The organism is Nonomuraea sp. NPDC000554, from assembly GCF_040300065.1.
Taxonomy (GTDB): domain Bacteria; phylum Actinomycetota; class Actinomycetes; order Streptosporangiales; family Streptosporangiaceae; genus Nonomuraea.
On the sequence record NZ_JBEPDC010000019.1, the window covers coordinates 1 to 114,034 of the forward strand.

Sequence of the window (114,034 nt, forward strand, 5' to 3'; positions counted from 1 at the left end):
TGACCATCGACCCCACCCGCGACTACCAGCCCCAAGACAAGAGAAAACCCCCGAACCCGTAGGTTCGAGGGTTTCCGATGTCCTGAGACATCACATCGTCCGAGTGGCAGGATTCGAACCTGCGATACTCCTGCTCCCAAGGCAGGCGGGTTGACCTGACTACCCCACACCCGGTCTGTCAACAAAGAAGCCGCCTCGGGCTGCTGCCCGGAGCGGCTTTCCCGGTGAATCCTTTCGGTGTCACCCGGAAGCCTGTCTGCGCACGCCCATGAGCTCCGTGCGGCACGGTTCTGGCAATGTGCTCACTGGTCAGCGCCTTTCTTGTCGTGCTGGACGCTGTCCACCGTAACTGCGTGATCTCCAAATCCGCCACACATTTTCGGCAACCCAGTAAAGATAAGGAAATGCCAGTAATTCCACGATCGAAGCGGCTGGGGGCGCGTCGTTCCTGTTGAGACTCGTGCCATTCTTCGGCGCGCCGGTCATCGCGCTCTGCGCGACCCTCGCCGGCTTCCTGGCGGTCGTCACGGGGCTCTGGGCGTTGGTGGCCGTGGCGGTGCGGAGCCGGGCTGCCGTCCCGGATGGCTGCTGCCTCTGGGGGCCGCCGTGCTGCCCGCCAGCGTCGCGTGCTTGAACAGCGCCGAGATCGACCGGCGTGGAAGCGGCGGCGGCTGGACACGCCGCAGCGGGCTGGCGGTTCGCCACGGCAGGGCGGACGGTCGGCGATGATGGGGCAGATGACTGACGAACACCGAGGCGGCGGGTCACGGCGCCGCGTGCTGGCCGGGGCCCTGACGGGGGCGGCGGCGCTGGTGGTGCTGGGCGTCGCCGCGCTGAACCGCGGCGACGGCGCGCCGGCCGGGCCAGCCTCGCGGGCGGGCTCCACGAGCGCCGCGACACCGGCCGCCAGCGCGGGCCGGACGGCCGCGGCGAGCGCGGAGCCGACCGGGTCGCCGGTGCCGACCTGGGAGGGTCCGACCCCGCCGCCCATCGACCCGAAGCTGTCCAAGGGGTCCGACCGGGCGCCGGTCACGATCGTCGAGTTCGGCGACTTCGACTGCCCGAACTGCCGCCACTACGCGCAGACGATCGCGCCCGCGTTGAAGCGCGAGTACCTCGACCGGGGCGTCATCCGGATCTTCTGGCGCGACTCCCCCATCAGGGGCCGCGACTCGGTGCGGGCCGCGGTCGCGGGACGGGCCGCCGCCAGGCAGGGGCGGTTCTGGGAGTTCCACGACGCGATGTTCGCGGGACGTCCGCGTCTCGACGACGAGGGCCTGCGGGCCGCCGCCACGCGGGCCGGCCTGGACGTGGCGAGGTTCGACGCCGACCGCCTCGACCCCGCGCTGAAGCGGCTGGTGGACGCCGACCTGAACTTCGCCCTCCAGCTCGGCCTGCCCGGCACCCCGGCCTTTCTCATCAACGGCCGGCTGCTGTTCGGCGCGCAGCCGCTGGCCACGTTCAAGCGGGCGATCGAGAAGGCCCGATGACGGATCTCGGGTACGCGGCGGCGTTCCTGGGCGGCCTGTTCTCTCTGTTCAGCCCGTGCGGGGCGCTACTCCTTCCGGCCTTCTTCGGCTACGCCTTCCCCGGCGGCAGGGCGCTGGCGGGCAGGACGCTGCTGTTCTACGCGGGGCTGTGCGCGGTGCTGGTGCCGCTCGGGATGGGGTCCGCCCAGGCCAGCCGCCTGTTATACGGCCACCAGGAGCTCGTCGTCACGGTGGCGGGCTGGGCGCTGATCGGGTTCGGCGTCCTGCAGATGGCCGGCCAGGGCTGGACGTTCCGGCCGCTGGAGCGGCTCAGGACGCTGGCCAGAGGTGATTCGCCCGCCGCGGTGCTGCTGCTGGGGGCGGTGTCGGGGGTGGGCGGCTTCTGCGCGGGCCCGGTGCTGGGAGCGGTCCTCACGGTCGCCGCGGCCTCCGGTGCGAGCCTGCGCGGCGCCGCGCTGCTGGCGGTGTACGCGGCGGGCATGGCGGCGCCGCTGATGCTGCTCGCCGCCCTGTGGCAGCGGTACGACCTGGGCCGCAGGCGCTGGCTCCGCGGCCACGGCCTGCGCCTGGGCCGGTTCCGCCTGCACACCACGTCGCTGCTGTCGGGCCTGGTCTTCGCCGGGCTCGGCGTCCTGTTCCTGCTCTCGGACGGCACCCGCGCCCTCGCCGTCCCGCTCCCCGACGACTGGGAGGCGGGGCTCCAGTCGGCGGCCCTCGGGAGCGACCTGCCCGACCTGCTCGTGGTCGCGGCGGCGGGGCTCACGCTGGTGGGCGTCACGGCCTGGCGCCTGGCCCGCCGTCCGGAGAGGTAACAGGCGGGCCCCCGCCATCTGACTCGCCGCCCGATGAGGCAGCCGGCGAGCCCCCGCCGCCAGGCGAGCCCTCTCCGTCTGAACTCACCGCCGGGGAGGTGGCCGGGGCGCTACCCTCGCCGGCGGGCGCGGAACCCGGCGGCCTTGGCGCGGTTGCCGCACTCCTGCATGTCGCACCAGCGCCGCGACGAGCCGCGCGACACGTCGAGGTAGAGCCGGGTGCACGCCTCGCCGCCGCACTCCTTGACCCGCGCGGCGAGCGGCCCGCCCAGCAGCTCGATCGCGGCCCTGGCCACCGTCGACAGGGCGGCGTCGAGGTCGCCCGCGCGCTCGACCTCGCCGTCGGCGCGCAGCAGGACCCCGGCAGGCGGGCCGGCCGCGGCGCGGTTGACCAGCTCGCGATCCGCAGAGGAACGGCCGGCCGAAGGGACCGCCAGGCGGTAGACGGCCTCTCTGAGAGCCTTCCCGGTCGCGAGGGCGGATTCGTCCACGTGCGGCGGGGTGTCGAGGATGCCTGCCTGGACGGTCCATCGGGCCAGGTCGTCCGGCCCGTCGAGCAGATCGGAGCGGTCGGAACGGCGGTGGCTGACCGTGCCCGCCAGGTCGAGGCCGAGATTGCCGCTGATGAACGTGAAGCTCCTCACACCCTCATGATAACCACCTTGACAGGTTATTCGCTGACGAGGAAGGCTGAGATAACCGATCTGGCAGGTTATGGAGGCGAGCGTGGCTGTCGGCGTGGCGGAGACGCGGTCCAGGGCGTCGGCGATCCTGCCGCCGCTGTTCGTGGTGATGTGGAGCAGCGCCTTCATCGCCGGGGTCATCGGTGTCGGCGCCGCTCCCCCGCTACTGCTCACGTTCGCCAGGTTCGCCTTCGCCGGGCTGCTGCTGGGCGGCTTCGCGCTGGCCGTGCGGGCGCCGTGGCCGAAGGGACGGCAGCTCGCGCACGTGGTGGTGGCCGGGCTGCTGGTCCAGGCGGTGCAGTTCGGCGCCTTCTACACGGCGATGGGGATGCGCATACCCGCCGCCGTGCTCGCCCTGGTGCAGGGGCTGAACCCGGTGGTGATCGCACTGGTGGCCGGCCGGTTCCTGGGCGAGCGGGTGACGCCCCGCCAGTGGGCGGGCTTCGGGCTCGGCGCGGCGGGCGTGGGGCTGGCCGTCGCCGACCGGCTGAGCCTGTCGCCGGCGGGCGTGGCGTTGAGCGTCGTCGGTCTGCTCGGGCTCAGCCTGGGCACGGTCTACCAGAAGCGGTTCGCGTCCGGCATGGACGTGCGGACCGGCACCGCGGTCCAGTTCCTGGCCGCCGCGCCGCTCGTGGCGGTGGCGTCGCTGCTGTTCGAGACGCCGCACGTCAGCGACTGGGCCGGCTTCTCCTGGGCCGTGGCATGGCTGGTGCTGGTGAACTCGATCGGCGCGTTCCTGCTGCTCAACACCATGTTGCGGAACGCGCCCGCGAGCCGGGTCAGCACCGTGTTCTTCCTCACCCCCGCCGTGACGGCCGTCATGGCCTGGCTGCTGGTGGGCCAGTTGCTGCCCGCGCTGGCGCTGGTGGGGCTGGCGGTCGGCGGGGCGGGGGTCCTGCTCGCCAACCGCCGCTGACCCTCAGCCGCGGTCGCCGGGCGTGGACCAGGTCGCCGCGGGCCGGCCCTCGTCGGGCATCTCGACGCGGAAGCGGGGCAGCGCGTCGGGGTAGTTCTCCCTGATGTAGGTGACCAGGTGCTCGCGCACGTCGCACTTGAGGTCCCAGGCCGAGGGCGAGTCGGCGGCGCTCATCAGCGCCCGCAGCTCGATCAGCCCGTTCTTCTGCACGTCGGTGACCTGGAGGGTCCAGTCCTTCTGGTCCCACAGCGGGTTGCCCTGGATGTACCTGTGCAGCTCGTCGCGGAGCTTGGCCACCGGCACCGACCAGTCGACGCGCAGGTGGACCACGGCGACGACCTGGCTGCCGTGCCTGGTCCAGTTCTCGAACGGGTTCTGCGTGAAGTAGGAGACGGGCAGGACGAGGCGGCGCTCGTCCCACAGCCGCAGCACGACGTAGGTGAGCGTGAGCTCCTCGATCCTGCCCCACTCGTTGTTGACGACGACCACGTCATCAAGGCGCAGCGCGTCGCTGAAGGCGAGCTGGAGCCCCGCCAGCATGTTGCCGAGGGTCGGCTGGGCGGCGATGCCGACCACCGCGCCCGCGATGCCGGCCGAGGCGAGCAGCCCGGCGCCCAGCGCCCGGACCTGCGGGAAGGAGAAGAGCATCGCGCCCAGCGCGATCACGATGATGACCGCGGCGGCGACCCGGCGGACCAGCCCGATCTGGGTCCTGATCCGCCGCGCCCGGCGGTTGCCCTCCCCCTGGACCAGCACCAGCCGGTCGAGGACGACGTCGGTCAGCGCGTAGCTGGCCTGGACGATCAGCCACGTCACGCTGGCGATGGTGAGCAGCGCGAGCACCTGGTCGACGGTGCTGCCGAGGCTGCGTTCCTGCTGCGTGTCGCCGAACATGCCGGGCCCGAACACCACGTTGAACGCCGCCACGGCGGCCACCGCGAAGGCGGGCCAGGTGCAGTGCTCCACGAGGTGCCGCGCGAGCGCCCACTTGCGCCCGGCCCTCGACAGGATCCGACGGGCCACCTCCACCACCAGGATCGAGCCGATCACAGAGACGATGAGGATGGGCCAGTCGGATGGCGACTGCACTGTCATACCCCCAATGTCTAGAAGGTTTCGTCAAATGTCACATTGCCCTCAACGGCTACTTGGTAAGCAGAAACACGACGTTCGAAGAAGTTGGCCAACTCCTGCACGTCCTGCAACTCCATGAACGCGAACGGGTTGGCCGTACCGTACCTCCTGGACAGGCCCAGCCGGGCCAGCCGCTGGTCGGCGACGTATTCGAGATATTCACGCATCTGGTCGACGCTCATGCCCGGCATGCCGTCGCCGCACAGGTCGCGGGCGAAGGCCAGTTCGGCTGCGACAGCTTCCTCGATCATGCTGGTCACCTGCTCGCCCAGCTTGTCGTCGAACAGCTCGGGCTCCTCGGCCCTGACCGTGTCGACCACGCTGAAGGCGAACTCCATGTGCATGGACTCGTCGCGGAACACCCAGTTCGTGCCGGTGGCCAGGCCGCCGAGCAGCCCGCGAGAGCGGAACCAGTATACGTAGGCGAACGCGCCGTAGAAGAAGAGTCCCTCGATGCAGGCGGCGAAGCAGATCAGGTTGAGCAGGAACTGTCTGCGCTGCTCAGCGGTCTCCAGGTGCTGGAGTCCGTTGATCGAGTCGATCCACTTGAAGCAGAACTCCGCCTTGTCGCGGATGGACGGGATGTGGTCGATCGCGGCGAACGCCATGACCCGCTCGTCCGGGTCGGGCAGGTACGTGTCGAGCAGCGTCAGGTAGAACTGCACGTGCACGGCCTCCTCGAACAGCTGCCTGCTCAGGTAGAGGCGCGCTTCGGGGGCGTTGACGTGCTGGTAGAGGTTGAGCACCAGGTTGTTGGCGACGATCGAGTCGCCGGTGGCGAAGAAGGCCACCAGGCGGTTGATCAGGTGGCGTTCCTGCGGCGTCATCTTCGCCAGGTCGGCGAGGTCGTTGTGCAGGTCCACCTCCTCCACCGTCCAGGTGTTGCGGATGGCGGCCCGGTAACGCTCGTAGAAGTCGGGGTAGCGCATGGGCCGCAGGGTCAGGTCCATCCCAGGGTCGAGCAGCATGTTTGTCGTCTCTCTCTTCGGTATGGCGGCTACTGGCAGGCTTCGCAGACCTCCGGGTTCTCCAGCGAGCAGGCGATCACGGACTCCAGCGGCTCGGCGGGGGCCGGGACGGACTGGACCGTGGTCTGGGCGATCCGGGTGGCCGGACGGGAGCGCAGGTAGTAGGTGGTCTTCAGGCCCCGCTTCCAGGCGTAGGCGTACATCGAGGAGAGCTTGCCGATGGTGGGGCTGGCCATGAACAGGTTGAGCGACTGCGACTGGTCGATGTACGGCTGCCTGGACGCCGCCAGGTCGATGAGCGCCTTCTGCGGCAGTTCCCAGGCCGTGCGGTAGAGCGCCTTGAGGTCGGCGGGGATGCCGGGGATGTCCTGGACCGAGCCGTCGGCCCGCTTGATGGCGTCGCGCATCTGCTGCGTCCACAGCCCGCGCGCCTGGAGGTCGGCGACCAGGTAGCGGTTGACCTGGAGGAACTCACCCGACAGGGTCTCGCGCTTGAACACGTTGGACACCTGCGGCTCGATGCACTCGTAGCAGCCCGCGATGGAGGCGATGGTGGCCGTCGGCGCGATGGCGACCATCAGCGAGTTGCGCAGGCCGTTGGCGGCGATCTTCTCGCGCAGGGCGTCCCACCGCTCGCCGGTTCCCGCCGCGTAGTGGTCGGGGTGCAGGACGCCGAGCGCCGCCCGGGTGTCGGCGTACGACGCGTGCCTGCCCCGCTCGACGGCCAGGTCGGCGGACGTGTCGTAGGCCGCCAGCGCGATCTCCTCGGCGATGCGGGTGGACAGCTCCAGCGCCTCGGGCGAGTCGAACGGCAGCCTGAGGGTGAACAGGACGTCGGCCAGGCCCATCACGCCGAGGCCGATCGGACGCCAGCGCAGGTTGGCGGCCTCCGCCTCGGGGGTGGGGTAGAAGCCCAGGTCGATGGTCCTGTCGAGGAAGCGCACGGCGGTCCTGACGGTCCGGCCGAGCCGCCCCCAGTCGAGGCCGTCAGGGGTGACGTGGGCGGCGAGGTTGATCGAGCCCAGGTTGCAGACGGCCGTCTCGCCGTCGCTGGTGACCTCAAGGATCTCCGTGCACAGGTTCGACAGGTGGATGACGTTCTCGGGGCGGGCGGTCTGGTTGGAGGTGCGGTTGGCCGCGTCCTTGAAGGTCATCCAGCCGTTGCCGGTCTGGGCCAGCGTGCGCATCATCCGGCCGTAGAGCGTCCGGGCGGGGATCTGGCGGGTGAACCGGCCCTGGGCCTCGTACGCCCGGTACGCCTGGGTGAAGGCGTCGCCGTACAGGTCCGTGAGGTCCGGGACGTCCTTGGGGTCGAACAGCGACCAGACCTCGTCGGCCTCCACCCGGCGCATGAACTCGTCGGGCACCCAGTTGGCCAGGTTCAGGTTGTGGGTGCGGCGGGCGTCCTCGCCGGTGTTGTCGCGCAGCTCCAGGAACTCCTCGATGTCGGCGTGCCAGGTCTCCAGGTACACGCAGGCCGCGCCCTTGCGCCGGCCGCCCTGGTTGACCGCCGCGACCGACGAGTCGAGCGTGCGCAGCCACGGCACGATGCCGTTCGAATGCCCGTTGGTGCCCCTGATCAGCGAGCCACGCGAGCGCACCCGCGTCCACGAGATGCCGATGCCGCCGGCGTACTTCGACAGCCGCGCCACCTGCCCGTACCTTTCGTAGATCGCCTCCAGCTCGTCCCTCGGGGAGTCGAGCAGGAAGCACGACGACAGCTGGGGCCTGCGCGCGCCCGAGTTGAACAGCGTCGGCGAGCTGGGCAGGTACGACAGCGTCGACATCAGCGCGTACAGCTCGGCCGCCTCCGCGACCGACTCCGACAGCCCGCACGCCACCCGCAGGAAGAAGTGCTGCGGCCGTTCCAGCACCGCCCGCGTGCGCGGGTGCCGCAGCAGGTAGCGGTCGTAGACGGTGCGCAGGCCGAAGTACTCGAACCGCGCGTCGGCCTCGTCGGAGACCAGCGCGTCCAGCTCGGGGGCGTGGGCGGCGACGAACTCCGCCAGCGCGTCCTGGACCAGCCCGGCCGCGTGCGTGGCGGCGACCGACTCGGAGAAGGTCCGCACCCCGTGGCCGGCCGCCTCGTCGGCGATCTCCTCGGCCAGCAGGCGGGCGGCGACCCGGGAGTTGGCCGGGTCGGCGATCACCCGCGCGGCGGCCTCCTCGATGGCCAGCCTGCGGTCGCCCTCAACGATCTGCGTCACGTGCTCTCTCCTCGCGAGCTCATCCTCGTGAGGGCACGCGAGAGCGCGGCACGGCATGCGGCCGCGACGCCCCCGGGCCCTCCCTCGAGGCCCTGGACCGTTCAGCCGGGACAGGCCCGGCACCGCTGGCAGGTCTTCGGGCTCGCGGGCAGGCCATGGAGGCGCCTACTGGCCGTCGCTTCCCGGATCGCTCCAGTGCTTGTGACGGCGGTCGTTCCCGCTCACCGCTGCGGGGCAGCCCCGGAATCGCACCGGGTTCCCTTTTGCTCCGCCCTTTGGGGCGAACCAGCGACGAGCAGGATCCTACATCTAGTGGCCGTTCCCGCAACTGCCCCAGCATGTTGTGCCGGGCGTGTCGAGCAGACCGAGGTCGCGGAGCACCGCCCTGGTGCGGTCGATCTCGGACGTGAGCCACTTCTCGAAGTCGTCGCCGCTGAGCGGGATCGGGTTCCAGCCGCCGGCGCGGCACGCCGCCTGCCACGCCCGGGAGCCGCAGACGTCGTCGCACATCTGGATGGCGGCGGCGCGGCTGTCGTCCGACATGCTGTCGGGGCCGACGGCGGCGCACCAGTCGGCGAAGTCCACCCGCACCCCCGACTCCAGCAGCGTCGGCGCGTCCAGGCCGACGGCCCGCTCGGCGGAGGAGACGGCGAGCACCCTGACCTGGTGCCCGTCGATACTGGGACGCCAGTCGGCCAGGGTCCCGGCGGCGGCCGTGGCCTTGCCGCCGAGCAGCGCCGTCGCGGCCGCCGCGCTGTTGCGGTAGCCGGTGTAGTCGACCTTGCGGGCGTCGGCGCCCAGCCCCTTGGCGATCAGCCCGAAGAGCAGGTGGTCGGGCCCGCCCTGGCGGCCTCCGGCGAGCTGCGTCTGGTCGGGCTGGGCGACCAGGTGGGCGCCGAACTCGTCGAAGTTCCTGAAGCGGGAGGTGGCGGGCACGACCACGACCTCGACGTCGCCGGTGAGCCTGGCCAGCGGGGTCGCGGTGTCGAGCAGGGACAGGCCGTTGTTCATGTCGGCGGCGGCCAGGGCGGGCAGGCCCGTGACGGTGACCTTGGTGACCGGCGCCTGGGACGTGACGGCGTACCCGGCCTCGCGAGCGCACCTGACGAGGGTCGCGGCGACCCTGGCCCAGCGCTCGCCGCCCGCTCCGATGGCGAACCGGGCGCGGGGGCCCACCGTGCCGGTGGCCGCGTACTCGGTGCCGCAGCCCGCAAGGAGCGCGGCGCCCCATCCGAGTGCGAAGAACCGTCGACGGCGCATGGCGTCCCACCCCCGAACCTCGCGATATCCCCCATTACTAGAAGTTATTGACAGTAAACGCGCTGCTACACATCAGGGGCGTCGTAGGATGCGTTCACGAAATCTCGCGAAATTTGGAGTTATTGGGGTTTTGCGGCTTTTTGCGCGACACCTGCGAGCAGGCACGAGGCCGGGGACGGGCGGCCGACGAGCCTGGGCCGGTCCGGACGCCAGTCCGCCGCCTGCACCAAACCTGGTGAAACCATAGTGAAATCCCCGAAGAACTCCCGGATCTCCTGCGGGGTCCTGTCGGTGCCACCCGGCCCCCGGTGGACCCCCAGCGTTCCGGGGCCCTGGGCGCGCACGAGCGAGGTGGCGTGCGTGAGCACGAGGTGGCTGCCCGGCGCGACCGCGTCACGGAGCCTCGCCACCATCGCGTGCGGCTCGTCCAGCACGAAGTGCAGGACCGACACCAGCAGCAGCCCCACCGGCTGCGACAGGTCGAGGAACCCGGCGGCCCTGCCCAGCACGTCGTCGGTGTCGAGCAGGTCGGCCTCGAGCATCACGGCGCCGTCCCCGGCCTCCAGCAGCGCGCGGCCGTGCGCGGCGACCACCGGGTCGCGCTCGACGTAGACGACCCTGGAGCCGAGCGCGACCTCGTGCGCGTTGCCCTGGGTCGGCAGCCCGCCGCCCAGGTGCAGGAACTGCCGGATTCCGGTGCCGGTGAGGTAGCGCACCGCGCGCTGGAGGAAGGCCCGGTTGGCGCGTGCCACCGGGACCGCCTCCGGAAGCAGCTCGGCCAGCGTGTCGATGGCTTCGCGGTCGATGGCGAAGTTGTCCTTGCCGCCGAGCAGGTAGTCGTACATCCGGGCGAGGTTCGGTGTGTGAGAGTCGAACTCCGGCACATCGCGATCTTAGATCGTTCAGGCCCCGTTAACACGAGCTACGTTCCGATTGTGGCCGTTTTGGTGAGTTTCCCGTTTCCGGGCCGCAGCTGATCCGCTACTCGACCGTGACGCTCTTGGCCAGGTTGCGGGGCTTGTCGACGTCCCGGCCGAGCGCGACGGCGGCGTGGTAGGCCAGGAGCTGGAGCGGGATCGTCAGCAGGATCGGGTCCAGCTCGATCTCGTTCTTCGGCACCACGATGACGTCGTCGGCCAGCTTGGCGTCAGGCTCGCGGTGGCCGACCATGAGCACCTGGCCGCCGCGGGCGCGGATCTCGCCGAGCGTGGTGAGGTTCTTGTCGAGCAGCTCGTCGTCGGGGACGATCGCGACCGTCGGCATCTCCGGGCCGATCAGCGCGAGCGGGCCGTGCTTCAGCTCGCTCGCCGGATACGCCTCGGCGTGGACGTAGGAGATCTCCTTGAGCTTCTGCGCCCCCTCGCGGGCCACCGGGTAGCCGCGGACCCGGCCGACGAACATCATGCTGGGGTTCTTGGCGTACTTCTGCGCCAGCTCGGCGATCTTGTCGCTCTGCGCGAGGATCTCCTCGATCTGGCCGGGGAGCCTGCGCAGGCCCTCGCAGATGCGGCGGCCGTCGGCGGGCGACAGGTCGTGCACCCGGCCGAAGTGCAGCGCCAGCAGCACGAAGGCCAGCGAGGTCGAGGTGAACGCCTTGGTCGAGGCGACCGACACCTCGGGGCCCGCGTGCAGGTAGACGCCGCCGTCGACCTCGCGGGCGATCGCGCTGCCGACCGCGTTGACGATGCCGATCACCCGGCCGCCCTTGCGTTTGAGCTCCTGCACGGCGGCCAGCGTGTCGTAGGTCTCGCCCGACTGGCTGATCGCGACGTAGAGCGTGTCGGGGTCCACGACCGGGTTGCGGTAGCGGAACTCGCTGGCGGGCTCGGCGTCGGCCGGGATGCGGGCCAGCTCCTCGATGAGCTGGGCGCCGATCTGGCCCGAGTAGTAGGCCGACCCGCAGCCGATGATCTTCACGCGGCGGAAGGAGCGGGTCTCGCGGGCGTCCATGTTGAGGCCGCCCAGGTGGGCGATGTGGAAGCGCTCGTCCAGGCGTCCGCGCATGGTGCGGGCCACCGTGTCGGGCTGCTCGGAGATCTCCTTGAGCAGGTAGTGCTCGTAGCCGCCGGTGTCGTAGTGGCCGGCGTCCCAGTCGACCGTGAGCGGCTCCTTGGCGGTCTCGCGGGCGTCGCTGGCGAAGGTGTGGAAGCCGTCGGCCTTGAGCACGGCCAGCTCGCCGTCCTCCAGGTGGACGACCTGCCGGGTGTAGCGGACCAGCGCGGCCACGTCCGAGGCGGCGAACATCTCCTTCTCGCCGATGCCGAGCACGATGGGGCTGCCGTTGCGCGCCACGACCACCTCGCCGGGCCGCTCGGCGTCGATCACCGCGATGCCGTACGTGCCGACGACGCTCTTGAGCGCCTTCCTGACCGCCTCCTCCAGGGAGTCGTTCTCGCGGGCGGTGCGGGCGATCAGGTGCGCGAGCACCTCGGTGTCGGTCTCGGAGGCGAACTCCACCCCGTCGGCCACCAGCTTGGCGCGCAGCTCGTCGGCGTTCTCGATGATGCCGTTGTGGACGACCGCGATGCGCTCGTCGGCCGACAGGTGAGGATGCGCGTTGGCGTCACTGGGCACGCCGTGGGTGGCCCACCGGGTGTGGCCGATGCCGAGGCCGCCCTTGAACCGGGCGGGCACGGCCTTGGCCAGATCGGCCACCCTGCCCTTGACCTTGCGGACCTTGAGCCCCTTGTTCGACACCACGACCCCGGCCGAGTCGTAGCCCCGGTACTCCAGCCGCTGCAGCCCCTCCAGCAGGATGGGCGCCGCGTCCTTGGGCCCCACGTAGGCGACGATTCCGCACATCCAAGCTCTCCTCTATCCGTAGACAATCCGGCGCAGTTGGCGCAGGGACAGCTCGGGAGCCGCCACCCTGCGCCCGCGCAGTTCGGCGGCGACCCTGGGGAAGATCTCGTCGTTGGTGAAGCCTTGCGACTTCAGCTCCGCGTGGCGCCGCCGTACGAACTCCTCGGCCGACTCCGAGAAGTACGACAGCACGTCGGCGACCACGCGCGCCGCCTCCCCCGGGCCGAGACCGCTGGTCCGGCCGAGGTGGGCGATGAGGTCCTCGTAGAGGTTCCGCGCCGTGGACACAGACGAGGACACTACGCATGTCGAAGAAGACACGCCAACATCCTGCCCGAAATCGGGCAGGAATAGCCTCTAGGCGACGCTCACACGTCCCCAACCTTTGTCCAAGCACCGGCAAGCGAATGATCGGCGGCCTGTAAACGCCGCCGCGGGGCCCGCCGTCCCCGCGGGCAGCAGCATCGTCGTGGGCGAGATCGGCGCGACGGCCGTCGCCGTGCCCCCGGATCGAGCGGCCGCTCAGCGGGTTCGTGATCGGATTCGCGACGTCCGAGGTCAACGGCCGGTTCACGGCGGGCACCCAGCGGCTACGGGTCCAGCGGACTCCCCGCGAGCCAGCGGTCGGCGACCACCCCGGCGCGCCCGGCCACTCGGACGCCGAATTCGCCGCCGCCCCACGAGACTCATCCGCATCATCAGCCCCGTCTGACACGCCGTTTAACAGGGAATGACTACGGTGTGTAGCTCGACAGTCGCGTTACGTGGGGGTTGTCATGCTGGTCTGGCTCGCCATCGCGCTCGCCGCCTCCGGCCTCGCCGTGCCGCCGCCGGGGCGGCAGGAGGACTTCGCGCGGGCGGCCAGGGAGTACGGGCTTCCCGTGAGCGTCCTGCTCGCCGTGTCCTACCTGGAGTCGCGGTGGGACGCGCACGCGGGCTCGCCCAGCACGTCCGGCGGCTACGGGCCGATGCACCTCGTGGACGTGCGGGCGGCCGGCAGGCACCTTCGAGCCGCCGCCGCGGACGGCAACGCCACCCGCGGGGACTCTCACGGCGACGCCCGCGAGGCCGCCCGTGGCGGTGCCCGTGACCATGTCCGCCGGGACGCCGACTGGAACGCCCGTGGCGACGATCGCGGAGTCACCCGTGACGACGTCGCCGGGCCGGCCGCTTCGCGCGAGGCGCTGCCGGAGTCGACGTTGCGGCAGGCGGCGGAGCTGACCGGGCTGCGGCAGGCCGTGCTGCGGCGCGACCCGGCCGCGAACATCAGGGCCGGCGCCGCGCTGCTCGCGTCCTACCAGCGGCAGCCCAGCGACGACCCGGCCGCCTGGTACGACGCGGTCGCCCGCTACTCAGGGGCCGGCGACCGGCTCACCGCACGGCGCTTCGCCGACGAGGTGTTCTCCGTGATCGCCGAGGGCGCCACCCGCCGCACCGACGACGGAACCGTGGTGCGCCTCACCGCCGTACCCGGCCTGCGCGTCCCCCGCCCGGACGCCGAGGCGACGGCAACCGGCAACGCCGCAACAGACGGCGGCACAAGGACAGGCGGCGAAGCGGCGACCGGCGGCGGCAGAGTCGCCGAGGGCGGCGCGGCGGTGGGCGGCGACACAGCGGTGAAGGGCGACCACGCAGCAGACGGCGGCGGGGTGGCGGCCGGCGGTGAGGCGGCCGGCGACGGTGAGGTGGTCAGCGGCGGCGGGGTGGTCGGCGGCGAGGTCGCTGAGGGCGGTGGGGCGGGGGATGCGCTGCCTGGGGGGCGGACGGCAGGCGAGGGAGCGGCCGAGTGCCCGGCCTCCCTGGCGTGCCAGTGGATGCCCGCCGCCTTCCGGCGCTTCGACCACCGGACGGACTACGGCAACCACGACAGGGTCCGCGAGTCCCGGCGGATCGACTACATCGTGATCCACGACACCGAAGGCACCTACCAGGGCATCCGGTCGATGGTCCACGACCCCGAGTACGTGAGCTGGCACTACACGATCCGCTCCCGCGACGGACACATCGCCCAGCACGTACGGACCAAGGACATCGCCTGGCACGCCGGCAACTGGGACTTCAACGCCCGTTCGATCGGGATCGAGCACGAGGGATACCTGGCCAGGGGCGGCACCTGGTACACCGAGGCGATGTACCAGGCGTCGGCGAGGCTGGTGAAGTACCTCGCGGCGAAGTACGACATCCCGCTCGACCGGGCGCACATCCTCGGCCACGACAACGTCCCGGGCTCGACGCCCGAGACCCTGCCGGGCATGCACGAGGACCCCGGGCCCTACTGGGACTGGGCGCACTACTTCGACCTGCTGGGCAGCCCGTTCGAAGGGACCGGCCGCGCGGCGACGGAGCTGGTCGACGACACCGGAGTGGGAGGCGACGAGGGGGCGCCGACGCAGGGAGCCGGACGCGGAACCTCCGCACTGAGCGAGGGCCCGCAGCACGGGACGTCCCTGCAGGTCGTGGGGCACGGGACGACCGCGCCGGCCGACAGGGCGCGGCGCGGGACGTCCGCGCCGGCCGTGGGGCCGCAACGCGGGACGCCCGGTCGGAACGGCGGGGCGCAGCGTCCGGCGTCCGTGCTGATCCTGCCCGGCTACGCCGAGAACCGGCCGCACTTCACGGGCTGCTCGGAGAAGCGGCCCTGCGCCGATCAGGGCGCGTCCACGGTGTGGCTGCGCACCGAGCCGCGCGAGGACGCACCGCTGGTCGACGACGTCGGCAAGCGGGTCGGCAAGCCCAGCACCCGCAGCGTCTACGACCACAGCGCCCGCGCCTCGACGGGCCAGCGGTTCGCCGTGGCGGGGACGCAGGGCGACTGGACGGCCATCTGGTACCTGGGGAGCAAGGCCTGGTTCTACAACCCGCCCGCGCAGCCGACGGCCGTACCCGCGAAGGGGCCGCTGGTCACTCCCCTGAAGTCCGGCGTCAGGGTGTACGGCCGCGCCTACCCCGAACAATCCGCCTATCGCGGCAAGGGGGTCACCTATCAGACCCTGACCCCGCTCCCCTACGTGATCCAGCCCGGCCAGCTCTACTCGCTCGGCTTCACCCTGCCGGCCTCCTACTACTCGGCCAACTCCTACAGCCCCGCCAGGCACGTCATGGTCCGAGGCGGCCTGCGCTACCACCAGATCCAGCTCGGGCACCGCGTCGCGTTCGTCAAGGCCGAGGACGTGCGGGTGATCCGCTGAATTCCGCACCCGGTTTTCCCGCCGCCGGACGTTCGCTGCGCACGGGCACTCCGCGAAGACGATATGGTTTTCTCGTGGACCGGTACATCGCCGGAAACACGCGGAAGTGGCTCAGTGGTAGAGCATCACCTTGCCAAGGTGAGGGTCGCGGGTTCGAATCCCGTCTTCCGCTCGGAGGTTCAATCTCCTGGTGGAGTGGCCGAGAGGCGAGGCAGCGGCCTGCAAAGCCGTCTACACGGGTTCAAATCCCGTCTCCACCTCGGTCCCTGGCGGGATAACCGTCAGGATCCGCTAAAGTAGGTCAAGCGTCACGCGGAAGTGGCTCAGTGGTAGAGCATCACCTTGCCAAGGTGAGGGTCGCGGGTTCGAATCCCGTCTTCCGCTCTGAGTTTCAACTCAATACGGACGATTAGCTCAGCGGGAGAGCGCTTCCCTGACACGGAAGAGGTCACTGGTTCAATCCCAGTATCGTCCACCATGCTCCACAGCAGACCTGTGATGGTCTGATCCAGCCCCATGCGTACGGCAGATGCCGGGTGTATGGGGCTTTCTTGTTCCGGGGTTGATCACGAGTGTTGTCGCGTTCGACCGGTTGCCGAATTCCACCCGGCGGGCCATTCCTCTGGGCTGAGGCGGGCATCCTGCTTTTTTCCACCGCCGCGTTGGGTGGCTTCGTCCTCCGCCACCCCCTCTGTCTCGCCGCTGAGGGGCCGCACGACCGGATCCGGTGGAGAAATCTTCTACCCTGCGCTCACCCTCGGTGGTCGCTCGATCACGCTCGCTCTAGGCTGCGCACCATACCCACGGTCAGCGTGGTTCCCGTCCCGCGACCACGACTGGAACCTGCCGGCCGTCCCTCCTCGCATCCTGGAGATCCCATGCACGCGTCCTCCCCCGCCCGTACCGACCAGGCCCCGTGGGGCATGACCCGGCTGAGTCCCTTTCCTCGCGACGCCGACACCGGCGTGCCCTACCGCGTCGAGCTGGATCCCGTCACGCAGACGGGCGTCCACCTCGACCTGGCCACCGGCCGGCCGCTCGACGCAGGCAGGCACGGCACGAACAAACAGCAGGCGTCGGCCACCGAGCCGCCTCACCACCCCGACGGGGACGCGCCGAAGCGTGGCGGCAAGCCCGACTCCGTCACGGACTGGGTATCGGACTGATGCCGACCGCCTCTCCGGTCGCCGTGGTCACCTGCTTGGACGACCCGACCGCCGACCTGGTGCTGGCCGAGCTGCACAGCCGGGGCGTCCCCTGTGTGCGGTTCGACCCGGGGGCCGACTTCCCCCATGACGTCACGCTGGAGACGTCCTTCGACGACCTGGGCATGACCGGCTCGCTCGACACCGCCACGCGCCGTCTGAATCTGGGCGACGTGCGCGCGGTCTACTGGCGGCGCCCGTCGCCCTACCAGCGCCCACCCGGCCTCGACGAGGACACCGGAACCTGGGTGAGCGACCAGTCGCGCTACGGCCTCGGCGGCATCCTGGCCGCCCTCCCCGGCGCGCGCTACCTCAACCACCCCTGGCGCAACCGCGACGCCGAACACAAGCCGGTCCAGCTGGCCACGGCCGCGGCCAGCGGGCTCACGATCCCTCGGACGCTGATCACCAACCGGCTCGACAGCGTCCGGGCCTTCGCCGCCCAGGTCGGCCGGGTCGTGTACAAGCCGCTGTGGTCCACCCCTTGCCGCGGCGCCGATGGGACGTCCCTGACCGTCTGGACCCGCGCCGTCGACGTCACCGCGCTGGACGAACGCGTCGGCGGCGCGGCGCACCTGTTCCAGCAGCAGGTCGACAAGGTCGCCGACGTGCGCGTCACGGTGGTCGGCCGGCGGATCTTCCCGGTGCGGATCGACGGCGCCCCAGGGCTGGACTGGCGGCACGACTACCGCTCGCTCTCCTACCGGCTCGTCGAGGCGCCGCCGTCCGTCGTCAGGGGGATGCGGGCCTACCTCGACGGGTTCGGCCTGCTGTTCGGAGCCTTCGACTTCGCGCTGAGCCGGAACGGCGCGTGGGTGTTCCTGGAGTGCAATCCCAACGGGCAGTGGGCCTGGTTCGACGATCCCCTTTCGCAGCGGATCGTCCGAGCCGTAGCCGATCAACTGGAAGGGGCGTCATGAGAACATTGTTCGACACCAGGCGGCGGGAGCTGGCCGCATGGTTGGCGGCGGAGGACCCCCGGTGGAAGACGGCCGTCGCGGACGTGCCACGCGAGCTGTTCCTGGGCGAGGCGGTCTACCGCGCCGGTGACGGGCCGGACGGGACCGTGTGGGAACCCGTGCGGCGCGACGGGATGACCGCCGAACAGTGGTCGCGGCTGGCCTACGAGGACGCGACCTGGGTGACCCAGATCGGCGGAGTCCTGGCCGAGGACGCCGGCGGCGGCCTGAGCGGCGACCCCACGTCCTCCTCGACGCTGCCCGGCCTGGTCGTGCGGATGCTGGAGGCGGCGGGGATCGGCGACGGCGACAGGGTGCTGGAGATCGGCACCGGCACCGGGTACTCGACCGCGCTCCTGTGCCACCGACTCGGCGACGGCAAGGTGACCAGCATCGAGTACGACCCCGCCGTCGCGCGCCGGGCCCGGTCCGCGCTCACGGCCGCCGGGTGCGCTCCGACGCTGGTCGTCGGCGACGGGCTCGCCGGGTACGAGCCGAACGCCGAGTACGACCGGCTGATCGCGACCTGTTCCGTGCGTTACGTCCCGGCCGCGTGGATGTGGGAGGTCCGCGACGGAGGGACGATCACCGCGCCGCTGGCCGGGTGGATGGGAGGCACGGCGCTGGCGCACATCACGCTGGCCGGTGACGGCACGGCCTGCGGGCGGTTCCCCGCCGACGACATCGGGTTCATGTTCGCCCGTCCGCACGGCCGCCCGCCCCTGTCGTCCTACCTGATCGGCCTCGGTGACGAGCGCGACAGCCTGATCGACCCCCGGCTCCTGGACGACTCGCTGGGCGTGTTCGTGGCCCAGCTCGGCGCTCCCTCGGCCCAGAAGCTGGGCCTTGGAGACGAGATCATCCTTCTGGACGTGGCCACCGGCTCCCAGGCCACCACGCGGCCCTGCGCGGGTGGCTGGACGGTACGCCAGCACGGGCCGCTGCGGCTGTGGGACTCCGTCGAGGACGCCGTCCTGGCCTGGCAGAAGGCCGGCTCGCCGGACTGGTCGGGATTCGGGCTCACGGTCACCCAGGAGGGGCAGCGGGTGTGGCTCGGCAGCCCCAGCGGACCTTCGTGGAACCTACCGGCCTGAGCTTGCCGGCAGCGGCGCCGCGGGAGGCGCCGAGCGCGACCGCGAGCTCCGCCTAGCCGCCGCGGGCCGTCCCGGACGAGGTGGCGGACGCCGTCCGCGCTGCTCTCGGCGTGGAGCCGAACGACGGGATCCGCGAGGCGATGGACGCCTTCCTCGCCTCCCGTTCCTGGTGAACGCTGAGGTCGGACCTCACCGTTGGTTACCCATTCGTTATGTAATGCCCCCTTGCTGGGGTTTCTTATGCATATATACGGTCCCTTCATTGCCACTTAACAACATGTTCAGTGCAGCCAACCGAGAGGTTCGATGACCGAGTCGGAGACCGCCCGTTTGGGTGCGCGCATCAGGGCCTACCGGAACATGCGTCACATGACCGTGCGCGGTCTGGCGGGCGAGTCCAAGGCGAGCGCGAGCTTCATCAGCCAGTTGGAGCGCGGGCAGACCAGCGCGAGCATCGGGATGCTCCGGCGGATCGCCGGCGCTCTCGGTATCACGGTGGCCGACCTGTTCAACGAGGACGACGAGGTGGGACACCGGGTCGTACGCCGCTCGGAACGTCCCGAGCTGCATACGGCGCCAGGTACCCGCAAGTACCTGATCTCCCAGCGCCCGCTCCAGAACCTGGAGATGTACGCGGGAGAGTTCGACCCCGGCGCTTCCACAGGGGACGAGCCGTACACCCACGGCGACTCCCAAGAGATCTTCCTCGTGCTCCGCGGCGAGGCCACGCTCTGGCTCGGCCCCGCCGAGTCGGCGACCCCGCGGGTGCTCTCGCCCGGCGACAGCGTGGAATACCGCACCTCGATCCCCCACCGTGTCGTCAACGACGGCGACGAGACCACCGAGGTGCTGTGGGTGGTCAGCCCACCCACCCCAACCTGAAAACACTCGATCCCGCTACCAGAGGGGGTAACCATGCTGAAGCACCCCAAGCGACTGGCCGGTATGGCCGGTCTCGCCGCATCCCTGCTTCTCTCCGCCGCCTGCGGCGCCGGCGCCGGCGCGCCCGCCGACATCGACCTCGGTTCCGGCCCCGCCAAGTCCGGCACCATCAAGAAGGACGCCCTGAGCGGCCTCAACATGACCTTCGTCTCCTACGGCGGCGCCTACCAGGAGGGCCAGCAGAAGGCGGCGGTCGACCCGTTCGCCCAGGAGTCGGGCGCGAAGATCCTCCAGGACGGCCCCACCGACTACGCCAAGATCAAGGCCCAGGTCGACTCGTCCAACGTCACCTGGGACGTCATCGACACCGACTCCATCTGGGCCGAGGCGCAGTGCGGCAAGCTGCTCCAGCCGCTCGACTACTCCATCATCGACAAGTCGAAGGTGCCCGAGGGGCTCGCCACCCAGTGCAGCGTCCCCGCCATGCAGTACGGGATGGTGCTCGTCTACAACAAGAACAAGTTCGGCGCGAACCCGCCCACGGGCTGGAAGGACTTCTTCGACACGGCGAAGTTCCCTGGCAAGCGCGGCATCTCCGGCACCCCGGGCGACTCGGCGCCGGGCCCGTTCGAGGCCGCGCTGATCGCCGACGGCGTCGCCCCCGACAAGCTCTACCCGCTGGACGTCGACAGGGCGACCAAGAAGCTCCAGTCCATCCGTCCGAACCTGGTCTTCTGGAAGACCGGCGCGGAGTCGCAGCAGCTCCTGGAGTCGGGTGAGGTGGACATGGCGATGATGTGGAGCGGCCGTGCGTACGCGGCCGTGAAGAACGGCGCCCCGTACGACGTGACGTTCGACCAGTGGATGCCGATCATGGACTCGCTGACCGTGCCGAAGAACGCCAAGAACCCCAAGGCGTCCATGGCGCTGATCAACTACTACCTCGGCGCGCAGCAGCAGGCCAAGCTCACCGAGCTGACCTCGTACTCGCCGATCAACACCGACGCCAAGCCCAACCTGGACGCGAAGGCGCAGACGTTTTTGACGACCAGGCCCGAGGCCGCGCAGAAAGCCCTCAAGATCGACTCGAAGTGGTGGGCGGAGCACCAGAGCGAGATGATCGAGAAGTGGTCTGCCTGGCTCGGGGGCTGATCCGCGATGGCCTCGACGCTGCAAGCGGTCTCCCTGCCCGCGACCACGGGCAGGGAGACCGGTGACCGGCGCCCGGCACTGCTCCTGCTGCCTGCGCTGGTCGTGCTCGCCGTCTTCTTCCTCTACCCGCTGATCTCCATGGTGCTCAGCGCGTTCACCGACCCCGCCCCCGGACTGGGCAACTTCACCTGGTTCTTCGGCGAGCCGCAGAACCTGAAGGTGCTCGGCCGGACGTTCACGACCGGGCTGTGGGTGACGGTGGTCGCGCTGGTCGTCTCCTACCCGTACGCGTACGCGATGACGATCGCCGGGCCGCGCGCCAGGGCCGTGCTGACGCTGCTGGTGCTCCTGCCGTTCTGGACCAGCCTGATGGTGCGCACGTTCGCCTGGGTGATCCTGCTGCAGGACACCGGCGTGGTCAACGGCGCCCTGCAGGCGATCGGGCTGGGCCCGTTCAATCTGATCCGCACCCAGACGGGCGTCGTCATCGGGATGGTGCAGCTGCTGATGCCGTTCATGGTGCTGCCGCTCTACGCGGTGATGAGCGGGATCGACCGGCGGCTGCTCACGGCGGCGGGCAGCCTGGGCGCCCATCCGGTCAAGGCGTTCGCCAAGGTGTACGTGCCGCTGTCGCTGCCCGGCGTCTCGGCGGGCTGTCTGACCGTCTTCATCAGCGCGCTCGGCTTCTACGTCACGCCCGCGCTGCTGGGCTCCCCCACCGACGCGCTCATCTCGCAGCAGATCTTCACGCAGGTGAACGGCCTGCTCAAGTGGGGACGCGGCGGCGCGATGGGCGTGGTGCTGCTCGGGCTGACGCTGGCCATGATCGCGCTGCTGGCGCTCACGTTGCGCCGCACCGGGAAGAAGGTGACGGGATGACCGCCCGTCTCGGACGCGGCCTGCTGTGGGCGTTCTGCGCGCTGGTCGGTCTGTGGCTGGTCGCCCCGGCGCTGGTCGTGGTGCCGCTCAGCCTCACCTCGAAGGCGTCGCTGAAGTTCCCGCCCGACGGCTACTCGACCCGCTGGTACGAGCACTTCTTCAGCGACCCGGCCTGGACGTCGGCGCTGTGGACGTCGATCGAGGTGGCGCTGCTCGTCACGGTCGTGGCCACGGTGCTCGGCACCGCCGCCGCGCTCGGCCTGACCAGGGCGCGGATGCGCGGGCTCGCGCTGGCACAGGGGTGGATGCTGGCACCGATGATCGTGCCCGGCGTGGTCCTGGCCGTCGGCACCTACGCGGTGTTCCTGAAGCTGCAACTCGTCGGGACGCTGGCCGGGTTCGTCATGGCGCACACCGTGCTGGCGCTGCCGTTCGTGATGATCCCGGTGACCGCGTCGCTGCGCGGGTTCGACCGGCGGCTGGAGAGCGCGGCGGCCAGCCTGGGCGCCGGGCGCTGGACCACCTTCCGCAGCGTGACGCTGCCGCTGGTCGCGCCGGGCGTCGCCTCGGGCGCCCTGTTCGCGTTCGTCACCAGCTTCGACGAGGTGGTCGTCTCGCTGTTCATCCAGAGCCCCTACCTGCAGACCCTGCCGGTCAAGATGTACGCGAGCGTCACCCGCGAGACCGACCCGACCATCGCCGCCGCGGCCACGATGATCATCGTGCTGACCACCTCCCTCGTCCTCGCCGCCACCTTCTTCGTCGCCAGGAGGTCCCGTGCCAAGTAGCATCGAGCTCACTCGGCTCACCAAGCGCTACGGCGGCTTCGTCGCCGTAGACGACGTCTCGCTCACCATCGAGCCGGGCGAGTTCATGACCCTGCTCGGCCCCAGCGGCTCGGGCAAGACGACCACGCTCAACATCATCGCCGGGTTCGTCAGGCAGACCAGCGGCGAGCTGACCCTCGACGGGAACCCGCTCGGCTCCACCCCTGCCCACAAGCGCGACATGGGCATGGTCTTCCAGCACTACGCCCTGTTCCCGCACATGACGGTCGCCGAGAACATCGCGTTCCCGCTGAAACAGCGCAAGGTGCCCAAGTCGCAGCGGGCCGAGCTGGTCGAGGCCGCGCTGGCCACCGTCCACCTGGGCGAGTACGGCCACCGCTACCCGCGCGAGCTGTCCGGTGGACAGCAGCAGCGCGTCGCGGTGGCCCGCGCGATCGTCTACAACCCGCGCGTGCTGCTGATGGACGAGCCGCTCGGCGCCCTGGACAAGAAGCTGCGCGACTGGCTCCAGCTGGAGATCAAGCGCATCCACGGCGAGCTCGGCACCACGTTCGTCTACGTCACGCACGACCAGGACGAGGCGCTGGTGCTGTCGGACCGCATCGCCGTGTTCAACAACGGCCGCATCGAGCAGGTGGGCCCCGCCGACGAGCTGTACGAGCGGCCCGCCACCCTGTTCGTCGCGCGCTTCCTCGGCGAGTCGACGATCCTGCGCGGCGACGTCTCGGCCGGTGGCCTCGGCGTCTGCGCCCGGCTGGTGAAGGCCCCCGGCTCCCTTGACGGCGGGCCGGGCGCGCTGGTCGTCCGTCCGGAGCGGCTGACCGTGCGGCAGGCCGAGCACGAGGCGCAGGACGGCTGGAACGCGCTGCCCGCCACCGTCACGGGCGAGATCTACCTGGGCTCCAGCAGGAAACTGGAGCTGAAGTTGCCGGACGGGTCGCCCGCACTGGTGCGCGAGCAGGCGGGTAGCCTCAGCGACGCCCGGCGCGGCGACGAGGTCACGCTGACCTGGCGCGTGACCGATTCCGTCCTTCTCCCTGATGAGCCCGATGTGGAGGCTGTACTCACGTGAAAGGCATCCCGCTGACCGGAGACTTCGCCAACGGCGGCGTCTCGTTCTGGTACCGGCAGATCGGCGTCCCTGACCGCCGTGCGGGGCTGCCCGGCTCCCGCGAGTACGACGTCGCCATCGTCGGCGGCGGCTACACCGGGCTGTGGACCGCGTACTACCTGAAGAAGGCCCAGCCCGATCTGCGGATCGCGATCCTGGAGAAGGAGTTCGCCGGGTTCGGCGCGTCCGGGCGCAACGGCGGGTGGCTGTCGGCCGAGTTCGCCGGCTCGCGCAAGCGGCACGCCAAGGCCCGCGGCCGGCAGGCGATGATCGACCTCCAGCACGCCATGTTCAAGTCGGTGGACGAGGTCATCGGCGTGGCCCGTGAGGAGGGCATCGACGCCGACATCCACAAGGGCGGGCTGGTCCACGTCGCCACCAACCCGGCCCAGCGCCGCCGCCTGCGCGCGGGGCTGGAGGACCTGCGCACCTGGGGCTACGGCGACGACGACGTCAGGCTGATGGACCGCGACGAGCAGCGCGAACGCGTGCAGGTCGCGGGCACCCTGGAGGCCACGTACTCGCCGCACTGCGCCCGCATCCAGCCCGCCAAGCTGGCCGTCGGGCTCGCCTCGGCCGTCGCCGCGCTCGGCGTGGACATCTTCGAGAACACCACCGTGACCGAGATCCGCCCCCGGCGGGGCGGCGGCAGCGCGTCCGCCGTCACCACGCGCGGCGTCGTGTCGGCCGAGTACGTCATCCGCGCCACCGAGGGCTTCACCGCCAGCCTCGCCGGGCAGCACCGGCAGTGGCTGCCGATGAACAGCTCGATGATCGTGACCGAGCCGCTGCCCGCCGAGGTGTGGAAGCACATCGGCTGGTCCGGCAACGAGCTGATCGGCGACGAGGCGCACGCCTACATCTACGCCCAGCGCACCGCCGACGACCGCATCGCGATCGGCGGACGCGGCGTGCCCTACAGGTACGGCTCGCGCACCGACGACCGGGGCGCCACCCAGCCGCAGACCGTGGCGCTGCTCTGGCGGATGCTGGTCAAGCTCTTCCCCGCCGCGGCCGACTCCCGCGTCCAGCACTCGTGGTGCGGCGTGCTCGGCGTGCCGCGCGACTGGTGCTCGACCGTCCACCTCGACCACGCGACCGGCCTCGGCTGGGCCGGCGGGTACGTGGGCAGCGGCGTCACCACCACCAACCTCGCCGGACGCACGCTGCGCGACCTGGTGCTGCGGCGCGACACCGAGCTGACGGCGCTGCCGTGGGTGGGCCGCCAGGTGCGCCAGTGGGAGCCCGAGCCGCTGCGATGGACCGGGGTGCAGCTCATCTACGCCCTGTTCAGGGCCGCCGACCGGCACGAGAACGACCGCGGCACCACCACCTCGCCCTACGCCCGGCTCGCCAACCTCATCTCCGGCCGCTGACCAGACAAACGTGTAGAAAGGGACGACTGTTGACCTCGCTGGCACACCTGGCCTCCGCCCCCGACGTCCGGCTCCCCGCCGCTCAGCCCAAGCCCACCAGCCTCACCGGGCAGTCGGAGGCCGCCCTTGAGGTGTGGTCGGACGGGCGGACGGAGACCGGGATCTGGGAGTGCGAGCCCGGCTCGTTCACCGCTGTCAGGGACGGCTTCCACGAGATCTGCCAGATCCTCGCCGGCCGCGCCACGCTCACGGGCGAGGACGGCCAGGTGGTGGAGCTCGCGCCGGGCTCCACGGTGGTCCTCCCGGACGGCTGGAGCGGCACCTGGGACGTCCACGAGACGATCCGCAAGACGTACGTGACGATCAGAACCGCGCACTGACACCCGCGGCCGCGCTTCCCCGGACGGGTCTCCTGACCGGCGTCCCGTCCGGGAGCGGGGCCCACCCCTCCAGGAACCGTCCTGCCTCGCGCCCGGGACCGCCAGCACCGTCCTGGGCGCGGGGCGGGACACCCGGGCCTGCGGGGGCGCGGCACCGCCGGGACCGGGCTCGTGCGGTCAGGGGCGCCAGGGGTCGTAGTCGACCTCCAGCGGCTCCTGCGCCGGGCGCCTGTCCTCCGGGACGTGCTGCAGGTTCACCCTGATCCGGTACCAGACGCTGCTCCTGCCCCGCATCCCGTCGACCAGGATGTCGGCCGCTTCGAGCAGCTCTGCGACCTCCGGGTGGCGGGACCTCCACCGGTCGAGGCCCGCCATCGCCTCGTCCTTGTGCTCGGCCCGGGCGATCTCGATCAGCGGCATGGTCTGCTGCCTGCGCCCGCTGCCCTTGGGCGGCTTGGGCGCCGGGCCCAGGGTCTCGGCCAGCGCCAGCAGGGCGTCGAGGGAGCCCGCGTGCAGATCCATGTCGGCCCAGGGGTCGCCGATCTCGGCCAGCCGCTTGGGGACGGTGTCGACGGTGTACGACTCGGGCCGGCAGCCGGGCACCTCGTCCCAGGTCAGGGGGGTGGACACGCGGGCGTCCTGGACGGCTCTGACCGAGTAGGCGGAGGCCACGGTGCGGTCGTAGGCGTTCTGGTTGAAGTCGACGAACACGCCGTGCCGTTCCTCCTTCCACCACCGGCTCGTGGCCAGGTCGGGCGCCCGGCGCTCGACCTCCCTGGCCACCGTCTCGGCGGCCTTGCGCACCTGCGCGAACGTCCATCGCGGCTCGATCCGGGCGTACACGTGGAACCCTCGCGACCCGGACGTCTTCGGCCAGGCGGCCAGCCCGTGGTCGGCGAGCACCTCGCGCGCCACCTGCGCCGTGGCCAGCACGTCGGACCACTCGACGCCGGGCACGGGGTCGAGGTCGATGCGCAGTTCGTCGGGGTGGCTGAGATCGGCGACGCGCACCGGGTGCGGGTTCAGGTCGACGCACCCCAGATTGATCACCCACGCGAGCTGGGCCAGGTCGTTGACCACGGCCTCCTCGGCGCTGAGGCCCGACCGGTAGCGCAGCTCGGCCACCTCGATCCAGTCGGGGCGCTTGGCGGGCGCCCGCTTCTGGAAGAACGCCTCCTGCTCGATGCCGTGGACGAACCGCTTGAGGATCATCGGCCGCCCGGCGACCCCCCGCAGCGCGGCGTCGCCGACGGCCTGGTAGTAGCGGATCAGGTCGAGCTTGGTGTGACCGCTCCGAGGAAAGATCACCTTGTCGGGGTTGGTGATGCGCACCTGGCGCCCCGCGACCTCGATGTCAGGCATACGGACCAACATACGTGCCGCCCCCGACAATCCCGCCGACCAGCCCGAACGGCCTCCGGCACGCTCACCGGGACCGGCAGGAGGCGCTGAACCGCCGCGCGCGGGCTCAGCAAGGGCCGCTGAACCGCCGCGCGCGAGCTGAGCAAGGGCCGCTGAACCGCCGCTGAACCGCCTCGCGCGCGGGCTCAGAACGCGCCGTGGCGGCCCTCGCCGGCGGTGAAGCGGGCGGCGCCGGCCGCCGCTTCCGGCAGCGCGAGGAGGCCGTGCCGCAGTTCGTTGCGGAGCGCGTCGGGCTCGGCCATGCCGTACTGCTCCAGCGCCGACAGCCGGTCGCCGCGCAGGCAGGTCTGCGGGAAGGCGGCGAGGTCGCGCGCCAGCGCCTGCGCCGCCGCCCGCGACTCCCCCCTCGGCACGACCCGGTTGGCCAGCCCCATCTCCAGGGCCTCGGCCGCGCCGACCGGCCTGCCGGTGAGGATCAGGTCCATCGCCCGGGAGAGCCCGATGAGCCGCGGCAGCCGTACGGTGCCGCCGTCGACGAGCGGGACGCCCCAGCGGCGGCAGAACACGCCGAACACCGCGTCCTCCTCCGCCACCCGCAGGTCGCACCAGAGGGCCAGCTCCAGGCCGCCCGCGACCGCGTGCCCGGCGACGGCGGCGATGACCGGCTTGGTCAGGCGCATCCTGGTGGGGCCCATCGGCCCGTCGCCTTCCTCGCCGACGCGGTTGTCGAGCGCCTTGAGGTCGGCTCCGGCGCAGAACGTGCCGCCCTCCCCCCACAGCACGGCCACGGCGGCGTCGGACGCCTCGAAGTCGCGGAAGGCGTCGGCCAGCGCGTCGGCGGTCTCGCGGTCGACGGCGTTGCGCGCTTCCGGCCTGCTGAGGACGACGGTGGTGACCGCCCCGTCGCTCTCGACACGAACGCTCATCGCCGCCTCCGCGATCCGCGCCGGGCACGTACGTGCATCGCCGCCTCCGTGGCCCGTGGGCGGGAGGTCACGCCAGCGCTCCTGACAGCAGCACGTCGAAGTCGTCGGCGGCGGAGACGGGCGCGTCGATGCCCCGCAGCGGCCCCCGGTCGGCCAGGTGCGCCTCGGCGTAGAGGCGGGCGACGAGCGCCTTGCGGCCGTCGTCGAGCCCCCACGTGGCCTGCTCCTCCAGCAGCGCGGCCGCGTAGACGTCCGCCATGAACTGGGCGAGCGGGTACAGCCTGGACTCCGCCGTGTCGCGGGGCAGCGCCTGCCAGGCTTCGAGCGCCTTGACCAGGTCGTCGATCCGCGCGTGGACGAGGTCCGAGGTCGCGGCGCTCCTGAGCCGGTCGAGGAACGGCAGGTGGGCCTGCTCCTTGACCATGGCGCGCCGCACGTCCAGGCAGAGGATGTTGTCGCCGCCCTCCCAGATCGGGTTGACCTGCGCGTCGCGCAGCAGCCGGGCGACGGGCCACTGCTCGATGTAGCCGTTGCCGCCGTGCACCTCGATCGCGTCGCTGGCGGCGGTGACGCCGAGCCTGGACGCGCGCAGCTTGACCAGGGCGGGCGCGAGGCGCAGCCGGGGCCCGACGAGGCCGTCGAAGACCAGCGCCTGGGCGGCCTCGACCTCGACGATCAGCTCGGCGAGCTTGCGGCGCATCAGCGGCTGCTCGATGAGCGGCCTGCCGAACGCCTCGCGGGCGCGGGCGTAGCAGAGCGACTCCACGAGCGCCCGCCGGGCCACGCCGACGCCCATCATGGCGACGCCGAGCCTGGACGCGTTGGTCAGCTTCATCATGGTGCCGAGGCCGGTGCCGGAGCCGCCGCCCGCCAGCAGGAACGCCTCCGCGTCGGTGAACTCGACCTCGGCCGAGGCCACCGAGCGGGTGCCGAGCTTGTCCTTGAGCCTCCTGATGCGCACCCCGTTGCGGGTGCCGTCGCGTCGCTCCCACAGGACGAGGAACGGGGCGACGGCGTCGTCGGGAAGCCGGGCCAGCACGACGAAGGCGGAGCCGTTGGCGTTGGAGGCGAACCACTTGAAGCCGGACAGCCGCCACGACTCCCCCTCGGGGACGGCCGTCGCCTCCAGGGCGGCCAGGTCGGAGCCGCCCGTCCTCTCGGTGAACATCTGAGCGGCTTCGCCGGAGTAGAAGCCGTTGGCGAAGATCTGCCGGACCCGTTCCTTGACGTCCTCGGGCGCGTGCTTCTCGGCCAGGGAGACCACCATGTCGCCGCCTGTGCCGAGCGCGCAGCCCATCCCGACGTCGGCCTGGTCGAGCAGGTACGTCCAGGCTGCTGCGAGAGCGGCGGGGTCGGCGCCGTTCGCGCGGGCCTCGGCGGCGAACTCGGGCGCGGTGAAGTTGTTCTCCATCAGCGCCTGCCTGGCCGCGTGGAAGGACGGCGGCATGACGACCTCGCTGACGTCCCTGCCCCACTTGTCGTACTTCTCCAGCCGCGGCGGGTTACGGTCGGTCTCCTCCGCGCTCGCGGCGACCAGCCCGCCCATCAGCGCGCCCAGCTTCTCCAGATGCGGCTCGGCCCAGGCGTAGCCGTCGCCGAGATGGCGCCGCATGAGCAGGCGCAGCGTGGGATCGCAGCTCCACCAGTTGCGCCCGGCCGCGCCCCGGTAGCGCTCGGTCGCGTAGCGGTCACTGCCGTCGAACGGTTCGATGAGATAGCGCCCCATACTCCGGAGTGTTACATATAATCAACACGCGATGGAAGAGCGTAACACCCTGAGTGCGAGATCGGCCGTGCTGAGCGCACTGCTCGGCAGCCATCCCCCGAGCCTGCCCGCCCGCCACCTGGTGCGCATCGGCGCGCTGTTCGGCATCGCCGAGGGCACCGTGCGGGTGGCGCTGTCGCGCATGGTGGCCGCGGGCGACCTGACGCAGGCCAGGGGCCGCTACACGCTCTCCGAACGGCTCGTCGAGCGCCAGGCCAGGCAGGACGAGAGCCGCGACCCGCACACCAGGGAATGGGACGGCACCTGGGAGATCGCCGTGGTCACCGCCGAGCGCCGCGCCCCCGCGGACCGGGCCGCGTTCCGGCACACGATGACCACGCTGCGCCTGGCCGAGCTGCGCGAGGGCACCTGGATGCGTCCGGCCAACCTGCTGCGCGCCTGGCCGCGGTCCGTCACCGCACAGTGCACGCTGATCGACGGCCGCCCGCACGGCGACCCCACCCCCCTGCTGTGGGATCTCGACGGCTGGGCGGCCGAGGCGCGCGGCCTGGAACGGGCCCTCGACCGGGCCGACGGGCTGGCCGAGGGGTTCCTGGTGTCGGCGGCGGTGCTGCGCCACCTGCTGGCCGACCCGCTGCTGCCCGAGGAACTGCTGCCGGAGGGCTGGCCTGGCGGCGAGCTACGCGCCCGCTACGACGCCTTCGACCGCCGCTACCGCGAACTGCTGCAGATTCATCTCAGGGACTGAGCTCACAGGGCGACGCCGAAGACCATGCGCTTGTTCCTGAACTCGGTGACGCTCCAGAGCTTGCCGCCCTGCACGGTCAGGTCCTCCGGCCCGATCGGGTAGGGGCGGGTGGTCAGCTTGCCGTCGGCGTAGACATGCAGCTTGCCGTTGGTGGTGCCGTCGGCGGCCTGGCTCAGGTACCACGCGCCGCCGTGCGAGAGCGCGCCCTGGATCTTCTTCTGGCCCATCACGAAGGCGTCCCTGGGCACGCCGTCGCTCAGCTCCAGGTCCCAGCGGGCGACGCGGCCGTTGGGGCTGTCCTCCAGGTACTCGCCGGAGATCAGGGTGTGCGGGCTGGTGCTGCGGTCGACCGACAGGAACGAGAAGTGGGCGCCACGCTGGGCGACGCGCCAGGAGTCGGTCTGCGGGATGACGTACCGGTAGCCGAACGCGTGGAACTTGCCGTCGTGGCGGCCGAGCAGGTCGGGGTCGCCCAGGTCGCTCTGGGCGGTGCGCAGGTCGAGCACGTGGTTCAGGTCGAAGACGCGCAGCCCCGCGGTGGTGTCGGCGACGAGGAGCAGGTCGCCGTGGCAGGCGATGCCGCCCGCGTGGATGTCGATCGCCGCGTACGAGCCGTCCGGCTTGGCCTCGACGAGCAGCGCGTGCTGGTACTTCAGCGTCTTCGGGCTCAGGAAGGTCACCCTGATGCCGCGCTCGGTCCTCGGCGGGCCCGGCTTGAAGTACCAGCTCACGAGGAACGCCGGCACGCCCACGGAGCCGGAGTCCTCGGCGCAGGTGAGGCCCTGCGGGTACCAGTCGGACGTGTCCTGGTCCTTGGCGTCGAAGGCGTACCAGTCCGCCGGTTTGGGGTTCATCGAGCCCATCGCCCCTGACGCCGCCTTGTGCGTCCCGAGCCTGTTGGCCTGGGCGAGCACCGCCTCGACTCCGGTGCTGCCGATCTCCCCCGCCAGCTTCGCCGCGCCCTCGGCCAGCGTGCCCGTCTCCCGTCGCAAGGTGAAGGGTGCCTTGTCAGTGGGAGCCATCCCCGTCGGAGCCATACTTTCCTCGCTTCGCCGTCGTTTGATCTAGTTTGACGAGGAAAGCGCGAACAAAGTTGGCCTACTGCCACATGTGGACGGGCTGATCGGAAAGCGCCAGCTCGCGGTACCTGCGCACGAGCCGCTGCCTGTCGCCGTCGAAGCAGACCAGCGCCTCCCGCTGCCAGACGGCGCCGGTGCGGCGCAGCCGCGCCCGCTGCCTGATGATGTCGAGCATGGGGTCCGCGTCCGACGCCGTCACCCCGTGGGCGAGCAGCGCCTCCCTGGCCTCCGGCAGCAGCTCGAGCACCAGTTCCGCGGCGTCGAAGTCGCCGTGCCTCCCCGGCCACGACAGCCTGGCGCCCGGCCCGTACCTGGCGGCCCGGTAGAAGTTCTGGTACGCCTCGCCGAACCGGTAACCGGTGAGGTCCCGCTCGGCCTGCGAGAGCGTGAGCCCGAGCAGGAACGCCGCGTTGGCCGCCATGTCCACGGCCGAGGGGCCCGCCGGGAGGGCGCGCATCTCGATCCGCAGATGGCCGCCCTCGACGGGGTCGTAGACGGCCCTGTTCCAGTGCCAGACCGTGCCCTGGTGCAGCCGCAGCTCCGGGACGTCCTGCCGGGCGGCGCCGTCCGACAGGTCGGGGAGCACCGGGTCGTAGTCGCGCACGCACTGCTCGAACAGCTCGTACGCGCCCTCGCGCACCCAGTCGGAGCCGAAGGTGACCCGGCCGTCCCTGCGGAAGCGGCGCTCCACGTCCCGGTCGTCGGCGGCCTCCTCCATCAGCGCGATCCTGGTCTCCTCCCACAGGTGCCTGCCGAGGAACATCGGCGAGTTGCCGCACACCGACAGCACCGGGCCGATGGCGAGCTGGGCCGCGTTGTAGAGGCGCGCGAAGCGATCGGGCGGGGTGCGCATGTGCACCTGCCAGGAGGTGTTGGCGCTCTCCAGGATCACGTCCTCGACCGACAGCTCCAGGTCGTCGATCGCGACGATGAACGGTTCCAGCCGCAGGCGCCTGAAGCCCCTGCTCAGGGCCCGGTACCGGTTCTCGTCGGTGATGGCCTCCTCGGTGAAGTCCTCGGTGTCGAGCGTGGGCAGGATGCCGATGGGCACCGCGCCCCCGCCCTTGAACGACTTCTCGACCCCGCCGTCCACCTCGGCGACCGCCTCCTGGACCTCCCTCTTCAGCTCCTCGAACGGCGTGCCCGCCAGCGGCAGCGGCGTCAGGTTGACTTCCAGGTTGTAGCGGCCCAGCTCGGGCACCACGCGGGGGTCGCCGAGCCTGTCGCGCACCTCGGTGTTGCGCGGCAGCGGGCGACCCCTCTCGTCGATCAGGAACAGCTCCAGCTCGGCTCCGATCGTCGTCGGCCCCTCGCCGAAACCGGGCCTGTCGAGCAGCTCGCGCAGGACCACGAGCTGCTCGTTAAGGCGTTCACCGAAGCGCGCGTACTCGGCCTCGGAGAACCGCTCCTTGTCCAGATCTCGTCCCATCACTCCCTTCTGTCCTATCGAATCGGAATAACACCTCACCAGCTCACGGGACCGTCGTCCTGGAGATAGGCCCCGGTCGGGCCGTCGGCGTCGAGGGTGGCGAGCCGCACCGCGATCTGGGCGCCCTGCTCGGCGGTGCGGAAACCGGTGTGCGCGTTGAGGTCGGTGGCGCAGTAGCCGGGGTTGGCGGCGTTCACCTTGATCGGGGTGTCCATGAGCTCCTTGGCGTAGGCCACCGTGACCATGTTGAGCGCCGACTTGGACGAGTTGTAGGCCAGGTAGTTGTGCGGCCAGAACGGGCTCTCCGGGTCGGCGGCCATGCTCAGCGAGCCCAGCTCGCTCGACATGTTCACGATCCTGCCCGCCGGTGACCTGCGCAGCAGCGGCAGCATCGCGTTGGTCACCGTGACCACGCCGAACACGTTGGTCTCGTAGACCTCCCGCACCTTGTCACCCGAGGTCGCGCTGGGCCTCGGGTCCAGCTGCCCGCCCGTGATCCCCGCGTTGTTCACCAGGATGTCGAGCGTGCCGTACTCCTCCTCCAGCCACTTGGCGGCGGCGTGGACGCTCTCCGCGTCCGTCACGTCGAGCCGCACGAACGGCTGGCCGAGCTTGGCGGCGGCGGCCCGGCCGCGTTCCTCGTCCCGCGCGCCGACGACGGCGGTGATGCCCCGCTCGCCGAGCAGCCGCGCGATCTCGAAGCCGATTCCCTTGTTGGCGCCTGTGATGAGAGCTGTCGTCATGGGTCCAACGCTGGCCGGAGCCGCACCGGAGCGGGAGAGACCTCCCGAAGCTGGGATCAGCGATACCACCCACGCCACCGCGACATGCCGGAAGATGTACCTATGAACCGCGTTGAACTGGCGGAATTCCTCCGCAGCAGGCGCTCCCGCGTCACGCCCAGGGAGGTGGGCCTGCCCGAAGGCGACCGCCGTCGCACGCCGGGGCTGCGCCGGCAGGAGGTCGCCCAGCTCGCCCGCATGTCGATCGACTACTACATCCGGCTGGAGCAGGGCAGAGGCCCGCACCCGTCGCGGCAGGTGCTCAACGCGCTGGCCAGGGCGCTCATGCTCAGCCAGGACGAACGCACCCACCTGTTCCACCTCGCCGGCCAGCCGGTGGAGACGAGCAGGCGCACCAGCGACGTGCCCGACAGCATGCTGCACCTGATCGCGTTCCTGGAGGAGGTGCCGGCCTACGTGCTCGACGCCAAGTACGACCTCCTCGCCTGGAACCCGCTGGCCAGCGCGCTCATGGGCGACCTCGACGCCCAGCCGCCCGACGACCGCAACGTCATCCGCTGGGTGTTCCGCTCCCCCGACATCGCCGAGCACCTCAGCGACGAGGAGAAGGGCCGCTTCGCCCGCGCCTCGGTCGCGGACCTGCGCGCGGCCGCCGGCCGCTACCCGGACGACCGGGAGATCCAGGCGCTGGTCGCCGAGATGCTGGCGCTCAGCCCCGAGTTCGCCGAGCTGTGGGCCAGGCACGAGGTCGAGGTCCGCAGGGAGCAGCGCAAGCGCATCTCCCACCCGTTGATCGGCACGATCGAGGCGATCTGCCAGGTGCTGCCCGTGCCCGACCGCGACGACCTGCGGCTCGTCCTCTACACGGCGGAGCCGGGCTCCCCCTCCCACCAGGCCTTGCGCGAGCTGCGGCAGTTCACCCTAAGCTCATGAGATGCGAGCCGTAGCCTTTGACATCTTCGGTGGAGAGCTCGACCTACGCGAGCTGCCCGACCCGACTCCGGCGCCGCACGGCGCGGTGATCAGGGTCGAGGCCACCGGTCTGTGCCGTAGCGACTGGCACGGCTGGCAGGGCCATGACCCCGACATCCGCGTGCTGCCCCACGTCCCCGGGCACGAGCTGGCGGGCGTGGTCGAGGCGGTCGGCTCGGAGGTGCGCGGCTGGCTGCCGGGCGCCCGGGTGACCGTCCCGTTCGTCTGCGCGTGCGGGTCCTGCCCGGCGTGCGCCGCCGGCCAGCAGCAGGTGTGCGAGCGGCAGACCCAGCCCGGCTTCACCCACTGGGGGTCGTTCGCCGAGCTCGTGGCCGTCGACCACGCCGACGTCAACCTGATCGCCATCCCCGAGGACATGGCCTACGTCACCGCCGCCGGGCTCGGCTGCCGCTTCGCCACCGCCTTCCGCGCCGTGGCGCAGGTCGGCGAGGTGCGGCCGGGCGAGTGGGTGGCCGTGCACGGCTGCGGCGGGGTCGGGCTGTCGGCTGTGATGATCGCCACGGCCGCCGGAGCGCGCGTGGTGGCCGTCGACATCAGCTCCGACGCGCTGCGCCTGGCCGAGCAGGCGGGCGCCACGCACTTCGTCAACGGCTCGGCGGGCGACGCGGCGGCCCAGGTCAGGGAGCTGACCAGGGGTGGCGCACACGTCTCCATCGACGCGCTGGGCAGCCCCCGGACGTGCGCCGCGTCCATCGAGAGCCTGCGCCGCCAGGGGCGGCACGTGCAGGTGGGGCTGCTGCCCGGCGAGTCGACGGCGGTGCCGATGAGCCGGGTGATCGGCCAGGAGCTGCGGCTGCTCGGCAGCCACGGCATGGCCGCGCACGCCTACCCGCCGATGCTGGAGATGATCAGGGCCGGCATCCTCCACCCCGACCAGCTCGTCACCAGGACGATCGGGCTGGCCGACGCGGGCAAGGCGCTGGCCTCCATCGGCTCGGTTCCGGGCGTGACGGTGATCACTCCTCGCCTGCCGCTCTGAGCACGGTCTCGCGGACGTTCGACGCTGATTCGTGACAGATCGGGCCATAGTGTGGGCCGCATGGATTACACACGTCTTGGTGACACCGGTCTGAAGGTCTCCCGCATCTGCCTCGGCATGATGAGCTTCGGCGACCCGTCCAAGATGGAATGGACCCTTCCTGAGGACCAGGCGGAGCCGGTCATCCGGCGCGCGGCCGACGCCGGCGTGACCTTCTTCGACACGGCCGACGTCTACAGCGCCGGCGCCAGCGAGGTCGTGACGGGCAACGTGCTACGCCGGATCTTCCCCCGGCGCGAGGACTACGTGCTGGCGACCAAGGTGTTCTTCCCGACGGGCAGGGGCGTCAACGACCGGGGGCTGTCGCGCAAGCACATCCACGCCTCGATCGACGCCTCCCTTGACCGGCTCGGCACCGACTACGTGGACCTCTACCAGATCCATCGCTGGGACGACGAGACGCCCATCGAGGAGACCATGGAGGCTCTGCACGAGGTGGTCAGATCGGGCAAGGCCCGCTACATCGGCGCGTCCACCATGTGGGCGTGGCAGTTCTCCAAGGCCCAGCACGTGGCCGAGGCGAACGGCTGGACCAGGTTCGTCTCGATGCAGAACCACTACAACCTCCTCTACCGCGAGGAGGAGCGTGAGATGCTGCCGCTCTGCGCCGACCAGGGCGTGGGCGTGATCCCGTGGAGCCCGCTGGCGCGCGGCATCCTGGCCCGGGCGGGCTCGTCCGTCACCACGACCACCAGGACGGGCTCCGACGGCCGCATCGGCCTCCTCTACGACCCCGACAACGACCGGATCATCGTGGACCGGCTGGCCGAGGTGGCCCGGGAGCGCGAGCTGCCCGCGGCCCAGATCGCCCTGGCCTGGCTGCTGCACCAGCCGACGGTGACCGCCCCCATCGTCGGCGCCTCCAAGGACCGCCACGTCGACGACGCGGTCGCCGCGGTGAGCGTCACCCTGTCGGACAAGGAACTGTCGTACCTGGCCGAGCCGTATCGGGCGCGCGAGGTCCGCTTCTGACGGCCGCCGGAGGGCTGGGGAATTCGCCGCAGGTTCACCCGGCGGTCAGAGGCAGACGTCCGGGGCGTTTCCCGGGCACACTTGGGTCGGCTGATGTCAGCGTTCTGAACTGGAGGCGATGCCCCATGTCAGTGTCCCGTCGTGGTTTCCTCAGCGCTGCCGGAGGTCTCGGCATCGCACTCGCAGGCAGTGTCGAAGCGATCGCCGGGCCGGGAGTCGCCCGGGCCGCCACCCGCGCGGCAGCCGGGTACGGGCCGCTCGTCGCGGACCCGGCCGGGCTGCTCGCCCTGCCCTCCGGATTCTCGTACAAGGTCGTCGCACAGGCGGGCAAGACGCTGCTGGAGAGCGGCGAGCCGACGCCCAGCGACGCCGACGGCACCGCCTGCTTCACCAGCCGTTCCGGCGCGACGCTGGTCAACAACCACGAGATCGGCGGCGGCGAGCCGTTCCGGGTGCCCGCCCTGCCCGGGCTGACCTACGACCCCGGCGCGGGCGGCGGCACGACCAACATCGAGGTCGACGCGCGCGGCAACCGGATCAAGGAGTACGTGAGCCTGGCGGGCACGCACAACAACTGCGCGGGCGGCCGGACCCCCTGGAACACCTGGCTGACCTGCGAGGAGACCGAGCAGCGGGCGGGCGGCCGCTACCAGAAGGACCACGGGTACGTCTTCGAGGTCGACGCCTTCGACCAGCAGGCCAACCAGAACCCGGTGCCGCTGAAGTTCCTGGGCCGCTACTCGCACGAGGCGGTGGCGGTCGACCCCGGCACCACAACGATCTACCTGACCGAGGACGCCGGCGGCCCCCTAGGGCTGTACTTCCGCTGGACCCCGCCGAAGGGTTTCACCGGCGGCAAGGGCGCGCTGCGCGAGCTCGCCACGTCCGTGGGCGGCGACACGGCGGGGCAGCTGCAGGCGATGAGCTGCTTCCACGGCAGCCAGCACATCGCCGACCTGTCCGAGGCGACCAAGCCCGGCACCAGGTACAAGGTGCGCTGGGTGGACGTCCCCGACCGCGACGCCCGCACCGTCTCCGTGCGCTCGCAGTTCACCGACGACCAGGTGACCCGCTCGCGCAAGCTGGAGGGCGCCTACTGGGGCGACGGCGGCGCCTACTTCGTCGCCAGCTACGCCCGCTCCAGCGACGGCAGCGTCAACGAGCACGACGGCCAGGTGTGGTTCTACGACCCGCGCACCGAGTCGATCACGCTCACGACCATCTTCGGCGTCAACCCCGACCCCTCCAAGGACACCGACTACGACGGCCCCGACAACATCACGGTCTCGCCCTACGGCGGGGTCATCCTGGCCGAGGACGGCGAAGGCCTCAGCCACCTGGTGGGCGTCACCAAGCAGGGCAGCCCGTACCCGCTGGCGCGCAACGAGCTCAACGAGAGCGAGTTCACCGGGCCCACCTTCAACGCCGACGGCTCGATCCTGTTCGCCAACATCCAGACGCCGGGTTACGTGTTCGCGATCAGCGGCCCCTGGCGCCGTCCCCGCAACAGCGCGGACTGACGCTCCGCCCTTCGGCGCCCGCGGGCACGCTGCGCGCGGGCGCGCCCGCCTTGCCCGAGTCTCACCCGCTCACGTCGTGCGCGGCACACCCACCGCAGACTGTCAGAGGAGAACTCTAAGGTGGGAGCATGCGGGCTAATGAGGAGGCGGCCACCGCTCTCCAGGAGTATGCGGAACTGTTCGCGCTGACCGGGGGCGACGCGTTCCGGGTGCGGAGCTACCAGAAGGCGGCCAAGGCGATCGCCGGGTTCCCCGAGGACATCTCGGTGGTTGACGTGCGGAGCGTCCCCGGCGTCGGCGAGGCGATCGCCAAGAAGATGGAGGAGTTCCTGCAACGCGGCAGCTTCCGCCAGCTCGACGACCTGCGCGGGCGCGTCCCCGACGGGGTCCGGCGGCTGACACGCGTGCCGACGTTGGGCCCGAAGACGGCGATCATGCTCTTCGAGGACTTCGGCGTCGACTCCCCCGCGGCCCTGGCCGAGGCGATCTCGTCGGGGCGGCTCGACGGCGTCAAGGGGCTCGGCCCGAAGACCCTCGCGAACCTGCTCAAGGGCGTCGAGCAGCTCGAGCAGTCGGGCCGCAGGGTGCACACCGGCGTCGCGATGGCGCTGGCCGAGCAGGTGATGGCGTCGTTGAGCGCCGAGCGCATGGCGTACGCGGGCTCGCTGCGGCGGATGAAGGACACGATCGGCGACATCGACATCCTGGCCGTGGCCGACGAGTCGATCATGGCCGCGTTCCGCGCCCAGCCGTACGTGTCCGAGGTGATCGCGGCGGGCGAGAAGAAGACGTCGGTGCGCACCACGTCCGGCATCCAGGTCGACCTGCGCGTGGTGCCCGCCGCGTCGTGGGGCGCGGCGATGCAGTACTTCACCGGCTCGAAGGAGCACAACGTCGCGATCCGTGAGATGGCGGTGAAGAAGGGCTGGAAGCTGTCGGAGTACGGGCTGTTCGAGGGCGAGCGGGTGATCGCCGCCGAGTCGGAGGAGGACATCTACGCCGCGCTGGGCATGCGGTTCGTCCCGCCGCCGTTGCGCGAGGACGGCGGCGAGGTGCAGGCGGCGCTCCGCGGCGAGCTGCCCGAGCTGGTACGGCTCGACGACCTCAAGGGCGACCTGCACACGCACACCAACCTGACCGACGGCATCGCCTCTCTGGAGGACATGGTGGCGGCCGGGCGCGCCCGCGGCTACGCGTACTACGCGGTCACCGACCACGCGCCTGATCTGGCGATGCAGCGGATGACCCTCGACAAGGCGCTCGACCAGCGCGGGCAGGCGCAGGCGCTCCAACGGAAATATCCGGACATGCGGATCCTGCACGGCACCGAGCTGAACATCGCCCCCGATGGGTCCGTCGACTGGCCCGGCGAGGTCCTGCGCGGATTCGACGTGTGCGTCGCGTCGGTGCACTCGCATTTCAGCATGTCCCGCGACGAGATGACCCGCCGGTTCATCACCGCCTGCGAGAACCCGTACGTGGACATCATCGGCCATCCGACCACTCGCAAGATCGGCAAGCGCTCCCCGGTCGACGCCGACTGGGACGCCGTCTTCCGCGCCGCCGCCCGCACGGGCACCGCCATGGAGATCGACTCCTTCCCCGACCGCTCCGACCTGCCGTCCGACCTGGTACGGCTGGCCAAGCACCACGGGGTGAAGTTCTCCATCGACAGCGACTCCCACGCCATCCCGCACCTGGCGAACCAGCGCTTCGGCATCGGCGTCGCGCAGCGGGCCTGGTTGACCGGCGAGGACGTCATCAACACCTGGCCCCTCGACCGGCTCCTCGCCTTCCTCGGCCGCTGACCACCACCAGCCGGGCGCGGCGCCGATGGGGTCGCCGGCCACCTTGAGGCCGGCGGGCCCGAAGCGGCCCCCGGCGCTACTTGCCGATGCCGTCGGCGAGGCCCTTGACGATGTAGCGCTGGCCGAAGATGAACAGCAGTACTACCGGAGCGGCCGCGATCACCATCCCCGCGAAGACGACGGGGTAGTCGGTGCCGTGCTTGCTCATCAGGCTCGTCAGCCCCACCGGCAGGGTCTGCACCCCGCTGCCGCTGGTGAAGACCATCGCGAACAGGTACTCGTTCCACGCGAACAGAACCTGCAGCATCACCGTCGAGGTGATGATCGGCTTGCTCATCGGAAGGATGACCCGCCAGAACGCGGTCCAGTGCCCCGCGCCGTCCATCTCCGCCGCCTCGTCGACCTCACGCGGGAGGTCGATCATGTACGCCCGGATGAGGAAGGTGGTGAACGGCACACGGAAGGCGGTGTACAGGATGAGCAGAGCCCAGAAGCTGTTGTAGAGCCCCATCGCCTGGAACATCTTCACCAGCGGCACGAGCGCCACCGTAGGGGCGAGCATCAACCCGCCGAGGATCACTCCGGTGACCGTCCTGTTGAAGGGGATGTTGACGCGGGTGAGGCCGTACGCGGCCCACGCGCTGACGAACACGGTGGCGACCGTCGAGGTGAGCGTGACCAGCACACTGGTGGTGAGGTAGTTGTCCACCCCTCGGTTCCACGCCTTCTGGTAGTTCGAGAAGCTCCAGTCGACGGGCAGGGCGAACGGGTCGCCGAACAGCTCGGCGTTGGTCTTGAACCCGTTGAGCACCATCCACAGCAGCGGGTACAGCACGACCACCGCGAGGCCGAGCAGGAAGGCCCACATGAACACGCGCGTGATCACGCCGAGAAAGCTCAGGCGTCTCACCACTCCACCCTTCTTTTCCGTGTGACCCACAGCTGCGCCATGGCGACGCCGAGTGTGATCACGAAGATCAGCGTGGCGATCGCGGCCGCGTAGCCGAAGTTGTTGCGCACGAAGCCGTTGCGGTAGAGCCACGTGCCCATGACCTGGGTCGAGTTGTTGGGGCCTCCGCTGGTCATCACCATGACCTCGTTGAACACCTGGAACGCCCCCGAGATCGTGACCATCGTCATGAGTCCCGTCATCTCGCGTACCAGGGGGACCGTCACGTGCGTGAAGCGGCGGATCGGTCCGGTGCCGTCGATGAGGGCGGCGCCGTACAGTTCGGACGGGATGCGCTGGATCGCGACGGCGAACAGCAGCGTGGAGTAGCCGAAGCCCTGCCACTGGCTCATCGCGATGATCGCCGGCATCGCGGTGCTCTCCTGGCCGAGCCACGAGTGGTCGAGCGCGCCCAGTCCCACCGCTGCGAGGGCGTGGTTGAGCGGGCCGAGGCTCGGCTCGTAGATGAAGTAGAACAGCAGTCCCGCGACGGTCAGCGACATGGCGGAGGGGAGGAAGTAGACCGCTCGCAGGCCGCGCCGCCACCGGTCGCTGCGGATGCTCTCGATGAGCGCGGCCAGCAGGAGCGCGCCGAACACCTGGAACACGATCGAGATCACCGCGTACAGCAGGTTGTTGCCGAAGGACGACCAGAAGACGGGATCGTCGAGCAGCTTGCGATAGTTGTCGAGGCCGACGTACTCCTGGCTCCCACTGTAGATGTCCCATTTGAGGGTGCTGAACCCGATGTTCTGCACGAGCGGCAGGTAGACGAACACCCCGACCAGGACGAGGGCGGGGACGACCCACGCGAGCCCGAACGCCCGTTGAGTGATGGTGCGCACGACATGCTTCCCTTCGGCCCTGCGGCCTACCTGGCTGACTCCGAGGCCTGGCGCACGCTCTGGAGCACCTGCTCGGGAGACGTGCCACCGCCGATGAGGGCCTCGCCGCCGGCCAGCCACGCGTCGGCGACCTCGGGCACCGTGACCATGTCGAGCCAGCTGGCCAGCCGCGGCGCGTCATTGACGAGCTCGATGCCCTCGAACACGGCCTTGCTCGACGTCTCGGGCGTGACGGCGCCGATGACGGTGCTGGGCTGGCCGTACGGGGAAGAGGACAGGGCCTTGGCGTTGTCGAGGCCGGTCACGAACTTCATGAAGTCGACGGCGAGCGCGGCGCGCGGCGACCTGGCGTTGACGAGGTAGCCCTCGGGCGCTCCCTCGATGACCTTGGGGTCTCCCGCGGCGCCTGAGGGGACCGGCAGGGGGAAGATGCCGAAGTCCTTGGCGGCCAACCCGCGGCCGGCGGTCGTGCTGTCGAACTCCAGGATCTCTTGGTAGTACATGGCGGCTTTGCCGTTGGCGAACGCCTCCTGCGCCGAGGTGTAGAGCACGCCGTTGGTGCCGCTGCCCGAGTCGGTGCAATCGGTGACCAGGGTCTTGAACTGCTTGAGCGCGGCGAGGTAGCCCGGGTGGTCGAGCGTGGCCGTCGCGGGACGGACGTCGGCCTTCAAGGTGGCGTCGGGCACGTCGTAGGCGAAGAGCTGCTGCAGGTAGTGCAGCGCGGGCCAGCCGTCCTTGTTGCCGAACGCGATCGGCTCGTATCCGGCCTTGCGCAGCGCCTGGCAGCTGCCGACGAGCTCCTCGAACGTCTTGGGCACCGCGACGCCCGCCTTGGCGAAGGCGGCCTTGTTGTAACCCATGAACTTGCCGTTGTTGTACAGCGGGATCCCGTAGTACTTGCCGTCGAAGGCGAAGGCGGACAGCGAGGCCTTGCTGAAGGTCCGTCCCCACGCGGTGTCGGGGCCGATCACCTTGGTGAGGTCGGCGGCCCTGCCGCCGCGCACGAAGTTCTCCTCCCAGTTGCCGGTCCACGTGAAGTAGATGTCGGGCAGCGCGTCGGAGGCGGTCAGGGTCTTGGTCTTGTCCTTGACGCTCTGGTCGGTCTCCTGGATGAGCTCGACCTTCACGCCGGGATGCTGCTTCTCGTAGGCGGTGGCGAGCTGCTCGAAGTACGGGCTCAGCGGCTCGCCCGCGAACTTGGTCAGCACGCTGAGCGTGCCGGAGAACTCAGGTTCGGCGTTGATGTCGACCGTGGGGGCTGCCGCCGTACCGCCCGCGCAGCCGGTGAGGGCGAGCGTTCCGGCCAGTGCGGCCAACGTCGTCAGGGCGCGAGGACGCATGGGCTTCCTTTCTCTCGGCTCTCTCGAATCTCGGGTCATTCGGGGAGAGGGGTGAGCGCCGACTGTACAGCGGTTCTGATACCGGTACCAGGGGGTGGGCCAAGATCTTATCTTCTTTACTCATCACTCCAGGTTGCGTGGATGAGTTGACGGTGACGGTTTCACTGTGTCAGCGTGATGCCGCGTGATACCGGTATCAGGTCGCGAGGCGCCGCCGGTCGCGCAGTTTCCCGAAAGGACGCGAACATGCTCGGATTCAACGAGCCCGAATTCCGGTCACAGCTGGCGAGCGCGGTGGCACTGCGCCCCCGGATCGAGGAGCTCGTCGACCGCCTCGTTGACGAGGGCTTCGACAACCTCCTCCTCGTCGGCGCGGGCGGCACCTACGCCCAGATGTGGCCGTACGAGCACCTGGCCAGGCGCTCGTCAGGTCTCGCCGTACGCGCGGTGATCGCCGCCGAGCTGATCGCCTCGGGCGACGCGACGCTCGGCGAGCGCACCGTGGCGATCTTCACCTCGGTGTCGGGCACGACCGACGACAGCGTCCGCGCCATCGAGTACTGCAAGGCCAACGGCGCCTACACGATCGGATTCACCGGCTACCCCGACTCGCCCGTCGCCACCAAGGTCGACGCCGCGCTCGTCTCCGAACCGAAGACCTGGCCCTTCGACCCGCAGCTCCTGCTGTTCATGGGCCGCCTGCTGGCGCGCAGGGGCGAGTTCGACGGCTACGAGAAGTTCGCCGACGAGCTCGCCGACATCCCTGGCATCCTGGTCGAGGTGGCCAGGCAGGCCGAGCCCGCGGCGTCGGACTTCGCCGAGGCCCACAAGGACACCGACTACCACTTCCTCGTCGGCGGCGGGAACCTCTGGGGTTTCACCTACCTCTACTCCATGTGCATCCTCGAGGAGATGCAGTGGCTGCGCACCACCCGGGTGCACAGCGCCGAGTTCTTCCACGGCTCGCTCGAACTGCTCGAAGAGGACACGAGCGTGATCGTCTTCCAGGGCGAGGACGAGACCCGCGCCCTCACCGACAGGGCCGAATCCTTCGCCAGGCGCGTCTCGAAGGACGTGACCGTCTTCGACACCCGCGACTACCCGCTCGACGGCATCAGCCCCGAGTTCCGCGGCCTGCTCGCGCCGCTCGTCCTCGACACCGTGATGGGCAGGGTCAGCAAGCACCTGGAGCGCGTGCGGGACCACTCACTCGACCTGCGCCGCTACTACCGCGTCATGGACTACTGAGGCTTCTTGACCTCCTCCCCCTCCTGAACGAGGGGGATTCCCACGGTCACCCGTGAGCCTTCCTGCTTCACCGCCGACCGCCCGCCAGAGAGAGGGACTCTCCTTGAGGTCTTACACCGGCTCCACAGGCGTTTCACCTCTCCGCCAGCCCAGCGGCGAGGACACCAAAAACCGTTCATCCGGCAGCTTGGTTATCGCCGCCGTCACGCACAGTACCGAATTCCGCGGCACTGCCCAGCGTTTCCTCCCCCGCCTGAAGGCGGAGGTTTCCACGCTCGAGGAGTCTCGATGAGAGTCCTCGGCTTCGGCGACAACATCGTCGACCGATTCGTCGACCGCGGCATCGACTATCCGGGCGGCAACAGCGTGAACGTCGCCGTCTACGCCGACCGCCTGGGCGTCGAGGCCGCCTACCTCGGGGTCTTCGGTGACGACGAGCTCGGAGGCTTCCTCCGTGCGTCGATCGCCGCCCAGGGCGTCTCCGTCGGCCGCTGTGCCGTACGGCGGGGCGAGACGGGCGTCTCCACCCTGCGCGTCGACCACGGCGACAGGATCTTCCTCGGCTGGAACGGCGGCGGCGTCACGGTCAGGCAGCCGCTCGTGCTCGACGGCGAGCTGCTCGACTACGCCTCCTCCTTCGACCTGGTCCATTCGAGCGTGTACTCCCGCAGCGAGAGTGAGCTGCCGAAGCTCCGCACGCTCGTGAGCTTCGACCTGTCGAGCGAGGAGGAGTACCGCCGCCCCTCCTACCTCGACAGCGTCTGCCCGCACGCCGACCTGGTGCTGCTCTCCTGCTCCCACCTCGACGAGGCCGCCACCCGCGCCCTGCTCGCCGAGGCCGTACGGCGGGGCGCAGGTCTGGCACTCGCCACCCGCGGAGTGGAAGGCGCGATCGCCCACGACGGCCGCAGCACCGTCGCGGCCCCCGCGCGCCCCGTCGAGCAGGACAAGGTCGTCGACACCATGGGCTGCGGCGACGCCTTCCTGGCCGGATTCGCCGTCTCCCTGCTGCGCGGCGGGTGGTCGGCAGGCGCGCGGCCGTCCACGAGCCTGATCGAGCGAGCGCTCCACGACGGTGCCGACAGCGCCTACGAGCAGTGCTTCGTCGAAGGAGCCTTCGGCCACGGCAGGCCCGCCGATCGGCCTGCCTTGGCTAGCATGTGGCCAGGCTCCGAACGCGAGAAATGAGGGACACCATCCATGCCAGCTGACCGGGGCCGAGCGGGGGGATCGCCGACGATCTCCGAGGTGGCCCGCGAGGCCGGCGTCGGCCGCGCCACCGCGGCGCGGACCCTCGGCGGGTACGGCTACGTCAGCCCCGAGCTGAGGGAGCGCGTGCTCGCCGCGGCGGAGAAGCTCGGCTACCGCGCGAACGCGCTGGCACGCAGCATGTCGACCGGCGTGAGCCACACCCTCGGCGTGATCGTCGCCGACATCGGCAACCCGTTCTTCGCCGGGGTGGTGCGCGGGATCTCCGACACCTCCCGCGCCAGGGGCTTCGACACGATCGTGCTGAGCACCTACGAGGACCTCGACGAGGAGGTCGCGGCGACGAACGTGCTCATCGACAAACGCGTCGACGGCTTCATCGTCGCCTCCGCCGCGGTCAACAGGGACGAGGTCGCCCACATCAGGGCGGCGACGGAGCGCGGCATCCCCGTCGTGCTCGTCGACCGCGCCGTCGCCTCCCTCGACCTCGACACCGTCGTCATCGACAACCGCGAAGCCGCCAGAGAGGCGGTCGAGACGCTCATCGAGGCAGGGCACCGGCGCATCGGGTTCGTCTGGGGACCGCCCGCGCCCGAGACGCCCGTGACCAGACGCGAGCTGCTGGCGGAGGCGTCCCGCAACCTGTGGACGGACGGGGAACGGCTGTGCGGCTACCTCGACGCGCTCGACGACGCACGCATCCCCTTCGACGCCGAGCTGGTGATGGTCGGGAGAAAGACGGAGGAGCGGGTGACGCACGAGGTCGCCCGCATGCTCGCCCTTCCCGACCGCATCACTGCGGTGTTCTGCACCGAGACGGACGCGGTGACGGGGGCGTTGCGGGCACTGCGTACGGCCGGACTGGCCTATCCGCGGGACGTGGCGTTGATCGGGTTCGACGACAGCTCGTGGGCGGCGGTGATGGAGCCGCCGCTGACAATGATCGAACAGCCGGTGCACGAGCTGGGGGCGAAGGCGGCCGAGGTGCTGCTCGACACGATCGCGGGCACGGAACCGCGCGGGGAGATGCACACGCTCCGATCGCGCCTGATCCTCCGCTCCTCAGTCTCCCCGCCGCAGATGATCTCCTGAAGCGGCGCCGAGCGCATGACCGCGTACAGGAGGACGGTTCAGGCCGGGAACGAGCCGTAGAGCCGGGTACGGACGCAGACCACCTCGACGGACCCACCACTCGCACCCCCTGACCTGCGGCCAATCACTACCCATGATCTCTACGGAGGGGGTTCCCGCGTATCTCGGTCGCCTGCCCGTGCGTTCGAGGCGGCCCGTGCGTTCGACGCGGCCCGTGCGTTCGACGCGGCCCGTGCACTCGATGGCGGTCGGGTGCTCGATGGCATTCGGGTGCTGGACCTGACGGACGTCGCGTGCGCGCGAGGCGGCCCAGGGCGCGCGGCCTTGTCTCATGCGAGCGGGTGGACGAGGCGTCCCTGTGACTCAGCCCACGGAATGACCACCCGTGGGCGGATGTGCCGGGCTCGGAATTGCGGGAGAGTGTTCGCGGCCGTTGTCACACAGACGAAGGGGGTCGGCCATGCCCGAGGGGCGCGGCAGGACAGGCGCGAAGAAGATCTGGGCGCGGATTCTCGCGGCGCTGGCCGTGCTGCTCGTCGCCGGGGTGGCCGGGGTGGCGGTGGCCTATCCGTCCGTCGCCGCGACGACGTGCCCCGGCTGCTACGGCCTCACCGAGCTGCGGCCCGGCGTCTACACGGAGGAGGGCCTGTCGGCTGGGCAACGGTCCCAGGTCGCCCAGGCGACGGAGGCGGCCACCGAGCGGGTCGCCGGCTTCTACGGCTCCAGGCGGAGCTCTCCCCGGTTGCTCGTCTGCGTGACCGACGAGTGCTACCGGCACATCGGCGGCGGCCGGGAGCGCGGCATCGCCGTACTCGACCGATCGGTGATGCTCTCTCCGAGGGGCGTCGACGCGGTGATCGCCTCGCACGAGATGTCCCATGTCGAGCTGCACGCCCGGCTCTCCTCGGGGGTCGAGGTCCCGCAGTGGTTCGACGAGGGGCTGGCGGTGGTGGTCTCCGACGACCGCCGCTACCTCGCCCCGCCGTCCGCCCCCGACCGCTGTCTCGCGGAGCCGGGCGCCTCTCTCCCCATCACCCTGGACGAGTGGCTGCACGCGGCGGGCACGGACGCGTCCACGTACGCCAAGGCGGCCTGCGGGGTCAGCCGCTGGCTGCGGAGCAACGGCGACAGAGATGGCTTGCTCAAACTGATCGATCGCCTCAACGCCGGCGAAAGTTTCGACTCGATGGTCACCAACGGACGGTCATGATGGAGGGTGAGCGGCTCCCGCCGAGGTCTGGCCCGCCGGCCTGCCTTTCCGGCGTATCACCTGGCAGGCCGGTTCTCCCCCTTTCACATGGGGGTCTTCGTCCGGGAGCGGGGTCCTTCGCCGGACGTGCGTTCGTCGCGAATAATGGGCATGAAGTAGCGGCGAGGATCTGGAGATAAGCAGAGAGTCACGATTAAATGGTTTCCCAGTAGGAAATAGTCATTAAGGAGGTGTGGTCATGGGACAAGCTCTCGCCACCATCGTCAAGCCGCTGCCCGACAGCCTGTTCACCCTGCATGACGGCAGCGCGGAGATGCGCTGGGAGGCCATGGCCGGGCAGGGGTTCCACACCCCCAACGACCGTTTCTTCGTGCGGAACCACACCTTCACCCCGCTGATCGACGCCGGCACCTGGCGGCTGCGGTTGCACGGCCCCGGCATCCGGCATCCGGGCGCGTACAGCTACGACGAGCTCCGCTCCATGCCGTCCAGAACCATGGACGTGGCGATCGAGTGCGCGGGCAACGGCCGCCGGTTCTACGCGACCCAGCAGCACACGCCCACGCCGGGCACCCAGTGGGGGCTGGGCGCGGTGGGGGTGGCGCGCTGGCGCGGGGTGCCGCTGCGGTACCTGCTCGAACAGGCCGGGCTCCGGCCCGAGGCGGTTGACGTCCTTCCGACGGGCCTCGACGCGCCGTTCGAGGACTACGGGCACGTCCGCAGGCCACTGCCCGTGGAAAAGGCCCTGGACGACGTCCTCGTCGCCCATGAGATGAACGGGCGCCCGCTTCCGCCCGACCACGGATTTCCGGTGCGACTGGTGGTGCCGGGATGGGTGGGAATAGCGTCGATCAAATGGCTTGGAGATATCGAGGTCGCCACCCGTGAACTGGCCACGCCGTGGAACACGGTCTTTTACCGCGAGGTCACGACGCAACCGGTGAAGAGCGCTTTCGAGCTCCCCTGGGACACCGCGTTAAGGGCGGGGGCGCGTCACCTTCTGCGCGGCAGGTCGTGGTCCGGACGCGGACGGGTCGTCAGGGTGGAGGTCAGCGTCGACGGCGGTCACACCTGGAAGAGGGCGGAGCTGCAGGGAAAGTCCCTGGCCAACGCCTGGATCCGGTGGCACGTCGGCTGGGCTCCGCGCCGTCCGGGGCCCGTCGTCCTGATGGCCAGGGCCACCGACGAGAGCGGCGCGACACAGCCGCTGGTGGCCCCGCGACATCCGCTCGGTTACTGCTTCGGCGCTGTCGCGCAACACCCCATTACCGTTGTCAGCGGATAGGAAATTGTCACCCTTCCAGGCTGAGCTGCACTTTCGCTGAATCAATGTCAGAGGCGGCCGAATTCATCTGAAAGACTCTCGCGGAAACGTTTCGGAAATCGCCGTATGTGATCCTGTCCGCACTCTAGGGAAAGAGGAGACGAGATGCGCCAGCTGACCGCGCTCGACGCGCAGTTCCTGAACGTCGAGTCCGCGACCACTGCCGCCCATGTGGCGGGCCTGGCGATCCTCGACTCGTCCGACGGCTCGATCACCAGGCAGGCGCTCGCCGACCTTCTGCTGGACCGTCTCCACCTGTCGCCGGCGCTCAGCCTCCGGCTGGCGGAGGTGCCGCTCGGCCTCGACCGTCCCTACTGGGCCGCCGACCCCGACTTCGACCTCGCCCACCACCTGTTCGAGAGCACGCTGCCCAGCCCGGGCGACGACTGGCAGCTCGCCGACGCGGTGGCCCGCATCCACGCGCGCAGGCTCGACCGCGCCCACCCGCTGTGGGAGATGCACCTGATCAACGGGCTGGCCGGGGGCCGGGTGGCGGTGTACACGAAGGTCCACCACGCCGCCATCGACGGCGTGTCGGGGGCCGAGACGCTCGCCGCCCTCCTCGACCTGTCGCCCGACACGTGCCGCCTCGGGCCTCCCCGCACGGTCAGCGACCAGGCGGTGCCGGGAGTGGCCGGGATGCTGGCCGGCGCGGCCGTCCGGGCGGCGGCGCAGCCCGTGAGCGCGGTGCGGTCCCTCCTCAGGGCGGCGGGCGACCTGGACGCGATCCCGCTGGCCGCAGGCCTGCCCGGCTCGCGCATGATCGCCAGGGCGGTCAGGCGCGCCAGCGGCGACCGGCACCGGCGTCCCGAACTGCCCGGCCTGAAGGTTCCGCGCACCCCGTTCAACGGGCCCATCAGCGCCGGCCGTCACGTGTCGTTCGGCTCGGTCTCGCTCAAGGACGTCAAGGCGGTCGCCAAGGCCAACGGCATGAGCGTCAACGACGTCGTGATGGCGCTGTGCACGTCGGCGCTGCGCTCGTGGCTGGAGGAGCGCGACGCGCTGCCCGACGAGCCGCTGATCATCGCCGTCCCGGTGGCGGTGCGCACGGGCAGCGCCCGGGAGGTGGTCGGCAATCAGATCTCGGCGATGGTCGCCCCGATGCCCACCAACGTCAGCGACGCCAAGGAGCGCCTCCAGGCCGTGGGCGCGACGATGAGGGCGGCCAAGCGCCGTTTCGCGCTGGCCCCCGCGAACTGGCTGTCCGAGCTGTGCTCGGTGCTGCCCGCCCCGGTCACCAGCCTGGCCACGCCAGCGCTGTTCCGGCTGGCGTCGGTGGCGTTCCCGCCGATCAACCTGATCATCAGCAACGTCCCGGGGCCGCAGTTCCCGCTGTATCTGTGCGGCGCGCGGATCCTGTCGTACTACCCGATGTCGGTGCTGACCGACCTGAGCGGCGGCGTCAACATCACCTGCTTCTCCTACGACGGCATGCTGGACTTCGGCGTCGTGGCCTGCCCCGAGCGCATGGACGACGTCTGGAGCCTGCTCAGGCACCTGCGGACGGCCCTGGACGAGCTGCTAGACGAGCGAGTGAGCGATGAGTTCCGCGACCGCGTCGGGGTCGATCTGATGACCCGTTAGCTGGCAGAGGTTCTCCTGGTAGAGCAGGACGGCGGCGAACGTGGCCGCCGCCACCTCCAGCCTGGCCGCGTCGCCCCGCGCGCCGGGCAGCGCCAGTTCCAGCGCGAACCTGGCCCGTCTGATCAGCTCGCCGTTGAGCCGGCCGAGCCGCTCCTTGACCGAGCCGTGCGTGTCGGCCTCGCGGAACAGGATGCGCCGCATCGCGGGCGAGGCCCGCAGCGGCAGGCCGCGCGCCAGCCGGGACAGCGTGCCGGCGGGGTCGCCGGGCACCGCGTCGACCTCGCGCCCCTCCTCGACCAGGGTGCGCTCGTCGACGAGCGCGACGAGCACGTCGATCTTGCGCGGGAAGTAGTGGAAGACCAGGCCCTTGGGCACACTGGCGAGCCTGGCGATGACCGCGGTCGGGGTGGCCTCGTAGCCGCCTCCGGCGAACAGCTCCTCCGCCGCGTCCAGGATGCGCGTCCGCGCGTCACCGATCACAGCCGAACCATAGCTCCCCGCAGGACGCGCCTGCCATGACGGCGAGGCGAGAGCCCGGTACACATGAGGAGTCTGTCGTGTATTGTTTGCGACAAATCTGTCGCAAATGATACGGGAGCGTGTGATGGCGGTCAGCCGGGAACAGCTCATGACCGCGGCGATCCAGCACCTCAACCGCGATCCGACGGCGTCGATGGCCGAGCTGGCCGAGGCCGTGGGAATCAGCAGGGCCACCCTGCACCGGCACTTCACCAGCCGGGAGGAGCTGATGGTCGCGCTCGGCCAGTGCGCCTACGACCAGTGGGAGCGCGTCCAGCTCGCCGCCGGCGTGACGGAGGCGGTCTCGGGGAGCCCGCCGGAGATCGAGCGGGCGCTGGCCGCGCTGCTGACCGGCCTGATCGAGATCGCGGACGAGTACGGCTTCGGCCTCACCGACCACGCGATGCTCGTCCACGACGAGCTGGACCGGCGCGCCCAGGCGCTGGAGGAGCGCGAGCTGGCGCTGTTCGCCGCCGCCCAGCGCGCGGGCCTGCTCCGCGCCGACCTGCCCGTGCGCTGGGTGAGCAGCACCGTGTACGGGCTGCTCGTGGCCGTCAGGGAGAGCCTGCGGCGCGGCGACATCGCCCGGCGCGACGTGCCCAGACTGGTCATCGAGACCTTCCTGCACGGCGCCTCCCACCGGGGCGACTCGTGAACGGCCGCCAGGTGAGCCGGCCCGGTCGGACCGAGCCGGGAGCGGACGTGACGGCCCGGCGGCGGTGGGCGGGGTTGGCCGTCCTGTCCGCGAGCGTGCTGCTGGTGGTCATGGACATGACCGTGCTCAACGTCGCGCTGCCCGCGATCTCGGCCGCCCTGCGGCCCGACGCCATCCAGCTCCTGTGGATCGTGGACGTGTACGCGCTCGTCCTGGCAGGTCTGCTGGTCGCGGTGAGCGCGCTCGGCGACCGGTGGGGGCGCAAGAAGATGCTGCTCGGCGGCTTCGCGCTGTTCGGCCTGGCCTCCGCGGCCGTGCTGTGGGCGGACAGCGCGGAGACGGTGATCGCGCTGCGGGCGCTGCTGGGCGTGGGCGGCGCCATGATCATGCCGTCCACGCTGTCCATGATCCGGAACCTGTTCACCGACGGGCGCGAGCGGGCGACCGCGCTGGGTGTGTGGTCCTCGATGGCCGCCGTCGGGGCGGCGCTCGGGCCGATCCTGGGCGGGCTCCTCCTGGAGCGCTTCAGCTGGCACGCGGCCTTCCTGGTGAACGTGCCGGTGATGGCGGTGGCGATCGTCGCGGGTGTGTTCCTGCTGCCCGAGTCGCGCAACCCGCGCCCCGGCCGGTGGGACGCCCTCGGCACCGTCCTGTCGATCACCGGCATGGCGGCGCTCGTCTACGCGATCAAGCACGTCGGCAAGAACGGCCTGGCCGACCCGTCCGCGCTGGTGGCCGCGGCGGTGGCGGCGCTGGCGCTGGGCTGGTTCGTCGCGCGCTGCCTGCGCAGGCCCGACCCGCTGCTGGAGATCAGGCTGTTCCGCAGCGGGCCGTTCAGCTCGGGCGTGGTGGCGGCGCTGGCGACGTCCATCGCGATGGCGGCGATGCTGCTGTTGCTGGCGCAGTGGATGCAGCTCGTGCAGGGCTACTCGCCGCTCGAGACGGGGGTGCGCCTGCTGCCGGCGGCGCTCGCCGCGCTGGTGGCCTCGCCGCTCGCGCCCGCGCTGGCGGCGCGGATCGGCGCCCGCGCGGTGCTCGCGGGCGGGCTGGCGGTGGCCGGGCTGGGGTTCCTGGTGCTGTTCTTCGCGCCGCTGGGGTACCCGTCGGTCGCGGTGGCGCTGCTGCTGATCGGGTTCGGCGAGGGCGCGCTGGCGATCGCCTCCGCAGTGATCATGTCGGGGACGCCGTCCGAGAAGTCGGGCAGCGCGGCGGCCATCGAGGAGACCAGCTACGAGCTGGGCGGCGTGCTCGGCGTGGCCGTGCTGGGCAGCGTGGCCGCGGCGGTCTACCGTACGGGGCTCGACTACGGCGGGCCGGCGGCGGCCGTTCGTGAGTCGCTCGGGGGCGCGCTGGACGTCGCCAAGGAGCTGGGCGCGTCGGGCGCGCAGCTGGCCGAGCAGGCCAGGGAGGCGTTCGCCGACTCGCTGACGGTGACGTGCGGGGCGGGGGCGCTGCTGATGCTGGCGGGGGCGGCGGCCATCTGGCTGCTCACCCCACGCGGACTCGACCTGTCGGCAACCCACCACTGAAGGCTCCATGAACAGCCAACCCGCCCCCAGAACTCCCTGCAGGGAAGCCAACCCACGCCCCCTGAACAGCCCCCGCAAGCCAGAGCCTGTCAAGACCCGTGGGCCAGGGAACCCGAACGGGCGGGCCCCTGAACCGCCCTGCAAGCCAGAGCCTGTCAAGCACCTCTGAACCACCGAACTGGCGGGCCCCCTGAACCGCCGACGGGGCGAGGGCCCGCGGTCCGAAGGAACCGGAGACCCTCTCGGCAGGGGGGCCATCGGGTCTCCGTGGGGGCCGAACGGATAATGGCGTGGTGAGACCGATAGACGCCACGGACCTGTCCGTTTTCCCGATATGCCTCGGCACCAACGTGTTCGGCTGGACCGCCGACAAGGAGGCCTCGTTCGCCGTCCTCGACGCCTACGTGGAGGGCGGCGGCAACTTCATCGACACCGCCGACGTCTACCCGCACTGGGCCACCGGCGAGTCCACGTCGGAGATCATCATCGGCGAGTGGCTGGCCGAGCGCGGCAACCGCGACTCGATCGTGCTCGCCACCAAGGTCGGCATGTTGCAGGGCTTCGAGGGGTTGTCGCGGCGGAACATCCGGACGGCGGTGGAGAACTCGCTCCGCAGGCTCCGTACCGACCGGATCGACCTGTACTGGGCGCACCGCGACGACCAGGACACGCCGCTCGCGGAGTCGCTGGCGGCCTTCGACGAGCTGATCCGCGAGGGCAAGATCCGTTACGTCGGGGCCTCCAACTACACCGCCGACCGGCTGGCGGCGGCGCTGCGGGTGTCCGACGACGAGGGGCTGGCCAGGTACGTCGCCCTCCAGCAGGCGTACAACCTGGTGGAGCGCGACTACGAGGGCGAGTTGCGGGACGTGGTGGCCAGGGAGGGCCTGTCCAGCACGCCGTACTTCTCGCTGGCACGCGGCTTCCTGACGGGCAAGTACCGGGCGGGCGTCACGATCGACAGCCCGCGGGCGGGAGCGGCGAGTCAGTACCTCAACACCAAGCACGGCCTGCGGACGGTGGAGGCGCTCCTCAAGCTGGCGGCGGTGCACGACGTCGAGCCGGCGGCGGTCGCGCTGGCCTGGCTGGCCGCGCAGCCGACGGTCACCGCGCCGATCGCCAGCGCCCGCTCCGTCGGCCAGCTCCGGCCGCTGCTCGCCGCGGCGGAGCTGACGCTGAGTGCCGACGAACTCCACCAGCTCGACGAGGCCTCCAGGCCGTAGCGACCCCGTGAGTCCCACGGCGGCGCAGCGAGCCGGACGGTCGCGTGCGCCTGCCCGCCCCAGGCCCGGATTTCCGGGCCCGGGGCGGGTCAGTGGGATCTGGTGGCGAGGGAGGCGGACAAGGCGCGCAGGTCGGTCGCGTCCGGCAGGTGCTCGTCGAGCAGGTCCAGGGCCGCCGTCAGGTGCTGGGCGGCGAGGGCGCGGGCCGCCTCGCGGCCTCCCGCCTTCTCGACCAGGTCGGCCGCCTGCCGGACGGTCCGCTCGTCGGTCGCGCCGGAGGCCAGGACGGCGGCCAGCTCCCGGGCGGCGGGGTCGTCCCCGGCCAGCGCCGCCAGCACCGGGACGGTCTTCTTGCCCCGCCGCAGGTCGCCGTGGACGGGCTTGCCGGTGACCAGGGGGTCGCCCCAGATGCCCAGCAGGTCGTCCACGATCTGGAAGGCGACGCCCAGCTGGCACCCCATGGTCCACATGGGCTCGGCGAGCTGCGGTGCGCCGCCCAGGGCCACTCCCGTCGCGGCGGCCGCACCGAGCAGCGCGCCCGTCTTGCCCTCCGCCATCCGCGTGTACTCGGCCACGGTGACCTCGTCCGGTCCGGTCCACGGGCGGGATTCGAAGGCCATGTCCCGGGTCTGCCCCTGCACGAGCTCCACGAGCGCCCGGGAGAGGTAGCTCATGGCGGTCGGGTCGCCCGTCCGCGACAGGCTGTCGATGGCCAGCGCCAGCAGGGCGTCGCCCGTGAGGACCGCCGGCCCGACGCCGTACGCCTTCCAGACCGCGTCCCGGTGCCTGCGCCGCTCGTCGTTGTCGATGATGTCGTCGTGCACCAGCGAGAACGCGTGCACCAGCTCGACGGCCACCGCGCCGCGGACGGCCTGCTCAGCGGCGCCTCCCACGGCTTCGGCGCAGAGCAGGGCCAGAGCGGGCCGCAACCCCTTCCCGCCGTGTTCCTCGATCGACGTGCCGTCGGCCCCTGCCCAGCCCAGGGTGAAGGCGGCCTTGTCGCCGACCCAGGGATGCAGACTCGCCACGGTGTCACGCAGGGCGGGCTCGATCAGTGTTCGATACCGGGCAAGCATGGTGGTGATGGCGGTTCCTATGACGACATGGGGATACGTGTCACCGAGATCCCCCCAGGGAGAAGCGGCACAACGGGCGGCCATCGACCCTCCGAGCGGCGAACATGAGCATCAACCTCACTGCTGTCCCTATCTTGATCCGACAAAGACGATCATGTGATAATTGACGCAAAGAGTTGCATATGCCACGGAGAGTACCCTCTTCGGGCACATGATGCTTGAGTCGCCAGCCGCATATGCCAGTTCGAAGTCGGGAATCATCACGATGCCGCTTGCCATGGACACCACCGTGACCGAGCCTCACATCATCCCCTTCTACCGTGCGATACCCCGGCTGGTGAAGGACGCCGTCCCCGAGCTGGCCAAGATGGGCACGGAGGCCGCCGGGCGGGTCGTCCGGCTCGACATCGGCCCTTTCCGGCCCTACCTGATCTCCCACCCCGACCACGTCCAGCAAGTGCTGAAGACCGACGCGTCCAACTTCGTGCGCGAGGGCATGTTCTGGAGACCGCTGTGGCGCGTGAGCGGTCAGAGCCTCCTGGGCGAGGGTGAGGCCTGGGAGTCCAGCAGGAAGATCCTCCAGCCGCTGTTCACCGCGAGGTACACCGCCTCGCTGGGCGACGACATGGCCGACATCATCGCCGACTGCCTCGTCGAGCTCGACGACCACGCGCGGGAGGGCGGGCTGGTCGACGGCGCCCACCTGATGACCACGATCGTCGACCAGACCGTCATCAAGCTCCTGTTCGGCGGTTGGATCTCCCGCGACGCCGCCGAGCGGCTCTCGTCCGGGTTCGCCACGTGCGCCACGTCGATCGGCTTCCGGCTGCTTGTTCCCTTCGCCCCCTACACCATCCGGGTGCCGGGGGACCGGGCTTTCCTGGCGGCCGCGAAGAAGATCGACGAGATCGTCTACCCGTTGATCGAACAGGCGGGCCAGGAGGGCCCGCGCGGCAACGAAGTGGTCTCGGCGCTGCTCAAGGCCAGGGTGGAGCAGGACGGCGAGGCGGACACGCGGCTGGTGCGCGACGACCTGGTCAGCATCTACGGCACGGCCTCGGAGACCACGGCGATGTCGCTGACCTGGCTGTGGTCCGTGCTGCACGACCATCCCGAGGTGAATGCCAGGCTGCGCGAGGAGATCTTCGAGGTGGTGGGCGAGGGACCGGTCCGGTCGGCGGACGTCGCCAAGCTCAGGTATCTCCGCATGGTCTTACAGGAGCTGCTGCGCGTCTACCCGGTGGCCTGGATCATCCCCCGCCAGACGGTGGCGGACACGGAGATCGGCGGCGTCCGGATCAAGGCCGGCTCGCAAGTGCTGGTCAGTCCGTACACGACCCACCGGCTGTCGGAGTTCTGGGACCGACCGCTGGAGTTCGACCCGGAGCGCTGGGCTCCCGAGAGGAACGAGCGCCGGCATCGCTACGCCTTCGTCCCCTTCGGCGCGGGCCCGCACGTCTGCCTGGGTCAGCACCTGTTCTACGTCCAGGCCCCGCTCGTGATCGCCAACATCCTGAGCAGATACCGGCCGGTCCTGACCAACCCACAGCGACTGACTCACGTGCCAGGAATGTCCATGCGGCCGAAAGAGAAGCTGATGCTGAAGCTGCTCCCAGTCCAGCGGAGCCGGTAGACCATGAGCACCGGACTGTCGATGACGCCCGTCCAGGGCCGCCACCGATGACGCAGCCGAGCGAGGCTTTCGGCCTCGGCAGAACGTGCGCCCTCGCGGTGGCCGGCGGCCGTGATCTGGCCAAATGCGCGGCACGGTACAGCGGGCTCTTCCCCGAGGACTCCTTCGACGCCGGCCTCTACGCTTCGCTGGCACTGGCCGGCGCCTTCGGATCGCCCTGGGCGACGGCCGAGACGCTGCGCGCCATCAACCGCTCCTCCCTGCTGGTGTTCGCCGCCGACCGCCTGATCGACGAGGTCGCGACCTCCCGGGACGAGGTCGCGGCCCTGGTGGGCGACTGCCTGGCCGCGGCCGGTGGGGCCGCGCCCACCTCCCCGATCACCGCCTTCCTCGCGGACCTGCGCGCGGAACTGGCGACCGCGCCCCGCTTCGCCGCGCTCGAAGCCGGCTGGCGCGACCAGCTCGAGCTCATGCTCCTGGCCATGGCCCGCGAATGGGACTGGAGGCAGGCTGGGGACAAGCCCACCGACGAGGAGTACCTGGCCAACGCCGACAGCTGCGGGGCCTCCTTCATCAGCGTCTCGCACTGGATCTACACCGGCCTGGTCGACGATCCCGGGGATCTCGGCAGGCTGCGAGCCGCCGGCGACAGGGTGCAGCGTTATCTCCGCCTGCTCAACGATCTGGCCACCCATCAGCGTGAGGCCGGCTTCGGCGACCTCAACGCCCTCGCCCTGGGCATGAGCCCCGGCGAGGTGACCCAACGCATGGCGGAGCTGTCAGCCGAGGCCGTGCAGGCGATCGAGCCGCTGAGGAGCGGCCACCCGCGGGCGACCGAGTACCTGCTGTTCCAGATCGACTACAGCACCGGCTTTTACGGGATTTCCGATTTCTGGGCACGAGGAGAATCGTGAGCGTCACTGCCAGCCCTGTCGACCTCTCCCAGTGTGCTCTTGCCCTGCTCACGGAGCTCATGGCGCAGCCGTGGGGCCAGGTGTCACCGTCGGTCTACGAGACGGGCCGGCTGGTCACCCTCGCCCCGTGGCTCGTCGGTCACAGCGAACGGGTCGCCTATCTGCTGGGGGAGCAGCACGGCGACGGCTCCTGGGGCGCGCCGGACGGGTACGGGCTGGTGCCCACCCTGAGCGCCACGGAGGCGCTGCTCTCCTCGGCGGCGCGAGGCGATGCCGACGTCGACGTCCTCCGGCAGGCTGCGGAGAGAGGGCTGCGAAAGCTTCGCGACTGGCTCCACGAGGCGTCCGAGTTACCTGACACACCGGCGATCGAGCTGATCGTGCCGTCCCTCGTCGCGCTCATCAACGCCCATGGACGCGCGGAGCCGCTGCCGCTGCCGCCCGGCATGGACGGCACGCGCCTGCGGGCGGTCAGAGGTCTGGTGGAATCCGGTGCCGAGCCGCCGCAGAAGCTGCTGCACGCCCTTGAGGTAGCGGGTCCGGCGGCGACTCGAGCCAGGACCGTGCGGCCCACCCCCGTCGGGACGGTCGGCGCCTCACCGGCGGCCACCGCCGCGTGGGTCGGCGGCGACGACGCCACCGGCGCCGCCGCCTCCGCGCGGCGTCACCTGGAGGCGGTGGCCGAGCGATTCGGCGGCCCTGTCCCCGTCGGGCTGCCCATCACGATCTTCGAGCGGGGCTGGGTGCTGAGCTCGCTGATCAGGGCCGGCGTGCCCGTGGAGGTCCCGGCGGAGCTGGCGGCCGAGCTCAGGGCCGCGATCGGTCCGGGTGGCACCCCGGCGGGCACGGGCCTTCCTGCCGACGCGGACACCACCAGCGTCGCGCTCTACACGCTGGCACTGCTGGGCATGGCGCACGAGCCGGAGCCTCTGTTGGTGTTCGACACCGGAGCGCACTTCTCCACCTGGGGGGAGGAGGACGGCTTCTCCATCAGCGTCAACGCGCACGTGCTCGATGCGCTCAGGGAGTACGTGCGCGCCAGACCGGCGGCCAGGGCCAGGTACGAGCCGGTGATGACGCGCCTGGCGCAGTGGCTGGTCACGGTCCAGCAGCCCGACGGGAGCTGGCACGACAGATGGCATGCCTCGCCGTACTACGCCACGCTCAGCTGCGTGCTGGCACTCGGCGAGCTGGACGGGGCGGAGCACAGTACCGCCATCGGCAAGGCCAGGGAATGGGTGCTCTCCACCCAGCGGGACGACGGGTCGTGGGGCCGCTGGGCAGGGGGATCGGAGGAGACCGCCTATGCCGTCCAGGCTCTCCTGCTCTCCGGGCCGGAACCGGACGAGCGGTGCCGGCGTGCCGCCGCTCGCGGATACCACTTCCTCCTCCAATCGGCTGACGAAACGGAATATCCACCGTTATGGCATGACAAGGACCTTTACACGCCGACCGCAATAGTAAGAGCCGCCATCCTAGCGGCCCTCCACGTGACCCAAACCCATAATAAGGGAATTCGAGGGATAGAGTAGGACATAGCGGTTCATTGGTGCCGTTTTATGTTGATCGGCTATTGTGGCGTTGCTAGGGTGTCCCGGTGCCAGATACCTGGGATGCCCATTTCTTTGTCTTGACACGGTCGGCTGACCGCGAAGCTTTCTCGTTGGGCGGGCTCCATGCGTTTTCGTAACTCCAGTGTCCGGGCGAAGGTAACGGCACTGCTGGTGTCGCTCGCGCTGCTGTGGGCGTTCGCCGCCTGGGTGACGCTACGGGATGGCGTCAACCTCCTCTGGGCCGCGACCATCAACAGCAACGTGGTCGAGCCGAGCACGCCGCTGCTGCTCGAACTGCAGCGCGAACGTCGCCTGACCATGGCGGCCCTGACCGCGGGATCGCCGGCAACGGACAAGGGGCTGCGCGACCAGCGCGCCAAGACCGACGCGCTGCGTACCGAGTTCACGACCTCGGCCAGCGGCGACATCGTCGCGTTCGCCGCGGACGACGGGCTGAACCAACGGTTGGCCGAGGTGATCGCCCACCTGAACGAGCTGCCGGCCGCCAGAAAGGCGATCGACTCAGGAAAGACGGACCTCTCAGAGGCGACAGCGCGCTACGACGGCGTCATCGACTACCTGTACCGGATGTACGACTCGGTGGCCTCGTTCGACGACAAGCAGATCGCCCGGGACGGCAGGACGCTGTCCGAGCTGAGCCGATCGGCCGAGATCCTTTCTCGCGAGGACGCGCTGATGGCCGCCGTCTTCACCAGAGGCGGTTTCACCGGCACCGAACACGACGAATTCGTGCAGACCGTCGGCATCTTCCGCTACACACTCGCCGAAGTGGTGGGGAAGCTCCCGCCCCAGGACAGGGCGGCCTACGAAGCCTGGACCAAGAGCCGGTCGGCGATGCGGTTGCAGGCCATGGAGACGCAGCTCATCCGTCATCCGGTGAGCGTGGATTCCCTGCCCGTAAGTGACACGGAGTGGAAGGCGGCCAGCGCGGCCGCCCTCAGCGGGTTGCAGCAGGTGGCGTTCACCGGTGGTGCCCGGCTTCTCGATCGCACGGCGCCCGTCGCCGTGGGCACCATCGTGCGCCTCGTCCTGGCCGGCGGTCTCGGCCTGCTCGCGGTCGTCGCCTCGGTCGTCCTGTCCGTCACCACCACCCGCCAGCTGCTCGCCCAGCTCAAGAAGCTGCGTGACGCCGCCCACGAGCTGTCCGACGATCGCCTGCCCGGCGTGGTGGAGCGCATCGGCCGCGGCGAGGAGGTGGACCTGGCCCGCGAGGCGCCGGCCCTGGAGTTCGGCGACGACGAGATCGGCCAGGTCGGCCAGGCGTTCAACACCGTGCAGCACACCGCGGTCAGCGTGGCCGCCGAGCAGGCGGAGCTGCGGCGCAGCATCCGCGACATCCTGCTCAGCCTGGCCCGCCGCACGCAGGGCCTGGTGCACAGGCAGCTCACCGTCCTGGACGTGATGGAGCGGCGCGAGACCGACCCCGAGGAGCTGAAGGAGCTCTTCCGCCTGGACCACCTGGCCATCCGGATGCGCCGCAACGCGGAGAACCTCATCGTCCTGTCGGGCTCCTCGCCCGCCCGTACGTGGCGGCGCTCGGTCCCGATGGTGGACGTCGTGCGCGGCGCGCTGGCCGAGGTGGAGGACTACACCCGGGTGACGCTGATGCCGATGCGCGACATCGTGCTCGTCGGCCGAGCCGTCGGTGACGTCATCCACCTGCTCGCCGAGCTGATCGAGAACGCGGTGTCGTTCTCCCCGCCGTACACCGACGTCCAGGTGAGCGGGCAGCTGGTGGCCAACGGCTACGTCATCGAGATCGAGGACCGCGGCCTGGGCATGAAGCCCGAGGACCTGGACGCCGCCAACGAGCGCATCGCCGACCCGCCCGAGTTCCGCATCTCCGGCACCGCCCGGCTGGGCCTGTACGTGGTCAGCCGGCTGGCCGAGCGGCACGGGATCCAGGTGGTGCTGAAGGCCTCGCCGTACGGCGGAACGACGGTGGTCGTGCTGCTGCCGCAGGAGCTGGTCGAGGTCGACGAGACCCCGGACCCTGTGGAGCACGAGCCGCAGGTGACGAGCCTGCCGCGCAGGACCACCACGGCGACGGCGGTCCGGCCGGCGGCGGTCCGGCCTGCGACGAGGGAGAACGTCCGGACGCTCAAGTCGGCCCGGCCGATGCGTCTTCCGGAACCCGAGGAGCCAGAACAGGAGACCCCTGTGACGCCCGCCGCCCCTGAGTTCACACCCGGAGGCCTGCCACTGCGGGTCCCGCAAGCCAACCTGGCCCCCGCCCTGCGCGAGGAGGCCCCCGCCGTAACACCGGAGGAGGACGATGACGAGCGCTCGCCGGAGGAGATCCGCGCGATGATGGGCTCCCTGCAGTCGGGTACCCGGCTGGGCAGGACGGAAGCTGCCAAGTTGATCGGCGATGACCAGTCTGGAGGCGACACGTGACACCGGGTTCCGGCACGGATCTGAACTGGCTCCTCGACGACCTGGTAAACCGCGTCAAGGACGCCGATCACGCCATCGTGCTGTCGTCCGACGGGCTGCTGATGGCCTCGTCGGCCGGGTTGGAGCGAACCGACGGCGAGCACCTGTCGGCCGTGGCGTCCGGGCTGCAGAGCCTGGCCAAGGGCGTCTCCGAGCACGTCGGCGGCGGCTCCGTCAGGCAGACGGTGGTGGAGTGGAAGTCGCAGTTCCTCATCGTCACGGTGGCCGGCGAGCGAGCCTGCCTGGCCGTCCTCGCCCAGCAGAACGCCGACATCGGGCTGATCGCGTACGAGATGGCCATGCTGGTGGCCCGCGTCGGCCAGTACCTCACCTCGGGCGCCCGCACCGCCGTGGCGGGGAGCGAACGGTGAGCAGGACGGACGGTCCTACGGACGAGCATTGGGTCGATCCCGAGATCATCCGCCCCTACGTCGTGACGCGGGGGCGGACTCAGCCCGTGCACGGCAAGTTCGATCTGATCTCCATGGCCCTGGCCGTGGGGCCTCCGCCCGGTCCGGACGCCGGGCTGGATCCCGAGCATCTCCGGATCCTCCAGCTCTGCCGTGAGCCGAAGTCCGTCGCCGAGATCGCCGCGCACCTGAACCTGCCCGCGGGCACGATCCGGGTGCTGCTCGGCGACCTGTTCGACAGGGAACTCGTCCAGGCGCAGGAACCCCAAACCGAGGTGGACATGCGTGACATGAAGTTGTACAGGGCGGTGCTCGATGGCCTTCGATCGCTCTGACCGCCAGCGCCTGCCGACGGCGATCAAGATCCTGATCGCGGGCGGCTTCGGCGCTGGGAAGACCACGATGGTGGGCGCGGTGTCCGAGACCCGGCCGCTGCGCACCGAGGAGGTCCTGACCGATCGGGGCGTCGGCGTCGACGACCTCACCTCGGTGGAGGCCAAACGCACGACCACGGTGGCGATGGACTTCGGCCGCATCACCCTGAACAACGACTATGTGCTGTACCTGTTCGGCACGCCCGGCCAGGAGCGGTTCTGGTTCGTCTGGGACGAGCTGGCCGAGGGCTCGCTGGGCGCGGTCATCCTCGCCGACACCCGCCGGCTGGCCGACTGCTTCCCGTCGGTCGACTACTTCGAGCGGCGCGGCACGCCGTTCGTGGTGGCGGTCAACTGCTTCGAGGGCGCGCCGACGTTCGAGCTGGACGAGGTGCGGATGGCGCTCCAGCTCAACCCGTCGATCCCGATCGTCCTGTGCGACGCCAGGAAGCGGGACTCCAGCCGCGAGGTGCTCATCGCGCTGGTGAAGCACTCGGCGCGGCTCCGCGCGGAGCCCGTCGCCACCTAAGGCGCCGCCATCCCGGAGACAGCGAAAGGCCCGGCATCAGCCGGGCCTTTCCTGTGAGGGACGTCAGTGCTCGGCGGCCTTCTCGGCGCCGACGCCCGTGAGGGAGCGGACCTCGATCTCGGCGTACTTGGCCGCGTTGTACTCCTTGCTCAGCACGGTGCCGAGCCAGCCGCACAGGAAGCCGAGCGGGATCGAGACGATGCCCGGGTTGCTCAGCGGGAACCAGTGGAAGTCGACGCCGTGGATCAGCGCCGTCACCGCGGTGCCCGCAGGGGGCGCCGGAGCCGAGACCACCGGGGAGAAGATGACCAGGATCAGCGCGGAGCCGAGTCCGCCGTAGATCGCGCTCACAGCGCCCACGGTGTTGAACCGCTTCCAGAAGAGGCTGTACAGGATCGCGGGCAGGTTGCCGGAGGCCGCCACCGCGAACGCCAGCGCCACCAGGAACGCCACGTTCTGGCCCTGCGCCAGGATGCCGAGCCCGATCGCGACCGCGCCGATGACCAGGGCGGAGACCCGGGCCACCACGACCTCCTGGCGCTCGCTGGCCTGGCCGCGCTTGAACACGTGCGCGTACAGGTCGTGCGCGAAGCTGGAGGAGGACGCCAGCGTGAGCCCGGCGACGACCGCCAGGATGGTGGCGAAGGCGACGGCGCCGATCAGCGCCAGCAGGAGCGTGCCGCCCACCGTGCCGAAGATCTCCTCACCGATCTTCTGCGCGAGCATCGGCGCGGCCGTGTTGCCCGCCTTGTCACCCTTGACGATCGCCTCCTTGCCGACCAGGGCCGCCGCGCCGAAGCCGAGGACCAGGGTGAGCAGGTAGAAGACGCCGATGATGCCGATGCCCCACAGCACCGACTTGCGCGCGTCCTTGGCGGTCGGGACGGTGTAGAAGCGGATCAGGATGTGCGGCAGGCCGGCCGTGCCGAGCACCAGCGCCAGGCCCAGGCTGATCAGGTCGATCTTGCCCGCCAGCCCCTGCGCCTCCGTGCCGTACTTCTGGCCGGGGATGAGGAAGTTCTCGGGGTTGGCCTTGGGGCCGCTGGTCGTGGCCGCCTGGCCGAGCAGCGACGACAGGTTGAAGCCGAACTTGCCGAGCACCAGCAGGGTGATGAGGGCGGCGCCGCCCATCAGCAGCACGGCCTTGACGATCTGCACCCAGGTGGTGCCCTTCATGCCGCCGAACACCACGTAGACGATCATCAGCGCGCCTACGCCGATGATCGTCCACATCTTGCCCGCCTCGCTGGTGATGCCGAGCAGCAGGCCGACCAGCGCGCCCGCGCCGACCATCTGGGCCAGGAGGTAGAAGATGCTGACGACGATCGTCGACACGCCCGCCGCGGTGCGCACCGGGCGGGGGCTCATCCGGAAGGCCAGCACGTCGGCCATGGTGAACTTGCCGGAGTTGCGCATCAGCTCGGCCACCAGCAGCAGCGCGACCAGCCACGCCACCAGGAAGCCGATGGAGTACAGGAACCCGTCGTAGCCCGACAGCGCGATGATGCCGGCGATGCCGAGGAAGGAGGCGGCCGACATGTAGTCGCCGCCGATCGCCAGGCCGTTCTGGACGCCCGTGAAGGACCGGCCGCCCGCGTAGTAGTCGGCCGCCGTCTTGGTCTGGCGGCTGGCCCAGAAGGTGATGCCGAGCGTGAGGGCCACGAACGCGAAGAAGAGGATCGTGGCGAGGGTGGTGGAGCTCACTGGGTCTTCTCCTCGACCTCGTGGCGGAGCTTGTCGGCGATGGGGTCGAGCTTCTTCTCGGCGTGCCGGGCGTACGCCCAGGCGATCAGGAACGTCGAGACGAACTGGAGCAAGCCGAAGACCAGCCCGACGTTGATGTCGCCGAGCAGCTTGATGCCCATGAAGTCACGCGCCCAGCCGGACAGCACCACGTAGAGCAGGTACCACACCAGGAACGCCACGGTCATCGGGAACGTCCACGCGCGGAAGCGCCGCTTCAGCTCCTGGAACTCCGCGCTCTGTTGAACGTCCTCGTAGACGGACGCGTCATGTTCTTTAGTTGTCACCAGACCTCCACTGTGATGCCCATCACGTTCAAGGTAGGAGCGCAACCTACCCGCCGTGGAGGGGCCTGGTGGGGTTGTTCGGCGAGCCGCCGCCGCGCGGCGTTTAGTTGGAGAGGGCTTGCGGTGAATGGTCCCATCCGCGCGACGAGCGGTCGGCACAGCCCGCCGCGCGCCGGCCAGCACAGTCGGCCCCGCGAGCCGACTGGACAGCACAACCGACCCCGCGTGCCGACCGGTCGGCGCGGCGGCACCGCGCCGGCCGGTCGGCGCCGCTGCCGCCGGGTTAGTCCGCTCGCGTTACGGCAGCCCCCATGCGGGAGCCGTGCCGTCCTGGGGGACGTCGCGGGGCCCGGAAGGGTGGGCGCCCTGGCGGGTGACCACCGCGGCCGAGCCCCTGCGCAGGGGGATCTCGATCGTGTCCGTGCCCTGGTAGGGCAGGCGTCTGCCGTGCTGGTCGCGTACCTCGAACGGGCCGTCGATGCCGTGGCGCAGCCGCAGCGGCTCCCCCGCCTCGCTGCGGACCCTGATCCAGTCCGTGCGCCCCTGGCTGCGGGAGGCGTCCACGAGGAAGGCGCCCTGGGCGCGCAGGCCCTCGACCGACGCGTCCGCCCAGGTGGAGGAGAGGGCGGGGAACACCTTGAGCACACCGCCGTGGCTCTGCAGCAGCATGTCGAGCACCGACTGGGCGGCGGCCAGCGGGCTCTCGATCGCCAGGTTGGAGCCCTCGCGGTACATGGTGTTGGGGGTGATCGCGCAGTTGTCGACCACGTTGCCGTCGATGAAGAAGCGCAGGTAGGCCAGGGCCTCCTCGGGGTTGCCGAACAGCGTCTCCATGGACGAGGCGGCGGCGAAGCTGTAGCCGTGCCAGCGCTCGCGCATGCTCGCCCAGTGCTCGAAGCTGCGCCGGTCGAGCGACTCCTGCAGCGGATAGAGCCACAGCAGGTGGGAGTAGTGCCGGTGCGAGTCGGCGAGCGGCACGTCCGCGCCGATCATGACGCCCTGCTCGTTCCTGTGGTACGGGACGAGCCGCGCGAGAATCTCCTGCCACCTGGGCCTGAGCGGATCGTCGACCCTCAGCCGGTCCGCCGTTTCGAGCAGGGTGCGGCAGCCCCAGCGGATCAGCGACAGGTCGTAGGTGGCGTCGGAGGCGTTGGCGTACTCGGGCGAGCGGGTCTCGGGCAGGTGCAGCCTGCCGTCGGAGCCCTCGGTGAGGAAACGGGCGTAGTAGCTGATCGCGCCGGTGAGGATCGGGTAGAGGACGTCGCGCAGCACGCCGGTGTCCATGCTGTGCCGGTAGGCGAGCCAGACGTTGTGCATGCCCCAGGTCAGGTTGCCGGTGTGGTCGTTGGGGCTGACGCCGGGGACTCCGACGTAGCGCGGGCCAGGCCGCAGCATCCGGTCCCCGGGATGGCAGAGGGCGTAGGACTTGCCGTCGCGGTAGTCGGGATGGACGTTCGACTCGAGATTCTCGTGATACTTCCGGAACGTCGCCGTCACCGCGTCCAGCTCGGGATGGTTGGAACCGTTGATCATCGGGTACGCGACCTGGACGTTCAGGTTCCACCAGATGTTCGTCCAGCTGTTGCCCACCTCGGGGAACCACGGCCCCCACTCGGTCAGCACGGGCGCGGTGTCCCTGGTCGCGGAGGCCATCTTGTAGAGCTGGATCCAGTAGAAGCGTTGCAGCTTCTTGTCCGGGATCGAGACCAGGCTACGCCGGTAGAAGCGCTTCCACCCATTCCTGTGCACCCGGACCTGCGCCTCCGGGTTCCCGTCGAGCACCTTGGACACCGCGCCGACGGCCTCCCGCACGCCCGTCGAGTCGGGGTGACCGTAGGCGACGGTGGCCGCGAGCAGCCTGGTCGTGCCCTGCCTGACCTCCCGCCAGGCGGTGGTGTAGCCGCCTCCGGCGTGCATGGTCTGCTCGACGTACCCGTCGGAGACCACCGGGTCGGGGTTGGGGGTGTAGTCCGGGGGGCGGCGGATCGTCCTGGTCGTGGCCGACTGCAGCGGCGTGAACCCCCAGGCCACCGCCTCCTCCCCCTCGGTCGGCGTCATCGAGACCAGCAGCACGCCGCGGTGCTCCAGCACCAGCGCGGTGAAGCGGACGCCGCCCCGCGTGGTCGTCACCGTGCCCGACAGCTCGGCGTGCTCCAGGTCGAGCCGCCAGTCGACGCCGGTGATCGCGCCGGCGAACGTCAGCGTCAGGTAGCCGATGGGCAGCCGGGAGTACCCGATCGCCGCCTCCCACTGGCCGCGCTGGTCCTGCACCAGGGAGTGGTTGAGCATGAACCGCAGGACGTCGCCCTCGCCGCCCTTGTTGTAGACGTGCACGCCGAGCAGCCCGTTCCCCAGGAAGGGCGCGTTCTGCCACCCGCTCGGCAGCCGCTTCCACACCATGGCCGCGTCCCGCAGCACCTGCGCGTGCGCGTCATCCGCTCCTGCGCCGGTTGTCTCCGTGCCTGGCTCCGTGCCCGGCTCCGCCCAGGCGACGGGCGATCCGGCCAGGACCGCCGCGCCCCCCGCTCCCGCCACGAACGCCCGCCTCGACAGACCGTTTCCCGTGTTCATCCGCTCTCTCCCTGCGCTCCTGTACGGAACATCTCTTCTGGTGCGGCCGCAGGCGGTCAGCCCTGCTTCTCCGCGGACACGGCGAACAGGTGGAGCTGCGGCCGGCTGAGCGCGGGAAGGGTCAGCGACCGCAGCTCCTTCGTCCGGTCCACGGCCACCGGGACCGCGAACAGCGCCACCTTCGACGTGCTCGGTCCCGCCTGCCCGTGGCGGTGGGTGCAGCGAAGGGCCTCGACTCCGCCGGCCGGGGCCTGGCCCGTCCAGTTGGGGATCGTGACCTGGACGCCGGCCGTCGAACCGTCCGTGTAGGTCGCGGTCAGGGTGGTCGTGACGTCGCCGAAGGTCGCCGCGCCCAGGAGCCAGAGCCTGGCGTGGTTGCCCGGCGGGACGGCGATCACCTGTCCCTGGGCCGTGACGTTGTTCTTGGCGCCGTCCGCCGGGCTCGGGAAGGTGAAGGTCAGGCCCTGCACGGTGTAGACGCCGGCCGGCGGGAGTTCCTCCGCCGGGTAGGTGTAGCCGGAGCCGTCGAGGTCGCCGTCCGTCATGGCCTCGTGAGTGGAGACGCCGTCGTTGTCGAAGTGGGACGACAGGTCGACCGGAGTGGTCGGGCCCGGAGGCGGGATCGGCGGCAGGCCCCACGGGTCGCCCGGCTCGCCGACCTTCACCGGCGCGATCCTGAAGTCCTTGACCCCCTGACCGAAGAGCAGGGCCTCCTGGTGCTTGGCCAGGGTGAGTTCGACGACGCCGTCGCCGAGGTCCTTCCAGCGCGCGCCGAGGACCGTGATCGTGCCCTGGACGCCGTGGCGGACCCTGCACGGCTGGCCGGCCAGACTGCGCACCCGCACCCAGCGCGTCGCCCCCGCCTGCCTGACCGCCGAGACGAGGAAGGCGCCCTCGGTGCGGAAGTTGTGCACCGTCGCGTCCTGCCAGCTCTGCGGCATCGCGGGGAAGACGCGGATCGTGCCGCCCCAGCTCTGCACCAGCATGTCGTGCAGCGACTGGGCGGCCGACAGCGGCGTCTCGATGACGGGCCCGCCGCTCTCGCGGTACATCGTGTTGGGTTTGATGAACCCCTGCCTCATGAGTTCGCGCAGGTAGTGGAGGCTGTCGTCGCCCCTGCCGAGCTGGGCGGCGATCGACGCGGCGCCGGTGAAGCTGTAGCCCTGGAGCGCGCCGGTGAAGCCGATCCAGTGGTTGAGGGACTTCTCGATCAGCTCGCGCTTGTCCGGCTGCTCCCAGGTGACCTCGTACAGCGGGTAGATCTGGAGCAGGTGCGAGTAGTGGCGGTGCGACTTGGCGAACGGCACGCCGGCGCCGATCATGTAGCCGTTCTGGTCCACCTGGTAGTCGACGAGCGTGTCGAGGACCTGCTGCCAGCGCTGCTTCAGCGGGTCGTCGACCTTAAGCGTGGCCGCCGACTCCAGGAGCGTCCGGCAGCCCCACCTGATCAGCGCCAGGTCGAAGGTGCAGTCGGGTGCGCCGCCGTACTCGGGCGAGAAGGTCGTCGGCAGGTGCAGCCTGCCGTCCGCGCCGGGCGTCAGGAAGTGCAGGTAGTAGTTGATCGAGCGGCGCAGCAGCGGGAAGAGCACGTCGCGGAGTGTGTCGGTGTCCATCGTGTGCCGGTAGGACAGCCAGACGTTGTGCAGGGCCCAGGTGAGGTTGCCCAGTTCGGGCTGTCCCTGGCCGGGGATGCCGAGCTGGGCGCCCCTGGCGTACCTGTCGGAGCTGCGCGACACGCCCGCCGAGTCCGACCTGTACGCCTCGGGCACGTGGTCGATGAGGACCTGCCTGTTCTCGTCCAGCGTCCTGGTGAGCGCGTCGAGTTCGAGGTGGTTGGAACCGTTGATCACCCAGTATTCGAGCTGGACGTTGAGGTTCCACCAGATGTTCGGCCAGCCGGTGGGCTGGAGCCACGGGCCGGTGGTGGCCATGACGGGAGCGTGCTCGCGGGTGGCCGAGGCGATCTTGTAGAGCTGGATCCAGTAGAAGCTCTGCAGCCGGTAGTCGGGCAGCGAGACGAAGCTCTTCGGGTAGAAGGCGTGCCACCACGCGCGGTGCGACCGGGTCAGCAGGCTCGGCGGGCGGCTCCTGGCGCTCCTGATGGCCTCGACGGCGGGGGCCTGCGCGGTCTCGGCCGGGTGCGAGTGGGCCACGGTGACGTACAGGTAGCGCTGGTCGTCGCGGGCGACCTCCTGGTAGGCCGTGACGTAGTGGCCGCCCGCCAGCAGCGGCTGGACGCACAGGTTGACGTCGCCGTCGGTCTTGAGCGTGTGGGGCGGGTTCGGCTGGTAGTTCGGGTCGGGGTTGGTGATCTGCCGGGGGCTGATCGACGGCAGCGGCGTGAACGTCCAGGCGGTCTCACGCTCGGGCTCGTCCGTCCTGATCCGGATGAGCATGAGCTGCCGCTCGCTGTGGACGTACGCGGTGAGGTCGATCGTGCCGAGGGTGGTGGTGACGGTGCCTCTGAGCTCGGCGTTCCACAGGTCCAGGCGCCAGTCGACGGCCGTGATCGTGCCCTTGGGCTCCAGCGTGAGGTAGCCGATGGGCAGGCGGCACAGGCCGTACTTGGCGTCGATGTCGAGGCGGTGGTCCTGTACCTCGCTGTGCTGGACGTCGAAGCGGACCGCGTTCTGGCCCTCGGGGAGGTAGACGGTGGAGGCGAGCAGCCCGTTGCCGATGAACGGCCCCTCGTACCACTGGCGGGGGAAGCGCGACCACAGCAGGTCCTGATCCTTCAGGAAGTCCGCCCACTGGTGGTCGTCGCGCATCTCGTCGCGGATGGGGAGGGAGCCGCTCAGCTCCAGCGCGGCGGCCGGAGCGGAGACGGTCGAGGCGGCGGCAGGGATGGCGGGGGCAAGCGCCGCAGCGGCCCCGCCTAAGGCCAGACCTCCGAGGAATGTACGCCGAGAAGACGGATTTTCCGGCATGGTGACTCCGAAAGTGGGGGTGCTGTCGGGCGAGTCATCTGATGAATAGGAAGATCTAATCCATGACCGCCCTCTGTCAACCCCCCTCTCACCCCTTGACTGCCCCCGCGGTGAGCCCCTCGACGATGTAGCGGCGGATCGCGGCGAACAGCACCAGCGTGGGAATCACCGAGACCACCGTGGCCGCGGCCATCGAGCCCCAGTCGATGTCGTACTGGGTGATGAAGGAGTTCATGGCGACCGGGATGGTCTTGGCGTCCTCGCTGTCGATGAACGTGATCGCCAGGAACAGCTCGTTCCAGCACTGCACGAACGCGAAGATGAAGGTCGCCGCGATCCCCGGCAGCATGACCGGGATCACCACCCGCACCATCGCGGCCAGCCGCGACGCGCCGTCCACCTGCGCCGCCTCCTCCAGCGCGACCGGCACCCGCTCGTAGAAGCCGCGCATGATGATCGTGGCGAACGGCACCAGCATGGCGACGTACACCAGCATCAGCCCGGCCAGCCGGTTGAGCAGGTCCAGGTCGGACATCAGCAGGTAGAGCGGTCCGAGCGCGATGAACAGCGGGATCATCTGGGTGACCAGGAACGCCAGCATCAGCGCGCCCCTGCCGGGGAAGGAGAAGCGGGCCAGCGTGTAGCCGCCGAGCACGCCGATCGCCGTCACCACGCCCGCCGACACCAGCGAGACCGTGAGGCTGTTCAGCAGATACGCGCCGAAGTCGGCGAACGAGAACAGCTCCGTGTAGTGCTCGAACGTCACGCTGCCCGGCCAGTACCTGAGCGGCGTGGAGAAGATCTCCGCCTTCGGCTTGAGCGAGGTGACGACGACCCAGTAGAGCGGGAAGAGCGTGATCAGCAACCAGACCGTGAGCACGGTCACCTTGGCGAGACGTCTCATCGGGCCTTCTCGAATCTGGTGGCGTTGAGGTAGAAGACGCTGAAGGCGAGCAGCAACCCGAGGATGAGCAGCCCGACCGCGCCCGCCCGGCCGTAGTCGCCGCCGATGACCTGCTGGATGAGGAAGGTGGTGATGATGTCGGTGCTGCCCGCCGGGCCGCCGCCGGTCATCGAGTAGATCAGGTCGGGGAAGTTCAGGATCCAGATCACCCGCAGCAGCACGATCAGCGCCAGCGTGGGGCGGATGTGCGGCAGCGTGACGTGCCAGAACTGCCTGAGCCGCGAGGCGCCGTCGACCGACGCCGCCTCGTACAGCTCACGCGGGACGGACTGCAGCGCCGCCATGATCATGATGGCGAAGAACGTCACGCCGTACCAGATGTTGGCCACGATCACCGAGGTCATCGCCCATCCGGGCGTGGCGAGGAAGCCGATGCGGTGCTCGATGATCCCCGTCTTCAGCAGCAGGTCGTTGATCACGCCGAACTGGCCGTTGAACATCCACCGCCACAGCAGCCCGATGAGGAAGCCGGACATGGCCCAGGGGAAGAACACCCACGCCTGGTAGAGGCCGCGCCCACGGAAGTGGCGCCGCAGCAGCAGCGCCAGCCCGAAGCCGAGGAAGAACTGGAAGAACAGCGAGACGACGACCCAGGTGCCGGTGTTGCGCAGCGCCGTCCAGAACCGGTCCTCGGCGAGCACGGCCCGGAAGTTGTCCAGCCCGACGAAGGGCGTCGAGGTCAGGTCGAACAGGTTGTACTGCTGGAAGGCGATGACACCGCCGCGGATCATCGGGTAGTACGTGAAGACCACCACGAAGACCACGCCGGGCAGCAGGCAGAGGGCGACGAAGGCGGCCTTGCGCGCGGTGAAGGCTGAACGGGTCACGAAACCTTCTTCGCCTGGTCCTGCCAGAAGGCGTCCCACGACTTGAGCACGTCGGCCACCGTCTTCTTGCCGGTGATGAGCGCCTGGACGTCACGGTCGGAGTCGACGATGAACTGGCTCCAGCCCGGGTAGTCGACCGGCCTGATCGTGATCACCTGCTTCGGGTCCTGCTGCGCCTCCAGGTACGCCTTCCAGGCGCCCTGGGAGAACTGCGGGTCGCTCTGGGCCTGCTTGGAGATCGGGATCAGCGAGTTGCCCTTGGCGAAGGCGATGCTCTGCTTGGCCTCCGACAGGAACTGCACCAGCTTGACCGCCTCCTTCGGGTGCTTGCTGAAGGAGGTCGCGCCCCAGCCGGCGTAGCCGACCGGCTGGAAGGCGTAGCCGGTGGGGCCCTTGGGGATGGGGGCGGTGGCCCAGGTCTTGACCGAGCTCTCCTGGACCGTCTTGATCACCTCGGGGTCCTGGATGAGCATGCCGGTGACGCCGCTGGTGAAGCCCTGCACCATCTCGGGGTAGGCCCATGAGACGGAGTCGGGTGGCGACGCCTCCTTGAAGATCTTCACGTACAGGTCCATGGCCTGGGTGGCCTCGGGGGTCGAGAAGATCGTCCGCTTGTCCTTGAGGAAGAAGGACTTCTCGGGATCCAGGGCCTCGCCGTTGTAGGCGCTGACCATCATGACCGCGTAGTCGGCGCCGCCCTTGCCGCCCCTGAAGGAGTAGCCGAACCTGTCGCCCGAGGTCATCTTCTTGCCGGCCTCGTAGAGCTCCTGCCAGGTCTTCGGCGGCTGGGCCAGGCCCCAGTCGGTCCGGTAGAACAGGGTGCGCTGGTAGAAGCCGTACGGGATCAGGTACGCCTTGCCGCCGACCTCCACCGCCTTCTTCTGGGCCAGCTCGGTCAGGTCCGTCCAGCCCGGCCAGCCGGTGGTGGGCAGTTCGGCGAGCCAGCCGTTGTTGGAGAAGGACTTGGCCGTGTGGTCGCGGACCTCCAGCACGTCCAGGTCCTTCTTCGTCTGCAGGATCTGGTTGATCTTCTGGTCGGCGCTGTCGAGCGGCGGCGAGATCAGCTCGACCTTGACTCCCGGGTTCGCCTTCTCGAAGTCGGCGAGGAGCGTCTTGATCAGCTTGGTGCGTTCCGGGCTCGTCAGGCTTTCGATCATGCGCAGCCGCACCTGCCCCGGGGACGACGAGCCGGAACCGCAACCGGCCAGCACGAGAGTGGCGGCGGCCGCGGCCGCCAGGAATGGTGATCTCATGTGCGCCTCCTGAGGGAGCGAGGGGGGTGACAGCGCTGTCAGTCACGCTAGGCGACGCACCCCCTCCAGCGCTAGACCAAGGTCCTTGATCAATGTCTCGGCGGGCTCCAGCCCGACGGACAGCCGCACCAGGCCGACCGGGATGCCCATCGTGGCCCGCACGCTCTCCTCGATGGTGAGCGCCGGCGCGTTGACCAGGCTCTCGAACCCGCCCCAGGACACACCGATCCTGAAATGTTGCAGCTTGTCGAGGAACGCGCTCACCTCGTCCCGCGACTCCGTGTCCAGTTCGACGCTGAACAGGCTGGAGAAGCCGGACATCTGCCGCCTGGCCTGCGCGTGCCCCGGATGCGAGGCCAGCCCCGGATGGTTGACCACCCGCACCGCCGGATGGTCCTCCAGGAACCCGGCCACGGCCAGCCCGCGCTCCTGGTGAGCCGCCATCCGCACGGGCAGCGTGCGCAGCCCCTTGATCACCTTGGCCGCGTCGTGCGGCGACATGGCCGCGCCGTAGAGCTGGTACTCGGTCAGCGCCAGCGGGCGCACCAGCCGCGACGGGCCCACCACGACGCCGCCGACCAGGTCGCTGTGCCCGCCGACGTACTTCGACAGCGAGTGCACGACCAGGTCCACGCCGAGCGTCAGCGGCTTCTGGAAGATCGGCGTGGACCAGGTGTTGTCCGTCACCGTCACCAGCCCGCGCTCGCGCGCCCACGCGGTGACCGCGGCGATGTCGAAGACCTCATAGCGCATGTACGACGGCGACTCGAAGTAGAGTAGGCGCGTGCTCGCCTTGATAGCGCTGTCACATGCCCCGAGGTCGCCGACGTGTGTATGCGTGACTCCGAACTTCTCCAGGTAACGCAGGAACTGGGTGGTCGGCCCGTAGACCGCGCCCAGCACCAGCACATGGTCGCCCGCCGACACCAGCGAGGAGATCGTCGCCGAGATCGCGCCCATCCCGGAGCCGAAGCACTTGGCCCGCTCTCCTCGTTCCAGCGCCGCCAGTTTGCGCTGGGCGAGGTCGACCGTCGGGTTGGTGCCCCGCCAGTAGACGTACCGCTCGTCCTCGTCCCTGATCGCCGCACCGAGCTCGCCGACCGATTCGAAGGTGAACAGCGAGTTCTCGAAGACGGGCGGGTTGACCGCGCCGAGTATCCAGGGCTCGTCCTCACCCAGGCGGCCACAGATCCAGTCATCATCCATGGGGGCACAATATGACATTGCGCGGCAAGCCGACCATGGCCGATGTGGCCAGGCACGCGGGAGTGAGCCTGAAAACCGTCTCACGGGTGGTCAACCAGGAGCCCCACGTGAGCGCGGCGCTTCAGCGCAGGGTGCAGGAGTCCATCGGCGCACTCGGCTTCCGGCGCAACGAGGCCGCGAGCCGGCTCGCGCGCGGCGCCAGCATGCTGACACTGGGGCTGGTCATGGAGAACATCTCCAACGAGTTCTACTCCCGGCTGGCCAAGTCCGTGGAGGCGGCGGCGGCCGAGCACGAGGCGCTGGTGGTCTTCGGCTCGTACGAGGAGCGCGCGGAGCGGGAGCGGATGCTGATCGAGTCGATGTACGCCCGGGGAGTCGACTCGCTGATCATCGTCCCGTCGGGGTCCGACCACAGCTGGCTGGCCCAGCACGGCGGGCTGACCTCGGTCTTCGTCGACCGCGTCCCGCCGGGGCTCGACGGCGCGGACGTGGTGATGCTCGACGACGCCCACGGCGGCCGGGTCGCGACCGAGCACCTGCTGGCGCGGGGCCACCGCCGCGTCGCGCTCATCTCCGACGACGAGCGGCTGAGCTCCGTGCACGACCGCGCCCTCGGCTACCGCGCGGCCCTGCGCGACGCGGGCCTCCCCCTGGACGAGTCGCTGGTGGTGCGGGAGGTGTTCGACCCGTGGCGGGCCTCGCAGGAGGTCGGCAAGCTGCTGGACCTGCCCGACCCGCCCACGGCCTTCTTCGCCACCAACAACCGCGCCGCCATCGGCATCCTCCAGGCGCTCAGGGATCGCCCTGAACGTCCCGCCTATGTGGGGTTCGATGACTTCGCGCTGGCCGACGTGTTCAATCCGGGGGTGACGGTGGTCCGCTACGACACGTCCCGGCTGGCCACGAGCGCGGTCGACCTCCTGCTCCACCCGGCTTCGCGCGAGGCGGGCGCGCCGCGCCGGGTCAGGGTGCCGGTCGAGCTGGTCGCCCGCGGCTCCGGGGAGGTCCCCCCTGCCTGAAGCGCGTCAGGACGAGCGGGGCCGCCAGTCGCCGCGGTCGAGGTCGAGGTCCTCCGGCGTGTGCAGGCGCACCATCGTCCTGGCCACGCCGGGCGGCACCCGGTGCGGCGTGAGGAACGACACCGACACCATCACCGTGAACGCGATCGGCACCGTCCACGCGGCGGGCTGGGCGAGCAGCGCGCCCGCCACGCCCTCGCGCGGGCCGCCGACGATCGTCACCAGCACCGCGCCGCACGCCAGCCCTCCCCCGACGAACAGCCCCGCGAGCGCGCCCGTGGTGCTCAGCCTGCGCCACCAGATGCCGAGGACGAGCAGCGGGCAGAACGACGACGCGGCCACCGCGAACGCCAGCCCCACCACGTCGGCCACCGGCAGCGCCCGCGCCCACAGCGCCAGCGCGAGCGCCAGCGGCACCGCGACGGCCATCAGCGTGGCGATCCTGAACGAGCGGACCCCGCCCTTGAGCAGGTCCTGGGCGATCACTCCCGCCACCGACACGGTCAGCCCCGAGGACGTGGACAGGAAGGCCGCGAACGCCCCCGCCGTCACCAGCGCCGTCAACAGTTCGCCGAGGGTGCCGCCGATCATCCGTTCCGGCAGCGTGAGCACGACGGTGTCGGCGCGTGCCAGGTCGGGGGCGTAGAGCCGGCCCAGCCAGCCGTACAGCGCGGGCAGCAGGTAGAACGCGCCCAGCAGTGTCAGGACGACGAGGGTGGTGCGGCGGGCGGCCCGCCCGTCGGGGTTGGTGTAGAAGCGGACCAGCACGTGCGGCAGCCCCATCGTGCCCAGGAACGTGGCCAGGATCAGCGAGTACGTCGAGTACAGCCCGTACTCCTTGCCGCCCGACAGCGGCGTCTCCCAGGTGGTGGCGTCCACCGCGCTCAGGCCGGGGGCGCCGTCGGCCTTCCACGCCATCAGCAGGAACACCAGGGGCACGGCCAGCGCGGTCAGCTTCAGCCAGTACTGGAACGCCTGCACGAACGTGATCGACCGCATCCCGCCCGACAGCACGTTCACCGCGACCACGACCGCCACCAGCAGGCCGCCCACCCAGACCGGCGCGCCGGTGATCGTCCGCAGGACCAGGCCCGCGCTCTGGAACTGCGGCATCAGGTACAACCAGCCGATGAGCACGACGAACCCGCTCGCCGTGCGGCGCACGGCCATCGACTCCAGCCTTGCCTCGGCGAAGTCGGGCAGCGTGTACGCGCCGGAGCGCCGCAGCGGCGCCGAGACGAGCACGAGCAGCACCAGGTAGCCGCCGGTCCAGCCGACGGGCAGCCAGAGCATGTCGGCGCCGAACGACAGGATCAGCCCGGCCACGCCGAGGAAGGAGGCGGCCGACAGGTACTCGCCGCCGATCGCGGAGGCGTTCCACAAGGGGCTGACCGTGCGCGAGGCCACGTAGAAGTCGGAGGTGGTGCGGGAGAACCTGATCCCGAACGCGCCGATGAGCACCGCCGCCATGACGACGACGAGGACGGCCGTCAGGCTCATCGGCGCTCGACCAGGTCCGCGAAGTGCCGCTCGTTGCGTTCGGCGTGCCGGACGTAGAGCCACGCCCCGGCCACGAAGCCGGGGTAGATCAGCCCGCCGAGCACGGCCCAGGCCAGCGGGACGCCGAGCACGTCCACCTCGCGCAGCTCGGGGACGATCAGGAAGAGCAGCGGCAGGCCGCCCACCACGCACGCCAGCACCGTGCAGACGAAGATCGCGAGCCGGAACTGGGTGCGCAGCAGCGAGCGCATGTAGACCTCGCCGAGGTGCGTCTGCTCGTCGATCTCCCGGGTGGCCGGGTAGCGGGGGCGGCGCGCGGCGGCCGTCCGCGGGCTGGTCACGGTCACCCTGCGCGGCGCGTCGGGGCGGACGAGCGGCAACCGGCGGCCAGGACGCGGTTCGGCCCGTCTGTCCGGCAGGTTGTCGGGCTCGTTGATGGGGTTCACTCGGGCCTTCCCTTCCTGGCCCTGCGCACCAGCAGGTCGCGCAGCTCGCGCGTGTGGCGGCGGCTGACCGGGATCTCGGTGTCGCCGACCCGCACCGTGCACCTGCCGGAGTCGATGTGCAGCTCCTCGATGTGCTTGACGGCCACCAGATGGCTGCGGTGGACCCGGACGAACCCGGCGGAGGACCAGCGCTCCTCCAGCGTCGCCAGCGGGATGCGCACCAGGTGGCTGCCCGCCCGGGTGTGCAGGCGGGCGTAGTCGCCGTGCGCCTCGACGGAGAAGACGTCGGCGGTGGAGATGAACCGGGTCACACCGCCCAGCTCGACCGGGATCGTGTCGGTCTCTCCGCTCTCGACAGCGAGGTCCGCCGAGACGGCCACCCGGCGGATCGCCTCGGCCAGCCGTTCCGGGCGCACCGGCTTGAGCAGGTAGTCCTCCGCCTTGATCTCGAACGCGTCCACCGCGTGCTCCTCGTAGGCGGTGACGAAGACGACCCGCGGCGGGTTGGCGAAGCGCGACAGCAGCCGCCCCAGCACCACGCCGTCGAGGCCGCGCATCCTGATGTCGAGGAAGACCGCGTCGATGGGCCTGCCGTCGGCGATGGCACGGTCGAGCAGCCGCAGCGCCGCGGAGCCGTCCCTGGCCGTGGCCACCTCGCCGATGCGGGAGTCGGCGCGCAGCAGGTAGGCCAGGTCTTCCAGGGCGGGCAGCTCGTCGTCGACGGCAAGGACCCGAAGTAGTGCCATAGACAGTGATGAAACCGACAACAAAGATCGGGGTCAACGGGCCGAGACGCCCGGGTGATATTTCGGCAACCTGATGTTGACTTTCGTGCCGACGCCCGTGCCCGTCTCGACGACCAGCCCGTACTCGTCGCCGTAGACCTGGCGCAGCCGCTCGTCCACGTTGGCCAGCCCCACCCCGCCCGCGGGAGTGATGTCACCTGCGAGGATGCGGCGCAGCCTGTCGGGGTCCATGCCGAGGCCGTCGTCCTCGACGCTGATCCGGCACTCCGCCCCGGCGTCCTCGGCGATGATCGTGATGCGTCCGACGCCGTTCCTGCTCTCCAGCCCGTGCCGTACGGCGTTCTCCACGAGCGGCTGCAAGCACAGGAACGGCACCGCCACCGGCAGCACCTCCGGCGCGATCCGCAACGTCACCTGCAACTGGTCGCCGAAGCGGGCCCGCTCCAGGGTCAGGTAGCGGTCGATCGAGCGCAGCTCCTCGGCGAGCGTGGTGAACTCGCCGTGCCTGCGGAAGCTGTAGCGGGTGAAGTCGGCGAACTCCAGCAGCAGCTCCCTGGCGCGTTCCGGGTCGGTACGGACGAACGAGGCGATCGTGGTGAGCGAGTTGTAGATGAAGTGCGGCGAGATCTGCGCCCGCAGCGCCCGCACCTCGGCCTCCATCAGCAGCGTCCGCGAGCGGTGCAGCTCGGCCAGCTCCAGCTGGGAGTCCACCCAACCGGCCACCTGCTGCGCAGCCCTGACGAGCCCGGCCGAGGAGTACGAGCCGTACGCCGTCAGCGAGCCCACCACCCGGTCGTCGGTGGTGAGCGGCACCACCACGGCGTGCCTGATCGGGCACTCCAGCAGCTCGCAGTCGATGCTCAGCACCTGGGTGCGGCCGTCCTTGAGCGTGGCGGCCGCGTGCTCGAACGCCTGGTCCACGTGGTGATCGCCGTCGCCGTCGTAGACGAGCAGCCGCTCGCCGTCGGTGATCGCCAGCGCGGACGAGCCGAGCAGCGCGCGCAGGTGCCGCGACGCCTTCTCCGCGCCGTCGACGGTGAGCCCGGCGCGCAGCGGCGGCCCGGCGAGCGAGGCGGTGTGCAGGGTCTCGAACGTGGCGCGCTCGGCCGGGCTGGTGCCCAGCTCGCGCCGACCGCGCAGCACCCGCCACAGCACGATCGCGGGCACGCCCACGAGGGCTGCCACGACGACGGTTCCGACCAGGTACTCCATCGCCGGAGCCTACTGCCGTTCCGCCCGCCGGTGACAGGCGGCGGAACCGGCGCCGGGCTGCCTGGCGCCGCCGCGCCTTCCCCCGGTCTTGCGCCGTCTCCCGGCGCCGGTCAGCGTCCGGGGAGCGCCTTGGCGATCCTCTCGGCGTAGCTCTCGGCCTCCTCGGCCGACGCGTACGTGGTGCGCGGCCAGAAGAAGCCGCGCAGTCCGTCCTTGCGGGTGCGCGGCACCACGTGCACGTGCAGGTGCGGGACGCTCTGGCTGACGCGGTTGTTCATCGCCACGAACGTGCCGCCCGCCTCCAGCCCCTCCTCCACCGCCCTCGCGATCGCCTGGACCCGTTCGAAGAAGGGGCCGACCTCGACGAGGTCGGCGAGCGTCTCGACGTGCGCCCTCGGCACGACCAGAACGTGCCCCTTGAAGACCGGCCGGGCGTCGAGGAAGGAGACGGCCACCTCGTCGGAGTGCACGATGGTGGCGGGCCGCTCCCCCGTGATGATCTCGCAGAACAGGTCGGTGCTCACCGGCCGACTTTATCCGCGAACGCGGTCCAGCTCGTCATGTTGGGCGCCGTCCACCCGGTCGGCGCGTGCAGGAACCGCTCGCCGGCGTGCGCGCGCAGCCGCTCGGGCACCTCGGACGTCTTGTGCCCCCGGCAGTGGTAGACCAGCCCGCCCTCGCGCTGCCCCATCGCCATCCAGGGCAGCCACGGCGAGACCCGGCACCAGGAGAACACGGCCGGGACGTCGGGCATCCCCGAGTCGAGCTCCTTGGCCTGGACGAAGAACTGGAACAGTTCCAGGGCCCGGTAGGTGTCGCCCGCCGAGTTCCGGGGGTAGTCGGCGACCTTGAGGGGCGAGGGGTAGGACAGGCGGATGTCGGCGTTGAAGACCACCTGGTCGCCCAGGCGGGTGGTCGGCACGGGGTAGGCGCCGAACCGCTGGTTGACGGGGTCGTTGAAGACGTGCTGCACCTCGACGGACTCGCCGGTGATCGGGTTGTCCCAGGTGTCGATGATCTCGCGGGTGCGCGGGTCGAGGTAGGCGGCCGCCTCCCTGGTCAGCAGCTGCCAGCCGCCCTCGACCTCGACCGCCCTGGCCACGTTGACGCCTTCGAAGCCGAACAGGTGGTGCGGGCCGTCGTCGTGCTGCCACCCGTAGACGTCGCCGGTCCACCACGAGATCGTCTCGGCGCCGTCGGAGGACGCGCGCACGCGAATGAAGTCCATGGGAGGCAGCCTCTCGGACTCGCGGGCTTGTTTCAAGACACTCTGTTGCTATCGTTAGCGACATGGTGTCGCTAAATGACCGGACGCGGCAGGGCTGGCTGCCCCTGTTCGTCCTCGGCGTGGGCATGTCGATGATCGTCATCGACGCCACGATCGTGAACGTGGCGGTGCCGGCGATCATCGCCGACCTGGGCCTGGCCGCCACGGACGTCGAGTGGGTGAACTCGATCTACTCGCTGACGTTCGCCGCCCTGCTCATCCCGCTCGGCCGCACCGGCGACGCGCGGGGCAGGCGGCGGACGTTCGTCACCGGGGTCGTGGTCTTCCTCGGCGCCAGCGTGCTGGCCGCCGCCGCGGGCAGCGGCGCGATGCTGGTCGGCGCCCGGGTGGTGCAGGGCGTGGGCGCGTCCATGGTGGTGCCGATGACCCTGGCGATCATCAACTCCCTCTACACCGGCCCGCGCAGGACGGTCGCGTTCGCCGTGTGGGGCTCGATCATCGGCGGCATGGCCGCGGTGGGGCCGCTGCTCGGCGGCTGGATCGTCACCGACCTCGGCTGGCGCTCGGCGTTCTGGGTGAACCTGCCGATCGGCCTCCTCGTCCTGCTCGGGGCGGCCAAGGTGCCCGAGTCCCGCGACCCCCGGGCGGGCGGGCTCGACCCGCTCGGCGTGCTGCTGTCCGTCGTCGGCATGTCGTGCCTGGTGTTCGGGCTGATCGAGGGCCAGCGCTACGGCTGGGGACGGCCGACCGGCCAGGGCACCGTCTTCGGCCGGCCGTGGCCGTTCGACGCGGTCTCGCCCATCCCGTTCGCGTTCGCCCTGGCCGCCGCCGCGCTGACGGCGCTGGTACTGGTGGAGCGGGCCAGATCCCGCGCGGGCCGCCCGGTCGTCCTGGACCTGTCGCTGTTCGCCATCCCGTCCTTCCGGTACGGCGGAGCCGCCGCGATGATCGTCTCGCTGGGCGAGTTCGGCCTGATCCTCGTGCTGCCGCTGTTCCTGCAGACGGCCATGGGCTACAGCGCCTTCCAGGCCGGGCTGATCATCGCCTCGCTGGCGGCGGGGACGTTCCTCGCGGGCGGGACCGTGCCGCAGCTGTCCCGGCGGCTCAGCGGCAGGGCCATCGTCAGGACCGGCCTGGCGCTGGAGGCCGCGGCCGCGATCGCGATCGGGCTCACCCTCTCCCCCTCGCTGGGGCCGTGGACGCTGGTGCCCTGGCTGGTGGTCTACGGATTCGGCGTCGGGTTCGCCTCCGCCCAGCTCCCCAACGTGATGCTGGCCGGGGTGCCGTCCCGCCAGTCGGGGGTGGCCTCCGGGTTGCAGAGTGCGATCCGGCAGCTCGGCGCCGCCGTCGGCATCGCGGTGCTCGGCGCGGTGCTGGTCACGGGGCTCGACTCGGCGATGGCCGAGCAGCTGCCTGACGACCCCGCGCTCGGCCGGGCCGTCCGCGACAGCGGCGGCGCGGCCATCGCGGCCGTCAGGGACCCGGGCGAGCGGGCCGCCGCCGTCGCCGCCTCCGTGGACGCCACCCGACGCGTGACGGTCGTGACCGGCCTCGTTCTCTTCGCGGGCGTGGGTTCGACGCTGCTGCTGCCCGATACTGGGGGGAGGCAACGCGAAGAGGAGTGAACGTGCCGAGGATCAGCGCTGCGACCGTCGCCGACCACCGGGCCAGCCAGCACGCGGCCCTGCTGGAGGCCGCGATGCAGATCCTGGTCGCCGAGGGCGCGGCCGGGCTCACTCCGGCAGCCGTCGGGGCGCGCGTCGGGCTGGCCCGGTCCAGCGTCTACCGCTACTTCTCCGCTACCGCCGACATCCTGGCCCAGCTCGTCGAGGACTCCATCCCCCGCTGGGCCGCCCGCTTGCAGGCCGCGGCCGGCGAGGGCACGCTGGAGCAGCGGGTACGGGCCTTCGGCGCGGCCACGCTGTCGTTCGCCGGCAGCCGCGACTACGCGCTGCTGCGCGCGGTCGCCTCGATCGACCTGCCCGGCGAGTGCCAGGACAGGATCGACCAGCTCCACGAGACGATGATCGAGCCGCTGCACGCCATCGCCGCTGAGGCCGGGCACGCCCATCCCGACCTGGTGGCGCACCTGGGCTGGAGCATGCTCGGCGAGGGCCAGCGGCGGCTCGCCGCGGGCGGCGAGCAGGGCGTGATCACGGAGACCACGATCGACGTGCTCTGCCGGGCCGTACTCGGCTGACGGCGCTCACCACCGAACGCGCTCGACGGCGCTCATTTCACGGTGATGGCGAAGATCGCCTCGCCCGACTGCTGCTTGCTCTGCTCGTTGGTGGGCGTCGTGGCCTTGCCGCAGCGCCAGCAGTTGTACAGCTTGATCTCGGTGGTGCCGGCGTGCTTGGTGTTGAACGCGAAGTAGCTCGTGCCCCCGGAGCCCGGGCCTCCACCCTCGGAGCGGTACTCCTTGCTGATGAACGAGGCCACCTTGGGATCGGGCACCGCCTCGAGGGTCCAGCTGTCGCCGACGGACGCGTTGTCGGCGACGGCCAGGGAGAACCGCTTGCCCTGGCCCAGCTCCACGCTGACGGTCGTGCCCTTGGCACCCTTGACGACGGTGCCGAGGTCGTTGACAGCTGACCCGGCGCCGCACCCCGCGACAAGCAGGCCCACCAGGGCCGCCACGACCGTTCGACGAATCACTCAGGCAGATTATCGGGCTCGGGCGACGCCCGCGGCACCGCATCCGCCTCCCACGCGGCGGGTCCTGCTCCCCGCGGGGCCGCGCCGAGCGTCGCCGCCCGACAGGGACCTGCTGGGAGCGCGAACCCTAACTGCTCCTGCGCCTCACGATGCGCCGCACGACGAACGCGGCGACCACTCCGGCGAGGAAGACCAGCAGCAGCATCGGCCGCTTCCGCGCCTGGGCTGCCGCCTTGTCGGCCACGTCCTTGACCTGGTCCGGGGTGACATCGCGGAGCTTGTCGGCGACCTCGGTCACCTTGCCCTTCGCCACCGCCGTGACGTCGCTCGCGCGGCCCTTCACATCCACCTTGTCCGCGAGGGCGCTGACGGTGCCGCCCCCCTCGCGCCGGATCTCCTTGGTGCTCTTCCGCACGTCTGCCTCCTCCTCGACCGCCTGCACGGGGACTTCGGGATCGAAGACCGCGTGCGCCATCCGGTGCTCCTCCGCCAGATGCGCGTTCTCCGACGCCCCCGGCCTGGTGAGCGGCACGTTGATGGACTCGTGATCTGTCGGGTCACCGACCGTGACCCTGCGGGCCCCCACCTCCCCCGCATGCGTGTGGGTGTAACCGGAATCCGTCTCGCTCATAGGTGCGCTCTCTCCTTCACCACGTCGAGGTCGGCCCTCACACTGGCGATCGCCTGTGCCGGAACCGGAGGCCCGACCCGCTTCACCTGGTTCCCGCCGAACTTGCCGAGCAGAGCGGCGATGACGAACAGGACGACCGCCACGATCGCGGCAGCGGCCCAGGCAGGCAGTGCCAGGGCAAGGAGCAGCACCACGGCGGCCACGAGGGTGGCTCCGCCGAGGAAGCCGATGATGCCGGCGGCCCCGAACAGCCCGGCGCCGCGTCCCGCGCGCCTGCCCTTCGCCGTGAGTTCCAGCCTGGCGAGCCGCAACTCGTCCTTGACGAGCCGGGAAACCTGCTCGGACAGATCGTTGACCAGCTTGTGGGTGTCGTTCACGTCATCGCCTCCTCCGCTGCCGCGGAAGGCGACTACCCAGTGACGTGCGTTTCTATCACCGCTTGGAGGTGCGTAGCAGGAAGCCGAGCACCGCCGCGAGCGGCGACTCGGGCGTTTCGCACCAATTGTCGGGCTGCTTCGGCTTGCTCCACGGGGAGGGCAGCTCGCACGAAGGAGCCTGCGGCTTGGGCCGCTCGCACCACGATCCGGGAGGTTTCATACATTTACTGTAAATCTTCTCCTCCCCTCCGGACACCCTCCGGACAGCCGACCTGGCCCGCGCTGACGAGGTAGCCTGCCGAGGTGCTGGTCGTACACGGGGTCTGGGCCGGGGATGGGCTCGCCTTCTGGGCGGAGTCCCCCGACGGCGCCGCAGGCCGCGCGAAAGGCGACGCGCCGCGTCCCCACCCCTTCGCCGCCGCGCCCTCCGCCATCGCCGCCCATCTCGCCCTCGCGGTGGGCGAGGCGGAGGTTCGCGTCCTGGAGTTGTTGCTGCCCGGGTCCGCCGGGGAGCCGCTGCCGTCCCCCGAGACCGGGCGGCTGGCCGAGACGGTCCGGCCTCGGTTGCGGCTGTGGCGGGTGCCCGCCGTGGTGCCGCCCGCCGCCGAGGCGCTCCGGGTGCTGGACGCGCACGCCGGTAGCGCCACCGTGCGGCATTGGGCCGCCGTCGCCGAGTTCGCCCGTGACCTGGTGCGGCGCGGGCGGGTGGTGCCGCAGCTGGTCCGCGACGGCGCGGGCGGCCCGGCGCGGGAGTCCATGTGGGCGCTTCCCGGCAACGACGCGCGGGCCGTGTGGCGGGCGGTGCTCACGGGGGCCGACGCGGCGTACTTCAGGGAGCTGGCCCTGGCCATGCCGCCCGCCTGCCGCACCGCGCAGGTCGAACGCCCGGCCGGCGAGGTCCTGGCCGAGGCGCTGGACGCGTTCGCCGACGCGCTGGTGCGGACGGCGCTCACCGAGCCCATCGTGGCGCGGCCGAGAACGCCCAGGGACCGGTGGCTGGCCGCCCTGACCGGCGCCGACGGCGGCTGCCCTGACGTCCCCGAGCTGCGGGACGAGCTGGAGCAGTGGCGCGAGTCCGTCACCGCCTCCGAGGGCGCGGCCACGCTCTGCTTCCGGCTGGTCGAGCCGGGCGCAGGCGACAGCGAGCTGACCCGGCCGGGCGAAAGCGACCGGTGGCGGGTGGAGTTCGCCCTGCAGGCCGCCGACGACCCCAGCCTGTACGTCCCAGCGGCCAGGGTGTGGACCGGTGAGCCGGTCGCCGGGCTGCCGCATCGGCCCGAGCGCGAGCTGCTGGCCGGGCTCGGCCGCGCGGTGCGGCTCTACCCGGAGCTCGACCGGTCGCTGCGCGTGGCCGAGCCCGCCGAGCTGATGCTCGACACGCCGGGCGCGTTCGGGTTCCTGCGCCAGGCGGCCCCGCTGCTCCAGGCGGCCGGTTTCGGCGTGCAGCTGCCCCGCTGGGCGGGCCGCACCCGGCTGGGGCTCAAGCTCACGACCCGCACGAAGAAGCAGAGCGCCGCCACGAGCCAGGGGTTCGGGCTGCGGGAGCTGGTCGACTTCCGGATCGACCTCGCGGTGGGCGACGAGACCATCAGCGAGGCGGAACTGGCCGAGCTGGCCAGGCTGAAGGTGCCGCTGGTGCGGGTGCGCGGCCAGTGGGTGGAGCTGGACGACCGCCAGCTGAGGGCCGCGCTCAAGGCGGTCGAGAGAGCTCGGACGGGTGAGCTGCCCGCGTCCGACATCCTGTGGCACGTGACCCAGGGCGACGACGAGCTGCCCCTGCTGGAGGTCGACGCCGACGGGGTGCTCGGCGACCTGCTGTCGGGTCAGGCCGAGCGGCGGCTGCGGCCGATTGCCACCCCGGACGGCATCGACGCCACGCTCAGGCCGTACCAGGAGCGCGGGCTGGCCTGGCTGAGCTTCCTGTCGGAGCTGGGCCTGGGCGGGGTGCTGGCCGACGACATGGGCCTGGGCAAGACGATCACGACGCTGGCCCTGCTGGTGCACGAGCGGTCGGCGAGTCCGACGTTGCTGGTGTGCCCGATGTCGCTGGTGGGCAACTGGCAGCGCGAGTCGTCCAGGTTCGCGCCGGGGTTGCGCGTCTACGTCCACCACGGCGGCGGACGCGACACGGAGCGGATCGCCGACGCCGACCTGGTGATCACCACGTACGGCACGGCCCAGCGGGACCTGGAGGCGCTGCGGGCCTTCGAGTGGCGCAGGGTCGTCTGCGACGAGGCCCAGGCGATCAAGAACAGCGGCACGCTGCAGGCGCAGGCGGTGCGGGCGATTCCGGCGGGGTCCAAGCTGGCCCTGACGGGGACTCCGGTGGAGAACCATCTCGCCGAGCTCTGGTCGATCATGGAGTTCGCCAATCCGGGGCTGCTCGGGTCCCGCTCCCGGTTCAGGACCAGGTTCCAGGAGCCGATCGAGGCGCGTCAGGACGAGCAGGCCGCGCACGCGCTCAGGCGCGCGACGGGCCCGTTCGTGCTGCGCCGCCTCAAGACCGACAAGTCCATCATCTCTGACCTGCCGGAGAAGCTGGAGGTCAAGGAGTGGTGCCCGCTCACGCCCGAGCAGGCCACCCTCTACCAGGCGGTCGTCGACGACATGATGGGCCGCATCGACGACAGCGAGGGCATCGAGCGGCGCGGCCTGGTGCTGGCCGCGATGGCCAAGCTCAAACAGGTCTGCAACCACCCGGCCCACCTGCTCAAGGACGGCTCCCGGCTGGCGGGCAGGTCCGGCAAGCTGATCCGGCTGGAGCAGCTCACCGAGGAGATCACGGCCGAGGGCGAGAAGGCGCTGCTGTTCACCCAGTACGCGGAGTTCGGCGCGATGCTCCAGCCGTATCTGGAGCAGCGGCTCGACCGTCCGGTGCTGTGGCTGCACGGCGGGCTGCCGAAGAAGACCCGCGACCGCCTCGTCGACCGTTTCCAGCACGACGAGGAGCCGATGGTGTTCCTGCTGTCGCTCAAGGCGGCGGGCGTCGGGCTGAACCTGACGGCCGCCAACCACGTGATCCACGTCGACCGCTGGTGGAACCCCGCCGTCGAGGACCAGGCCACCGACCGCGCCTTCCGCATCGGGCAGCGCAGGAACGTGCAGGTCCGCAAGCTGATCTGCGCGGGGACCCTGGAGGAGCGGGTCGACCAGATGATCGAGCGGAAGAAGGCCCTGGCGGAGCGCGTGGTCGGCACCGGCGAGGACTGGCTGACGGACCTGTCCACGGACGAGCTGCGCGAGGTCTTCCGCCTCACCGCGGAGGTGGTGTCGTGATGCCGGTGGGCAGGGACGGCTGGTTCGACGGCGGCGCGCCGATCCGGGTCGAGGGCGGGATCAGGGCGCGCAGCCGGCGCGGGTCCATCGGCTCCACCTGGTGGTCGCGCCGGTTCATCGACCTCCTGGAGCGCGTCTGCGACAAGGGGCGGCTGGCGCGTGGCCGGTCCTACGCCCGCCAGGGCCAGGTCCTGTCCATCGACCTGTCCGCCGGCCTGGTCGAGGCGTCGGTGCAGGGCTCGCGGCCCAGGCCGTACGAGGTGACGATCAGGATCGAGGCGTACGGCGAGGCGCGCTGGACCGCGGTCGAGGAGGCGATCGCGGCGCAGGCCGTCTACCGGGCGAAGCTGCTGGCGGGCGAGATGCCGACGGAGATCGAGGAGCTGTTCGCGGCGGTCGGCCTCGACCTGTTCCCCCGCGACCTCGACATGGACTGCTCGTGCCCCGACTGGGGTTTCCCGTGCAAGCACCTGTCGGCGGTGCTGTACCTGCTGGCCGAGTCGTTCGACGACGACCCGTTCCTGGTGCTGGCCTGGCGCGGACGGACCCGCGCCGAGTTGCTCGGCTCGCTCGCCGACGACCGGCAGGACCCGCTGCGGGTCGAGGACGTGCCGTTCGCCGACCGCCTGGCCGACTTCTACGCCCCGGGGGCCACGGCGCACCGCCCCGAGCGCCGCGCCTCTCCGGCCGCCCCCGACCTGCTGCTGCGCGTCTTCCCGCCGCCGTCGGACCTGTCGCGCCAGCTGACCCCCGCCTACCTGCGCCTGGCCCCCCGCCTGGACCCCTCTCTGGACCTCGACGTCAGCAGTTCATGATCTGGGCCAGGTCGCCGGGCCGGAGCGGGGGCTCGGGGAGCGGGTGGGCGGCCGAGGCCCGCAGGCCGTCGAGGATGAGGGCCAGGTGCCGCCGCCACGCGCCGGGGCTGACCTGCGCGGTGGCCTCGATGGTGCGGGTGAGCGCCCAGGTGACGAAGGCCATGTCCTCGAGGGTGAAGTCGGGACGGAGCGCGCCGCTGCCCTGCGCGCGGGTGACGATCTCGGTCATCAGCCGGTGGCCGCGCAGGTGCCCCTCGGTGGGCACGGCTGGCGGGACGCGGGCGACCAGGTCGTTGTAGCCGCGGTCGGCGGCCAGCAGGCGGCAGATCTGCTCGACGAAGTGGACGAAGCCCTCCCACGGGTCGTCCATGGTCAGGGCGTGCTCGGCGATGCGGGCGACGGTCTCGACCCGGTCGGCGAAGACGGCTTCGACGAGGTCGGCTCTGGTGGGGAAGCGGTTGTAGAGGGTGCCGATGCTCACCCCGGCGCGGCGGGCGACCTCCTCCAGGGCGACGTCCAGCCCGTGTTCGGCGAAGACCTCGCGGGCCGCGCAGACGAGCCGCTCGCGGTTGCGCTGGGCGTCGCGGCGCAGCGGGGTGGATCTGGTCGTCATCCGGTCATTCTAACGAAGTTGACGACGCCCTCAAGTTTCCTTTAACTTGAGGGCGTCCTCAAGTTTTTTGTGGAAGGGAGACTTCATGTCCCGCAAGGTGATCGCGGTGCTCGGCGTCGGGCCGGGGCTCGGCCTGTCCATGGCCCACCGGTTCGGCCGGGAGGGGTTCGTCACCGCCCTGGTGTCGCGCAACGCCGAGCGTCACGAGGGGTACCGGGCGAGCCTGTCGGCCGCCGGGATCGAGTCGAGGGGCTACGTCGCCGACGTCGCCGACGAGGGCGAGCTGCGCGGGGTGCTCGCGCGCATCGCGTCCGATCTGGGAGAGATCGACACCGTCTACTTCGGGCCGGGGAACCTGGAGTCGGGGGCGGGCATCGTCCCCATCACCGAGCTTGACGCGGAGACCGTGCGCGGCCCGTACGAGGCGACACTGATCCCGCCGGTCAACGCCGTCGCGGCGGCGCTCCCGCCGATGCTGGAGCGCGGCGACGGCGCGCTGTTCTTCGCGGGCGGGCTCAGCGGCAAGTACCCGATGCCCCTGCTCGGCAGCCTGGCCCCGGCGACAGCGGCGCTGCGCATGTACGTCCTGACGCTCGCCGCCGCGCTGGAGGGGCGCGGCGTCTACGCGGCGACCCTCACGATCGGCGGGCTCATCGAGCGCGGCGACATCCACCGCTTCGTCCAGGAGCACGCCGCCCGGACCGGCGAAGCGGTGCCCGGAACGCTCGACCCGGACGACATCGCCGACACGGCGTGGAACATGTACGTCGCCCGCGACCGCGCCGAGGCCGAGTTCAACGCGCTGACGCAGCCGGTCTGAGCCCGGCGGTCAGCCGCAGCGGCCCAGGACGGCCGGACCGGCGTCTAGCGGTCTTCGAAGTCGCCTGGCACCATCACGCGGACCCCGTTCGGCACCACGCGCAGCGTGATCGGCGTGAGCAGCCGCACCTCGCCGTCGACGTCGGCGGCCATCGGCGGGTCGGTCTCCAGCAGCATCTCCCGGCCGACCACGAAGGGCCCGCCCGCGAGGCTGCGCCAGCGGCCCGTCGTGGCGCGCACCAGGGTCTCGCCGAGCAGCCGCAGCTTCTTGCCCGAGCCGAGCTGGTAGGCGACGAGCATGCCGTTGTCGATGCTGATGTCGCGCGCCACCTGCCAGCCGCCGTGGAAGCGGCCGTTGGCGATGTTGAGCTGGTGGGTGAGCAGCTCGTGGCGCTGCCCGTCGGCGGTGATGAAGGCGCGGAACGGCCGGTGGTTCGGCAGGACGGTCAGCGCCGTCAGCGGGTAGGCCGGACGGCCGAGAATCCGCTTGAGCCACGGCCTGACCTTGCCTGCCACCTCGACCGAGACGCCGAAGCTGGCCAGGTTGGCGAACGGGCGGTCGTCGGCCATGCCGAGGTCGATGTCGGCCACCTTGCCGGTGTCGAACACCCGGATCGCGCCCGCGAGGTCCAGAGGGAGGCCGAGGCTGCGGGCGAAATTGTTGGTGGTGCCGAGCGGCAGCACGCCGAGCGCCACGTCGCGGTGCGCGACGTGGCGGACGGCCGAGGACAGGGTGCCGTCACCGCCGCCGACGATCAGCAGGTCGGGCCGGGTGTCCAGCGCCTTGTCGAGCATGTCGCGCAGCCGCTTGGGGTTGACCACCGGCAGCTCTGCCAGCGGCTCGAAACCGAGGCCGTGCAGCTGGTCGAGCACCTCGAAGTAGTGCCGGCGGCCACGCCGTGAGCGAGTGTTGATCACCACAGCCACCCGGCGGTCCGTCCGGATCGCCGCGGTGTGTTCGGCTTTGGTGCGCAATTCGCTCATGGCCCCCCATCGTAGGGCCGCCGGGAGGTGCCCCGGCGGCCCGTTACCTCACTTCTTCGGCGGAACCACCTGGACGATGGCGCCCAGATTGCCCGGCAGCGGCGCGAGCAGATTGAACTGGACGCCCAGCGCCTTGCCCTCGTCACCGGGGTTGCCGGTGCCCAGCACGGCCCCGTTGGGCAGCTTCTGGCCGTACAGCTCGGTGGCGGGGCTGCCGTCAGCGGCGTGCACCACGCGGGTGCTGTACTGCTGGTCCCCCTTGGACGGAACGACGGCCGAGGCGTCGAAGTCGCGGTACCCGAGGGCGCCGTTGAGCAACTCCAGGCCCGGGTACCAGGTCTTGGCGTCGGTGAAGTCCTTGACGCCCTTCAGCGCGGGGATGTCCGTGCAGTACTCGCTGAACGGCTCGTCCGGCGCCTCCAGGCACTCCTTGAACGGGTAGGTCTTGCCGAACGAGAAGGCCGCGTTGGACGTCTGCGACCGCCCTTCCAGGTTCTTGCGCAGCGTCGGGTCCTTCTGGGCGGCGGTCCCCGTGCGGCGCAGCGGCTCGTAGTGCGAGTCGACGACCAGCAGGCTGCCCTTGGTCCCGAGGCTCGGCGGGAGCTCGAGGTTGGGGACGAGCGTGTTGTTGGTGAACGTCGAGTCGCGGTACCAGACCAGCAGGCCGGGCGCGTTGTACTTGACCTTCTGCACCTTCCACGCCCCGTCGCGGGAGTAGTTGGTGTCGTAGGCGTACTGCAGGCCCTTGTCGAAGCCGTCGAAGTTGCGCCACTCGGCCAGGTAGAAGCGGGAGATCTCACGGGAGCCGTTGTTGATCGTCCAGCCCTGACCGCTGGTGTTGGTGAACGTGCCGCCGGTGGCCTTCCAGCCGTTGTCGCCGCCCTCGACGTCGTCACTCCACACGGCGGCGCCGCCGTTGGTGAGCTGGAAGTCGTCGGCGTGCCAGCCCCGCGGCGTGGAGGCCGCGTCGGTGTTGTAGGTCAGCCGCAGCTTGACGGACTTACCGGCGAACGGGGTCAGGTTGACGTAGTCGTGCCGCCAGCCGTTGGTGGCGCCGGTGAGGCCGTACTTCTTGTTGCCGAACGTCTTGAGGTTCTTGTTCGGGTCCGGGTAGCTGTCGGGCGTGCTGACCTCGTTGCCGGCCTCGTCGAAGACCTTCTGCTGGGCCCAGGTCTGGCCGCCGTCCGTCGACACCTCGACGAAGCCGTAGTCCCAGTCCTGCTCGATCTCGTAGTTGTTCCACATCCAGAACCGCAGGTCGGTTCCGGCGGGCACGGTCACGTCGCGGGTCAGCTTGACGTCGGCCCACTCCTGGTCGAGCCCGGTCCACCAGGCGTTGGCGCCGCTGTGCGGGTCGATCATCTTCAGCGGAGTGGACGCCAGGTTCACCCGGACGCCGTCCTCGGTGAGCTTGGGCGTGCGCGAGGACTGGCCGACCGTGACCGGCCTGGCGGCGTCGCCGGGGTTGAACACCTTCGGGTTGGCCCAGCCGAGCACCCACTTGTCCCACAGGCCCATGTGGGTCGGCATCGACTGGAAGATCGGGCCGGAGTGGGAGCCGCTGGACATCAGGTCCCAGAAGTCCACCGCGGAGCTGGCCGAGCCCGACGTGTCGTACAGGTCGGGCAGGCCCAGGTCGTGGCCGTACTCGTGGGCGAAGACGCCGACTCCGGCGTCCTCGGGCTGCACGATGTAGTTGGAGATCTTCTTGTCGGTGCCGGGGATCTTGTAGCCGCCCGCGACCGCGCTGGAGTGCGCCCAGATCGCGTACGTGCCCTCGGCGCCGCCGTCCGACGACTTGTCCTTGCCGGCGTGGATCAGGACCAGGTGGTCGATCACGCCGTCGGGCTCGTCGTAGTTGCCGTCGCCGTCGGCGTCGGAGACGTCCTCGACGTCATAGTCGGCCCAGGCGAAGCCGGGCTGGCTCTTGGCCAGGGCGTCGACCGCGTCGATGGCCAGCTGCCCCGCGCCGGTCGGGTTGTCGGGGTGACCGGACATGTCCTGGGGCGCGCCGCCGCAGGCCGCCGCGCCGTACCATGCCTCGGAGTGCGGGGCCTTCACCCAGCCGACGGCCGAGCCGGTGACCGAGTAGGCGCCCTTGGACATCTCCTCGTACATCTTCTTCATCGTGTAGCCGGAGATGTCGATGCCGGGCTTGCCGTCGCGGGGGTCCTTGAGGTCGGGGCGGACCCGCTCGGTGATGCCCTTGTCGGTGTAGAGCATCGTGTTGAAGTGGGAGGTACTGAAGTCCTTCACCCAGAACGAGTTGTTGTCCTGGTGCGGGAGCTTCGCCGGGTCCGGGATGTTGTTGTGCAGCGGGCCGTTCTTGAGCGTGCCCGGCGGCTCGACCACGCAGTCATCGGGGGCGCTGTCGACCGTGCGGAGCCGGTTGAAGTTCGAGAAGTCGTCGTTGGCCTGCTCGTTGAACTCCACCAGAAGGGTCAGCAGCTTGGCGGTCTTCTTCTGCTTGGAGTTCTTGAAGATGAAGTCTGCGGGGTTGCGCCCCGTCCTGATGGCCTCGTTCTCGCGGGCGGCCAGGACGCGGGCGGCGGCCGGGTTGCCGCTGATGAACTTCCTGTCGAGTTTCTCGGCCGGGCTCAGCGAGCGGGCCTTGTTCTTCGACAGCGACGGCTCGTCAGGGTCCTTGTCGACGCGTGGCGGGGCGTAGTTGATGTAGTAATCCGACACGCCCGGCTCGTACGTCGCCGTGGAGGCCCCAGCGGCGGCCTCAGCGGCCGGGACGGTCAGTGCGGCGCCGAGAAGGGCGACCGCCGGAATCGTGGTTAACAGGCGCTTTCTACGTGGCACCAGGAACCCTCTCTGCCCGGGATCGCCGGGCGCATGGCCATAGGGTGTGCAATGCCGGACGCTAGAGGGTGGGTAAAGCCGTCGTAAAGAGCGTTGTTGAAACGTGATCAATTCACGACATTTCAGAACAACAGGACGAAGGCCAGAACACCGCCCAGAATGGCGGCTCCGTAACACAGCATCGCGATGAGCGGGTCGAACCTGGCGATGCCGAGCAGTTCCTCACTGGTGAACCTGATCCGGTGCGCGGCGTGGAAGAGACACAGCACCACGACCGCCAGCAGCGCGGCCCGTACCAGCGGGTTGGCCAGCAGGGCGCGCAGATGCTCGGCGGCGGGCCAGTCGACCAGCCCGAGCGGCATGAGCACCCCGAACAGCAGCACCAGCACCGGCAGCACCAGCGCGGCCACCACCCCGCCGCCGCTGAAGAGCAGCCACAGGTACGGTTCCGGCGTCCGCTTCATGGCTTCCTCAGGATGAAGTAGGCGATCAGCGCGGAGATCACCAGCCAGGCGGAGTGGTTGCCGCCCTGGATCATCCAGGACGGCAGCCGGTAGCCGTCGAGCCTGACCACGGTGGCCTTGGGGGCGAGGTTGAGGAAGGTGACGGCGTGGAAGGCGGTGGCGACCAGCGCCACCACGTTGATCGCGATCATCCAGGGCCGGGCGGCGAGCGCGGCGAAGTCCTGGAGGCGTCCGCTCATGACCGCGTCGACCAGCATCAGCAGGAACACGATCGTCCAGGCCACGAAGACGCTGGTCAGCTCACGCAGCACGAAGACCGTGCAGGCGCGGCTGCGGACGAACCAGAGCGCGTCTCGCGGCGGCCGGTAGGCCTCCGGCGCCCCGGCGGCGTGGTTCGGCGCGCCCCCTCCGCCAGACGTCCCGGCGGTGTCCGGCTCGCCGCCGGGCGTCATCGCCTGCTCCACGGCAGGACCGAGCGGAGGGCCGCGGTCACCTTGTAGCGCTGGATCGCCTCGGCCGGGTCCACGTGCTTGGGGCACACCTTCGTGCACTCGCCGACGAACATGCACCCCCACACCGCCTCGTCCAGGTTGAGCACGTCGAAACGGTCGTCCATGTCGCGGGAGTCCAGGTTGTAACGCTGGGCGAGCGCGATCGCCGCCGGGCCGAGAAAGTCGGGGTCGAGCACGTAGATTGGGCAGGCCGAGTAGCACAGCATGCAGTTGATGCACATGCTGTACTGCTTGTACGCGTCGAGCTGCTCGGGCGTCTGCGTGTACTCGGTGGTCAGCGGCAGCTCCTCGCCCTCCCTGACCAGCCATGGGCGCACCGACGACAGCTTGGCCAGGAAGCCGTCGATGTCCACGACCAGGTCCCTGATCACCGGGAAGCCCTTCAGCGGCTCGATCCTGACCGGCCCGTCGCCGTACTCGGTGAGGAACGTGCCGCAGGTCAGCCTCGGCTCGCCGTTGACGGTCATGCCGCACGAGCCGCAGACGCCCATCCGGCACGACCAGCGGAACGACAGGCTGCCGTCGAGGTGGTCCTTGACGTAGGTGAGGCCGTCGAGCACCGCCCAGTCCCCCATCAGCGGCACGTCGTAGCCCTGGAACACCGGCTCGCTGTCCTGTCCCGGCCGGTAGCGGGCGATCTCCAGCCGGATCGTGCGGGTCTGCGTATCAGTCACGTCCGTACACCCTTTCGCCGGGTGGCCAGCGGGTGATGGTCACCGGCAGCAGGCCGACCGAGGGCGTGCCGTCGGGCGCGCGGTGGACCAGGGAGTGCGCCAGATAGCCGGCGTCGTCCCTGGCCGGATGGTCGGTGCGCTGGTGCGCGCCGCGCGACTCCCGCCTGTTGAGCGCGCAGGCCACGATCGTCTGCGCGACCTCCAGCATGGTGTGCAGTTCCTGAAGGCCGATCAGCTCGGTGTTGAACACCGTGCTGGCGTCGTCGAGCCGCGCCTCCTCTGCTCGTTCGCGCAGGTCGGCGAGCGTGTCGGCGGCCTTGGCCAGGACGTCGCCCGTCCGGTAGATCCCGGCTGCGCCCTCCAGCGTCCGCTGCATGCGCTCGCGCAGGTCGGCGATCCGCTCGCCGTTGCCCCCGCCGCCGTCGCGCGCGCGTTCCAGCCGTCGCCGCTCGTCGTCCCCCTGGCTGCGGACGGCGGGCGGTTCGGCCTCGCGGCGCTCGCGGGCGTACCCGGCGGCGGCGAGGCCGGCCCTCCTGCCGAAGACCAGGATCTCCGGGAGCGAGTTCGAGCCGAGCCTGTTGGCGCCGTTGATGCTGACGCACGCGGTCTCGCCGGCGGCGTACAGGCCGGCGATCGGGGTCGCGCCGTCGAGGTCGGTGTGAACGCCGCCCATCATGTAGTGCACGACGGGACGTACCGGGATGAGGTCGGTGGCGGGGTCGAGGTTCTGGTAGCTCCTGCACAGCTCGCGGACGAACGGGATGCGTATGTCGATCTTGACTTCGCCGAGGTGGCGCAGGTCGAGGTAGACGACCGGGCCGTACGGGGTGTCGGCGGTGCGGCCCTTCTCCTGCTCGTGGACGAACGCCTGCGACAGGCGGTCGCGCGGGCCGAGTTCCATGCTGCGCAGCTTCGGCGTGGGCGTGGGGCTGCCGAGGTCGTAGTCCTGCAGGTAGCGGTAGCCGTCCTTGTTGATCAGCCAGCCGCCTTCGGCACGGGCCGCCTCGGTGATGAGGATGCCGGTGAACGGCAGGCCGGTCGGGTGGTACTGGACGAACTCCATGTCCTTGAGCGGCGCGCCCGCGCGGTAGGCCAGCGCCATGCCGTCGCCCGTCTTGATCGCGGCGTTGGTGGTGAACGGGAAGACCCGGCCGCAGCCGCCGGTGGCCAGGATGACGGTCCTTGCGGCGATGGCCTCGATGCGGCCGGTCCGCAGCTCGACGGCCACCACGCCGTGGACGCGGCCGTCGTCCACGATGAGCTTGGTGACGTACCACTCGTCATATCGGGCTATGTCCGGATATTTGAGGGTTGTTTGGAACAGGGTGTGCAGCAGGTGGAAGCCGGTCTTGTCGGCGGCGTACCAGGTGCGCATCCGCTTCATCCCGCCGAACGGCCGCACCGCGACCCTGCCGTCGGGCTCGCGGCTCCACGGGCAGCCCCAGTGCTCCAGCTGGATCAGCTCGCGCGGCGCCTCGGCCACGAACGCCTCGACCGCGTCCTGGTCGCAGAGCCAGTCGCCGCCGGAGACGGTGTCGTAGCAGTGCTCGTCGAGCGTGTCGCCGTCGGCGATCACCCCGGCGGCGCCGCCTTCGGCGGAGACCGTGTGGCTGCGCATCGGATACACCTTCGACACGACCGCCACCCGCAGCGCCGGGTCGGTCTCGGCGACCGCGACGGCCGCCCGCAGACCCGCCCCTCCTCCCCCGACGATGAGCACGTCGATCATGTGGGTCAGCTCCCGTGGTCCGCTTGCAGCGGGTCCTTCACCCGCTTGCCGTCGTGGCGGATGGCCGACAGATGGATGCTGCCGTCGTGGTACTCGTGCCGGATCCGGCGGCAGCCGCACGCGAAGAACTGGTCCCGGATCACCAGGCCGTAGCCGTCGTCGTCGACGAGGAGCTCGCCACCGGATCTCTTCCCGCACGGGGCCGTCTCGGGAGCGAAAGGAGTCTTCGTACCTGTCATCGCCGATCTCCTTAGATAGGCGAAACGTCACTTCCACCAAAGCACCGTGACCCTGTCCGGGAAAGGGTCAGCCGGCGGATTCCTCGGGCTCCTCCATTGAGGGCCGTTCGTGCGGGTAGTGCAGGTCGAACGCGGGCCGCTCGGAGCGGATGGGCGGGATGGCGGTGAAGTTGTGCCGGGGCGGCGGGCAGGACGTCGCCCACTCCAGCGAGTTGGCGTAGCCCCACGGGTCGTCCAGCGTGACTCGGGGCGCGCGCCTGGCCGTCTTCCAGACGTTGTAGAGGAACGGCAGCGTCGAGGCGCCGAGCAGGAACGCCCCCACGGACGAGATCTCGTTCAGCGTGGTGAAGCCGTCGTTCACGCTGTAGTCGGCGTAGCGGCGGGGCATGCCGAGCACCCCGAGCCAGTGCTGCACCAGGAAGGTGGTGTGGAAGCCGACGAACAGCGTCCAGAAGTGGATCTTGCCGAGCCGGTCGTCGAGCATCCGGCCGGTCATCTTGGGCCACCAGAAGTAGAAGCCGGCGAACATGGCGAACACCACGGTGCCGAACACCACGTAGTGGAAGTGCGCGACCACGAAGTAGGTGTCGCTGAGGTGGAAGTCCAGCGGCGGCGAGGCCAGGATCACCCCCGTCAATCCGCCGAGCAGGAACGTCGCCAGGAAGCCGAGCGCGAACATCATCGGCGTCTCGAAACTCAGGTGGCCTCGCCACATCGTGCCGACCCAGTTGAAGAACTTCACCCCGGTCGGCACGGCGATGAGGAACGTCATGAACGAGAAGAACGGCAGCAGCACCTGCCCGGTCGCGAACATGTGGTGCGCCCACACCGTCATCGACAACCCGGCGATGGCGATGGTCGCGGCGACCAGCCCCAGATACCCGAAGATCGGCTTGCGGCTGAACACCGGGATGACCTCGCTGATGATGCCGAAGAACGGCAGCGCGATGATGTAGACCTCCGGGTGGCCGAAGAACCAGAACAGGTGCTGCCAGATCATCGCGCCGCCGTTGGCGGCGTCGAAGACGTGCGTGCCGAGCTTGCGGTCCGACTCCAGCACGAGCAGCGCGGCGGCCAGCACGGGGAAGGCCATCAGCACCATCATGCTGGTCAGCAGGACGGTCCAGGTGAACAGCGGCAGCCGGAACATGACCATGCCCGGCGCGCGCATGCAGATGATCGTGGTGATGAAGTTGACGGAGCCGAGGATCGTGCCCAGGCCCGACAGCGCCAGCCCCATGATCCACAGGTCGCCGCCGATGCTCGGCGAGTAGGTGGCCGTCGACAGCGGGGTGTAGCCGAACCACCCGAAGTCGGCCGCGCCGCCCGGTGAGACGAACCCGGCGAGCACCATCAGCCCGCCGAACAGGAACAGCCAGTACGCGACCGCGTTCAGCCGCGGGAACGCCACGTCCGGGGCGCCGATCTGCAGCGGCATGACCACGTTGGCGAAGCCGGCGAACAGCGGGGTGGCGAACAGGAGCAGCATGACCGTGCCGTGGACGGTGAACAGCTGGTTGTACTGCTGCTGGCTGACCAGCTGCAGGCCCGGCTGGACCAGCTCGGCCCTGATCATCATGGCCATGAGGCCGGCGACGAGGAAGAACCCGAACGAGGTGATCAGATAGAGGTAGCCGATGACCTTGTGGTCGGTGGTCGACAGCCAGGAGGCGATCACGGTCCCGGTGCGGCGGCGCCTGACCTGTTCGATCGTCGTGTCGCGGACGGTCGTCACGGCTGCTCCCTCCTGTACGGAGAATGCCCTGCCCCGATAACCCCATTGCACGCCAACGACCGCCGACAGGGAAGACGTCGCCCCACATTCACGCACCGTGACCATGGACGGCATGCGCCACGCGCATGGCTGCCATGCGAGATCGTCGCTGGTGGATCACTCCAGCGATTCATACCTTTTCCAGATATGTCACTAGCCATCGGATTACACGCGCCCAACACCTTCGCCGGGGCCGACCGCAAGGGAGCCGCACGGATCGCCGCCCTGGCGGAGGACCTGGGCTACGACTCGCTGTGGACCGCCGACCACGTCGTGCTGCCCGCGCCGCGGATCGCCCCGTCACCACTCGAACCGGACGCGCCGCTGCTCGACGCCGTCGTCTCGCTGGCGTTCCTGACCGCGCACACCGAGCGGATCCTGCTGGCGACCGGCTGCGTGGTGCTGCCGCAGCGCGACCCGCTCGTCCTGGCCAAGCAGCTGGCGAGCGTGGACGTGCTGAGCGGCGGCCGGCTCCTGGTCGGCGTCGTCGCCGGCTACCTGGAGCCCGAGCTGCGGGCGCTGGGCGTCCCCCTGGAGGGCAGGGGCGCGCGCACGGCGGAGTACCTGCGCGCGATGCGCTCCCTGTGGGAGGACGACGCCCCCGCCTGCCACGGCCGCCACGTCGACTTCGAGGGCGTGGACGCCCATCCCCGCCCTGTTCAGCGTCCGGTGCCCGTCGTCATGGGCGGCCACACCCGCGCGGCGCACCGCAGGGCCGCCGAGCTGGCCGACGGATGGTACGGCTGGATGCTGGGCCTGCGGGCCACGGCCGCCCAGCTCGGCTCGCTGCGCCAGGCGGCGGACGGGCGGCCCCTGCACGTCTCGGTCACCCCGGCCCGCCGCCTCGACCGCGACACCGTCCGCGCGTACGCGGACCTCGGCGTGGACCGGCTCGTCGTGACGCCTCCAACCGGGCTCGTGCTCGGTGAGCTGGAGCGATTCGTCCAGGAGAACGCTCCGGGCCGGCTGCTCGGTTGAACCTTTCGCCGGCCGGCGGCATCGTACCCCGCATGATGATGACGAGAATCGCGTTGGTCACGGGCGGTGCGGTGCTGGCGGGGGTGTTGTGCGGGCCGGCGGCGCTCGCGCAGGCGCCGTCGATCCCGAAGGGGTTCCTGCTCTACGAGAAGCAGGCGCGCAAGGACAGCAAGCACTGGTATGTCAGCGAGAACAGCCCCTACGAGGAGGTGTGGAACATCCAGTGCTCCGCCGTCAGGCTGAAGGGCTGGTCCGCCCGGCGTGACGTCGTCTACGACACCGAGATCGGCGGCGGTGAGGAGACCAACCGCGAGCGCGGCGAGCAGGTGTTCGTCTTCCGTGACGCCCAGGGTGCCGGCAAACTGATGGCGCGGTTGGGCAAGCTCCTGGACGCGTGCGGCAAGACCGTCAAGGTGCGCAAGCCGAAGATCGGCGACGAGGCGCTGGGGGCCTCCCGGACGATCAAGGCGACCAAGGCCTCCCCGATCCCCCAGACGCAGAAGTTCGTCGCCGTGCGCAAGGGCGCCGCCGTGGCCCTGTACTGGGACATGCACAACAAGGCCAGGTCGCTCAGGAGCATGGCCCAGCACGAGGCCGACGCGAAGAAGATGGCGGCCAAGCTCTGCGCTGTCGGCGGCTGCTGAACCATCCACATCGCGGACCGGTTCCAGTTCAGGGGGCGGCGTCTTCTATCCTTCGTATCAACCGATCGGAGGAGATTTCGTGACCGCTCAGCGCGAATACGCCGCCCTCGTCCAGCGTGGGCTCTCGCTCGACCTCACCCGGGGCAAGCCGTCACCGCGCCAGCTCGACCTCTCCAACGACATGCTCAAACTGCCGTCCTCGTACCGGGCGGCCGACGGCACCGACGGCCGCAACTACGGCAACCTGCAGGGGCTGGCGGAGCTGCGCGAGCTGTTCGCGCCGCTGCTGCAGGTCCCGGCCGGGCAGCTCGTGGTGGGCGGCAACTCCAGCCTGGCGATGATGCACGACACGATCGTGCACGCGCTGCTGACCAGCGTTCCCGGGGCCGAGCGCCGCTGGGTGGAGGAGCCGGAGATCACGTTCCTGTGCCCTGTGCCCGGCTATGACCGGCATTTCACCATCTGCGAGCGCTTCGGGATCAAGATGGTCCCGGTGCCGATGAACGCCGACGGCCCCGACATGGACGTGGTCGAGCGCCTGGTCGCCGGCGACGCGAGCGTCAAGGGCATGTGGTGCGTGCCGAAGTACAGCAACCCGTCCGGCGTCACCTTCAGCGACGAGACCGTGCGCAGGCTGGCCGCGATGCCGACAGCCGCGCCCGATTTCCGGATCTTCTGGGACAACGCCTACGCCGTCCACCACCTGACCGACACGCCGGCCGAGCTGGCCGACCTGCTGGCGCTCAGCGAGCAGCACGGCAACGCCGACCGCGTCTTCGTCTACGGCTCCACCTCGAAGGTGAGCCTGGCGGGCAGCGGCGTGGCGTTCTTCGGCTCCTCGCCGGCCAACGTCGAGTGGTTCCTGGCCAACACCTCCAAGCAGTCCATCGGCCCCGACAAGCTCAACCAGCTCCGGCACGTGGAGTTCCTGCGCGACGGCGAGGGCGTGGCCGCGCACATGCGGCGGCACGCCGAGCTGATCGGGCCCAAGTTCGAGCTGGTCGACAAGGTGCTGACCGAGCGGATCGGCGACCTCGCCACGTGGAGCAGCCCGAAGGGCGGCTACTTCATCAGCCTGGAGGTGCCGCACGCCGGCGCGGTCGTGGCCAGGGCCAAGGCCGCCGGCATCGCGCTGACCCCGGCCGGCGCCACCCACCCGTACGGCGCCGACCCCGACGACCGCACGATCAGGATCGCCCCCACCTACCCGGAGCTGGGCGAACTGGAGCAGGCCATCGAGGGGCTCGCGGTGTGCGTCCGCCTGGTCGCCGAGGAACAGGGCTGATTCGCTGACCGGTTCACCTCGACCGCCTGAAGCCGAAGATGTACTCGCGCGTCTCGCTCGGATGGAACGAGACGCCGACTCCCGGCTCGAAGGCGACGTTGTCTCGCGGGCAGTAGTAGAGGCCCTCCCACACCGCCAGGGCCTGCTCCCTGGCGGGGGCCTCCGCCACGTCCCGCTTGCGCGCGCCGGTGGCGCCGAGGACGAGCAGCAGCCCGAGGCCCCAGAAGAAACCGGTGAGGCAGAACGGCGCGAGCAGCACCTCGGTCCAGCTCGCGTCCCTGCCCATCGCGATCACCAGCGCGACGACGAGGTGCACGAGCGCGGCGAGCCCGAGCAGGATGTACCCCTGGTTCCTGCTCCACGGCGTGTAGTGCCGGCTGGGGAACGACAGCCAGACCGCGAGCTGGGTGCGGCTCATCACGTGCCTGGACGCCCCCAGCGAAGGCGCGGTGGGCAGGTCGGCGACGTCCCGCTCGCTCGGCAACCTGACGCGCCCGATCCGGTACGTGGTCCCTGCGGCGACTACTCCTGGAACCGAGGCCACCTGGTCAGCCCGTGTGCATACCGGACATGCGACTTCCACCCAGGGCAGTTTGGCCTTAAGCCGCTGTCCGCGCAAACCGTAAGGTGCTTCCTGTGAGACCGATTGACACCCTGGTGAACTCCCTGCCCGACGGCCGGGTCCTCACCGACCCCGATGTGATCGACTCCTACGCGCGTGACCGGACGTTCGTGGAACCCGGCAAGCCGCTGGGCGTCGTGCTCGCCGCCTCCCGTGACGACGTGGTCACCACGCTGAAGTGGGCGACCGAGCACCGGGTGCCCGTGGTGCCGCGCGGAGCGGGCACCGGCCTGGCGGGCGGCGCCACGGCGGGCGACGGCGCCGTCATCCTGTCGCTGGCCAGGATGACCGCGATCAGCGAGATCTCCCCCGCCGACGAGATCGCCGTGGTCGAACCCGGCGTGATCACCGCCGACCTGGACAAGGCCGCCAGGGAGCACGGGCTCATGTACGCGCCCGACCCGTCGTCCTACGAGATCTCCACGATCGGCGGGAACCTGGCGACCAACGCGGGCGGGCTGCGCTGCGTGAAGTACGGCGTGACCCGCGACTCGGCGCTCGGCCTGGAGGTCGTGCTGGCCGACGGGCGGATTCTGAACACCGGCCGGCGCACCATGAAGGGCGTCACCGGCTACGACCTGACCGGCCTGTTCGTCGGGTCCGAGGGCACGCTGGGCGTGATCACGTCCGCCACGGTGCGGCTACGCAGGGCGCCCGCCGTCCCGCCCGCGACGTTCGCCGCCGAGTTCGGCTCGCCGCGCGAGGCGGGCGCGGCCGTGTCGGCGATCATCGCGGCCGGCTGCCAGCCTTCGCTGATGGAGCTGCTCGACCGCGCCACGCTGGAGGCCATCGACGAGTGGCGCAACATCGGCCTGGAGCCCACGACGAAGGCGATGCTGATCGGCCAGTCCGACGCGTCCGACGGGCAGGCGATGGTCGCCCGGATGGAGGAGCTCTGCCTGGAGAACGGCGCGTCGTTCGTGGCCGTGTCGTCCAGCCCGGCGGAGACCGAGGAGCTGATCGGGCTGCGCAGGATGGCGTACCAGGCCAAGGAGCGCCTGGGGGCGTGCCTGGTCGAGGACGTGTGCGTGCCGCGCTCCGTGCTGCCCGACATGATCACCGCGATCGAGACCGCCGCCGCCAAGCACGACGTGCGGATCTGCACGGTCGCGCACGCGGGCGACGGCAACCTGCACCCGGTCTTCATCTTCGAGCACGGCGCGACCGAGCCGCCCGCGAACGTGTGGGCCGCGGCGGACGAGGTGTTCACGCGGGCGCTGGAGATGGGCGGCACGCTGACCGGCGAGCACGGCGTCGGGCTGCTCAAGCGACGGTGGCTCGACCTGGAGTCCGGGCCTCTGACGCGGGAGGTGCAGCAGGGCATCAAGGCCGTGTTCGATCCGCTCGGGCTGCTCAACCCAGGCAAAGCCATCTGAGGGCGTGACATATCCCACTGACGCGTACACATTCTGCGACGAAACGCTGACATATGGCGTCAAAAGATGAAAGATGTATTCGGGTCGGGAAGACGCCTCACTAGTCACGCTGGTAGCGTCTTGCCCCATCTATCGAGTTGATGGGGGTCGATGTGAACGAGTTCCAGCCGTTGGCGGCGGACGACCCGCGACGGCTGGGGGCGTATGACATCGTCGCCCGGCTCGGCGAGGGCGGCCAGGGTGTCGTGTACCTGGGCAGGAGCGAATCAGGCGATCAGGTCGCGGTCAAGCTGTTGCACCACGCCCTCGTGGCCGACACCGACGCCAGGACCAGGTTCCTGCGCGAGGTGGCCGTCGCCCAGCGGGTTGCCAGGTTCTGCACCGCTCCCGTGCTGCACGCCGACCTTGACGGCAGCCGCCCGTACATCGTGAGCGAGTACGTGCCGGGGCCGTCGCTGCGCGAGATGGTCATCAACGAGGGGCCGCGCCGCGGCGCAGCGCTGGAACGGCTCGCGATCAGCACGGCCACCGCCCTCGCGGCCATCCACCGCGCCGGCATCCTGCACCGCGACTTCAAGCCCGCGAACGTGCTCATGGGCCCCGAGGGTCCGGTCGTGATCGACTTCGGCATCGCCCGCGCCCTGGACTCACCCGGGGCCACGGCGACCGGCATGGCCATGGGCACGCCCTCGTACCTGGCTCCCGAGCAGCTCAGCGGCGCGGCCGTGTCCGAGGCGGCCGACGTGTTCGCCTGGGGCGTCACGATGGTCTTCGCGGCCACCGGCAAGCCCGCGTTCGGCGCCGACTCGATCCCCGTCGTGATGAACCGGATCCTGCACGAGCAGCCCGAGCTCGGCGGGATGGAGGGCGCGCTCGCCGAACTGGTGGAGGCGTGCCTGTCCAAGGACCCGGCCCAGCGTCCCCGAGCCGACGAGCTGATCGTCCGGCTGACGGGCCAGCCGGCTCCCACGTCCGCTGTCGAGCCCGTCTCCCAGCCGATCCCGCAGCAGGCCCCCGCTCCCGGGGCGCAGGCGGGCGCCGCCGCGCAGCAGCCCGGCCCCGGCCAGAGCCCCGCGGCGGGAGCGGACGGCTACCCCGGCCCCTGGAGGCGTTCAGGCGGCCCCATGCCCCACACCGGGCAGTTCGGCCACCCCGGCGCCTCGAAGGGGCAGCCCGGCCCCGGCCCCGTGGCCGCGGGACCGGCCGGTCCGCAGCCCGGCACCCCGCCGCAGGCCCAGGGGATGCCCCCACAGGGCGTGCCCCCGCAGGGCGGCCCCGGCACGCCTCCTCAGGCGGGAATGCCTCCGCAGGGTGGTAACCCTCAGGCGGCTGCGGGAATGCCTCCGCACCTCGCCCAGGGAGCACCGGGCGGCCAGGCGCCCGCGGGCCCCGGCGGCCCTCAGGGAGGCCCCGGCGCCATGGGCCCCTCCGGCATGGGCCCTGGTGGCCCGTCGGCCCCGAAGGACGACGCGCCTGCCAAGCAGCGGCGCACGCTGACGTTCGCCCTCTCGGGCGCCGCCGCCGCGGCCCTCCTCGTGGTCGGGGGCGCGGTGGTGGTGAACGCCAACTCCGGCAAGCCGCCGGTGGTATCCGTCGAGAACGCGGCCAACGGCAGCCAGACCGAGGGCCCAGGCGCGGGCCAGCCCGCGGAACCGCCCGCCGACGAGCCCACCCCCGATCCGGCGCAGACCGGGCAGCCCGTCCCGACGCTGGACGTGGAAGAGCCGAAGCCCACCAAGTCCAAGGCCAAGCACACCAAGGACCCGCGCTCGCAGGTGCCCAACCCGGTGACGGTGACCGCGGTGCCCAACCCGGTCACGACGAAGCACTCCGAGCCCTCTTCCTCGCCGACCAAGACCCGCGCGAAGAAGAAGAGGAACACCGGCCTCGTCGATCCGGACGCCGAGCCGACGATCGGCCCCGACACGAACACGGACTTCAGTACGACCGGGGAGGCGGGCAAGCCCAGCACGAAGCCCAGTACCCGGCCTACCGCCAAGCCCACGACGAAGCCCACCGTCAAGCCCACCGTCAAGCCGACGACCAAGCCCTCCTCCAAGCCGAACCCGTACAGCGCGACCACGGTGTGCGGCTCCGGCTACAAGGTGGTCGACTCGCACTCGCTCGGCAGCAGCGCGACGATCTACCTGCTGTACAGCGCGGGCGCGGGCAAGAACTGCGTGGTGACGATGTCGCGGATGGTGTCCTCGGCCAAGATCAAGATGAATGCGATCCTCCAGATCCAGGGCGGGAGCAGCGGGAGCAACCCGGGCAGCTTCGCCGCGTACGCGGGTCCGGTGCGCCTGGCGGGCGCCAAGAAGTGCGTCATCTGGGGCGGCTCCTGGAACAGCCTGTCGTGGAAGTCCGGCTGGAGCCACTGCGGCTGACGAACCCCTTCTCTTGTGACGGCCTTCGCGGCGCGGGCAGGCAGCCCGCCGACCGCGGAGGCCGTCGCCGTTCGCGGCCGAAAGCTCGGCGCCCGGGTCTTCCGCCGGGCGGCCGGGCGGGGTTAGGCTCATTGACGTGATCGTCAAGTCCGAGGTGCTCACCGCGCGGGGGCGGCGCACGCGCGCCGCGCTGGCGCACGCCGGGCGTGAGGCGTTCGAGGAGCACGGGTACGACGCCGTGCGCATCGACGACGTGTGCGCGCGTGCCGGGGTGTCACACGGCACCTTCTACACCTACTTCGACTCCAAGGAGTCGCTGTTCGGCGAGGTGGCCGGGGCGGTGGTGGGCGAGATGTTCGCCGCCAGCGTCGTCGGGCCCGCCGTGTCCGGCGATCCGTACGCGCGGGTGGAGGCCGCGAACCGGCTCTACCTGCGGGCCTGGGCGGCGAACTCGCGCCTGGTGCGGATGCTGGAGCACGCCGCGGTCGGCGACGACCGGTTCGGGCGGCTGCTGCTCGAACTGCGCGAGGTGTTCGTCCGGCGCGGTGCGGACGGCCTGCGCCGGCTGCAGGAGCAGGGCCTGGCCGACCCCACGCTCGACCCCAGGCTCACCGCGATCATGCTGGGCGGCATGGTGGAGCACTTCGCCCACGTCTGGCTGGACCTCGGCGAACGAGCCGACGAGCAGACCGCCGTGGACCATCTGACCCGCCTCTGGGCCCGGGCCATCGGATTGACGCCGCCGTCAACTCCGCAGCAGGAGGACACGTGATGACCAGCCGCACCAGCGCGCTCTGCCCCCGCACGGCTCCGCGGGCGCCCGCCGCCCCCGTCCGTCGCAGGCTCAGGGAGGTGGGCGCGTGATCACGAGTCGGCTCGACTCGGCGTCCGAGGAGTTCCTGGCGCGCAGGGAGGCGATGCTGGGGAAGCTGGCCGAGCTGGACGCGGAGCAGGCCAAGGCCGTCGCCGGAGGCGGCGAGAAGTACGTCAGGCGGCACCGCGAGCGGGGCAAGCTGCTCGCCCGCGAGCGGATCGAGCTGCTCGTCGATCCCGACTCCCCGTTCCTGGAGCTGTCGCCGCTGGCCGCCTGGGGCAGCGACTTCCCCGTCGGGGCGAGCGTCGTCACCGGGATCGGGGTGATCGAGGGCGTCGAGTGCGTGATCACGGCGAGCGACCCGACCGTGAGGGGCGGCGCGTCCAACCCGTGGACGCTCAGGAAGACGCTCAGGGCCTCCGACATCGCCCTCCAGAACCGCCTGCCGTACGTCAACCTGGTGGAGAGCGGGGGCGCGGACCTGCCCACGCAGAAGGAGATCTTCATCCCCGGTGGCCGGATATTTCGTGATCTGACCCGGTTGTCCGCAGCGGGAATCCCGACGATCGCGCTCGTCTTCGGCAACTCCACCGCCGGAGGCGCCTACGTGCCCGGGATGAGCGACTACGTGGTGATGGTGCGGGATCGAGCGAAGGTGTTCCTCGGCGGCCCGCCGCTGGTGAAGATGGCCACCGGCGAGGAGTCCGACGACGAGTCGCTCGGCGGGGCGGCGATGCACGCCCGCGTCAGCGGCCTCGCCGACCACCTCGCCCTGGACGAGTACGACGCGCTGCGGATCGGGCGGCGGATCGTCCGGTCGCTGAACTGGCGGAAGCAGGGCGTCGAGCCCGGCGCCGTCCAGGAGCCCGGATATCCGGCGGAGGAGCTGCTGGGCATCGTCCCGGAAGACCTCAAGATGCCGTTCGACCCCCGCGAGGTGATCGCCCGCATCGTCGACGGGAGCGAGTTCGAGGAGTTCAAGCCCCTGTACGGCGCGTCGCTGGTCACCGGCTGGGCCCGGCTGCACGGCTATCCGGTCGGGATCCTGGCCAACGCCCGCGGCGTCCTGTTCAGCGCGGAATCGCAGAAGGCGACCCAGTTCATCCAGCTCGCGAACCAGTCGCGCACCCCGCTGCTGTTCCTCCAGAACACGACCGGTTACATGGTCGGCAAGGAGTACGAGCAGGGCGGCATCATCAAGCACGGCGCGATGATGATCAACGCGGTGTCCAACTCGACCGTGCCGCACCTGACGGTGGTGATGGGCGCGTCGTACGGAGCGGGCAACTACGGCATGTGCGGACGCGCCTACGACCCGCGCTTCCTGTTCACCTGGCCGAGCGCCAAGTCGGCGGTGATGGGCCCCGCGCAGCTCGCCGGGGTCCTGTCGATCGTCGGCCGCGCCTCCGCCGAGGCCCGCGGCCAGGTCTACGACGAGGCCGCGGACGCGGCGATGCGGGAGCTGGTGGAGGCGCAGATCGAGGCGGAGTCGCTGCCGTTCTTCCTGTCCGGACGCCTCTACGACGACGGCGTGATCGACCCGCGCGACACCCGTACCGTCCTCGGGATGTGCCTGTCGGCGATCAACAGCGCGCCTGTGCCGTCGAGCGCGGGATTCGGGGTGTTCCGACCGTGATCACACGCCTGCTCGTCGCCAACCGGGGCGAGATCGCCCGGCGCGTCTTCCGCACCTGCCGCTCGCTCGGCATCGAGACGGTGGCCGTCTTCTCCGATCCGGACGCGGACGCGCCCCACGTCGCCGAGGCCGACCACGCGGTACGGCTCAGCGGCGCGAAGCCCGCCGAGACGTACCTGGACATCGACCGCATCCTGGACGCCTGCCGGATGACCCGGGCCGACGCCGTGCACCCCGGCTACGGATTCCTGTCCGAGAACGCGGACTTCGCCCGGGCCGTGCTGGAGGCCGGGCTGGTGTGGGTGGGGCCCGCGCCGTCGGCCATCGCGGCGATGGGCTCCAAGATCGAGGCCAAGCGGCTGATGGCCGAGGCGGGCGTGCCCGTCCTCCCCTCGCTCGCCGCCGATTCCCCCGAGTCCTCCGCGTGGGAGTACCCGGTGCTGGTCAAGGCGTCCGCCGGCGGTGGCGGGCGGGGGATGCGGGTGGTGCGCGACGCCGGGGAGCTGGCGCGGGAGGTCGCGTCGGCCGAGCGAGAGTCGCTGGCGGCCTTCGGCGACGGGACCGTGTTCGTGGAGCCGCTGCTGGAGGGCGCCAGGCACGTCGAGGTGCAGGTCCTGGCCGACCAGCACGGGACGGTGTGGGCGCTGGGCGAACGGGAGTGCAGCGTCCAGCGCAGGCACCAGAAGGTCGTCGAGGAGTGCCCGTCGCCCGGGATCGGCCAGGAGATGCGGGAGCGGCTCCAGGACGCCGCGGTCAGGGCCGCCAGGAAGATCGGGTACGTGGGGGCCGGGACCGTGGAGTTCCTGGTCAAGGGCGATCGGGTGGCCTTCCTGGAGATGAACACCCGGCTCCAGGTCGAGCACCCGGTCACCGAGCTGGTCTACGGGGTCGATCTGGTCCGGTTGCAGCTGGAGGTCGCGGAGGGGCGGGCGCTGCCGGGCCGGGTGCCCGAGCCGTCCGGGCACGCGGTCGAGGTCCGCCTGTACGCCGAGGACGGCCGGTACCTGCCGCAGACGGGGGTGCTGCGGCTGTTCGAGGTGCCCGGGGAGGTCCGGGTGGACGCGGGGGTGGAGTCCGGGTCGGTGGTCTCGCCGTACTACGACGCGATGCTGGCCAAGATCATCGCGTACGGGGAGACCCGGGCGGAGGCCCTGCGGAAGCTGGTCACGTCGCTGCGGCGGGCGCGACTGCACGGGCTCACCACCAATCGCGACCTGCTGCTCGGCATCCTGACGCATCGCGAGTTCCAGCTCGGCGAGACCCACACCGGCTTCCTCGACCAGCACGACCTGAACGGCGCCCGCCCCGGCGAGCCGCCCGCGGTGAGCGGCGGCGTCGGCGAGCCGTCCGCGGTGGAGGGCGCTGCCGGTGAGCCGTCCGCGCTGGGCGGGGAGCGTGGTGGCGGGCTGTCCGTGCTGGCCGCCGCGCTCGCCGAGGCCGCCGCCAGCAGGGCGGACGCCAGGGTGCTGAGGAGCCTGCCCGGCGGGTGGCGCAATGTGCGGTCGCAGCCTCGGCTGGCCCGGTACGAAGAGGCCGAGGTCGTCTACCAGCCCCTCCCTGCGGGCGTCGCAGTGATCCGTGCGGAACCGTCCAGAGTCGTCCTGGAACGCGATGGGGTGCGGCACACGTTCGAGATCGCCCACTACGAGCGGAAGATCTGCGTGGACTCCCCGCTCGGCTCCGTGGAGCTGACCCCGGTGCCGAGGCTGCCGGAGCCGGTCGAGCACGTCGCGCCCGGCTCCCTGCTCGCGCCCATGCCGGGTAGCGTGCTGCGGGTCGAGGTCCAGCAGGGTGACCGCGTGGCGAAGGGGCAGGCGGTCGTGGTGCTGGAGGCGATGAAGATGGAGCATCAGATCACCGCGCCCGCCGACGGCGTCGTCTCCGCCGTGCACGTCGAGAAGGGGCGGCAGGTCGAGGCGGGAGCCGTGCTGGCGATCATCCAGGAAGGGAACCCATGACGCGTCTGGTCCACAAGCAGCTCGCGGACGGCATCGCGACGATCACGCTGGACTCGCCGCCGAACCGCAACGCGCTGTCGGTACGCCTGCTCGGCGACCTGGAGGAGCGGCTGAAGTGGGCGCTGGCCGAGCCCGAGGTCCGGGTCGTCGTGCTGACCGGCACCGGCCGCGTGTTCTGCTCGGGCGCCGACCTGAAGGAGCAGCGGGCCGAACCGTCCGCGACATCCGCGGGCGCGCCGGTGACCGCGTCCTTCCCGGAGATCCTCGCGCTGATCTGGGAGAGCCCGAAGCCGGTCATCTGCCGCCTGAACGGCACCGCCCGCGCGGGCGGGCTGGGGCTGGTCGCGGCGTGCGACTTCGCGATCGCACCGCTGGATTCGTCCTTCGCCTTCACGGAGGTGCGGCTGGGGGTCGTGCCCGCGATGATCTCGGTGCCGGTGCTCAGGAGGCTGGACCCGCGCGCCGCGGCCGAGTACTTCCTGACCGGCGAGGTGTTCGACGCGGCCAGGGCCGTGGAGATCGGCCTGCTGACGCGGGCCGTCCCGCAGGAGGAACTGGACGCGACGGTCGCGCACTACGCCGGGATGCTCACCAAGGGCGGGCCCGAGGCGCTGGCCATCACGAAACAGCTGGTCAGGGAGGTTCCCGCGATGTCCTTCGAGGAGGGCCTGCAGCGGATGACCGAGCTGTCGGCGCAGCGCTTCACGTCCGAGGAAGGACAAGAAGGCATCGCCGCCTTCATGGAGAAGCGTCCGCCGAGGTGGGTCCCGACGAGCTGAGGAGCCGGCATGTGCACGCACCTGGAGGGCCTGGCATGACGCTGCGCGTCGCCAACTGCAGCGGCTTCTACGGCGACCGTCTGTCGGCGGCCCGGGAGATGGTCGAGGGCGGCCCCATCGACGTGCTCACCGGCGACTGGCTGGCCGAGCTGACCATGCTCATCCTCGCGGGGAACCGCCTCAAGGGCCGCCCCGGTTACGCGCCCACCTTTCTCAGGCAGCTTGAGGACGTCCTCGGGCTCTGCCTGGAAAGAGGCGTGAAGATCGTGGCGAACGCGGGCGGGCTGGATCCGGCCGGGTGCGCAGAAGCCGTCCACGACCTCGCCGCCAGGCTCGGCCTCTCGCCCGACGTCGCGCATGTCACCGGCGACGACCTCACCGCCCGCGACCTCGAGCACGTCAACGCCGACACCGGCGAGAGACTGACCGCCAAGCCGCTTACCGCCAACGCCTACCTCGGCGGACGCCCCATAGCGACGGCCCTCACGGCGGGCGCCGACATCGTCGTGACCGGCCGCGTCACGGACGCCGCCCTCGTCACCGGCCCCGGCATCTGGCGCTACGGCTGGCAGCCCGCCGACCTGGACCAGCTCGCGGGGTCGGTGGTGGCGGGCCACGTCATCGAGTGCGGCTGCCAGGCGACGGGCGGCAACTACGCCTTCTTCCAGGACGTCCCGGACCTGGCCCACTGCGGCTTCCCCATCGCCGAGCTGCACGCCGACGGCTCCGCGGTGATCACCAAGCATCCCGGCACCGGCGGACGGGTCTCGATCGGCACCGTGACCGCCCAGCTCGTCTACGAGATCGCCGGGCCCCGCTACCTCGGCCCCGACGTGGTGGCCCGCTTCGACACGATCACCCTCATGGACGACGGCCCCGACCGTGTCAGGATCTCCGGCGTGCGGGGCGAACCGCCGCCCGACACCCTCAAGGTCGCGGTCAACTACCTGGGCGGCTACCGCAACACCATGACCCTCGTCCTGACGGGCCTGGACATTCCCGCCAAAGCCCGCCTGGCGGAGGCCGCGATCTGGGCCAGAATCCCCCGCGACACCTTCGCCCAGACGGACGTCACCCTCACCCCGTCGGGCCTTCTCCGGATCACCGTCATGGACCCGGACCGGCGCACCGCAGGCAGGGCCTTCTCCTCGGCCGTGGTCGAAACGGGTCTGGCCAGCTATCCGGGCTTCCACGGCCTCACCCCGCCGGGCGACGCCAGCCCGTACGGGATCTACTGGCCCTCCCTCGTCCCGGCGTCCGACGTGCACCCGCAGGTCTTCCTGAACGGCGTCCCCGTGCCCGACGACCCCACCGCCAGTCCGCCCGTCACCGCATCCGCCGACCTCGTCCCGCCCCCGGCGAACGCCGGCGGCGCCTCCGCTCCCCCGCCGCCGGACCGTGACGCCGCGCCCGCCCCCGGTGACGGGCCAACCGTCCGCGTCCCTCTGGGACGCATCGTGGGCGCCCGCTCGGGCGACAAGGGCGGCAACGCGAACCTCGGCGTCTGGGTCGCCACAGCGGAGCAGTACGCCTGGCTGGCGACCTACCTCACGCCGAACCGCCTCAAGGCCCTCCTCCCCGACCTGGCCCCGCATCGCGTCGACCGCTACGACCTGCCCAACCTCCGCGCGCTGAACTTCGTGATCCACGGCCTCCTCGGCCGCGGCGTAGCGGCCAGCCCACGCCTGGACCCCCAGGCCAAGGCCCTGGGCGAGGAACTCCGCGCCCAACTCGTGGACACCCCGGCCACCCTCCTGCCGTAGCCCGCCGGTCTGATCGAAGGCCGGCGGCCCCTGCGACCCACCGCCGTCAACGAGGCCGGCACGCCGGACGATCCGGCGCGGCCTCAGGTCGCGGGATCTCCAGAGGCGGCGGGTTACCGGGCGCGGGCGGCGAGGAGGCCGGCACCGAGCAGTCCTGCGTGGACACCGAGGGACGAGGCGCGGACG

Annotated in this window: 100 protein-coding genes, 5 tRNA genes and 1 riboswitch (1 of these 106 cut by a window edge); of the genes, 56 read left to right on the forward strand and 49 right to left on the reverse strand. The window is 70.6% G+C overall.

Annotated features, from left to right (window positions below):
* Positions 1-98: 98 nt before the first annotated feature.
* A tRNA-Pro gene (locus ABT294_RS31285) sits at positions 99-174 on the reverse strand.
* A 563-nt stretch (positions 175-737) separates the two neighbouring features.
* On the opposite strand from ABT294_RS31285, the gene ABT294_RS31290 reads away from it, so the two are divergent.
* Together ABT294_RS31290 and ABT294_RS31295 are read left to right on the forward strand one after the other, a co-directional pair.
* Complete coding sequence (locus tag ABT294_RS31290; RefSeq protein ID WP_350809891.1) at positions 738-1,490, forward strand: DsbA family protein; 753 nt, start codon at positions 738-740, stop codon at positions 1,488-1,490.
* Positions 1,487-2,302, forward strand: a complete 816-nt coding sequence (locus ABT294_RS31295) for a cytochrome c biogenesis CcdA family protein (protein ID WP_350809892.1) — start codon at positions 1,487-1,489, stop codon at positions 2,300-2,302. The genes ABT294_RS31290 and ABT294_RS31295 overlap by 4 nt, the downstream gene beginning before the upstream one ends.
* Positions 2,303-2,412: 110 nt before the next feature.
* Here ABT294_RS31295 and ABT294_RS31300 read toward each other — a convergent pair whose 3' ends face one another.
* A complete protein-coding gene (locus ABT294_RS31300; RefSeq protein ID WP_350809893.1) occupies positions 2,413-2,946 on the reverse strand; it encodes a CGNR zinc finger domain-containing protein in 534 nt (177 codons plus the stop codon).
* 82 nt (positions 2,947-3,028) lie between these two features.
* On the opposite strand from ABT294_RS31300, the gene ABT294_RS31305 reads away from it, so the two are divergent.
* Positions 3,029-3,901 (forward strand): DMT family transporter, encoded by an 873-nt coding sequence (locus ABT294_RS31305; protein WP_350809894.1) that lies wholly within the window; start codon positions 3,029-3,031, stop codon positions 3,899-3,901.
* 3 nt (positions 3,902-3,904) lie between these two features.
* Here the strand turns inward: ABT294_RS31305 and ABT294_RS31310 are convergent, their stop codons facing one another.
* From ABT294_RS31310 to ABT294_RS31340, 7 genes are all read right to left on the reverse strand, one after another.
* On the reverse strand, positions 3,905-4,996 hold the full coding sequence (locus ABT294_RS31310) for a mechanosensitive ion channel family protein (protein WP_350809895.1): 1,092 nt from the start codon (positions 4,994-4,996) through the stop codon (positions 3,905-3,907).
* An 11-nt stretch (positions 4,997-5,007) separates the two neighbouring features.
* Positions 5,008-6,003 carry a ribonucleotide-diphosphate reductase subunit beta gene (locus tag ABT294_RS31315; protein ID WP_350809896.1) on the reverse strand — a complete coding sequence of 332 codons (996 nt, stop codon included), beginning with the start codon at positions 6,001-6,003 and terminating at the stop codon, positions 5,008-5,010.
* Between the two features lie 29 nt (positions 6,004-6,032).
* Positions 6,033-8,210 (reverse strand): ribonucleoside-diphosphate reductase subunit alpha, encoded by a 2,178-nt coding sequence (locus ABT294_RS31320; protein ID WP_350809897.1) that lies wholly within the window; start codon positions 8,208-8,210, stop codon positions 6,033-6,035.
* A 110-nt stretch (positions 8,211-8,320) separates the two neighbouring features.
* Positions 8,321-8,515: riboswitch (cobalamin riboswitch) on the reverse strand.
* Between the two features lie 4 nt (positions 8,516-8,519).
* Positions 8,520-9,470 (reverse strand): tripartite tricarboxylate transporter substrate-binding protein, encoded by a 951-nt coding sequence (locus tag ABT294_RS31325; protein WP_350809898.1) that lies wholly within the window; start codon positions 9,468-9,470, stop codon positions 8,520-8,522.
* A 119-nt stretch (positions 9,471-9,589) separates the two neighbouring features.
* Entirely contained in the window at positions 9,590-10,354 is a 765-nt protein-coding gene (locus ABT294_RS31330) for an SAM-dependent methyltransferase (RefSeq protein ID WP_350809899.1), read from the reverse strand.
* Between the two features lie 97 nt (positions 10,355-10,451).
* Positions 10,452-12,272 carry a glutamine--fructose-6-phosphate transaminase (isomerizing) gene (glmS, locus tag ABT294_RS31335; RefSeq protein WP_350809900.1) on the reverse strand — a complete coding sequence of 607 codons (1,821 nt, stop codon included), beginning with the start codon at positions 12,270-12,272 and terminating at the stop codon, positions 10,452-10,454.
* A gap of 12 nt (positions 12,273-12,284) precedes the next feature.
* On the reverse strand, positions 12,285-12,560 hold the full coding sequence (locus ABT294_RS31340; protein WP_350809901.1) for a hypothetical protein: 276 nt from the start codon (positions 12,558-12,560) through the stop codon (positions 12,285-12,287).
* 488 nt (positions 12,561-13,048) lie between these two features.
* Here ABT294_RS31340 and ABT294_RS31345 point away from each other — a divergent pair, with 488 nt between their 5' ends.
* The 15 genes from ABT294_RS31345 (at position 13,049) to ABT294_RS31415 (ending at position 25,286) form a co-directional block, all read left to right on the forward strand.
* On the forward strand, positions 13,049-15,460 hold the full coding sequence (locus tag ABT294_RS31345) for an N-acetylmuramoyl-L-alanine amidase (protein ID WP_502912177.1): 2,412 nt from the start codon (positions 13,049-13,051) through the stop codon (positions 15,458-15,460).
* Between the two features lie 100 nt (positions 15,461-15,560).
* Positions 15,561-15,632: transfer RNA gene (locus ABT294_RS31350), tRNA-Gly, on the forward strand.
* A gap of 17 nt (positions 15,633-15,649) precedes the next feature.
* Positions 15,650-15,720 (forward strand) — tRNA-Cys (locus tag ABT294_RS31355).
* Positions 15,721-15,772: 52 nt separating this feature from the next.
* Positions 15,773-15,844 (forward strand) — tRNA-Gly (locus ABT294_RS31360).
* A gap of 19 nt (positions 15,845-15,863) precedes the next feature.
* Positions 15,864-15,938 (forward strand) — tRNA-Val (locus tag ABT294_RS31365).
* A 400-nt stretch (positions 15,939-16,338) separates the two neighbouring features.
* Positions 16,339-16,626 (forward strand): putative ATP-grasp-modified RiPP, encoded by a 288-nt coding sequence (gene tgmA / locus ABT294_RS31370; RefSeq protein WP_350809903.1) that lies wholly within the window; start codon positions 16,339-16,341, stop codon positions 16,624-16,626.
* Positions 16,626-17,585 carry an ATP-grasp ribosomal peptide maturase gene (gene tgmB / locus ABT294_RS31375; protein WP_350809904.1) on the forward strand — a complete coding sequence of 320 codons (960 nt, stop codon included), beginning with the start codon at positions 16,626-16,628 and terminating at the stop codon, positions 17,583-17,585. Before tgmA ends, tgmB begins: the two co-directional genes overlap by 1 nt.
* Entirely contained in the window at positions 17,582-18,718 is a 1,137-nt protein-coding gene (tgmC, locus tag ABT294_RS31380; protein WP_350809905.1) for an ATP-grasp peptide maturase system methyltransferase, read from the forward strand. Before tgmB ends, tgmC begins: the two co-directional genes overlap by 4 nt.
* A 306-nt stretch (positions 18,719-19,024) precedes the next feature.
* Complete coding sequence (locus tag ABT294_RS31385; protein WP_350809906.1) at positions 19,025-19,600, forward strand: helix-turn-helix domain-containing protein; 576 nt, start codon at positions 19,025-19,027, stop codon at positions 19,598-19,600.
* A gap of 33 nt (positions 19,601-19,633) precedes the next feature.
* Positions 19,634-20,752, forward strand: a complete 1,119-nt coding sequence (locus ABT294_RS31390; protein ID WP_350809907.1) for an ABC transporter substrate-binding protein — start codon at positions 19,634-19,636, stop codon at positions 20,750-20,752.
* Between the two features lie 6 nt (positions 20,753-20,758).
* Positions 20,759-21,631, forward strand: a complete 873-nt coding sequence (locus ABT294_RS31395) for an ABC transporter permease (protein ID WP_350809908.1) — start codon at positions 20,759-20,761, stop codon at positions 21,629-21,631.
* On the forward strand, positions 21,628-22,419 hold the full coding sequence (locus ABT294_RS31400) for an ABC transporter permease (protein WP_350809909.1): 792 nt from the start codon (positions 21,628-21,630) through the stop codon (positions 22,417-22,419). Before ABT294_RS31395 ends, ABT294_RS31400 begins: the two co-directional genes overlap by 4 nt.
* On the forward strand, positions 22,409-23,491 hold the full coding sequence (locus ABT294_RS31405; RefSeq protein ID WP_350809910.1) for an ABC transporter ATP-binding protein: 1,083 nt from the start codon (positions 22,409-22,411) through the stop codon (positions 23,489-23,491). Before ABT294_RS31400 ends, ABT294_RS31405 begins: the two co-directional genes overlap by 11 nt.
* Positions 23,488-24,906, forward strand: a complete 1,419-nt coding sequence (locus ABT294_RS31410) for an NAD(P)/FAD-dependent oxidoreductase (protein WP_350809911.1) — start codon at positions 23,488-23,490, stop codon at positions 24,904-24,906. Before ABT294_RS31405 ends, ABT294_RS31410 begins: the two co-directional genes overlap by 4 nt.
* Before the next feature lie 29 nt (positions 24,907-24,935).
* Positions 24,936-25,286 carry a cupin domain-containing protein gene (locus ABT294_RS31415; RefSeq protein ID WP_350809912.1) on the forward strand — a complete coding sequence of 117 codons (351 nt, stop codon included), beginning with the start codon at positions 24,936-24,938 and terminating at the stop codon, positions 25,284-25,286.
* A 177-nt stretch (positions 25,287-25,463) separates the two neighbouring features.
* Here ABT294_RS31415 and ligD read toward each other — a convergent pair whose 3' ends face one another.
* The 3 genes from ligD to ABT294_RS31430 all read right to left on the reverse strand — a co-directional run bounded on the left by ligD (position 25,464) and on the right by ABT294_RS31430 (position 29,300).
* Positions 25,464-26,648, reverse strand: a complete 1,185-nt coding sequence (ligD, locus tag ABT294_RS31420; protein WP_350809913.1) for a non-homologous end-joining DNA ligase — start codon at positions 26,646-26,648, stop codon at positions 25,464-25,466.
* Between the two features lie 185 nt (positions 26,649-26,833).
* The gene (locus tag ABT294_RS31425) at positions 26,834-27,574 is read right to left on the reverse strand and encodes a crotonase/enoyl-CoA hydratase family protein (protein WP_350809914.1); all 741 of its coding nucleotides are present in this window, start codon (positions 27,572-27,574) and stop codon (positions 26,834-26,836) included.
* Between the two features lie 67 nt (positions 27,575-27,641).
* Positions 27,642-29,300 (reverse strand): acyl-CoA dehydrogenase family protein, encoded by a 1,659-nt coding sequence (locus tag ABT294_RS31430; RefSeq protein ID WP_350809915.1) that lies wholly within the window; start codon positions 29,298-29,300, stop codon positions 27,642-27,644.
* A 31-nt stretch (positions 29,301-29,331) separates the two neighbouring features.
* On the opposite strand from ABT294_RS31430, the gene ABT294_RS31435 reads away from it, so the two are divergent.
* Complete coding sequence (locus ABT294_RS31435) at positions 29,332-30,048, forward strand: PaaX family transcriptional regulator C-terminal domain-containing protein (protein WP_350809916.1); 717 nt, start codon at positions 29,332-29,334, stop codon at positions 30,046-30,048.
* A gap of 2 nt (positions 30,049-30,050) precedes the next feature.
* Here the strand turns inward: ABT294_RS31435 and ABT294_RS31440 are convergent, their stop codons facing one another.
* From ABT294_RS31440 to ABT294_RS31450, 3 genes are all read right to left on the reverse strand, one after another.
* On the reverse strand, positions 30,051-31,070 hold the full coding sequence (locus ABT294_RS31440) for a hypothetical protein (protein WP_350809917.1): 1,020 nt from the start codon (positions 31,068-31,070) through the stop codon (positions 30,051-30,053).
* Positions 31,071-31,146: 76 nt separating this feature from the next.
* Positions 31,147-32,556: a glutamate--cysteine ligase family protein gene (locus tag ABT294_RS31445; RefSeq protein WP_350809918.1), complete on the reverse strand. Its 1,410-nt coding sequence runs from the start codon at positions 32,554-32,556 to the stop codon at positions 31,147-31,149.
* 35 nt (positions 32,557-32,591) lie between these two features.
* A complete protein-coding gene (locus tag ABT294_RS31450; protein ID WP_350809919.1) occupies positions 32,592-33,299 on the reverse strand; it encodes an SDR family oxidoreductase in 708 nt (235 codons plus the stop codon).
* 102 nt (positions 33,300-33,401) lie between these two features.
* Here ABT294_RS31450 and ABT294_RS31455 point away from each other — a divergent pair, with 102 nt between their 5' ends.
* The 5 genes from ABT294_RS31455 to polX all read left to right on the forward strand — a co-directional run bounded on the left by ABT294_RS31455 (position 33,402) and on the right by polX (position 39,631).
* Positions 33,402-34,232 (forward strand): helix-turn-helix transcriptional regulator, encoded by an 831-nt coding sequence (locus ABT294_RS31455; RefSeq protein ID WP_350809920.1) that lies wholly within the window; start codon positions 33,402-33,404, stop codon positions 34,230-34,232.
* Position 34,233: 1 nt separating this feature from the next.
* Positions 34,234-35,271 carry a zinc-dependent alcohol dehydrogenase family protein gene (locus ABT294_RS31460; protein WP_350809921.1) on the forward strand — a complete coding sequence of 346 codons (1,038 nt, stop codon included), beginning with the start codon at positions 34,234-34,236 and terminating at the stop codon, positions 35,269-35,271.
* A 60-nt stretch (positions 35,272-35,331) separates the two neighbouring features.
* A complete protein-coding gene (locus tag ABT294_RS31465; protein ID WP_350809922.1) occupies positions 35,332-36,303 on the forward strand; it encodes an aldo/keto reductase in 972 nt (323 codons plus the stop codon).
* 125 nt (positions 36,304-36,428) lie between these two features.
* Positions 36,429-37,823 carry an alkaline phosphatase PhoX gene (locus tag ABT294_RS31470; RefSeq protein ID WP_350809923.1) on the forward strand — a complete coding sequence of 465 codons (1,395 nt, stop codon included), beginning with the start codon at positions 36,429-36,431 and terminating at the stop codon, positions 37,821-37,823.
* 128 nt (positions 37,824-37,951) lie between these two features.
* Positions 37,952-39,631 carry a DNA polymerase/3'-5' exonuclease PolX gene (gene polX, locus ABT294_RS31475; RefSeq protein WP_350809924.1) on the forward strand — a complete coding sequence of 560 codons (1,680 nt, stop codon included), beginning with the start codon at positions 37,952-37,954 and terminating at the stop codon, positions 39,629-39,631.
* A 76-nt stretch (positions 39,632-39,707) separates the two neighbouring features.
* On the opposite strand, the gene ABT294_RS31480 is transcribed toward polX, so the two are convergent.
* The 3 genes from ABT294_RS31480 to ABT294_RS31490 are packed head-to-tail and all read right to left on the reverse strand — an operon-like array spanning position 39,708 to position 42,765.
* Positions 39,708-40,541, reverse strand: a complete 834-nt coding sequence (locus tag ABT294_RS31480; RefSeq protein WP_350809925.1) for a carbohydrate ABC transporter permease — start codon at positions 40,539-40,541, stop codon at positions 39,708-39,710.
* The gene (locus tag ABT294_RS31485; protein ID WP_350809926.1) at positions 40,538-41,425 is read right to left on the reverse strand and encodes a carbohydrate ABC transporter permease; all 888 of its coding nucleotides are present in this window, start codon (positions 41,423-41,425) and stop codon (positions 40,538-40,540) included. Before ABT294_RS31485 ends, ABT294_RS31480 begins: the two co-directional genes overlap by 4 nt.
* 26 nt (positions 41,426-41,451) lie before the next feature.
* Entirely contained in the window at positions 41,452-42,765 is a 1,314-nt protein-coding gene (locus ABT294_RS31490; protein WP_350809927.1) for an ABC transporter substrate-binding protein, read from the reverse strand.
* A 246-nt stretch (positions 42,766-43,011) separates the two neighbouring features.
* On the opposite strand from ABT294_RS31490, the gene ABT294_RS31495 reads away from it, so the two are divergent.
* From ABT294_RS31495 to ABT294_RS31520, 6 genes are all read left to right on the forward strand, one after another.
* A complete protein-coding gene (locus tag ABT294_RS31495; RefSeq protein WP_350809928.1) occupies positions 43,012-44,013 on the forward strand; it encodes an SIS domain-containing protein in 1,002 nt (333 codons plus the stop codon).
* A gap of 288 nt (positions 44,014-44,301) precedes the next feature.
* Positions 44,302-45,201, forward strand: a complete 900-nt coding sequence (locus tag ABT294_RS31500; RefSeq protein ID WP_350809929.1) for a PfkB family carbohydrate kinase — start codon at positions 44,302-44,304, stop codon at positions 45,199-45,201.
* A 12-nt stretch (positions 45,202-45,213) separates the two neighbouring features.
* Positions 45,214-46,314: a LacI family DNA-binding transcriptional regulator gene (locus ABT294_RS31505; protein ID WP_350809930.1), complete on the forward strand. Its 1,101-nt coding sequence runs from the start codon at positions 45,214-45,216 to the stop codon at positions 46,312-46,314.
* Positions 46,315-46,774: 460 nt separating this feature from the next.
* Positions 46,775-47,524, forward strand: coding sequence for a hypothetical protein (locus tag ABT294_RS31510; RefSeq protein WP_350809931.1), 750 nt, complete (start codon positions 46,775-46,777; stop codon positions 47,522-47,524).
* Positions 47,525-47,762: 238 nt separating this feature from the next.
* Positions 47,763-48,809: a sulfite oxidase gene (locus ABT294_RS31515; protein WP_350809932.1), complete on the forward strand. Its 1,047-nt coding sequence runs from the start codon at positions 47,763-47,765 to the stop codon at positions 48,807-48,809.
* A 144-nt stretch (positions 48,810-48,953) separates the two neighbouring features.
* Positions 48,954-50,432 carry a WS/DGAT/MGAT family O-acyltransferase gene (locus ABT294_RS31520; RefSeq protein WP_350809933.1) on the forward strand — a complete coding sequence of 493 codons (1,479 nt, stop codon included), beginning with the start codon at positions 48,954-48,956 and terminating at the stop codon, positions 50,430-50,432.
* On the opposite strand, the gene ABT294_RS31525 is transcribed toward ABT294_RS31520, so the two are convergent.
* Positions 50,370-50,912, reverse strand: coding sequence for a TetR/AcrR family transcriptional regulator (locus ABT294_RS31525; RefSeq protein ID WP_350809934.1), 543 nt, complete (start codon positions 50,910-50,912; stop codon positions 50,370-50,372). The two genes, ABT294_RS31520 and ABT294_RS31525, sit on opposite strands and share 63 nt — an antisense overlap.
* Before the next feature lie 124 nt (positions 50,913-51,036).
* Between ABT294_RS31525 and ABT294_RS31530 the strand changes: the two genes are divergently transcribed.
* The 3 genes from ABT294_RS31530 (at position 51,037) to ABT294_RS31540 (ending at position 54,358) form a co-directional block, all read left to right on the forward strand.
* Positions 51,037-51,606 carry a TetR/AcrR family transcriptional regulator gene (locus ABT294_RS31530; protein WP_350809935.1) on the forward strand — a complete coding sequence of 190 codons (570 nt, stop codon included), beginning with the start codon at positions 51,037-51,039 and terminating at the stop codon, positions 51,604-51,606.
* A 47-nt stretch (positions 51,607-51,653) separates the two neighbouring features.
* On the forward strand, positions 51,654-53,135 hold the full coding sequence (locus ABT294_RS31535) for an MFS transporter (RefSeq protein ID WP_350809936.1): 1,482 nt from the start codon (positions 51,654-51,656) through the stop codon (positions 53,133-53,135).
* A 293-nt stretch (positions 53,136-53,428) separates the two neighbouring features.
* On the forward strand, positions 53,429-54,358 hold the full coding sequence (locus tag ABT294_RS31540) for an aldo/keto reductase (RefSeq protein WP_350809937.1): 930 nt from the start codon (positions 53,429-53,431) through the stop codon (positions 54,356-54,358).
* Positions 54,359-54,447: 89 nt separating this feature from the next.
* Here the strand turns inward: ABT294_RS31540 and ABT294_RS31545 are convergent, their stop codons facing one another.
* A complete protein-coding gene (locus ABT294_RS31545; RefSeq protein ID WP_350809938.1) occupies positions 54,448-55,434 on the reverse strand; it encodes a polyprenyl synthetase family protein in 987 nt (328 codons plus the stop codon).
* Positions 55,435-55,711: 277 nt separating this feature from the next.
* Here ABT294_RS31545 and ABT294_RS31550 point away from each other — a divergent pair, with 277 nt between their 5' ends.
* The 7 genes from ABT294_RS31550 to ABT294_RS31580 all read left to right on the forward strand — a co-directional run bounded on the left by ABT294_RS31550 (position 55,712) and on the right by ABT294_RS31580 (position 63,304).
* A complete protein-coding gene (locus ABT294_RS31550; protein WP_350809939.1) occupies positions 55,712-57,067 on the forward strand; it encodes a cytochrome P450 in 1,356 nt (451 codons plus the stop codon).
* 47 nt (positions 57,068-57,114) lie between these two features.
* Positions 57,115-57,981 (forward strand): terpene synthase family protein, encoded by an 867-nt coding sequence (locus ABT294_RS31555; protein ID WP_350809940.1) that lies wholly within the window; start codon positions 57,115-57,117, stop codon positions 57,979-57,981.
* Positions 57,978-59,513, forward strand: coding sequence for a prenyltransferase/squalene oxidase repeat-containing protein (locus ABT294_RS31560; protein ID WP_350809941.1), 1,536 nt, complete (start codon positions 57,978-57,980; stop codon positions 59,511-59,513). Before ABT294_RS31555 ends, ABT294_RS31560 begins: the two co-directional genes overlap by 4 nt.
* Positions 59,514-59,657: 144 nt before the next feature.
* A complete protein-coding gene (locus ABT294_RS31565; protein ID WP_350809942.1) occupies positions 59,658-61,952 on the forward strand; it encodes a sensor histidine kinase in 2,295 nt (764 codons plus the stop codon).
* Complete coding sequence (locus ABT294_RS31570) at positions 61,949-62,362, forward strand: roadblock/LC7 domain-containing protein (RefSeq protein ID WP_350809943.1); 414 nt, start codon at positions 61,949-61,951, stop codon at positions 62,360-62,362. Before ABT294_RS31565 ends, ABT294_RS31570 begins: the two co-directional genes overlap by 4 nt.
* Entirely contained in the window at positions 62,359-62,736 is a 378-nt protein-coding gene (locus ABT294_RS31575) for a DUF742 domain-containing protein (RefSeq protein WP_350809944.1), read from the forward strand. The genes ABT294_RS31570 and ABT294_RS31575 overlap by 4 nt, the downstream gene beginning before the upstream one ends.
* The gene (locus ABT294_RS31580; protein ID WP_350809945.1) at positions 62,717-63,304 is read left to right on the forward strand and encodes a GTP-binding protein; all 588 of its coding nucleotides are present in this window, start codon (positions 62,717-62,719) and stop codon (positions 63,302-63,304) included. The genes ABT294_RS31575 and ABT294_RS31580 overlap by 20 nt, the downstream gene beginning before the upstream one ends.
* A 63-nt stretch (positions 63,305-63,367) precedes the next feature.
* Here ABT294_RS31580 and ABT294_RS31585 read toward each other — a convergent pair whose 3' ends face one another.
* From ABT294_RS31585 to ABT294_RS31620, 8 genes are all read right to left on the reverse strand, one after another.
* Positions 63,368-65,008, reverse strand: a complete 1,641-nt coding sequence (locus ABT294_RS31585) for a monocarboxylic acid transporter (RefSeq protein ID WP_350809946.1) — start codon at positions 65,006-65,008, stop codon at positions 63,368-63,370.
* A complete protein-coding gene (locus ABT294_RS31590) occupies positions 65,005-65,334 on the reverse strand; it encodes a DUF485 domain-containing protein (protein WP_350809947.1) in 330 nt (109 codons plus the stop codon). Before ABT294_RS31590 ends, ABT294_RS31585 begins: the two co-directional genes overlap by 4 nt.
* 297 nt (positions 65,335-65,631) lie before the next feature.
* Complete coding sequence (locus ABT294_RS31595) at positions 65,632-67,905, reverse strand: glycosyl hydrolase family 95 catalytic domain-containing protein (RefSeq protein ID WP_350809948.1); 2,274 nt, start codon at positions 67,903-67,905, stop codon at positions 65,632-65,634.
* A gap of 56 nt (positions 67,906-67,961) precedes the next feature.
* Positions 67,962-70,832: a glycosyl hydrolase family 95 catalytic domain-containing protein gene (locus ABT294_RS31600; RefSeq protein WP_350809949.1), complete on the reverse strand. Its 2,871-nt coding sequence runs from the start codon at positions 70,830-70,832 to the stop codon at positions 67,962-67,964.
* An 88-nt stretch (positions 70,833-70,920) separates the two neighbouring features.
* On the reverse strand, positions 70,921-71,736 hold the full coding sequence (locus ABT294_RS31605; RefSeq protein ID WP_350809950.1) for a carbohydrate ABC transporter permease: 816 nt from the start codon (positions 71,734-71,736) through the stop codon (positions 70,921-70,923).
* Positions 71,733-72,623 (reverse strand): carbohydrate ABC transporter permease, encoded by an 891-nt coding sequence (locus ABT294_RS31610; protein ID WP_350809951.1) that lies wholly within the window; start codon positions 72,621-72,623, stop codon positions 71,733-71,735. The genes ABT294_RS31605 and ABT294_RS31610 overlap by 4 nt, the downstream gene beginning before the upstream one ends.
* Positions 72,620-73,876, reverse strand: a complete 1,257-nt coding sequence (locus ABT294_RS31615; protein ID WP_350809952.1) for an ABC transporter substrate-binding protein — start codon at positions 73,874-73,876, stop codon at positions 72,620-72,622. Before ABT294_RS31615 ends, ABT294_RS31610 begins: the two co-directional genes overlap by 4 nt.
* Positions 73,877-73,918: 42 nt before the next feature.
* On the reverse strand, positions 73,919-75,082 hold the full coding sequence (locus tag ABT294_RS31620) for a trans-sulfuration enzyme family protein (protein WP_350809953.1): 1,164 nt from the start codon (positions 75,080-75,082) through the stop codon (positions 73,919-73,921).
* An 11-nt stretch (positions 75,083-75,093) separates the two neighbouring features.
* Between ABT294_RS31620 and ABT294_RS31625 the strand changes: the two genes are divergently transcribed.
* Positions 75,094-76,101, forward strand: coding sequence for a LacI family DNA-binding transcriptional regulator (locus tag ABT294_RS31625; RefSeq protein WP_350809954.1), 1,008 nt, complete (start codon positions 75,094-75,096; stop codon positions 76,099-76,101).
* Positions 76,102-76,107: 6 nt separating this feature from the next.
* On the opposite strand, the gene ABT294_RS31630 is transcribed toward ABT294_RS31625, so the two are convergent.
* The 6 genes from ABT294_RS31630 to ABT294_RS31655 form a co-directional block, all read right to left on the reverse strand.
* The gene (locus ABT294_RS31630; protein ID WP_350809955.1) at positions 76,108-77,601 is read right to left on the reverse strand and encodes a sodium/solute symporter; all 1,494 of its coding nucleotides are present in this window, start codon (positions 77,599-77,601) and stop codon (positions 76,108-76,110) included.
* Positions 77,598-78,047 (reverse strand): DUF485 domain-containing protein, encoded by a 450-nt coding sequence (locus tag ABT294_RS31635; protein ID WP_350809956.1) that lies wholly within the window; start codon positions 78,045-78,047, stop codon positions 77,598-77,600. Before ABT294_RS31635 ends, ABT294_RS31630 begins: the two co-directional genes overlap by 4 nt.
* Complete coding sequence (locus ABT294_RS31640) at positions 78,044-78,793, reverse strand: LytR/AlgR family response regulator transcription factor (protein ID WP_350809957.1); 750 nt, start codon at positions 78,791-78,793, stop codon at positions 78,044-78,046. Before ABT294_RS31640 ends, ABT294_RS31635 begins: the two co-directional genes overlap by 4 nt.
* Positions 78,794-78,826: 33 nt before the next feature.
* A complete protein-coding gene (locus ABT294_RS31645; RefSeq protein ID WP_350809958.1) occupies positions 78,827-80,005 on the reverse strand; it encodes a sensor histidine kinase in 1,179 nt (392 codons plus the stop codon).
* Positions 80,006-80,115: 110 nt separating this feature from the next.
* A complete protein-coding gene (locus tag ABT294_RS31650) occupies positions 80,116-80,529 on the reverse strand; it encodes an HIT family protein (protein ID WP_350809959.1) in 414 nt (137 codons plus the stop codon).
* Positions 80,526-81,233: a DUF1838 family protein gene (locus ABT294_RS31655; protein WP_350809960.1), complete on the reverse strand. Its 708-nt coding sequence runs from the start codon at positions 81,231-81,233 to the stop codon at positions 80,526-80,528. The genes ABT294_RS31650 and ABT294_RS31655 overlap by 4 nt, the downstream gene beginning before the upstream one ends.
* Positions 81,234-81,295: 62 nt before the next feature.
* Between ABT294_RS31655 and ABT294_RS31660 the strand changes: the two genes are divergently transcribed.
* Both ABT294_RS31660 and ABT294_RS31665 read left to right on the forward strand, forming a co-directional pair.
* Positions 81,296-82,858 carry an MFS transporter gene (locus tag ABT294_RS31660; RefSeq protein ID WP_350809961.1) on the forward strand — a complete coding sequence of 521 codons (1,563 nt, stop codon included), beginning with the start codon at positions 81,296-81,298 and terminating at the stop codon, positions 82,856-82,858.
* 2 nt (positions 82,859-82,860) lie between these two features.
* On the forward strand, positions 82,861-83,433 hold the full coding sequence (locus ABT294_RS31665; protein WP_350809962.1) for a TetR/AcrR family transcriptional regulator: 573 nt from the start codon (positions 82,861-82,863) through the stop codon (positions 83,431-83,433).
* Between the two features lie 32 nt (positions 83,434-83,465).
* Here ABT294_RS31665 and ABT294_RS31670 read toward each other — a convergent pair whose 3' ends face one another.
* The 4 genes from ABT294_RS31670 to ABT294_RS31685 all read right to left on the reverse strand — a co-directional run bounded on the left by ABT294_RS31670 (position 83,466) and on the right by ABT294_RS31685 (position 85,119).
* On the reverse strand, positions 83,466-83,891 hold the full coding sequence (locus tag ABT294_RS31670; protein ID WP_350809963.1) for a protease inhibitor I42 family protein: 426 nt from the start codon (positions 83,889-83,891) through the stop codon (positions 83,466-83,468).
* 127 nt (positions 83,892-84,018) lie between these two features.
* Positions 84,019-84,522 carry a hypothetical protein gene (locus ABT294_RS31675; RefSeq protein ID WP_350809964.1) on the reverse strand — a complete coding sequence of 168 codons (504 nt, stop codon included), beginning with the start codon at positions 84,520-84,522 and terminating at the stop codon, positions 84,019-84,021.
* Positions 84,519-84,899 carry a phage holin family protein gene (locus ABT294_RS31680; protein WP_350809965.1) on the reverse strand — a complete coding sequence of 127 codons (381 nt, stop codon included), beginning with the start codon at positions 84,897-84,899 and terminating at the stop codon, positions 84,519-84,521. Before ABT294_RS31680 ends, ABT294_RS31675 begins: the two co-directional genes overlap by 4 nt.
* 55 nt (positions 84,900-84,954) lie before the next feature.
* Complete coding sequence (locus ABT294_RS31685) at positions 84,955-85,119, reverse strand: hypothetical protein (RefSeq protein ID WP_350809966.1); 165 nt, start codon at positions 85,117-85,119, stop codon at positions 84,955-84,957.
* Positions 85,120-85,202: 83 nt separating this feature from the next.
* On the opposite strand from ABT294_RS31685, the gene ABT294_RS31690 reads away from it, so the two are divergent.
* Positions 85,203-88,175 (forward strand): SNF2-related protein, encoded by a 2,973-nt coding sequence (locus ABT294_RS31690; RefSeq protein WP_350809967.1) that lies wholly within the window; start codon positions 85,203-85,205, stop codon positions 88,173-88,175.
* Positions 88,175-88,990: an SWIM zinc finger family protein gene (locus tag ABT294_RS31695; RefSeq protein WP_350809968.1), complete on the forward strand. Its 816-nt coding sequence runs from the start codon at positions 88,175-88,177 to the stop codon at positions 88,988-88,990. The genes ABT294_RS31690 and ABT294_RS31695 overlap by 1 nt, the downstream gene beginning before the upstream one ends.
* Here ABT294_RS31695 and ABT294_RS31700 read toward each other — a convergent pair.
* Positions 88,977-89,603 (reverse strand): TetR/AcrR family transcriptional regulator, encoded by a 627-nt coding sequence (locus ABT294_RS31700; RefSeq protein ID WP_350809969.1) that lies wholly within the window; start codon positions 89,601-89,603, stop codon positions 88,977-88,979. The two genes, ABT294_RS31695 and ABT294_RS31700, sit on opposite strands and share 14 nt — an antisense overlap.
* An 85-nt stretch (positions 89,604-89,688) precedes the next feature.
* Here ABT294_RS31700 and ABT294_RS31705 point away from each other — a divergent pair, with 85 nt between their 5' ends.
* The gene (locus ABT294_RS31705; RefSeq protein ID WP_350809970.1) at positions 89,689-90,423 is read left to right on the forward strand and encodes an SDR family NAD(P)-dependent oxidoreductase; all 735 of its coding nucleotides are present in this window, start codon (positions 89,689-89,691) and stop codon (positions 90,421-90,423) included.
* A 44-nt stretch (positions 90,424-90,467) separates the two neighbouring features.
* Here ABT294_RS31705 and ABT294_RS31710 read toward each other — a convergent pair whose 3' ends face one another.
* The 8 genes from ABT294_RS31710 to ctaD all read right to left on the reverse strand — a co-directional run bounded on the left by ABT294_RS31710 (position 90,468) and on the right by ctaD (position 99,567).
* The gene (locus tag ABT294_RS31710) at positions 90,468-91,406 is read right to left on the reverse strand and encodes a diacylglycerol/lipid kinase family protein (RefSeq protein WP_350809971.1); all 939 of its coding nucleotides are present in this window, start codon (positions 91,404-91,406) and stop codon (positions 90,468-90,470) included.
* Between the two features lie 48 nt (positions 91,407-91,454).
* Positions 91,455-94,214 (reverse strand): immune inhibitor A domain-containing protein, encoded by a 2,760-nt coding sequence (locus ABT294_RS31715; RefSeq protein ID WP_350809972.1) that lies wholly within the window; start codon positions 94,212-94,214, stop codon positions 91,455-91,457.
* A gap of 122 nt (positions 94,215-94,336) precedes the next feature.
* Positions 94,337-94,678: a fumarate reductase subunit FrdD gene (gene frdD, locus ABT294_RS31720; protein ID WP_350809973.1), complete on the reverse strand. Its 342-nt coding sequence runs from the start codon at positions 94,676-94,678 to the stop codon at positions 94,337-94,339.
* Positions 94,675-95,130 carry a hypothetical protein gene (locus ABT294_RS31725; RefSeq protein WP_350809974.1) on the reverse strand — a complete coding sequence of 152 codons (456 nt, stop codon included), beginning with the start codon at positions 95,128-95,130 and terminating at the stop codon, positions 94,675-94,677. The genes frdD and ABT294_RS31725 overlap by 4 nt, the downstream gene beginning before the upstream one ends.
* Positions 95,127-95,864 carry a succinate dehydrogenase iron-sulfur subunit gene (sdhB, locus tag ABT294_RS31730; RefSeq protein WP_350809975.1) on the reverse strand — a complete coding sequence of 246 codons (738 nt, stop codon included), beginning with the start codon at positions 95,862-95,864 and terminating at the stop codon, positions 95,127-95,129. The genes ABT294_RS31725 and sdhB overlap by 4 nt, the downstream gene beginning before the upstream one ends.
* On the reverse strand, positions 95,857-97,593 hold the full coding sequence (gene frdA, locus ABT294_RS31735; protein WP_350809976.1) for a fumarate reductase (quinol) flavoprotein subunit: 1,737 nt from the start codon (positions 97,591-97,593) through the stop codon (positions 95,857-95,859). The genes sdhB and frdA overlap by 8 nt, the downstream gene beginning before the upstream one ends.
* 5 nt (positions 97,594-97,598) lie before the next feature.
* Positions 97,599-97,832, reverse strand: a complete 234-nt coding sequence (locus tag ABT294_RS31740) for a hypothetical protein (RefSeq protein WP_350809977.1) — start codon at positions 97,830-97,832, stop codon at positions 97,599-97,601.
* A gap of 67 nt (positions 97,833-97,899) precedes the next feature.
* Positions 97,900-99,567 (reverse strand): aa3-type cytochrome oxidase subunit I, encoded by a 1,668-nt coding sequence (gene ctaD, locus ABT294_RS31745; protein WP_350809978.1) that lies wholly within the window; start codon positions 99,565-99,567, stop codon positions 97,900-97,902.
* A 186-nt stretch (positions 99,568-99,753) separates the two neighbouring features.
* Here ctaD and ABT294_RS31750 point away from each other — a divergent pair, with 186 nt between their 5' ends.
* The 3 genes from ABT294_RS31750 (at position 99,754) to ABT294_RS31760 (ending at position 102,513) form a co-directional block, all read left to right on the forward strand.
* Positions 99,754-100,584: a TIGR03619 family F420-dependent LLM class oxidoreductase gene (locus ABT294_RS31750; RefSeq protein ID WP_350809979.1), complete on the forward strand. Its 831-nt coding sequence runs from the start codon at positions 99,754-99,756 to the stop codon at positions 100,582-100,584.
* Between the two features lie 32 nt (positions 100,585-100,616).
* On the forward strand, positions 100,617-101,228 hold the full coding sequence (locus ABT294_RS31755; RefSeq protein ID WP_350809980.1) for a hypothetical protein: 612 nt from the start codon (positions 100,617-100,619) through the stop codon (positions 101,226-101,228).
* Between the two features lie 79 nt (positions 101,229-101,307).
* The gene (locus tag ABT294_RS31760; RefSeq protein ID WP_350809981.1) at positions 101,308-102,513 is read left to right on the forward strand and encodes an aspartate aminotransferase type Ic; all 1,206 of its coding nucleotides are present in this window, start codon (positions 101,308-101,310) and stop codon (positions 102,511-102,513) included.
* A gap of 13 nt (positions 102,514-102,526) precedes the next feature.
* Here the strand turns inward: ABT294_RS31760 and ABT294_RS31765 are convergent, their stop codons facing one another.
* On the reverse strand, positions 102,527-103,057 hold the full coding sequence (locus ABT294_RS31765) for a hypothetical protein (protein ID WP_350809982.1): 531 nt from the start codon (positions 103,055-103,057) through the stop codon (positions 102,527-102,529).
* Positions 103,058-103,149: 92 nt separating this feature from the next.
* Here ABT294_RS31765 and ABT294_RS31770 point away from each other — a divergent pair, with 92 nt between their 5' ends.
* From ABT294_RS31770 to ABT294_RS31800, 7 genes are all read left to right on the forward strand, one after another.
* Positions 103,150-104,511, forward strand: coding sequence for an FAD-binding oxidoreductase (locus ABT294_RS31770; RefSeq protein ID WP_350809983.1), 1,362 nt, complete (start codon positions 103,150-103,152; stop codon positions 104,509-104,511).
* A 152-nt stretch (positions 104,512-104,663) separates the two neighbouring features.
* The gene (locus ABT294_RS31775) at positions 104,664-106,898 is read left to right on the forward strand and encodes a serine/threonine-protein kinase (RefSeq protein ID WP_350809984.1); all 2,235 of its coding nucleotides are present in this window, start codon (positions 104,664-104,666) and stop codon (positions 106,896-106,898) included.
* Positions 106,899-107,034: 136 nt separating this feature from the next.
* The gene (locus ABT294_RS31780) at positions 107,035-107,670 is read left to right on the forward strand and encodes a TetR/AcrR family transcriptional regulator (RefSeq protein WP_350809985.1); all 636 of its coding nucleotides are present in this window, start codon (positions 107,035-107,037) and stop codon (positions 107,668-107,670) included.
* A gap of 145 nt (positions 107,671-107,815) precedes the next feature.
* Entirely contained in the window at positions 107,816-109,348 is a 1,533-nt protein-coding gene (locus ABT294_RS31785) for an acyl-CoA carboxylase subunit beta (protein WP_350810073.1), read from the forward strand.
* Positions 109,345-111,306: an ATP-binding protein gene (locus tag ABT294_RS31790; RefSeq protein ID WP_350809986.1), complete on the forward strand. Its 1,962-nt coding sequence runs from the start codon at positions 109,345-109,347 to the stop codon at positions 111,304-111,306. The genes ABT294_RS31785 and ABT294_RS31790 overlap by 4 nt, the downstream gene beginning before the upstream one ends.
* Entirely contained in the window at positions 111,303-112,085 is a 783-nt protein-coding gene (locus ABT294_RS31795; protein WP_350809987.1) for an enoyl-CoA hydratase family protein, read from the forward strand. The genes ABT294_RS31790 and ABT294_RS31795 overlap by 4 nt, the downstream gene beginning before the upstream one ends.
* A 35-nt stretch (positions 112,086-112,120) precedes the next feature.
* Entirely contained in the window at positions 112,121-113,848 is a 1,728-nt protein-coding gene (locus ABT294_RS31800) for an acyclic terpene utilization AtuA family protein (RefSeq protein WP_350809988.1), read from the forward strand.
* A gap of 113 nt (positions 113,849-113,961) precedes the next feature.
* Here the strand turns inward: ABT294_RS31800 and ABT294_RS31805 are convergent, their stop codons facing one another.
* A protein-coding gene (locus ABT294_RS31805) for an ROK family protein (protein ID WP_350809989.1) crosses the window boundary here: on the reverse strand, positions 113,962-114,034 show its 3' portion. 878 nt of this gene lie beyond the right edge of the window; only the last 73 of its 951 coding nucleotides appear in the window; its start codon lies beyond the right edge, outside the window — the gene reads right to left on this strand; its stop codon occupies positions 113,962-113,964.

Bases quoted from the DNA above. Each gene is read 5' to 3' on its own strand.
- ABT294_RS31290 (WP_350809891.1), top strand. From the start codon at position 738: ATGACTGACGAACACCGAGGCGGCGGGTCACGGCGCCGCGTGCTGGCC.
- ABT294_RS31295 (WP_350809892.1), top strand. From the start codon at position 1,487: ATGACGGATCTCGGGTACGCGGCGGCGTTCCTGGGCGGCCTGTTCTCT.
- ABT294_RS31310 (WP_350809895.1), bottom strand. From the start codon at position 4,996: ATGACAGTGCAGTCGCCATCCGACTGGCCCATCCTCATCGTCTCTGTG.
- ABT294_RS31315 (WP_350809896.1), bottom strand. From the start codon at position 6,003: ATGCTGCTCGACCCTGGGATGGACCTGACCCTGCGGCCCATGCGCTAC.
- ABT294_RS31325 (WP_350809898.1), bottom strand. From the start codon at position 9,470: ATGCGCCGTCGACGGTTCTTCGCACTCGGATGGGGCGCCGCGCTCCTT.
- glmS (WP_350809900.1), bottom strand. From the start codon at position 12,272: ATGTGCGGAATCGTCGCCTACGTGGGGCCCAAGGACGCGGCGCCCATC.
- ABT294_RS31345 (WP_502912177.1), top strand. From the start codon at position 13,049: ATGCTGGTCTGGCTCGCCATCGCGCTCGCCGCCTCCGGCCTCGCCGTG.
- tgmA (WP_350809903.1), top strand. From the start codon at position 16,339: ATGCACGCGTCCTCCCCCGCCCGTACCGACCAGGCCCCGTGGGGCATG.
- tgmB (WP_350809904.1), top strand. From the start codon at position 16,626: ATGCCGACCGCCTCTCCGGTCGCCGTGGTCACCTGCTTGGACGACCCG.
- tgmC (WP_350809905.1), top strand. From the start codon at position 17,582: ATGAGAACATTGTTCGACACCAGGCGGCGGGAGCTGGCCGCATGGTTG.
- ABT294_RS31385 (WP_350809906.1), top strand. From the start codon at position 19,025: ATGACCGAGTCGGAGACCGCCCGTTTGGGTGCGCGCATCAGGGCCTAC.
- ABT294_RS31390 (WP_350809907.1), top strand. From the start codon at position 19,634: ATGCTGAAGCACCCCAAGCGACTGGCCGGTATGGCCGGTCTCGCCGCA.
- ABT294_RS31395 (WP_350809908.1), top strand. From the start codon at position 20,759: ATGGCCTCGACGCTGCAAGCGGTCTCCCTGCCCGCGACCACGGGCAGG.
- ABT294_RS31400 (WP_350809909.1), top strand. From the start codon at position 21,628: ATGACCGCCCGTCTCGGACGCGGCCTGCTGTGGGCGTTCTGCGCGCTG.
- ligD (WP_350809913.1), bottom strand. From the start codon at position 26,648: ATGCCTGACATCGAGGTCGCGGGGCGCCAGGTGCGCATCACCAACCCC.
- ABT294_RS31425 (WP_350809914.1), bottom strand. From the start codon at position 27,574: ATGAGCGTTCGTGTCGAGAGCGACGGGGCGGTCACCACCGTCGTCCTC.
- ABT294_RS31430 (WP_350809915.1), bottom strand. From the start codon at position 29,300: ATGGGGCGCTATCTCATCGAACCGTTCGACGGCAGTGACCGCTACGCG.
- ABT294_RS31435 (WP_350809916.1), top strand. From the start codon at position 29,332: ATGGAAGAGCGTAACACCCTGAGTGCGAGATCGGCCGTGCTGAGCGCA.
- ABT294_RS31440 (WP_350809917.1), bottom strand. From the start codon at position 31,070: ATGGCTCCCACTGACAAGGCACCCTTCACCTTGCGACGGGAGACGGGC.
- ABT294_RS31445 (WP_350809918.1), bottom strand. From the start codon at position 32,556: ATGGGACGAGATCTGGACAAGGAGCGGTTCTCCGAGGCCGAGTACGCG.
- ABT294_RS31450 (WP_350809919.1), bottom strand. From the start codon at position 33,299: ATGACGACAGCTCTCATCACAGGCGCCAACAAGGGAATCGGCTTCGAG.
- ABT294_RS31455 (WP_350809920.1), top strand. From the start codon at position 33,402: ATGAACCGCGTTGAACTGGCGGAATTCCTCCGCAGCAGGCGCTCCCGC.
- ABT294_RS31460 (WP_350809921.1), top strand. From the start codon at position 34,234: ATGCGAGCCGTAGCCTTTGACATCTTCGGTGGAGAGCTCGACCTACGC.
- ABT294_RS31465 (WP_350809922.1), top strand. From the start codon at position 35,332: ATGGATTACACACGTCTTGGTGACACCGGTCTGAAGGTCTCCCGCATC.
- ABT294_RS31470 (WP_350809923.1), top strand. From the start codon at position 36,429: ATGTCAGTGTCCCGTCGTGGTTTCCTCAGCGCTGCCGGAGGTCTCGGC.
- polX (WP_350809924.1), top strand. From the start codon at position 37,952: ATGCGGGCTAATGAGGAGGCGGCCACCGCTCTCCAGGAGTATGCGGAA.
- ABT294_RS31490 (WP_350809927.1), bottom strand. From the start codon at position 42,765: ATGCGTCCTCGCGCCCTGACGACGTTGGCCGCACTGGCCGGAACGCTC.
- ABT294_RS31495 (WP_350809928.1), top strand. From the start codon at position 43,012: ATGCTCGGATTCAACGAGCCCGAATTCCGGTCACAGCTGGCGAGCGCG.
- ABT294_RS31500 (WP_350809929.1), top strand. From the start codon at position 44,302: ATGAGAGTCCTCGGCTTCGGCGACAACATCGTCGACCGATTCGTCGAC.
- ABT294_RS31505 (WP_350809930.1), top strand. From the start codon at position 45,214: ATGCCAGCTGACCGGGGCCGAGCGGGGGGATCGCCGACGATCTCCGAG.
- ABT294_RS31510 (WP_350809931.1), top strand. From the start codon at position 46,775: ATGCCCGAGGGGCGCGGCAGGACAGGCGCGAAGAAGATCTGGGCGCGG.
- ABT294_RS31515 (WP_350809932.1), top strand. From the start codon at position 47,763: ATGGGACAAGCTCTCGCCACCATCGTCAAGCCGCTGCCCGACAGCCTG.
- ABT294_RS31520 (WP_350809933.1), top strand. From the start codon at position 48,954: ATGCGCCAGCTGACCGCGCTCGACGCGCAGTTCCTGAACGTCGAGTCC.
- ABT294_RS31530 (WP_350809935.1), top strand. From the start codon at position 51,037: ATGGCGGTCAGCCGGGAACAGCTCATGACCGCGGCGATCCAGCACCTC.
- ABT294_RS31545 (WP_350809938.1), bottom strand. From the start codon at position 55,434: ATGCTTGCCCGGTATCGAACACTGATCGAGCCCGCCCTGCGTGACACC.
- ABT294_RS31550 (WP_350809939.1), top strand. From the start codon at position 55,712: ATGGACACCACCGTGACCGAGCCTCACATCATCCCCTTCTACCGTGCG.
- ABT294_RS31555 (WP_350809940.1), top strand. From the start codon at position 57,115: ATGACGCAGCCGAGCGAGGCTTTCGGCCTCGGCAGAACGTGCGCCCTC.
- ABT294_RS31565 (WP_350809942.1), top strand. From the start codon at position 59,658: ATGCGTTTTCGTAACTCCAGTGTCCGGGCGAAGGTAACGGCACTGCTG.
- ABT294_RS31580 (WP_350809945.1), top strand. From the start codon at position 62,717: ATGGCCTTCGATCGCTCTGACCGCCAGCGCCTGCCGACGGCGATCAAG.
- ABT294_RS31595 (WP_350809948.1), bottom strand. From the start codon at position 67,905: ATGAACACGGGAAACGGTCTGTCGAGGCGGGCGTTCGTGGCGGGAGCG.
- ABT294_RS31600 (WP_350809949.1), bottom strand. From the start codon at position 70,832: ATGCCGGAAAATCCGTCTTCTCGGCGTACATTCCTCGGAGGTCTGGCC.
- ABT294_RS31605 (WP_350809950.1), bottom strand. From the start codon at position 71,736: ATGAGACGTCTCGCCAAGGTGACCGTGCTCACGGTCTGGTTGCTGATC.
- ABT294_RS31615 (WP_350809952.1), bottom strand. From the start codon at position 73,876: ATGAGATCACCATTCCTGGCGGCCGCGGCCGCCGCCACTCTCGTGCTG.
- ABT294_RS31620 (WP_350809953.1), bottom strand. From the start codon at position 75,082: ATGGATGATGACTGGATCTGTGGCCGCCTGGGTGAGGACGAGCCCTGG.
- ABT294_RS31625 (WP_350809954.1), top strand. From the start codon at position 75,094: ATGACATTGCGCGGCAAGCCGACCATGGCCGATGTGGCCAGGCACGCG.
- ABT294_RS31630 (WP_350809955.1), bottom strand. From the start codon at position 77,601: ATGAGCCTGACGGCCGTCCTCGTCGTCGTCATGGCGGCGGTGCTCATC.
- ABT294_RS31640 (WP_350809957.1), bottom strand. From the start codon at position 78,793: ATGGCACTACTTCGGGTCCTTGCCGTCGACGACGAGCTGCCCGCCCTG.
- ABT294_RS31645 (WP_350809958.1), bottom strand. From the start codon at position 80,005: ATGGAGTACCTGGTCGGAACCGTCGTCGTGGCAGCCCTCGTGGGCGTG.
- ABT294_RS31655 (WP_350809960.1), bottom strand. From the start codon at position 81,233: ATGGACTTCATTCGCGTGCGCGCGTCCTCCGACGGCGCCGAGACGATC.
- ABT294_RS31660 (WP_350809961.1), top strand. From the start codon at position 81,296: ATGGTGTCGCTAAATGACCGGACGCGGCAGGGCTGGCTGCCCCTGTTC.
- ABT294_RS31675 (WP_350809964.1), bottom strand. From the start codon at position 84,522: ATGAGCGAGACGGATTCCGGTTACACCCACACGCATGCGGGGGAGGTG.
- ABT294_RS31685 (WP_350809966.1), bottom strand. From the start codon at position 85,119: ATGAAACCTCCCGGATCGTGGTGCGAGCGGCCCAAGCCGCAGGCTCCT.
- ABT294_RS31695 (WP_350809968.1), top strand. From the start codon at position 88,175: ATGCCGGTGGGCAGGGACGGCTGGTTCGACGGCGGCGCGCCGATCCGG.
- ABT294_RS31700 (WP_350809969.1), bottom strand. From the start codon at position 89,603: ATGACGACCAGATCCACCCCGCTGCGCCGCGACGCCCAGCGCAACCGC.
- ABT294_RS31705 (WP_350809970.1), top strand. From the start codon at position 89,689: ATGTCCCGCAAGGTGATCGCGGTGCTCGGCGTCGGGCCGGGGCTCGGC.
- ABT294_RS31710 (WP_350809971.1), bottom strand. From the start codon at position 91,406: ATGAGCGAATTGCGCACCAAAGCCGAACACACCGCGGCGATCCGGACG.
- frdD (WP_350809973.1), bottom strand. From the start codon at position 94,678: ATGAAGCGGACGCCGGAACCGTACCTGTGGCTGCTCTTCAGCGGCGGC.
- ABT294_RS31725 (WP_350809974.1), bottom strand. From the start codon at position 95,130: ATGACGCCCGGCGGCGAGCCGGACACCGCCGGGACGTCTGGCGGAGGG.
- frdA (WP_350809976.1), bottom strand. From the start codon at position 97,593: ATGATCGACGTGCTCATCGTCGGGGGAGGAGGGGCGGGTCTGCGGGCG.
- ABT294_RS31740 (WP_350809977.1), bottom strand. From the start codon at position 97,832: ATGACAGGTACGAAGACTCCTTTCGCTCCCGAGACGGCCCCGTGCGGG.
- ABT294_RS31750 (WP_350809979.1), top strand. From the start codon at position 99,754: ATGTCACTAGCCATCGGATTACACGCGCCCAACACCTTCGCCGGGGCC.
- ABT294_RS31755 (WP_350809980.1), top strand. From the start codon at position 100,617: ATGATGATGACGAGAATCGCGTTGGTCACGGGCGGTGCGGTGCTGGCG.
- ABT294_RS31785 (WP_350810073.1), top strand. From the start codon at position 107,816: ATGCTGGGGAAGCTGGCCGAGCTGGACGCGGAGCAGGCCAAGGCCGTC.
- ABT294_RS31795 (WP_350809987.1), top strand. From the start codon at position 111,303: ATGACGCGTCTGGTCCACAAGCAGCTCGCGGACGGCATCGCGACGATC.
- ABT294_RS31800 (WP_350809988.1), top strand. From the start codon at position 112,121: ATGACGCTGCGCGTCGCCAACTGCAGCGGCTTCTACGGCGACCGTCTG.